Genomic DNA, 112,345 nt, shown 5'->3' on the forward strand with positions numbered 1-112,345 from the left:
CAAGGACCCGAAGTACGACCCCGAGACCTACAAGGACAAGGGCGACTCCCAGAAGGAGGAGTCCTGGGGTGACAAGCACGACAAGGAGGGGAGCCACGAGAAGCCGCGCGGCGGCATGCACACCGGCGGCGGCGGCCTCGCCGAGCCCGGTGTCACCGCGGGCGGCCTGGCCGCGCTCGGAGCCCTCGGCGCCGGCGCCTACGCGCTGCGCCGCAAGAAGGTCTCCGGCGACGTGGCCTGAGCCGTGCCCGGCGACATAGCGGCCGGGGCCGTCGTGCGTGCCACGAGCGTCATGACGGCCCCGCCCGCTCGCCCACGTGTCGTACCCGCTGCAGCGCCCGAACGAGGTGGTCCCCCCGATGCCGGCCAGTCCCCCCACTCCTGTCGAAACCGATGCGGCGTCACCGGCGAGGCGCAGACTGCGCGCCATAATGACGGCCGTCTTCTGGAGCGGGGCCGGCCTGGTGCTGGCCATGACGCTGCTGGGCGGAGGGGAGGACCCTCCCGACGACGCCCACGGGCCGCACCCGGCCCCCGCCGTCTCCACCGCCCCGTCCGCCCCGGGCTCGAGTGCCCCTGCCTCGACCGGCCCGGCCGCGGGCGAGCCCGCGGGCAAGGCCCTGCCGCGCTCCGAACCGACCCGCCTGGTCGTCCCCGGCATCGGCGTCGACGCCCCCTTCATCGATCTCGCCATCGACACCAAGGGACAGCTCGAACCGCCGCCGGCCCACAACACCAACCTCGTCGGCTGGTACGCCAAGGGCGTCTCCCCGGGAGAGCGCGGTACGGCGATCATCGCCGGCCACGTGGACACGGCGACGTCCCCGGCGGTCTTCGCGCGGCTCGGCGAGCTGGAGAAGGGCGACCGGTTCCGAGTGCTGCGCGCCGACGGCAGCAGGGCCACGTTCGAGGTCGACGAGACGGAGTCCTTCGACAAGGACGACTTCCCCGACGAGCGCGTCTACGCCGACACGCCCGACGCCCAGGTCCGGCTCATCACCTGCGCCGGCGAATACGACCGCGCGGCCAAGGACTACACCGAGAACCTGGTCGTCTTCGCCCGTCTCGTCTGAGCGGGCCGGAAGCGGAAGCGGCTGCCCGGGAGGGGGAGGATCGCCCCGGGCAGCCCGTCGGTCAGGCCACCGTGCAGTCCGCACCGTTCAGGCTGAACGCCGCGGGGGCCGGATTCGTACCGGAGCGCGAGCCCGTGAAGCCGAGGGTGACCGAACCGGACGCCGGGATCGACGCGGTGTAGGAGGCGGAGGCAACCGTCACCTCGGCACCGCTCTGGACCGGTGTGCCGCCCCACATGTGCGTGATCCGCTGGCCGGCGGGGAACGTCCAGCGCAGCGTCCACCCGTCGACCGCCGAGCCGCCGGTGTTGCGCACGGTCACCTCGCCCTGGAAGCCGCCGGGCCACTCGCCCGTCACCCGGTAACCCACCTCACAGGCACCCGTCGTACCGCCCGGGGACGTGGTGACGGCCACCGCGGCCGAGCGCGGCGAGCGGTTGCCGGCGGCGTCCCGGGCGTAGACGGCGAAGGTGTACGACGTGGCCGCGGTGAGGCCGCTGACGGTGGCGGAGGTGCCGGCCGTCGTGGTGACGGCGCTCTCCGCACCCGCGTCGATCCGCACGACGTCGTAGCCGGTGACGCCGACCGCGTCGGTGGCAGCGCCCCAGCGGAGGGTCACGGACGACGCGGTCACCGCCGAGGCGCTCGGGGTGCCGGGAGCGGTCGGGGCGGTGGTGTCGTCGCCGGAGCCGGATCCGTAGACGGCCGCCTCCTCGGACGTGGCGGCGATGCCGTCGGGGCCGTTGAAGAGTCGCTCGCCCCAGGCGGTCAGCCGGTTCGGGTCGAAGTCCGTGACCATGTCGAGGTATTCGACGCCACCGCCGTTGCCGCTCCAGGACCAGCCCAGGTAACCGAGGCCGAGTTGCCGGGTGACGGCCAGGATGGTGTCCTCGTCGGGGTTGCCGTCGGAGTGGTCGTGGCCGAACTCGCCTACCACGATGGGGAGTCGGGCGGCGACGAAGCGTCCCAGGTAGTCGCTGATCTCGGCCGCGGTGTCGAACACGCCGTACATGTGGATGGAGAAGACCGTGTTGGCGTCCGGGTCGGCGGCGAAGACCGACGCGGCGTTGTCGCGCATGGTGTACGTCCAGTCCTGGCCCCAGTTCGGGGCGTCGACCATGAGCGTGTGGTCGAACCCGGCGTCGCGCAGTTTCTGGATCGCCGCCTTGGTGTCGGCCGTCCAGTTCGCGTAACCGGTGTTGCCGTGGGGCTCGTTGCCGATGTTGACGATGACGTGGTCCTCCTGGCCGGCCAGGGCGCTGCGGACGCTGATCCAGTAGTCGGCGGCCCGGGAGAGGGTGACCGCTCCGCTCTGCTCGCCGTAGCCGGTGGTGTCGTGTACCTCCAGGACGCAGATCAGCCGGTTCTGCTTGCACCGCGCGACCACGTCCGCCACGTCGGAGGCGTCGTTGCGACTCCAGCGGTCGCCGCTGGAGAGGACGACCCGCACGGTGTTGGCGCCCTTGGCCTTGATGTGCGCCAGTGCGTCGATCCGGTCGGCGTACCAGGTGTGCGCGTGGTTGACCCCGCGCATCACGAAGTCGTTCCCGGACGCCTCGAGGAGCCGGCCGTTCTCGACCCGGAAACCGGTGGGTGCCGCGTGGGCCGCCGGGGTGGTGACGGCGAGGAGCGGGAGGAGCAGCCCCAGCAGCGTGGCGAGGAGGCCGGCGGTGCCTGGGACGGTGTGGCGGCGTTCGGGGGATCTCATGGCGGCTCCAGTGGGTGGGTGGGGATCTGTGTGTGCTCGCCGTGGGGTCAGGAGGCGGCCGTGCAGCCGGTGGTCGCCGCCGGAGGGGAAGAGGTCGCCCCGGTCGTGGCGATGAGGCCGAAGGCCGTGCTCGCGCCGGGGGCGAGGGTGCCGTTCCAGCCCGCGTCGGTGACGGTCACCGTGCCGTCGGCGGCGGTGCGCGGGGTGCCGTTCCAGACCTGGGTGACGCGGGCGCCGTCGGCCGGTGCGACGGTCACCGTCCAGCCCGTCACGGGGGCGGCGGAGGTGTTGGTCACCGTCACCTCGGCCTGGTAACCGCCCTGCCAGGCGGAGACGGTGCGGAAGGCGGCGGTGCAGGCGAGGGGGCCGGGACCGTCCGGGTCACCGGGGTCACCGATCTCGCCCAGGAGCGCGGCCAGGGGCGGGAACCAGCGGGCGGCGATCTTCGCGTCGCCGGCGGCGTTGGGGTGCACGCCGTCGTAGGTGTCGGTGGCCGGGTCGAAGCCCGTCCACTGGTCCACCACCGTGACCGGGGAGCGGTCGGTGCTCGTCGCCGCGGCCCACCCCGGGATCCGGGCGTTGAAGTCGGCGACCCGCTGCGCGCACGCGGCGCACGAGCCGGGGTTCATCGGGATGATCTGGGCGACGAGCACGCGCATCCGCGGGTTGGACGCCCGCATCTGCGCGACCAGTTCGGTGTAGGCGGTGAGGATGCGGTCGGGCGGGACGCTGCTCCAGACGTCGTTGGTGCCGAAGTGCATGACAACGATGTCCGGGCGGGTCGCGGCGAGGCGGGCGGGGAGAAGCTCCTGGTCCGCCACGTTGGTGACCAGCTCACCGCCGTGCCCTTCGTTGTCGCCGTCGTGCGGCACGCCGCAGCCCTGGGCGGGCAGCGTGCCGACGAAGTCGATGTCCGTGTGGCCCGCGTCCAGCAGCCGGTTCCACAGCACCGCCCGCCAGCAGCCGGGGGACCCGGTGATCGAGTCGCCGAGTGGCATGACGCGTACCGGGGCCGCGGCCGGGGCGGCCGACGCACCCGGGGCCGCCGTCAGGCCGAGGGGGAGGAGCAGGGCGGCCAGCAGGCCGAGCAGTGACAGTGTGCGTGAGCGCAGGAGGCGGGTGTCGCGCATGGGTTCCCCTTCCCGGGAGACGTGGGAGCGCTCCCATGTCGCACATGAAGCCACTGTTGTCGCTGACACGTCAAGGGGTGCGACGGGTTGCGGTACGAGCGCTCCGGCGCCCCGCACCGGCCGGGGCGCGGCCCGCGCGGACCGCGCCCCGCCCGTCGAACTCGACGTTCGATCAGGTCCGGGTGCTCTTGTGGGGCAGCACCCTGCGCACCAGCGGCCAGCCCAGCAGCAGCACCACGACCGTGTACACGGTCACCGAGAACGGAGTGCCGACCAGACCGGTGACGCTGCCGTCGCTGATCTGCAGTGCGCGCCGCAGCTGCTGTTCGGCCGCCGGTCCGAGGATGACCCCGATGACGGCGGGCAGCACCGGCAGCCCGTAGCGCCGCATGCCGAAACCGACCAGACCGATGATCAACAGGAGGACCAGGTCGATCACCTCACCGCCGACCGCGTACGCGCCCACCGCGGCGAAGAACATGATCCCGGCGTACAGGTAGGGCCGCGGGATGCGCAGCAGCTTCGCCCACACCGGTGCCAGCGGGAGGTTGAGGGCGAGCAGCAGCACCATGCCGACGAACAGCGAGGCGATCAGGCCCCACACGAGGTCGGGTTCGCGTTCGAAGAGCAGCGGCCCCGGCTGGATGCCGTACTGCTGGAACGCGGCCAGCATCACGGCCGCGACCGCCGTGGTCGGCAGGCCCAGGGTCAGCATCGACACCAGGGTGCCCGCCGCCGAGGCGGACGCCGCCGACTCCGGACCGGCGACCCCCTCGATGGCTCCCTTGCCCCACTCGTCCCTGTGCTTCGACAGCCGTTTCTCCGTGACGTACGACAGGAAGGTCGGGATCTCCGCCCCGCCCGCCGGGATCGCGCCGAACGGGAAGCCGATGAACGGGCCCCGTGCCCAGGCCCTCCAGGTGCGCCGCAGGTCGGCGCGGCCCAGCCACGGGCGGCCCACCGGGATCGGCTCCGGCGGCCGGCGCCGCAGATGGGCGGCCACCCACAGCGCCTCGCCGATGGCGAACAGGCCGACCGCGACGATCACCACGTCGATGCCGTCGGCGAGTTGCAGCGAACCGAACGTCAGCCGCTGCTGGCCGGTCATCTGGTCCAACCCCACCAGACCGATGCTCAGACCGATCAGCAGCGAGGCCATGCCCCGGACGCGGGACGAACCGAGCACCGACGTCACGGCGATGAACGCCATCACCATGAGGGCGAAGTAGTCGGGGGCGCCGATGTCCACCGCCAGGTCCGCGACCGTCGGGGCCAGCGCGACCAGCAGGACCGTGCCGATCAGGCCGCCGGCGAAGTGGCCGACGGCCGCGGCCGCGAGAGCTTGCGCGCCGCGCCCCGACTTGGCCATGGGGTTGCCCTCCATGGCCGCGACCACGGCCGCGCTCTCCCCGGGCGTGTTCAGGAGGATCGAGGTCGTCGAACCGCCGAACATCGCGCCGTAGTAGATCCCCGCGAACATGATGAACGCGCCGGTCGGGTCGAGTCCGTACGTGACCGGCAGCAGCAGCGCCACCGCCATCGCCGGGCCGATGCCGGGCAGCACCCCGATCGCCGTGCCGAGCAGCACACCGACGGCGGCCCAGAGCAGGTTGAGCGGGGTGAGGGCCGTACCGAATCCGTCCATGAGGGAGTTGAGGGCGTTCATGTCACAGCACTCCCATCAGCGGACCGCCGGGCAGTGGCACTCCGAGCAGGTGGTCGAACACGGCGTAGGTGATGAAGGAGACCACCGCCGCGATCAGCGGATCGCGGTCGTGTCGGCGGCTGCCGAGCGCGAAGGCCGCACCCCAGAAGAGCAGTGCGCCCGCGATCGGGAAACCGAGGGGCTCGATGAGGACGGCGGCGCCGAGGAACACTCCGGTCAGCAGCAACACCGTACGCCAGTCGGCGGGTTCGGACAGGTCGACGTCCTCGCCGGTCTCGGCCCGGCCCCGGCCGCCGCGCAGCACGTCGACCGCGAGGAGCGCGGCCACGACGAGCAGCCCGCTGCCGACCACGACGGGCACGGTCCTCGGGCCGACGGGCCCGCGCTGGGCGATGTCGACGTCCATGGTGAACGCGTCGGTCAGCAGCAGGACACCCAGCGTCAACAGCAGGACGCAGACGCCGAGTTCGGAATAATCACGGAGCCACGAGCGCCGCGCGGGCGCCGGGCCGCTGTCGGGGGTCGGTGTCGTCACAGGCCGAGCTCCTTCAGAACCGAGAGCACGCGCTCGTCCTCCGCCTCCAGGAACGCGCCGAACTTCTCGCCGGTGAGGAAGGCGTCCTCCCAGCCGTTGCGCTCCATCGACTCCCGCCATTCCTTCGAATCGTGCAACTCCTCGACGAGACCCACGAGTTTGGTGCGCTCGGCGTCCGACAGGCCCGGCGGTGCGACGAGGCCGCGCCAGTTGGTGAAACTCACGTCGTAGCCCGCCTCCCGGAGGGTGGGCGCGTCGAGTCCCGCGACCCGCTCCGGGCCGGTGACCGCGAGCAGCCTCAGCTCGCCGGACTCGATCTGGTCGAGGTACTCACCGACGCCCGAGACGCCGAAGGCGACCTTGTTGCCGAGGATCGACGCGAGCAGTTCGCCGCCGCCGTCGAAGGGGATGTAGTTGACCTGCTTCGGCGGTATCCCGGCCGCCCGTGCCATCAGCATCGGCGCGAGGTGGTCGGGCCCGCCGGGGGAGGACCCGCCGCCCACCGGGTGCTTGCCCGGGTCCTCCTTCCAGGCACCGATCAGATCGCCGATGGTCCGGTACGGGGAGTCCTTCCCCACCACGACGACGTCCTGTTCCTCGGTGAGCCGGGCGATGGGGGTGGTGTCCGCGAGGGTCCTCGGCGCGTCGTTGGAACGGACGGCGCCGACGACGCCGAGGCCCATCGACATGGCGAGTCTGCCGTTGCCGTGCTCGCTCACCAGCCGGCTCAGGCCGACGGTTCCGCCGGCTCCCGGCAGGTTGAACACCTCGATGCCGTGGGTGAGCCCGGCGTCCTCGGCGTTCTTCGCGGCCGTACGGGCGGTGATGTCGTAACCGCCGCCGGGGGAGTTGGGGACCATGAATCGCAGGCCCGGGATGCGTGTGCCGCTCTCGGAGCCGCTGCCCGTCGTGAGCAGCGGCGGGCCCACGAGCAGGAGCACCGCGGCCCCGATCACGGCGAGGGGTGTGCGCAGGCGCACGAGTGCCACCACCTGTCGGTCGGTCGTCTGGGGTCACGCCGGGCCCGGCACCGGGGAGAAGGGGGAGGGGGACCGGGACGGCGTGGGCCACATGGTGCCCGCGCCCCGGCCGGCTGTCGCGCTTGCGGAACCAATGGAGGTTGTGGTCATTGCGTCAGCGGGGCGTGCGGGGGCGTGTCCGCGGGGAGTACGCGGTGTGCGGAGTTCCCTCGCGGGGCGGTCCCGTGGCGCAGGTCCCTTCCCCTTGCCGCAGGTGGGCGCCATGATGGGCGGCGCCGGGCCACCTCACCGACGCGGTGGCGGAGGGAGCAGAACGCATGACCAGCACGCGGGGTGACAGCGGCGGCACCATGTCCGTGGCCGGCGGCGCGACGGGCGCGATCGACGCCGTGGACGCCGTGGACGCCATCGGCGTGCTCGTGGTCGACGACGACTTCCGGGTGGCCCGGGTGCACCGCGCCTACGTCGAACGCCTCGAGGTGTTCCGGGTGGTCGGAGTGGCCGGCACCGGTGAGCAGGCCCTCGCGGCCGTGGAAGAGCTCCGGCCCGATCTGGTGCTGCTCGACCTGTACCTGCCCGACGTGTTCGGGCTGGACGTCATCCCCCGGCTGCGTACCGCCGGGCACGACTGCGACGTGATGGTCATCAGCGCCGCCCGGGAGACGGAGGCGGTGCGCGGTGCGGTACGGCAGGGGGTCGTCGACTATCTGCTCAAGCCGTTCGAGTTCGAGGACCTGCGGGGCCGGCTCGAGCGCTACGCCGTCCAGCGCGGACGGATGCTCGACACGGTGGTCCGGGGGCAGGCCGACGTCGACCGTGTACTGGCGGGAGCGGCGGCCGGGCCGGTGACCCCGGTGCTGCCCAAGGGCATGAGCGCGGAGACCGCCGGCCTGATCGAGCGCACCCTGCGGGGGGCGGAGGGGAGTCTGTCGGCGACCGAATGCGCCGGGCTGACGGGGGTTTCGCGGGTCAGCGCGCGTCGGTACCTGGAGTACTTCCACACGGTGGGGAGTGCGGAGGTGTCGTTGCGGTACGGGGCGACCGGGCGGCCGGAGCGGCGGTACCGGTTCGTGGGGGCGGGGAGAGGGCTTCGGGCCGGGGCGGCCGGGGCCGGTGGCGGGGTGCGGGCCTGAGGGCAGGTGGGGCGGTGGAGTGTGCTGATGGGGTTGTCGTGGTACGGGGGGCGGGCCTAGGGTCTCCCTGAGAAAGCGCTTTCTTCCCTGCGAGGAGCGACGCATGCCCCTGTCCCCCGTCCGCCGTCGCGTCGCCGTCGTCGGCACGGGCGCCGTCGTCAGCGGCGGTCATCTGCCCGCGCTGCGCGCCCACGCCGACCGCACCGAACTGGTCGCCGCCGTCGATGTGGACCGGGTTCGGCTCGACGCCTTCCGCTCCGAGGCCGGGGAAGGGGTGGCCGCGTTCACCTCGACGGGCGCCATGCTGGACGCCGTCCGCCCCGACCTGGTGCTGATCGGGACCCCGCCCTCGCTCCACCGCGAGCAGACGGTGGCCGCGCTCGGGGCGGGGGCCTGGGTGCTGTGCGAGAAACCGCTGTGCCTGTCGCTCGCGGAGTACGACGACATCGCCGCCGCGGAGGAGGCCTCGGGGGCGTACGCCTCCGTGATCTTCCAGCACCGGTACGGCTCCGGCGCCGCCCGTGCCCGTGAGCTGATCCGGAGCGGGGAGCTGGGAGCCCCGCTGGTCGCTCACTGCCAGACCACGTGGTATCGCGACGCCGCCTACTACTCCGTGCCGTGGCGCGGGCGGTGGGCCACCGAGGGCGGCGGGCCGACCATGGGGCACGGCATCCACCAGTACGACCTGCTGCTGCACCTCCTCGGCGCGTGGGAGGAGATCCGGGGCATGGCCGCCCGCCTCGTCCACGACACCGAGAGCGAGGACGTCTCCACCGCCCTGGTCCGCTTCCGCAACGGCGCGCTCGCCACTGTCGTCAACAGCGTGCTCTCGCCGGACGAGACGAGCCGGATCCGTGTCGACTGCGCGGACGCGACGGTCGAACTCACCCACCTGTACGGGCACGTCGACGACGACTGGAGGTACACGCCGGCGCCGCACGTGCCCGCCGGGCGCGCGGACGCCTGGCGCACGCCCGAGCGGGAGGTGCCCAGTTCGCACGCGGCGCAGCTGGGCGCCCTGCTCGACGCCTACGACGCCGGGGTGCGGCCGCCGGGCAGCGGGCAGGAGGCGCGCGGGACCCTCGAGTTCGCCGCGGCCCTGTACAAGGCGGCGTTCACGGGGCGGCCCGTGCGCGCCGGTGAGATCGTCCCCGGGGACCCCTTCCACGCTGCGATGCACGGAGGGCGTCACGGCTGGTCGTCACAGGAGCGGGTGTGAGCATCCGCGTCGTTCATCGTGTCGGGGAGGCCGTCGAGGTCCTCGCGGGTGGCGCGGGGACGGAGGTCCTCCGGTACGTCTACCGGCCGGACCCCGAGCGGTTCGAGTCCCGCAAGCCGTACGCCCATCCGCTGCGCACGCTCGGCGGGCGTACGGTGACCGGGTACCGGCCGAACGACCACCGGTGGCACAAAGGCCTGCAGATGACGGCGAGCCACCTGTCGGGGCAGAACTTCTGGGGCGGCAACTCGTACGTGCACGGGCGTGGTTACCTGGCTCTGCCCGAGCGGGTCGGGTCGATGCGGCACGACGGCTTCTCCGCGTTCGTCGCGGGGGACGAGCGCTTCGACTGTGTGGAGGACCTCACCTGGGTGGAGAACGGCGGGGGCGAGTGGGCGCGGGAGGAGCGGGGGCTGAGCGTCCACTCGGTCGACGAGGAGGCCGGGGCCTGGGTGCTGGACTGGTCGATCCGGCTCACCAACGTGCGGGACGCGCCACTGGAGTTCGGGTCGCCGACCACCGCCGGCCGGGAGATGGCCGGGTACACCGGGTTGCAGTGGCGGGGGCCGCGGGACTTCACCGGGGGGACGGTCCTCGCACCGGGGGCCGGTCCCTTTCGCGGGGCGGACGCCGGGGAGTTGATGGGCACGCGGAGCGCGTGGCTCGCCTTCACGGCGGAACACGACGAGTGCGACGGTCACTCCACACTGGTCTTCGCACACGCGCCGGAGAACGGTCCGTCGCACTGGTTCGTGCGCTCCGAGCCGATTCCGTCGGTCGCCTTCTCCTGGGCGTTCTTCGAGGAGTTCACGCTGGCGCCGGGGGAGTCGTTCGCGTACCGGTACCGGGTGGTGGTCGCGGACGGTGCCTGGGACGGGGAGCGGGTGGGGGCGTACCTGGACGGTCTGTCGTGGTGATCCGCGGCGCGGTGGGTGGGACGCCCGCGGCGCCACTGTCCCTCCGGTGGGGCTCGGGCAGCGCCCGCGGGGGTGGGTGGTGCGGGGCCGGCCGCGTCGGAGGTGTCCGGCCTCTGACCGGCGCGGAATCGGTCACCCGGTGGGGCTGAACGGCGCGGACGTGCCGGCAGCTGCGGGCGGCCACCCCCGCCCCGTCCCCTTCCCTCCGCGGGCGGCCACTGTCGCCGTTCCGTCGTCCACCCCGGACGCGGTCGGTTCTCACCTCCGCCGGAACGACGCCGGGAACCGCGCCGAGGCCACCGCCAGCGCGGTCGCCGCACTGGCGATGCCCAGCACCGCTCCCGCCGCCACGTCACCCGGGTAGTGCACCCCGGTGTGGATGCGGGAGTATCCGACCGCCCCCGCCAGCGCTCCCAGCGGCACGGACGCCGCGGGGAGGACCGTCCCGACCGCCGTCGCGAACGCCACCGCCGACGCCGTGTGCCCGGAGGGGAACGACGCCGATGTCGGCATCGGCACGTGCCGGTCCACGGTCACCCGCGCCGCCTCCCGGTCCGGCCGGTCCCGGCGTACCAGCCTCTTTCCCAGCAGATTCGCCGACGCCGACGCCACCGCTATGGCCCCGACCCCGGCGAGCGCCGCCCGGCGGGGACGTGACCCGGCCAGGGCGAGCGCACCGGCGATGGTGAACGAGATCTTGGAGTGGTCCGCCGTGTGGGAGAGGCGGCGCAGCGCCCGGTCCAGGGTCGGCGTCGGCGTGGCGGCGACCGCCGCGTACAGGGCGCCGTCTATCGCCCTGATGTCGCCGAGCACCGCGGAGGCGACCCTGCGCAGTCCGTCGGCGGCCGGTACGGGCCTGGTGAGCGGACGGCTGACGTCCTGGTCGGTGGTGGGCGGCTCGCTCATCTGTCTCTCCCGCGGTGGCGTCGTGGGGTGGCCTGCCCGCACCGTGGTGCGGGAATCACCAGGTGCCCACGGTACGCAAGAACCACACGGGTGGCCCGCCCGCCCCTGCCGCTCGGCGGGTCAGCCCGCCCGGAACGTGCGCAGGCGCAGGGAGTTGCCGACGACGAAGACCGAGGAGAACGCCATGGCCGCTCCGGCGATCATGGGGTTCAGCAGTCCGGCCGCCGCGAGCGGCAGCGCGCCCACGTTGTAGGCGAACGCCCAGAACAGGTTGGACCGTATGGTGCCGAGGGTGCGGCGTGCCAGCCGGATGGCGTCCGCCGCCGCCCGCAGGTCCCCGCGGACCAGCGTCAGGTCACCGGCCTCGATCGCGGCGTCCGTACCGGTCCCCATGGCCAGACCGAGGTCCGCCTGCGCGAGGGCCGCCGCGTCGTTGACCCCGTCGCCGACCATCGCGACCGAACGGCCCTCGGCCTGCAGCCGCTTGACGACATCCACCTTGTCCTGCGGCAGCACCTCGGCGATGACGTCCTGCGGTGCGATGCCCACCTCGCGCGCCACCGAGCGCGCCACCGCCTCGTTGTCCCCGGTCAGCAGCACCGGGCGCAGGCCCAGCGCGCGCAGTCGGCGGACGGCCTCGGGGCTGGTGTCCTTCACGGCGTCGGCGATCTCCAGGACCGCGCGTGCCTCGCCGTCCCAGGCGGCGAGGACGGCGGTGCGTCCGGCCCGCACGGCCCGGTCCCTGGCCCGGACCAGGTCCTCGGGGAGCTCCAGGGACCATTCCTCGAGGAGCCGGTCGCGGCCGACGAGGACCGCGTGGCCGTCGACGACACCCTGCACCCCGAGGCCGGGAACGTTCGCGAAGTCCTCCGGCGCGGGCAGCCCGCCCAGCTTCTCCCGCGCGCCGTCGGCGACCGCCCGTGCGACCGGGTGTTCCGAGGCGTGCTCCAGGGCGCCCGCGAGGCGCAGCACGTCGGCCTCGTCGGTGCCGGCGGTGGGGTGCACGCCCAGGAGGGTCATGCGGCCCGTGGTCACCGTGCCGGTCTTGTCCAGGACCACCGTGTCCACGCGGCGGGTGGACTCCAGGACCTCCGGGCCCTTGATGAGGATGCCGAGCTGGGCGCCGCGGCCGGTGCCCACCAGCAGGGCGGTGGGGGTGGCCAGTCCGAGTGCGCACGGGCAGGCGATGATCAGGACGGCCACCGCGGCGGTGAACGCGGCCGTCACGCCCGCGCCGTTGCCGATCCAGAAGCCCAGGGTGCCCAGCGCCAGGGCGATGACGACGGGCACGAAGACGGCGGAGATCCGGTCCGCGAGCCGCTGTGCCGCGGCCTTGCCGTTCTGCGCTTCCTCCACCAGCCGTGCCATCCGCGCCAGTTGGGTGTCGGCGCCGACCCGGGTGGCCGTCACGACGAGACGCCCGCCGACGTTGACGGTCGCCCCGGTGACCGGGTCGCCCACCGCGACCTCCACGGGCACGGACTCGCCGGTGAGCATCGAGGCGTCCACGGCGGAGGAGCCCTCGACGACCGTTCCGTCGGTCGCGATCTTCTCGCCGGGACGCACCAGGAACCGGTCGCCCACCGCCAGTTCCGCGACGGGGATCGTCTTCTCGGGTCCGTCGGCGGGCAGCACGGTGACGTCCTTCGCGCCCAGTTCCAGCAGCGCCCGCAGTGCCGCGCCCGCCTTCCGCTTGGCGCGTGCCTCGAAGTAGCGGCCCGCCAGGATGAACGCGGTGACGCCCGCCGCCGCCTCCAGGTAGATGTTCCCCGCGCCGTCCGAGCGGGCGATGGTCAGCTCGAAGGGGTGCGTCATCCCGGGGGTGCCCGCTGTACCGAGGAACAGCGCCCACAGGGACCACAGGAAGGCGGCCGAGGTGCCGACCGAGATCAGGGTGTCCATGGTGGCCGCGCCGTGCCGGGCGTTGGTGAGCGCCGCCCGGTGGAACGGCCATGCGGCGTACGTCACGACCGGCGCCGCCAGTGTCAGGGACAGCCACTGCCAGTACTCGAACTGCAGCGCCGGGACCATCGCCATCACCACCACGGGCACCGCCAGCACGACTGAGGTGATCAACCGGTGACGCAGGGAGCGGAGGTCGTCCGTCTCCGGTGCGGTGTCCACGGGCGGTGCCGGTTCCTGTGCGGAGTACCCGGTGGCCTCGACGGTGGCGATCAGGTCGGGGACGGTCACCGCATCGCCGTAACGGACCCGGGCCCGCTCGGTGGCGTAGTTGACGGTGGCGGTGACCCCCTCCATCCGGTTGAGCTTCTTCTCGATCCGTGCGGCGCACGAGGCGCAGGTCATGCCGCCGATCGTGAGCTCCACCTCGGCCTCGGTGCCGGCTGTAGGGACGGTCATCCTGTGCTCCTGTGACTGACAGATACGGGGCGGGGGTACCCGCGGAGTGAGTACTGTATACCCCGGGTGGGTATCTCTCGCAAGGGATCACACGACTTGACTCGGTACCCCCTAGGGGTATGGTGAGCAGTATGGATCGGCTCGGTGCGAGCCGCAGCGCCCCTGTTCTCCGAGGAGACGGTCATGAACACCGGACTGAAGATCACCGCGTTCGCCGCCGCCCTGGCCGCCACCTTCGGCGCGGCCTACGGCATCGGTGAGGGCCTCGACCCGGTCGTCGTGGCGGAGCGTGAGCCGGTGCACGAGGAGCGGCACGCGCCGTCGTCGTCGCAGACGGAGGGAGGGGACGGGCGCTCCGGGCACGACAGCGCTCCGGCCGGCGGACTGCAGATCTCGGAGGGCGGATACACCCTCGACCTGCGCACCCCGCGGGTCACGGCCGGTGAGCGCACCGACCTCCGCTTCACTGTGCGGGACGAGGAGGGCCGGGCCGTGACCGAATACCGTCGCGAGCACGACAAGGAACTCCACCTCATCGTCGCCTCCCGCGATCTGCTCACCTACCGCCATCTGCACCCCACCCGGGCGGCCGACGGCACCTGGAGCATCCCCGTCGACCTGCCCCGGGCCGGCGGTTACCGGGTCTTCGCCGACTTCACCCCGGCCGGGAAGGGCGCGGAGAACCTCACTCTCGGCGCGGACCTCGCCGCCTCCGGCACCTACCGGCCGGGGGACCTCCCGCCGGTCCGCGGCACGGCCCGTGTCGACGGCTACGAGGTCGAGCTGACCGGGGGCCTGCGGCCCGGCCGGGCGAGCGAACTGGCGCTGAGCGTCACGCGGGACGGCAAGCCGGTCACCGACCTGCAGCCCTACCTCGGCGCCTACGGCCACCTCGTCGCCCTGCGCGCCGGTGACCTCGCCTACCTGCACGTCCATCCGCACGGCGAACCCGGCGACGGCCGGACCGAGCCCGGACCGGAGGTCTCCTTCACGGCCACCGCGCCGAGCGCCGGCAGCTACCGGCTGTTCCTCGACTTCAAGCACGGCGGGGTCGTCCGCACCGCGGAGTTCACGGTGCGGGCCGGCGCGGAGGCGCAGTCCCCTCCCAGCGGCACGCCGGAGCACTCCGACGGCCACGGCCACTGAGCCTCAGCCCAGGGCGCGGTCCAGGTTGAACGCGGCGCTGATCAGGGACAGATGCGTGAACGCCTGCGGGAAGTTGCCCCGCTGCTCCCCGGTGTAGCCGATCTGCTCGGCGTACAGACCGAGATGGTTGCCGTAGGTCAGCATCTTCTCGAAGGCGAGGGCCGCCTCGTCCAGCCGGCCGGCCCGGGTCAGCGCCTCGACGTACCAGAACGAGCAGATGGAGAACGTGCCCTCGTCGCCGTGCAACCCGTCGGGGCTCATCCGCGGGTCGTAGCGGTAGACCAGTGAGTCGGAGACCAGGTCCTCGGTGAGCGAGTCGAGCGTGGAGAGCCACTTCGGGTCGGTCGGCGCGATGAACTTCGCCAGCGGCATCATCAGGACCGCCGCGTCCAACACGTCCCCGTCCTCGTGCTGCATGAACGCCTGCCTGGCCTCCGACCAGCCGTCGCTCATGATCCGCCGGTAGATCGTGTCCCTGCTCGCCTGCCAGCGGGCGAGGTCGGCGGGCAGACCGCGCCGGTGGGCCATCCTGATGGCCCGCTCGATCGCCACCCAGCACATCAGCCGCGAGTACAGGAAGTTCTGCCGCCCGCCCCGGGTCTCCCAGATGCCCTCGTCCGGCTGGTCCCAGTGCGCGCACACCCAGTCCACCAGGGCCGTCACATGGTCCCACTGTTCGCTGGAGACCGGCTCGGCCCACTTGTCGTACAGGTAGATGGAGTCGATGAGCGCACCGTAGATGTCGAGCTGCAACTGGTCGGCCGCGGCGTTGCCGATCCGGACCGGCACCGAGCCGCGATGGCCCCGCAGATGACCGAGCTCGTGCTCCGTGAGGTCGGTCCGGCCGTCGATCCCGTACATGATCTGCAGCGGACCGGAGGCCTTGCGGTCACCGGGGCTGACGTGCCGGAAGACGAACGCCATGAACGCCTCCGCCTCCTCGGTGAAGCCCAGCCGCAGCAGCGCGTACACGCAGAACGCCGCGTCGCGCACCCACACGTAGCGGTAGTCCCAGTTGCGTTCCCCGCCGATGTCCTCCGGCAGGCTCGTCGTGGGCGCCGCCACGATCGCGCCCGTCGGCGCGTAGGTGAGCAGCTTCAGGGTGAGGGCGGAGCGGTGCACCATCTCCCGCCAGCGGCCCCGGTAACGCGAGGAGGACAGCCATCGCCTCCAGTACGCCACTGTCGCGGTGAACTCCCGCTCCGCCTCCCCGCACTCGCACGGGCCGGGTGGCACGTCCGCGTCGAGCCGGTCCAGGGTGAGCACCGCCGTCTCGCCCTCGGCCAGTTTGAAGTCGGCCCCCACGTCCGCCCCCGCCACCTCCAGCGGGACGGTCGCGGTGAGCGCCAGGGACAGGTCCCGGGACTCGAAGACCGCGATGCCGCCGGTCAGCCGCACGGTGTGCGGGTGGGCGCCGTAGCCGAAACGCGGGGCCACCCGCGTCGTGAACGGCACGGAGCCGCGGACGCACAGCACCCGCCGGATCAGCCGGTGCGGACGGCCGGTCGTCGACTCGCCGTCGGTGGGGATGAAGTCCTGCACCTCACCGACGCCGTCCTCGGTGAAGAACCGCGTGATCAGCACGTTGGTGTCGGGGAAGTAGAACTGCTTGGTGTGCGCCGGCACGGCTGCGGCGAGCTCGAAGCAGCCGCCCCGCTCGGGGTCCAGGATCGCGCCGAACACGCTCGGCGAATCGAAGGACGGGCAGCAGTACCAGTCGATGGTGCCGTCCGTCCCCACCAGCGCCGCGCTGCGCAGATCGCCGATCAGCCCGTGATCGGCGATCGGCGTGCAGCCCGGCTTCGTGGCGGTGTCCCGCTCCCTCGCCGTCCCGTCCATCGCAGCCTCCCTGGGCCGGCGGTGCGCACCGTCACCTGCGCACCGCTCCCGTCCAGCCTAGGACCGGGACGGAGCGTCGGCGCAGCATGCTTGATTGTGCTCGAAAGGTGCCTCTATCTTGCAAGAGTAATCATCGAGCCGGTGGGGGTGCCGCATGACGTACGTCGAGGACGAACTGAACAGCCAGCCCGAGTGCTGGCGGCGGGCCGCCGGACAGGCCGAGGCCCACGCTCCCGTCCTGCCGGCCCCCGGGGAGCGGGTCGCGGTGGTCGGCTGCGGCACGTCGTACTTCATGGCGCAGGCCGCCGCAGCCCTCCGTGAGGACGCCGGCCAGGGCGAGACCGACGCCTTTCCCGCCTCCGAGTTCCCCCACCACCGCGCCTACGACCGCGTCGTCGCCCTCACCCGCTCCGGCACCACCACCGAAGTCCTCGACCTGCTCGGCCGGTTGAAGGGCCGCACACGCACCACCGTGCTCACCGCCGACGCGGCCACCCCCGTGATGTCCCTCGCCGACGAGACCGTCGTCCTCGACCACGCGGACGAACGCTCCGTCGTGCAGACCCGGTTCGCCACCACCGCCCTCACCCTGCTCCGCGCCCACCTCGGCCTGCACACCGAAGCGGCCGTCGAGGACGCGCGCACGGCCCTGGACGCAGCCCTGCCCGAAGGGCTGGTGGACTGCGTCCAGTTCACCTTCCTCGGCCGCGGCTGGACGGTCGGGCTGGCCAACGAGGCCGGACTGAAGATGCGCGAGGCCGCACTGGCCTGGACGGAGGCCTACCCGGCCATGGAGTACCGGCACGGACCCATCAGCATCAGCACCTCCGGCACCGCGACCTGGATGTTCGGCGACGCGCCGGAAGGACTGGCCGGGCAGGTCCGCGACACCGGCGGACGGTGGATCGAGGGCACCCTCGACCCGCTCGCCGAACTCGTCCGCGCCCAGCGCCTCGCGGTCGCCGTCGCCGCCGCCCGCGGGCTCGACCCGGACCGGCCCCGCCACCTCACCCGCTCGGTCGTCCTCGCCCCCTGACCCGTCGGAAAGGACGGACCGTGCCCCTCACCTCCACCGGCGCACTCGTCGCCCGTGCCGCCGCCGCCCGCTCGGCGGTCGCCTCGTTCAACATCATCACCCTCGAACACGTCGAGGCCGTCATCGCCGGTGCCGAGTCCGTGGACGCCCCCGTCGTCCTCCAGGTCAGCGAGAACGCCGTCAGGTTCCGTCACGGCCGGCTGCTGCCGCTCGCCCGCGCCGCCGTCGCCGCCGCCGAGCGAGCGGCCGTGCCCGTCGCGCTGCACCTCGACCACGTCCGCAGCGACGCCCTGCTGCGCCAGGCGCCGGACGCCGGCTTCTCCTCCGTGATGTACGACGCCGCCCGGCTGCCCTACGCCGACAACCTCACCGCGACCCGGGCGGCCGTCGACTGGGCCCATGAGCAAGGGCTGTGGATCGAGGCGGAGTTGGGGGAGATCGGCGGCAAGGCCGGACAGCCCGCGCTGGACGCCCACGCCCCCGGCGCCCGTACCGACCCCGACCGGGCGCGCGCCTTCGTCGCCGACTCCGGCGCGGACGCCCTGGCCGTCGCCGTCGGCACCACCCACGCCATGACCACCCGCACCGCCACCGTCGACCACGCCCTCCTCAAGCGGCTGGCCGCCGCTCTGGACGTCCCCCTGGTCCTGCACGGTTCCTCCGGCCTCCCCGACGGCGAACTCGCCGCGGCCGTCACCGGGGGCATCGCCAAGGTCAACGTCGGAACCGCCCTGAACATCGCCATGACCGGCGCCATCAGGGAATACCTCACCACCCACCCCGAGGCCGTCGACTCCCGCGGCTACCTCACGGTGGGCCGGGAGGCGATGACCCGGGCGGTGGCCGGGATCATCCAGGCCCTGGGCGCGGCGCGCTGAGCTACCGCTTCACGGCCCTCAGCACCACGAATTTCGGGTCGCTCGCCACCACGTGACTGTTGCCGAACAGCCGCCGCAGCCGCACGTGGTACCCCAGGTGCCGGTTGCCGATCACCCACAGCTCACCACCCGGGCGCAGGGCGCGGCGGGCACCGGCGAACATGCGCAGGGCCGTGGCGTCGGTGGTCGCCTGGTGCGAATGGAAGGGCGGGTTGTTGAGCACCAGGTCGACGCTGCCGGCCGGCACGCCCGACAGGCCGTCGCCGACCCGGAACTCGGCCTGCCCGGGCGCGCCGTTCGCGCGGTAGGTGGCCTCCGCCGACGCCACCGCCTGGAAGGACTCGTCGACGAACAGCACCTCGGCCCGCGGATCGGCCAGCGCCATCGCCGTACCGACCACGCCGTTGCCGCAGCCCAGGTCCACGACCCGGCCGCCGTCCCGGCCGGCCGGCAGGTGCCGCAGGAAGAACCGGGTGCCGATGTCGAGACGGTCCGCGCAGAAGACCCCCGCGTGATTGACGACCGTCCGGCCCGAGGCCGGCCCGACGCCCTCGGGCAGTGTGTAGCGGTACGGCCAGGGATTGACGGGGCGGGCCGGCGCGGGGTCGGGCGTGCAGAACACGAGCCGCGCCTTCCTCTCGGCGAGCGAGGTCCTCGTCGGACCCAGGATCCGCTCGAAGAGGTTCAGCGTCGAGGTGTGGATCTCCTTCACCATGCCGGTGCCGACGACGACCGTGCCCTCGTGCACCGCCGGCGCCAGCCGCAGCAGCTGGTCCTCCAGCAGCGCCAGGCTCTTCGGCACGCGCACCAGCAGCACGTCGATCCGCTCCGGCGGCGGATCCTGCGTGGTGAGCAGCCGGACCGCCCCGGGTTCGGCGCCGTTGCGGGCGAGGTTCGCGCGGGTCGCCTCCTGTCCGAGCCAGGAGTCGGTGATCTGCGTCGGGCGGTGCGCCGCGAGCGCCGTGACCAGCGCGCCCCAGCGGTCGCCGACGACCACGACCGTGCCGGACAGCGGGACCCGCCGGTCGGCGAGGTGCCTGAGGAGATAGTCGTCGGAGGCGTCCCAGGCGCGCAGCCTGTCCCGCGGGTCCTCGGGGAACCGGGCCAGCACCCGCTCGCCCCACGGAGTCGTCATACGGTCGTTCATCGTCCGGCCAGGCTATCCGAGCACCGGTCCCGCGGGCGTCGGGGAGGATGGGGGCATGGACGCCGAGCTGTTCCCCAGGGCCCGGACCGAGATCGCGCCGGGCGCGGTGCACGTGCCGGACTGGCTGGACGGACCGGAGCAGCACGAGCTGCTGGAGGCCTGCAGGCGGTGGGCGCGGCCGCCCGCCGGACTGCGCACCGTGCGCACGCCCGGCGGCGGCACCATGACCGCCCGGCAGGTCTGCCTGGGCCGGCACTGGTACCCCTACGGCTACGCCCGCACCGCCGTCGACGGCGACGGCGCGCCGGTGAAACCCTTCCCCGCGCGGCTCGGTGAACTGGGCCGCCGGGCGGTGGCCGACGCGCTGGGCGACGACTCCGCGCGGGGGCCCGGGTACGACGTCGCGCTGGTCAACTTCTACGACGCCGACGCCCGCATGGGCATGCACCGCGACAGTGACGAGAAGTCGCACGCTCCCGTGGTGTCGCTGAGCCTCGGCGACACCTGCGTCTTCCGCTTCGGAAACCCCGAGACCCGGACCCGCCCGTACACGGACGTGGAACTGCGCAGCGGCGACCTGTTCGTCTTCGGCGGGCCGTCCCGGCTCGCCTACCACGGCGTGCCCCGGGTGCACGCGGGCACCGGGCCGCCGGAGTTGGGGCTGACCGGACGGCTGAACATCACGCTCCGGGTCAGCGGCCTGTAGCCCGCGCCGCTTGCGGATCATGGGAGACTCGCCCTCATGAGCGGGAAGGCGGACCCCCGGCCGGCGGGGGAAGGGACCACCTCGAGGACGCGGCTGGACCGGGGGCGTGGCGCGCTCGGGCCCGCGCTCGGGCTCGTGCACACCGGTCGCGCGCCGACCCGTGCGGTGCTCACCGCCGAGCTCGGCGTCACCCGCGCGACGGCGGGAGCGGTCGCCGCCGAGCTGGAGGCGCTCGGACTGATCCGGGTGGACGCCCGTCCCGGAGCGGCGGGCGGTTCGCAGGGGCGCCCCTCGCACCGCCTCTCCGTCGCGGAGGACGGCCCGGTGGCGTTCGCCGCGCAGGTGCACTCCGACGGTTTCCGGGCCGCGCTGGTCGGACTCGGCGGCCGTATCGTCGCCACGGCACCGGGCTGCGAGGTCGTCGACGCCGATCCGGCGAAGGTCCTCGGGTCCGTCGTCGCGGCCGGCGCCGAGCTGCTGCGGGAGACCGGGCGACGGTGCGTGGGGGCGGGGCTCGCCGTGCCGTCGGCGGTGGCCGAACCCGAAGGGCTCGCCCTCAACCCCCTGCACCTGGCCTGGCCCGCCGGGGCCCCGGTGCGGGAGATATTCGCCGAACAGGTGCGCGCGGCCGGTCTGGAAGGGCCCGCCTTCGCGGCCAACGACATCAACCTCGCCGCCCTCGCCGAACACCGGCACGGTGCCGGGCGGGGCTCCCGTGACCTGCTGTGCGTGGCCACCGGCCACCGGGGTGTGGGCGGTGCGCTGGTGCTCGACGGCCGTCTGCACTCGGGCAGTTCGGGTCTGGCCCTGGAGGTCGGCCACCTCGCCGTCAATCCCGAGGGCCGTCCCTGCCACTGCGGCAGCCGGGGGTGTCTCGACGTCGAGGCGGACCCGCTGGCCCTGCTCACCGCGGCGGGGCGCGTGCCCGGCCCCGAGATGTCCCTGCTGAAGCAGGCCGACGACCTGATCCGCGGGCAGTACGGCGACCCGGACGTGCGCGCCGCCACCGAGTCCCTGATCGACCGGCTCGGCCTGGGCCTGGCCGGGCTGGTCAACATCCTCAACCCGGACCGGATCATCCTCGGCGGCCTGCACCGCACCCTCCTGGAGGCCGACCCGGACCGGCTCCGCGCGGTGGTCGCCGACCGCAGCCTGTGGGGCCGCAGCGGCGGCGTCCCCATCCTCGCCTGCACCCTGGACCACAACAGCCTGGTCGGCGCGGCGGAACTGGCCTGGCAGCCGGTGCTGGACGACCCCCTGGGGGCACTCGTCTAGCAGGACACCGCCCGGCACGGTCTGTGCGCAGTCGGCCACCGCGGGCATCGAGGGCGTCGCCGAGCCGGCCGGCTTCGCCGGCGAGCACGGGCTGTTCTTCCATGACGCCCCGGTCCTCGGCACCCGCGGGCCGGCCGAGGCCGGGCAGCTGACCGTGCTCGCCGCAGGACCGGCCGAGGGCCGGGACAGGGTGACCCCGGTGTTCGGCGCGGTGGGCGCCCGCACCGACCGGGCCGGCGACGACGGCGCGGCGGCCGCGGCGACGCGCCTGAAGCTGGTCGCCACCAGCCGGGTGGTCGCGGTCACCGTCGCGGCCGGTGAGACCCCTCGCCCAGGCCAAGGCCCTCGACGTCGCCCCGGACGGCTTCTTCGACCTCGCCGACGGGGGCCCGCTCGACACGGGCCATCCGCGGGCCGGGGCCGCGACGATCCTCGACGGGCGGCCCTTGCCGGCGCGGTTCGCCGTGACGACCGCCGCCAAGGACGCCAGACTGACCGTGCGGGCCGGTGAACGGCACGGCGTCCGCCCGGACGTCGCCGCCGCGAGCGCCGAACGACCGGAGCGGGCCGCCGGCCGGGGCCACGGCGACGAGGACATGGCGACGAGGACATGGCCGCCGCCTGCTTCGCCGGCTTCGACGAGGGGCCCGCTGCCTGAACCCGCGGCCCCGCCGCCCACCGTCAGCAACACCGAGGAGACCGTAGTGTCCAAGCCCCCTCTTCCGCCCGAGGCCGACGCCCTGCTGCGCAGGCCCAACCCCTGCGTCATGGCCACCCTCCGCTCCGACGGCGCGCCCGTCTCCACCCCCACCTGGTACCTCTGGGCGGACGGCCGCGCGCTCGTCAACTTCGACGAGGGCCGGGTGCGTCTCAAGCACGTCCGCCGCGACCCGCGCGTCACCCTCACCGTCCTGGCAGGGGACGACTGGTACACCCACGTCACCCTGATCGGCCGGGTGAGCGAGCTGTACGACGACGAGGGCCTGGCCGACATCGACCGTCTGGCCCGGCAGTACACCGGGAAGCCGTACCCGGACCGTGAGCGGGCCCGGGTGAGCGGCTGGATCGAGGTCGACCGCTGGCACGGCTGGGGCGCGATGAAGGACAGCGACCAGGCCGGCGGCTGACCGACGGCGTACGGCCGGAGAGGGCGGCGGTCGTCCCCGCGCGCGGGCGGCCGCCGCGCAGCAGGGTGGGGTTCGCACACCGGAACCGCGGCCGCCGCGGCGGCGTGACGTGTGCGGTCCTCGACGCCCGGCCGCGGTGGAGCACCTTTCGCCCCTCGCGGGTCCGGTACGGCACGGAGGCACCGCAGCGAGTGCCGCGGGTTCCCGCCCCGGGGTCGCCGCTGCCCGCCGTCCGGGCCTCGAGGCATCGGCCTCGGGGGAGAGGTGGCCGCCCGCCGAAGAGGAGGGCGGCCCCTCGTCCGTCAGCCCGGCACGACCGAGCGGGCCGGGGCCCGTTCGGGACGGTGGGTCCCGGTGGTGGTGTGCTCGACGAACGCGACCTCCGCGAACCGGTGGTCCGCCGGCTCGGCGGCCGTGAGCCGCGGAGCCCGGTCCCAGGCCGAGGGGGTGTCCGCGGACGGTGTCGGCAGCGTGAACCACACGACCTTGCCGGACTCCCCGTCCGGCACCGCGCCCCAGCTCTCGCTCATCGCGGCCACCATCGCCAGGCCGCGTCCGCAGGTGGCGAGGGGTCCGGCGTTCTCCAGCGCCGGAAGGCGCGGATCGTGGTCGGACACCGACACCTTGAGCCGGTCGAGCAGCAGCTCCATCTCCACGGTGCACGTCTTGTCGGGCTGGACATGCCGGTGGACGTTGGACAACAGCTCTGTCACACCGAGCGACGCCCGGTCTATCAAGGAATCCATGTGCCAGTAGCGCAACTGCGCAGATACGATTCTGCGGACCTGGCCGATCCGCGACGGCAGGGCTTGGAGCTCCACCGTGCAGTGCCTGCTCGGATGACTGATCACGGCTGCGACTCCCCGACGTGAGGTCCGGAAGAACACGGAGTACGGATCCAGCAGGGCGCCTGCGTGACGCTGCCGCCTGCTGTCGTGGCCGGCGGGCTGGTTCGCAGCGTTATCGCCGGTAAACCCAGAGTGACGTGGGACCAGCGTGACGCAGCGGATGAGGCGGCGCAACTCGCGTGCATCTCAGGCGCCGCGCCCCGACGCCCGGCGGACGGCCTCGATGAAACGGCGGGCCGCCGGCGGCCCGGGCTCACCCGGCGCGGGATCGTGGTCGCCGAGGGTGAGCAGGTACCGGTTGCCGTTGAGGTCGGCCAGGGCCCGGTCCTCGGGTGCGAACCAGGGCCTGGCCGCGCGGACCGCCTGCACCGGCGCGCTGTCGATCTCGCTGCCGTAGCTGGTGAGCAGCTCCAGCCGGCCGCCCCTGATCCGGACCTGGCCGGCCCGGGTGAGCGAACGCAGCCGTTTGCCGATCCGCACGCCCGTGGCCGTGAACTCCGGCTCCGCCATGCCACCTGCCCCCTCTGCGCGTCGGTGTGCCGGACCGGCCCCGCGGGCCGGCCCCTGCCCGGATCCAGTGTGCCCTTGCTTCCGCCGGTGCAGTCTGCCCCCACCCGCCGCCGAGCACCAGTGCGCGGGTGTCCGTTCCCCGGCGCGTGGGGAGCACTCGCGACCGTGCGCCCCTATGTGGAGCCCATTGCGCCCCCACGGGTCCCTTTGAGACGCCCAAAGCAGTGTTTATGCAGGTGAGAGGCGGTGCGGGTGGTGCATATGATCGGGGTACCGGCCGCGCGGGACGCCGTCGGCGCCCAGCGTAAGGAGCCCTGTCGTGAGCACTGCCCCACAGACCCTGTCCGGCACCACCCTCGACGTCGACCACAGCGACTTCGCCTACCGGGCCTGGCTGAAAGAGGCCGTGCGCAGGGTCCAGGCCGACGCGAACCGCTCGGCCGACACCCACCTGCTGCGCTTCCCGCTGCCCGAGCCCTGGGGCATCGACCTCTACCTCAAGGACGAGTCGACCCATCCGACCGGCAGCCTGAAGCACCGGCTGGCCCGTTCCCTCTTCCTGTACGCGCTGTGCAACGGCTGGATCCGTCCGGGCCGGCCGGTGATCGAGGCGTCCAGCGGTTCCACGGCCGTGTCGGAGGCGTACTTCGCGAAGCTGATCGGTGTGCCCTTCATCGCGGTCATGCCGCGCACGACGAGCGCCGAGAAGTGCCGTCTGATCGAGTTCCACGGCGGGCGGTGCCATTTCGTGGACGACCCCCGAACGATGTACGAGGCGTCGGCCGCCCTCGCGGCGGACACCGGCGGCCACTACATGGACCAGTTCACCTACGCCGAGCGGGCCACGGACTGGCGGGGCAACAACAACATCGCCGAATCGATCTTCCGTCAGCTGGAGCTGGAGCGGTTCCCCGAGCCGGCGTGGATCGTCGCCACGGCAGGCACCGGCGGCACCTCGGCGACCCTGGCGCGCTACGTCCACTACATGCAGTACGACACCCGCATCTGCGTCGCCGACCCGGAGAACTCGTGCTTCTTCGAGGGCTGGACGAACGCAGACCCGGACGTCGCCTGTGACCGCGGCTCCCGGATCGAGGGCATCGGCAGGCCGCGCATGGAGCCGAGCTTCGTCCCCGGCGCGGTCGACCGGATGATGAAGGTGCCCGACGCGGCCAGTGTCGCCGCCGTACGGGCCCTGGAGGGGGTCATCGGCCGCAAGGCGGGCGGCTCCACCGGCACCGGGCTGTGGAGCGCGCTGAAGCTCGTAGCGGAGATGGTCGAGGAGGGCCGGCGGGGGAGCGTGGTGACGCTGTTGTGCGACCCGGGGGACCGGTACCTGGACAAGTACTACTCGGACACCTGGCTGGCCGAGCAGGGACTGGACATCGCGCCGTACTCGGCTGCCGTCGAGTCCCTCCTGCGGACCGGCGTCTGGCCCGGCTGACGGGCGGCGCCCCGCCGCCGGCGGCGTGAGGTGCCGGACGAGCGGGTTGCTCCCTGCCTCGTGCCGGGACCAGGGGGCGGCTACCGCGTGAGCCGCCGGTCCAGTGAGGTCACCGCGGAGTGGAACGTCCGCGCCAGCCCGGGCCGCGAGACCCTCAGCGCGAACCGGAACGGCGCCGGGCCGTCGGCCGCCATCGTCCAGCGGACCCGCGTGCCCGTCCCGGCCGGGGCGAGCCGCCACTCCTCGGCCAGCGCCCGGGCACCCGGCACATTGGTCACGTCGACGCGGTAGGCGTACACCTCGGGCGCCTCCGACACCAGGACGGTCTCGCGGAACCGGGCCCCGCCGCGCAGGCGGATCTCCCGCCCCGCGCCCCCGTCGAGGGGACGGGCCAGCGTGACGGGCCCGAACCAGTCGGCCCAGCCGGTCACGTCCTCGGCCAGCGCGCGGAACACCCGCTCCGGTGGGACGGAGACCTTACCCTCGAAGACCAGGCGGACCGGCGCTCCTCCGGCGAACTCGGGCCCCACGGGCCGCAGGCGGTGGGCCATGGACGAACTCCCCTCGACGGGTGTCGACTTCACGGGCAGACGGCAGACGGGCAGACGGGCACCGGGAGCGCGGGCTGTTTCCGGCGCCCCGTCACAGGTCGGCGGCCTCCGCCGTGTCCTCGGGCTCGCCCGCCACCACCAGGTGCCGCAGGTGCTCGGACACCTCCGCGCGTACCTTCACGGGCAGGCCCGAGTCGGTGACGAGGGTGTCCACCTGATCCAGGGAGGCGAAGGAACTCAGCCCCACCGTCCCCCACTTCGTGTGGTCGGCGATCACGACGACCCGCCGGGCCGACTGCACGAGACGCCGGTTGGTCTCGGCCTCGGCGAGGTTCGGCGTCGACAGCCCCGCCTCGACCGATATCCCGTGCACCCCGAGGAAGAGCAGGTCGAAGTGGAGTGCGGCGATCGCCTGGTCGGCCACCGGGCCCACCAGGGAGTCGGACGGCGTGCGCACCCCGCCCGTCAGGACGACCGTGGCCGCCCCCTGCCGGGGCCCCGAGGTGCGCTGTGCCGCGTGGAAGACGTCGGCCACCCGCACCGAGTTGGTGACCACCGTGAGATCGGGGACGTCGACCAGCCGGTGCGCCAGCGCGAACGTCGTCGTGCCGCCCGAGAGCGCGATCGCGGCACCGGGGGAGACCAGTTCGGCCGCTGCCCGCGCGATGTCCTCCTTGGCGGTCAGTTCCAGGCCGGACTTGGCCTCGAATCCCGGCTCGTGCGTGCTCGCCTCCACCACCGGGACCGCGCCGCCGTGCACCTTCTCCAGGACGCCCTGCCGCGCCAGCGCGTCGAGGTCGCGCCGGACCGTCATGTCCGACACGCCGAGCTTGCGGGTCAGCTCGTTGACCCGGACGCCGCCCCGCCGCCGGACCTCGTCGAGGATCAGGGTGCGCCGCTGCTCCGCGAGCAGGTTCTGATTCTCGCTCACGTACGCTCCGGTCCTTTCGCCGCCAAGCAGTCCGACACGCCTACGCACCCACAGCGACGAGCGGATCACCCCCCGGCACCGGTGCGCGGCCGCCCCATCCTCGCACGACGGGCCCCGGACGGCGCCACCGGTAGACGGTCGTGAACATGCCATTGTGGTGTCGTCCGGGCGCTCGCCCGTGACACGAATCGGGGAGATCGGGTGACGAGGGGTGTGAACCGTCCCGTCACACGAGATCCTGTGGCCGCACGGACGGAGCCGACGGGGTGTCACGGGGGAAGTGCGAATCGGTGGAAAGCGCGCAGCAGCACAGACCGGCCGGGGGAAGTGACGGTCCCGCCGCAGGGCCCGCGGTGCCCGCGACCGCGCTGGAGCTCCTGGTCCACGGGGTGGGCGGCACCACCCCCGAGCGGATGCTCGACGACCCGCGCACGGTCCGGATCACCGGTGACGACGTCGCCGCCGTGTTCCGCCGCGCCGACGACGTCGACGCGGAGCGCCGGCCGGCCGGGGACCGCGAGGGGCCCGTGCCCGAGGCGTACGTCTGGTGCAACCTCACCTCCGGCAACGGCTCCCGCGCCCTGTGGCTGCTGCTCCTCCCCTTCATGGTCGTCAACCTCGCTCACTGGATGCGTCCCACGGCCCGCGGCCGGCGCCGCACGGTGCGGCTGTACGGCCTGCTGGTCCGGCTGACCGGACTGAGCCTGACGGTGCTGCTCGTGGCGGCCGCCTGCGAGGTGGCCCTGGACCTGACCGCGTGGCAGTGCGCGGGCACCCGCGCGTGCGCCGACCGGCACTCCTGGCTGGGCTTCCTCTCGCCCGAGACCTCCGACGGCGGCTGGTGGAGCGCACCGGGCCGCAGACTGGCGCTCGCCGCCCTGGCGCCCACCGCCCTCACCGGCCTGCTGTGGTTCCTTTCCCGGCGCACCTGGAGCGCGTACGAGTCCCAGCAGCCGATGACCCAGGACCCCGAGCCCGGGGAGGAGGACGGCGCTCCCACCGCGCTGAGCCGGCCCGGCTTCTGGTACGGCAGGCGCCTGGGCGCCCGGCTGCGTGCCGCGCACACCGCCGCCGGACTGCTGACGGTCGCCGCCGCCGTCGGCTCCGCCGCCGCCCGGTACGACCGCGAACCGGGCGGCCCGGCCGCCCTGGCCGTCCTCGGCGTGGTGCTGGAGGCGGTGCTGGCCGCCGCGGCGGGCGCCGCGGTGTGGGTGGTCTGCCGCCGGGGCCGCAGCGAACGCCGGCCGGACGACGCACTCGACCGGCGTCTGGTGCGCGGCCTGCCCCTGACCGCACTCGTCCTGCTCGCGCTCACCGTCCTGTACGCCGGATGGGAGCGCCCCGGGTGGGGGTCGTCGGGCCGGTTGCCGGGCGACGCCGCCTTCGGCGCCCTCACCCTCGCCCAGGGCCTGCTCGTGATCGTCCTCGCCGGGGTCGCCCACGCCCTGCACCGCACCGACCCCGACCGGCGCTCCGCGATGCGGGGCCTGGCCGGGCCGGCCGTCGCCATGCTCGCCTGCGCGCTGGGCGGTGTGATGTCCGGCGGCATCTCCCAACGCGTGGCCGACTGGCTGGACGGCACCGGCGCTTCGGTGCCCGGACCGCCGGTGCTGCTCACCTGGCAGGCCTCCGTGATCCCGCCGCTGCTGCTCCTGCTGCTGGTGATGTGCTGCTGGCTCGCCCGGCGCGCCTGGCTCATCGCGCGAGCGGAACGCGCGGAGGTGGAACGCGAGTACACCGGTGAGACGGGCGACCCCGGCCGCACCCGCCGTATCGCCTCCGTCCGCGCGATGGCCGCCCTCACCGACCGCGGACCCCGCATCCTCGCCGTCACCTCCGCCGCCACCCTGCTGCTCGGTGCCGGCGCCCTCGTCGGCGCCCTCACCACCGACGAGACCCCCGGCGAGGCGGCCCAGGGCTCCTACACCGTGGTCCACGGCGCCGCCGAGACCGCGCAGGCACTCGGCTCCTGGCTGATCGGACTCGGTTTCGTCCTTCTCGTGACCTGGGGGCGCCGTGCGTACAGGGACGCCTCCGCACGGCGCACCATAGGCATCCTGTGGGACGTCGGCACCTTCTGGCCGCGCGCCGCGCACCCCTTCGCGCCGCCCTGCTACGCCGAGCGCGCCGTACCCGACCTGACCTGGCGGATCGCCACCTGGACCCGGTCCACCGGCGGACGCCTGGTGCTCTCCGGCCACTCCCAGGGCAGCGTCCTCGCCGCCGCCGCGGCCTGGCAGCTCCCGCCGTCCGTCCGCAGGCGCGTCGCCCTGCTGACCTACGGCTCCCCGCTGGAGCGCCTCTACGGCCGCTGGTTCCCCGCCCACTTCGGACCGGACGCGCTCGGCTCCCTGCACCAGGAGGTCGACTGCTGGCGCAACCTCCACCGGCGCACCGACCCGATCGGCGGCCCGGTGCGGCTGCCCGGCGACAGCGGCCCGGACGTGGACCGCCCCGCGCTCAGGGACCCCCTGGCCTACGGCCGCACCGAGGCCCACCCCCTGCCCGCGCCGATCCTCGGCCACTCCGACTACCAGGCCGACCCGGCCTTCGCCGAGGAGCGCCGCCGGCTGCTGGCCCGACTGCGGCCCGAGGTGCCCGCCCCGCGGCACACGGGAGGGCCCGGCGGAGATCACCCGGTCTGACCGGCCGCGCTCAGCGCGCGGAGGGCAGGTCCTCCGCGTAGAGCAGGGTCAGGTCGTCGGTGGTCGGCTCGCCGAGCTGGGCGACGCGGCTCGCGTGCCGCTCCACCATCGCCTCGAAGGTCTGCCGCGCGGTGCGCCCGTTGCCGAACGCGGGGCCCTTCGGCATCTTTGTGAAGTACGTCAGCAGGGCGTCGGCGGTGCCCGGCGCCAGCCGGTACTCGTGCTCCTCGGCCTGCTGCCGCACGATGCGCAGCAGTTCCTCGGGGCCGTAGTCGCCGAAGGTGATCGTCCGTGAGAAGCGGGACGCCACCCCGGGGTTGACCGACAGGAACCGCTCCATCTCGGCCGTGTAGCCGGCGACGATCACCACGACCGCGTCCCGCTGGTCCTCCATCAGCTTCACCAGGGTGTCGATGGCTTCCTTGCCGAAGTCACGCCCGGCGTCCTCGGGCGAGAGCGCGTACGCCTCGTCGATGAAGAGCACACCGCCGCGTGCCCGCTCGAACGCCTCCTGGGTGCGGATCGCCGTGGAACCGATGTGCTCGCCGACCAGGTCCACCCGGGACACCTCGACCAGGTGCCCCTGCTCCAGCACCCCGAGCGAGGCGAGGATCTCGCCGTACAGCCGGGCCACGGTGGTCTTGCCGGTGCCGGGGGAGCCGGTGAACACCAGATGCCGCTTGACCGACGCCGCCTTCAGCCCGGCCTGCTGCCGACGCCGGCCCACCTCGATCATGTCGGTGAGGGCACGCACCTCGCGCTTGACGCTCTCCAGCCCCACCAGCGCGTCGAGCTCACCGAGCACGGCCTTGGAGGTGCGGGGCTCCGGCTCGGCGGAAGGCGGGGCGGGGGAAGCCGGCTCGCCGGCCCGTGCCCCGGGGACCGTGCCCAGCAGCAGACCGGTGGACCGGCCCGTCGTCTGCACGGCCGGCTCCGGTGCCGCGGGCGTCCTCAGGCCGCTCTCGTCGCTCGTGCAGTCCTCGACGACCGGACCGCCCGAACCGGACGCCGCGTCCGCGCCCTCGGCGAACTCGTAACCACCGCGCGCGCAGCGCTCCGTACGGCACTTGCGCAGCGTCGTACGGCTGCCGTCGATCACATGGAAGCCGTAGCCGCCACTGCCCGTGACCCGGCAGTTCACGAAGGTGCCCCGGCCACCGGCCGATACGTAGACACCGGCCTCGGCCGGCGATCCGACCGTGCAGCGCTCGACGGTCGGGTCGGCGCCCTTGGTGACGATGACGCCCGTCTGCGTGCCGTCCAGGGTGCAGTTGCTGAGGACGCCGCCGCTGCCGTGGTCGCGGAACCAGGCGCCGGTCGCCGCCTCCCGGATGCGGCAGTCGTCGAGCTGCGCGGTGGCGCCGTCGCTCACCGACACGGCCGTGTTGCGCACCTGCGACAGGTCGCTGTCGACGACGTCCGCGCGGGAGCCGCGGTCGAGGACGAACAGCGCGTCGGGCACGTCGTGCACCCGGCAGGACTCCAGTACGGCCGTGGCGCCGTCGCTCACCCACACCGCCGGGTAGTCGCCCGTGCTGTCGAAGATCTCGCACTGGTTGGCGTCCACGCGCGTGCCCGGATCCCACACCGACAGTCCGTTGCGGCCGAACTGCCGCACGGTGGTGCGGGTCAGGGTGAGCACCGAGCGGGACCGCAGGTCGACCGCGTTCTCCGGGATGTCGTGGATCCGGCAGTCGGCCAGCGTCAGCACCGCGTCCGTGTCGAGCGTGACCCCGTCCCCGGTCGTACGGTGCACGTCGCAGTCGGTGAGGTGGGCGGTGGCACGGGCGGTGACCTGGACGCCGCTGCCCCGCACCTCGTACACCTCGCACCCCACGGCCTCCAGCGCCGAGTTGTCCCCGGTCGCGGTCAGGCCCGAGCCGGCGGCGTGGTGCACCCGGCAGCGCTCCAGCCGCGGGTGGGCGCCGCCGCGCACGGCGACCCCCGCCTGTCCGGCGGACACCACCTCGCACTCCTCGAACACCCCGCCCCCGCCGTCCAGTACGGCGATGCCGATCCCCGCGGGGTTGTCGACCGTGCAGCGGCGCACCGTGGGCCGGGCGCCGCCGCGCACCTCGATGCCGGCCGCGGAGCGGGTCACCACCCGGACGTCGCACAGCTTCGGGGTGCCCTCCTCGACGAGCACGGCGGGAGCGGTCGCGTCCTGCCCCTCGACGTGCAGGTCCCGCACCACCGCCGAGGCGCGCACGGTCAGCGGGACACCGTCCGCGGGAGCGATGCGCACCGAGCCGGGCGAGCCCTCCGGACCGCGCAGCGTCACCGCCCGCTGTACGACGAGATTCTCCCGGTAGGTGCCGGGGGCGACGGTGAGGATGTCGCCCTCTGCCGCGGCCTCCAGGGCGGCGGCGAGCGATGCGTACTCACCCGTGCGGCGCCGCCACCTCGATGTGCCGGTGTGCGTCACCTGGACCGTGCCCTGTGCCATGGCTGAGCTGTGCCCCCACCTCGTCGTACTGATGGCTCGTTCCCGCCCGTGCTCTCGCCGATCGGTTCGGCCGGACCACCGTAGCGTGCGCGCGGGCACGGGGTTGACCGGAGCGGGAACGCCGTTCAGCTGTCGGCTCCCGTCCTGCCCCGGTTCGGGCCCGTCCGCTCCCACGCACGGTCCCGGCCCGCGGTCCCCATCCCGCCGGGGCGGTCCGGCGGGATGGGACACGGCTGAACCGGTCGCCGGGCCGGGGGGACTTCAGGTGTGCCGTCACCGGTCCGCCGCGCCCGGTGTCGCACCCCTCGCCGGTCCCGGGAGCTCCCCGAGCCGGTCCTCACCGAGCCCTCGTACAAGGCCAACGGGCGAGACGGCCGAGCGGTTCCCCAGGGCCCGCGACGGGAGCCGCTACCGGGGCACGACCGGATCACCGGTCCGGATGGTGCCGGGGGCGAGCGGCACCAGGTTCTGTCCGAAGACGAGCCTGCCGTCGGGCCGTGGACGGGCGGCCAGCGAGTGCAGCGGCTCCTTCCCGCGCCGGGCGGTGTGCTGGTCGGTGGTGGTCACCACGCAGCGGCCGCTCGGCTTGGCGACGCGGAAGGTCACCTCACCGATGGTGACGCGCGTCCACCGGTCCTCCTCCCAGGGATCGGTGCCCTCGATCACCACGTTCGGCCGGAAGCGGTCCATGGGCAGCGGACCCTCGGCCCGGTGCGCGCCCTCGGCGATCAGGGAGTTGAGACCGGCGAGGGAGGCGGTCGTGGTGAGCAGCAGCGGATAGCCGTCGGCGAAGGAGACCGTCTCGCCCGGCAGGGCGAACGCGGGGTCCACGGGCCGCCGCGTGGCCGGATCGTCCAGGTGCACCAGCCGCACGGGCTCGCCGAGGACCTCGCTGCACCAGGCGTGCACGGAGCCGTCCTCCGCGGGGACCGCCTCCACCTCGTCCCCGAAGAGCACCACCGGAACCGTCCTGCCCGGCGCAGGGACGGCCGCCGTCACCGGCGCGCTGCCGGGCGCGGACAGCACGACGCCGCCGCCAGGCAGAAGCTCGGCGGCGGCCAGTGCGAGGCGGGGGTGGCGCCGCTGGGTGACGACCTTTCCCCTGTCATCGATCAGCATCCAGCGCCGGTCCCCGGCCGGACCCCAGGGCTCCACGACGACCTCCCGGAGTGTCAGGCGCCGGAAGGCCTTGACCGGGTGGATGTGGATCGAGTGCAGACGCGCGTTCCCCATGGGGTCATCGTGCCACCCGGCACCGACAATCCCGTCGGACGGCTCAGTACCCGCGGTACTGCTGCTGGTTGTACGGATCGTGGTACGGCGCCGGGACCGGCCGGGGGGCCGCGGGGCGCATCGCCTCGTAGCCGGCGGGCGGTGCCGGACGCGGCGGCTGCGGCTGCGGGCCGGGGTAGCCGCGTGGCGCGGTCGCCTGCTGCGGGATGTAGGCCGTGTGCGCCTGCTGGAGCGGCGCGGGCTGAGGTGCCTGCGGGTACCCGTAGGCGGGCTGGGACGGGGCCGCCGGGAGGGCGGGCAACGCCGAGGGAAGCGCGGGCAGATGACTGACCGGCGCCTCGTACGCGGCGGGGACCCGGATCGGGGCGATCTGCGGGGTGCCCCGCTCGGCCACGAGCGAGTCGTAGATCGGAGTGTCCGGGAAGGAGGCGGAGTAGTAGCCGCCGCCATAAGTGGAGCGGGGGGAGGTCATGGCACATAAGTTAAGCCCACGATGTGCTTTTGGGGAGACCGGTAAGAGGGTTGTTTTCCGCGCCCGCCGTGACCTGGCCGCACTAATGCGAGCGAACGCGGGGGAAACGGGCAATCCGCTGAGCGATTTTCGCGTAAAGGCCGAGTTCCGGGCCGGTTACCGGCGGTTGGCCCCCGGGTTCTCCTCGCTGCCCGTGGGCGTTCCCGGGCCGGGGGAATAGGTTGTGCGGACGAAGAACGACGGATGCCGGGACCTGACCTGGCGCGGGCGACCCGTGATGGGGGCGGACATGTCAATGCCGAAGGGATCGAACACACCGGTGCCGACCACGGCGCTGCGGGTGGAAGTGGGATGGCGTTCGGGCCCGGGCGTACCCGACGCCGACGCCTCGGCGCTCCTGCTGGCCGGCGGGAAGGTCCGCTCCGACAGCGACTTCGTCTTCTACAACCAGCCCGCCCACTCCTCCGGTGCCGTCCGGCACGAGGGCAAGCGGGACGCCGGCGGCCGGACCACCGACACCCTGCTCGTCGACCTCACGCGCGTCGAGCCGGGCATCGAGACGGTGATCCTGGCCGCCTCCTCCGACGGCGGCGCGTTCGGACAGGTCCCGGATCTGTACGTCGAGGTCAAGGACGCCGCGAGCGGCACGCCGGCCGCGCGCTTCGACAGCGCGGGGGCGACGACGGAGACGGCGTTCGTGCTCGGTGAGTTCTACCGGCGCCAGGGCGCCTGGAAGTTCCGCGCCGTGGGCCAGGGCTACAGCAGCGGACTCCAGGGGCTCGCCACCGAATACGGCATCACCGTGGACGAGCCCCAGCACGCCGCACCGCCCGCACCGCCCGTCCCGGCGGCCACGGTGCCCTCCGCCGCACCCCCGGTCACCGCGCCGCCGCCCCCGCCCCTCGCCCCGCCGGCCGCGCCCCCCGCGCCGGTCCGGCTGACGAAGGTCACGCTCACCAAGTCCGCCCCCTCGGTCTCGCTGACCAAGCAGGGCGGCACCTCGGGTGCCCTCCGGGTGAACCTCAACTGGCAGGTGCGCAAGCAGTTCTCCGGCTGGGCGGCCAAGCTGGGCCGGCCGGTCGCCATGCACGCCGACCTCGACCTCGACCTGTGCGCCCTGTACGAACTCACCGACGGCAGGAAGGGTGTCGTCCAGGCCCTCGGCAACGCCTTCGGGTCCCTGCACCAGCCCCCGTTCGTCCACCTGGACGGCGACGATCGCACGGGCGCCGTGTCGACGGGCGAGAACCTCACCGTCAACCTCGACCACAAGCACCATTTCCGGCGCATCCTCGTCTTCGTCACCATCTACGAGGGCGCCCGTTCCTTCGCGGACCTGCACGCCACGGTCACCCTCCAGCCGCAGCACGGCGCGGCGATCGACTTCTCCCTCGACGAGTGCACGGTCCCCTCGACGGTCTGCGCCCTCGCCCTGATCACCAACACCGGCGGCGGCGAGCTCGTCGTCCGGCGCGAGGCCCGCTACCTCGTTCCGGAACGCGGAGTGAGTCCCCAGCGCACGGTCGACCACGCCTACGGATGGGGCATGAACTGGACCCCGGGCCGCAAGTGAGGGCCCCTCAGCCCTCGTCCGGCAGCGCCTCGGGCCGGGCGTAGGTGCGGCCCTTCCAGGCCGCACCGCGTCCCTGGTGGTGCCGCACGGCCGAATGCACCGTCATCAGCAGGTACAGCGAGGCGGTGAACGGCAGCAGGGGAGCGAGCCACGACGGCTGCCGGTAGTGGCGGAGCATCGGGAGGTACGTCCCCGACATCACCAGCCAGGCCGCCCCGCCGAGGAGCGCGGCGGCCGCGCTCCGCGTCAGGGCGCCCGCCGCCACCGCGACGGGCGGCACCAGGTACACCAGCGCCAGCCCGGCGACCGTACCGGCCAGCAGCAGCGGGCTGTGCCGCAGCTGCGCGTACGCGCTGCGCGACACCATGCGCCACAGATCACCCAGCCGCGGGTACGGGCGCACGCTGTCCACCCCGTCCGCGAGTCCCAGCCACACGCGTCCGCCGCTCCGCTTCACCGCCCGGGCGAGCGCCACGTCGTCGATGACGGCGTGCCGGATGGCGTCCGGGATCCGCGCCCGTGCGGCGGCCTCGGCGCGCAGCAGCACGCAACCGCCGGCCGCGGCCGCCGTCCGCGTGCCCTCCCGCCCGATCCGGCGGAACGGGTACAGCTGCGCGAAGAAGTAGACGAAGGCCGGCACCACCAGCCGTTCCCAGCGGCTCTCCACCCGCAGTCGGGCCATCTGCGACACCACGTCGAACCCGCCGGTACGGGCGGCCGCCACCAGCCGGCGCAGACTGTCCGGGGCGTGCGCGATGTCGGCGTCCGTCAGCAGCACGTACTCGGGGCCGCGGGAGCCCGCCAGTTCGAGGCCGCGCCGCACCGCCCACAGCTTGCCGGTCCAGCCGGCCGGCGGCTCCCCCGGTGTGCCCACCGTGAGGGGCAGTCCGCCGTGCCGCCGCGCGAGGCCGCGCGCGATCTCCCCGGTGCCGTCGGTGCTGCCGTCGTCGACGAGGAACACCTCGGCCCGGCCCGGGTAGTCCTGGGCGAGCACCGAGGGCAGGCTCACCGACAGCACCGCCGCCTCGTCCCGGGCGGGAACCACGACGCACACGTCCGGCCATGTCTCCGGGTCCCGCAGCGGCGGGAGCCGGACGTCCGTACGCCAGAACCAGCCCTGGCAGAGCAGCAGCCACAGCCAGGCGCCGAGGGATCCGGCGGCACTCCACACGAGGGCGCTCACGAGCGCAGTCTGCACCACGGCACGGCCCCGGAGCGGCTCATCGTCTATCGTGGCCGGGTGAAGATCGCGCTCATGGACTCCGGAATCGGACTGCTGGCGGCCACCGCCGCGGTACGGCGTCTGCGTCCCGACGCCGATCTCGTGCTCTCCCTCGACCCCGAGGGCATGCCCTGGGGACCGAGGACCCCGCGGGACCTCACCGAGCGTGCCGTCGCCGTCGCGGGGGCGGCGGCCGCCCACCGCCCCGACGCGCTGATCGTCGGCTGCAACACCGCCACGGTGCACGCCCTCACCGCCCTGCGCGCCCGCCTCGAGCCGGGTCTGCCGGTCATCGGCACCGTCCCGGCGATCAAGCCGGCCGCGGCGGGCGGCGGCCCGCTGGCGATCTGGGCCACACCGGCCACGACCGGCAGCCCCTACCAGCGCGACCTCATCGAGAACTTCGCCGGGGGCGTGGGCGTCACCGAGGTGCCCTGCTGGGGGCTGGCGGAGGCGGTGGAACGAGCGGACGAGACGGCCATCGACGCGGCGGTCGCCGCGGCCGCCGACCTCACCCCGGACGACGTGACGACCGTCGTCCTCGGCTGCACCCACTACGAACTCGTCGCCGAGCGCATCAGGGCCGCGGTCCAGCGTCCCGGCCGCCCCCCACTGGCCCTGCACGGCTCCGCCGGCGCGGTGGCCGCGCAGGCCCTGCGCCGCCTCGGCGCCCGGCCGGCCCCCGGGGCACCGGCGAGCGGCACGCTGACGGTGCTGCTGAGCGGACGCGAGGGCACGCTGCCCGCACCCGCGCTCACCTACGCCGAGGGCAGGCTGCTCCAGCCGCTCGCTCCCGCCCGGACGGCGCAGTAGCGCTCCGCCACGAGGTAGCCGCCCAGCGAATCCTGAGTAACCTCACAGTCATGAGGGATCCCCGCCACGGCGAGCACGCCCCGCACACCGAGGTCTGGACCGGCCGTGCCACCGGCCGCTTCCAGTGGCTGCTGGCGCTGATCGGTGCCGCCTGCATGGCGCTCGGTATCGCGCTGGCCGTCGACTCCGCGTGGACGAGCGATGCCGCGCCGCTCGCCATGGCCGTCGTCGGATGCATCGCCGCCGGGCTGCTCGTCCTCTACGGCACCCTCGCCTTCGTGCACGTCGCGCTGCGGGTCGACGAGGACCACCTGGAGGTGCGCTGCGGGCACATCGGCCTGCCGCGCCGCCGCATCCCGCTGTCGCACGTCGCCGGCGCGGACTTCGCCCCTCACGTCACCCCGAGGCACTGGGGCGGCTGGGGGTACCGCTGGCGGCCGGAGAAGGGCACCGCGGTCGTCGTGCGCCGAGGCGAGGGTGTGGTCCTGCGCCTGTGGGACGGCCACACCTTCACCGTCACCGTGGACGACGCGGAAGCGGCGGTGTCCGTCATCCGCGACCGCCTCCGCCCCCGCGCACCGGGCACCACGCACTGACCCCGCTCGCTCTCCCCGCGGCGGAGGGAACGGCTCGGCTCCTCAGCAGCGAGGAGTCGACCCGGGGCCCGTGGCACCCCGGGTGAGTGCCGCACCGGTTCCTCGGGTTGTCACCGGGACGGCCGGTCCCCCTCGGCGCCTCCCACCGGCCCGACCGTGATGCCGGCCACCACGTCACCCGCCGTAGACTCCCGGAGTGACCGTCACCGCAACCTCCGTCGGCGAGTCGGACCCGATGCCTGTGCAGACCACGCCGTCCGCGCGGGGCGGGCGCCTCGTCCGTCTCCTCCCGGCCGCCGCAGCCGCGTCCTCGGGCCTGCTCCTCTACGTCAGCTTCCCGCCGCGCACTCTGTGGTGGCTGGCGCTGCCCGCCTTCGCCGTCTTCGGCTGGGTCCTGCGCGGCCGAAACCGGAAGGCGGCACTCGGCCTCGGCTACCTCTTCGGTCTCGGTTTCCTGCTGCCGCTGCTGGTGTGGACCGGGGTGGAGGTCGGCCCCGGTCCGTGGATCGCTCTGGTGGTCATCGAGGCGGTCTTCGTGGCGCTGGTCGGCGCCGGTGTCGCCGCGGTGTCGAAGCTGCCCGGCTGGCCGGTGTGGGCCGCGGCGCTGTGGATCGCCGGTGAGGCGGCCCGCGCCCGCGTGCCGTTCAGCGGCTTCCCCTGGGGGAAGGTCGCCTTCGGTCAGGCGGACGGCGTCTTCCTGCCGCTCGCCGCGCTCGGCGGCACCCCGGTGCTCGGCTTCGCCGTCGTGCTGTGCGGCTTCGGCCTGTACGAGATCGTCCGCCTCGCCGTGCGGGCCCGCCGCACGGGGACGCCGCTCCGGTCCGCGGCGGTCGTCGCCGTACTGAGCGTCGTCGTCCCGGTGCTCGCGGCGCTCGCGTCCACGGCACTGGTCAGCGACCGGGCGGAAAACGGCACCGTGACCGTGGCCGCCATCCAGGGCAACGTGCCCCGCCTGGGCCTCGACTTCAACTCCCAGCGGCGTGCCGTCCTCGACTACCACGCGCGGGAGACGGAGCGCCTGGCCGCCGAGGTCGCGGCGGGAAGGGCGAAGCAGCCGGACGTCGTGCTCTGGCCGGAGAACTCCTCCGACATCGACCCCTTCGTCAACGACGACGCGCGCGCGGTCATCGACCGGGCGGCCAAGGCCATCGACGCGCCCATCTCGGTCGGCGGCGTGGTCTCCAGGGACGGCGAGCTGCTCAACGAGCAGATCCTCTGGGACCCGGTGAAGGGCCCCGTCGACACCTACGACAAACGGCAGATCCAGCCCTTCGGCGAGTACCTTCCGCTGCGCTCGCTCGTCGGAGCGATCAACGAGAACTGGACCGCGATGGTCCGCCAGGACTTCAGCCGGGGCGGCGAACCCGGTGTGTTCCGGATGAACGGCGCCGGGGTCGGCCTGGTCACCTGCTACGAGGCCGCCTTCGACTGGGCGGTGCGCGACACGGTCACCGCGGGCGCCCAGCTGATCTCGGTGCCCAGCAACAACGCCACCTTCGGCCGCAGCGAGATGACCTACCAGCAGCTCGCCATGTCCCGGGTCCGCGCCGTGGAGCACAGCCGTGCCGTCACCGTGCCGGTGACCAGCGGTGTCAGCGCGGTGATCATGCCCGACGGGGAGATCACGCGGAGGACCGGCATGTTCGTCGCCGACTCGCTGGTGCAGGAGGTGCCGCTGCGCTCCTCGCAGACCCCCGCGACCCGGCTCGGCGTCCTGCCGGAGGTCCTCCTGCTGATCGTCGCCGCGGGCGGCCTGGGCTGGGGCGTCGCCGCCGGGGTGCGCGCACGACGCGGCGGTGACGCGTAGGCGCACCGCCTCCCGGACGCGCGGGTGAGGCGGGGGACGACGCCGCGCACCCCGGGGCGTACGCCGCCCGACGCACCGGCGTACGCCGCACGACGCGCGGGCGTCCCCCTCCGACGCGTGGGCATACGCGCTCCCCCGTGCGGCGGAGCGCCGGTTAGGGTCGCTCCATGGCTACTCCTGACTTCCTCCGCACGCTGCGTGCCTCCGCCGGTCATCAGCTGCTGTGGCTCCCCGGGGTCACCGCCCTCGTCTTCGACGACGAGGGCCGGGTGCTCCTGAACCGCCGGTCGGACACGGGCAAGTGGTCGGTGATCGGCGGCATCCCCGACCCGGGGGAGCAGCCCGCGGCCTGCGCCGTGCGGGAGGTCGAGGAGGAGACCGCGGTGCGGTGCGCGGTCGAGCGCGTGGTGCTGGTGCAGGCGCTGACCCCGGTGACGTACGGCAACGGCGACATCTGCCAGTACATGGACATCTCCTTCCGCTGCCGTGCCGTCGGGGGCGAGGCGCGGGTCAACGACGACGAGTCGCTGGACGTCGGCTGGTTCGCCGTGGACGCGCTGCCGGAGCTGAACGAGTTCGCGCGGTTCCGGATCAAGCAGGCCATGTCCGACGCACCCACGTGGTTCGACCCCACTGGAAGCGGCTGAACTATAGGGCGTAACCACATGGGTCGACCTGGGGCCGCTGCCTAGGGTCGATCCATGACCGAGCCCCGTGGCCTCACGGCCCTCCCCGCCACCCCCCTCGACCTCGGTGGCCGTACCGCTCTCGTCACCGGTGCCGCCGGCGGCATCGGACGCGCCTGCACACTGCGCCTGGCGGCCGCCGGGGCCAAGGTCAGAGCCGTCGACCGGGACGGTGCGGGACTGGCGGCGCTCGCCGAGAACTCCCGCGACCTGCCGGGCACCGTCGAGCCGCACCTCCTCGACCTCACCGACCTGGACGCCGCCGAACTCGCCGCCGCCGGCACCGACGTCCTGGTCAACAACGCCGGACTGCAGCTGGTGCGCCCCATCGAGGAGTTCCCGCCCGACGTCTTCCACACGGTGCTCACCGTGATGCTGGAGGCCCCCTTCCGGCTCATCCGGGGCGCCCTGCCCCACATGTACGGGCAGGGCTGGGGCCGCATCGTCAACGTGTCCTCGGTCCACGGTCTGCGCGCCTCGGCCTACAAGTCCGCCTACGTGGCCGCCAAGCACGGCCTGGAGGGCCTGTCCAAGACCACCGCCCTGGAGGGCGCGGCCCGCGGAGTCACCTCCAACTGTGTGAGTCCCGCCTACGTGCGCACCCCGCTGGTCGAGCAGCAGATCGCCGACCAGGCCCGCGCCCACGGCATCCCCGAGGACCGCGTCCTGTCCGAGGTGCTGCTCCAGGACAGCGCGGTCAAACAGCTGATCGAACCGGAGGACGTCGCCGAGGCGGTGGCCTACCTGTGCGGTCCCCGGACGTCCTTCGTGACCGGCACGTCACTGGTCCTGGACGGCGGCTGGACCGCGCACTGAGACACCGGCCGTCAGCGGCCGGCCGTCTGCCGGTGGAGTCGTCCACAGGCCCTGACGGAGCGGCCGCGGGATGAGGAATCCTGTGAGCATGTCCCGCGAGCACCCGCAGTCCGCCGAGCGTTCCGTCCCCGCTCCCGCACCACCGGGCGCGCCCCGTCCGGGGGCCCGGCCCGCCCACGGTGGTGCCGAGGCACCGTTCCTCGAGCTGCTGGCCCGGGGCTCGGCCGCCGAGGCGTACGAGCAGCCGGTGCTGCTCGCCCGCGCCGAGGGAGTGCCCGCCGAGCGGATCGCCGAGCTCGAACAGGCCAAGCTGCTCGCCCTGCGGGTGCGCTCCGAGCTCGAGGGGCGGCGGCGCCGCGAGGCCGAGCTGTCCGCGCTGTTCGAGACCGCCCACGACCTCGCGGGACTGCGCGACCTGGACGCCGTGCTCCAGGCGATCGTGCAACGCGCCCGCTCACTGCTCGGCACCGATGTCGCCTACCTCAGTCTGAACGACCCGGCCAGGGGCGACACCTACATGCGGGTCACCGAGGGCTCGGTCGCCGCCCGCTTCCAGCAGCTGCGCCTCGGCATGGGCGAGGGCCTCGGCGGGCTGGTCGCCCAGACCGCCCGCCCGTACGTCACCGACGACTACTTCCGCGACGACCGCTTCCAGCACACCCACAGCATCGACACCGGGGTCCGCGACGAGGGCCTGGTCGCCATCCTCGGAGTGCCCCTGACGCTCGGGCACCACGTCATCGGTGTCCTCTTCGCGGCGGACCGCCGGGCCAGGGTCTTCGAACGTGAGCAGATCGCCCTGCTGGGGTCCTTCGCCGCCCTCGCCGCGGCCGCACTGGACGCGGCGAACCTGCTGGCGGAGACCCGCTCGGCCCTCGCCGGCCTGGAGCGCGCCAACGAGATCATCCAGGACCGCAGCGCCGTCATCGAACGCGCCTCGGACGTGCACGACCGGCTGGCCGAGCTGGTGCTCCGCGGCGGCGGGGTGCACGACGTGGCCGCCGCCGTCTCCGAGGTGCTGGACGGCACGGTCGAGTTCACCGAGGCCGCCGCGGCACCCGCCCGCGCCCTGGAGTCCTCACGCGCCGAAGGCCACGCGGTCCGGCACCGGGAGGACTGGGTCGCGGCCGTCGCCGCCGGCGGTGAACTCCTCGGCGCACTGGTCCTGCGCGGTCACCCGGGCCTGGACCCCGTCGACCAGCGCACCCTGGAGCGCGCGGCCATGGTGACCTCACTGCTGCTGCTCGCCCGCCGTTCCGCCGCCGAGGCCGAGCAGCGCGTCCGCGGGGAACTGCTCGACGACCTGCTCGACGCCCGCGACCGCGACCTGCGCCTGCTGCGCGAGCGGGCCGCCCGGCTGCACGCCGACCTCGACGCCACCCACGCCGTCCTCGCCACCCGGCTGGAGGGCGGCACCGCCGACGCCGACCAGGAGGCCGACGCCCGCAGACGGCTGTGGGCCGCCGCCTCGCACCTGGCGGCGACCGGGCAGGGCCTCGCCGCGGCCCGCGACGGCGGCACCGTCCTGCTGTTGCCCCTCGCCCCCGGCGACACCGCCACCGAGCTCGCCCGCCGCACGGCCCGCCACCTGGCGACGGCCGTCCACGAACCGGTCACCGTCGGGGCGTCCGCCCCCGTCGAGCAGCTCACCGCCCGTCCCGACACCGTCGCGGAGGCGTACGCGGAGGCCCGCCGCTGCCTGGACACCCTCCGCCTCCTCGGCCGGTCGGGGGACGGCTCCGCCGCCGAGGACTTCGGCTTCCTCGGCCTCCTGCTGGCCGGGGAGCGGGACGTCGCCGGCTTCGTGGACCGCACCGTCGGCCAGGTCGTCGCCTACGACGAGCGCCGGGGAACGGAGCTGCTGCACACCCTCGACGCGTACTTCGCGTGCGGCATGAGCCCCGCCCGCACCAAGGACGAACTCCACGTCCACGTCAACACGGTCGCCCAGCGACTGGAACGCGTGGGCCGTCTCCTGGGCGACGACTGGCAGAGTCCGGCCCGTGCGCTGGAGATCCAGCTCGCCCTGCGCCTGCACCGGCTGTCCGGCGTCACACAGTCGACCGCACAGACCTGACCGGGGCTCCGTCGAGGCGGTGCCGTGCGCGCCGGGCGGTGTCTACAGTGAGCGGGTCGGGAAAACATCGAGACGGGCTTCTGGTGACATGTCACATCCCCTGATGTTCGAGGACGACGATCCCTACCTGGTGCGGCTGCGCGGGGTGGCACTGGCCTTCCCCGACGCGGAGGAGCGGATCGCGCACGGGCGGCCGGGTTTCCGGGCCGGCCGGTACTTCGCCTGGTACGGCGGTTCCACCAAGGGCTTCGCCGGCACCCGTGTCCCCTACGACCGGGCCCTGATCGTCCTGCCGGACGACACCGACCGTGCGGCCCTCGCCGGGGACGCCCGCTTCTTCGCGCCCGCCTACCTCGCCCCCTCCGGCTGGATCGGCATCGACCTCACCGCCGGCGGCACCACGGCTCCCGAGGACGTGGACTGGCGGGAGGTGGCCGAACTGCTCGACGCCTCCTACCGCCAGGTCGCCGGCGTCCGCCGGGTGACGCGCCTCGACGGTGACGGCGGCCCGGCCGTGCCACCGGCCTGAGAGGCGGAGCGCGGCGGGCCGGCGAGCGGGCCCGGGACCATCGGCGCGCGGCCCGGCGGACCGCACCTGCGGACGACCGCCGCGGCTCAGCGGGTCCGGTAGCGGGCGTGGATCAGGCCGGTGCCGAAGACACGCTGCTCGACCAGCCGGAGGTCGAGGCGCACGCCGTCGGGGAAGAAGCGCTTGCCGCCGCCGACCACGCTCGTGGTGATGAACAGGTGGTACTCGTCCACCAGGCCGGCCGCGATCGCCTGGGCCGCGAGGTTCGGGCCGTCGACGGTGAGATCGCGATCCGCCTCGGCCTTGATTCCCGGCCGGCGCACCGTGGGGCAGGTGAAGCACGTCCTCCAGGCCGATCCGGGCGGCACCTCTCAGGGCGGTGCCGCGCCGTGTTCCGCGAGGGGGCCGATCGACAGGCCCGCCTCTCGGCACCGGTGCACGACGCCCGGCAGGGCGCCCAGCGCGGACCGCCAGCACTCCGGGGCCGACATCCTGTCCGTGTCGTGCAGGAGGACGGTGCCGCCGCCGCGCAGCCCGGCGCTGACGGCGGCGCGAACCGAGGCCGGGGTGGCGCCGGGCGTCCAGTCCCTGCCCCAGGCGGTCCACAGCACCGGTCGCAGGCCCGCCGCACGGGCCGCCGCCCAGCGTCCGGAGGTCAGGATGCCGTAGGGCGGGCGGTACCAGCGGGGGCACCGGCCCGTCAGCTCCCGTACCGTGTCGGCCGCCCGCGCCAGGGCACGCATGTCGTCCACGGGGGCGGGGAACCAGGGGCGGTCGTGGCTCCAGCCGTGCACCGCCACCTCGTGCCCGCGGCGGACGGTCTCCCGCACCACGGCGGGATGTCGTACGACGCCGTCGCCCAGGACGAAGAACGTCGCCCGCACCCCGAGTTCCTCCAGGGCGTCGAGGAACCGCGGGGTGGACTCGGGGTCGGGACCGTCGTCGAAGGTCAGGGCCACATGGGAGGGATCTCCCACACCGGCCAGGCGCGGGAAACGGCGGCGCACCACCGGCAGCCAGGTCGCGGCGGGCGCCATGTGGGCCGCGGCGACGGCGGAGAGGGGAGCCAGCACGGCGGCCGTACGCCGCGAGGACGTGACCATCGGCATCCGACTCCTTTCCGGTCCCGGAGGTTCACTGCACCCGCCGTGCGGCCGGGCCGGTACCCGGACGCCGTGCCGCCGTGTCCCAGTCTCCGGCGACCGACGGGGCACGGGCCAGCCCGGCGGTGCCCGCCCCCATGAGCACCACGCCCACCACGGCCGGCACCGTACGCACCCCGAGCGTGATCTGCTCCCCGAACAGCCCCCACCCCAGAGCGACGCTCGTCAGCGCGTCCCCGAGGGTCAGGGCCGGCTGGGACGCGGCCAGCGTGCCCGCCCGGAAGGCGCTCTGCAGCAGCAGGAAGGCGACACCTCCGGCGGCGGCCATGGCGTAGACGGGCCACGTGCCCAGCACCGCCGCCGGGCCGTCGGGAAGCCTGCCGGTCACCTCCTTGAGGAGTGCCGCCGTCAGGGAGAACGACACGGCGGACGCCAGCCCCAGCAGCGCCGCGCGCGGCGCGCCCCGCACCGTGCGGGCCGTCAGCACCAGCACCGCCACACCGCCCAGGACCGCGCCCGAGGCCACCAGCCACTGCTCCGCCGAGGCGGTGTCCCGGCCGGGGGCCGGGGCGGCCGAGGTCAGGAACGCCGCCAGCCCCGCGGCCAGTGCGGCGAACGCCAGCCACGTCCGGCGGTCCGGACGGCGGTGGAAGACCATGCTCCCGACGACCAGGGTGAACAGCAGTTCGGCCGCCATGAGGGGCTGGACCAGCGCCAGACTTCCCACGCTCAGCGCGGCCGCCTGGAGCACGGTGGACAGCGCGAGCATCCCGGCCCCCGCCACCCAGTACGGCCTGCGCAGTACCTGCCCGAGCCAGCGGACGGCCTGACGGACACCCGGGCCGCCCTCCGGTTCGTCCGCCGCGGCCCGCCGCTGCAGCACCGAGGCGGCGGCGTTGGACAACGCCGCCAGCAGGGCCAGCACGACGACCAGCACGCCACCCCGCCGTTCAGCCGAACACGGCGGCGAGCCGCCGGTACAGACCCGGTGCCGCGCCCCGCACCCGGGCGGGCAGACACAGCCAGCCGGGGACGTAGACCTCGTCCCGCCCCCGCAGGACGGCGCTCGACACCGCTCCGGCGACCCGCTCCGGCGGGACGGGCCTCGGCCACCCTCGCCGGTAGGGGACGCCCCGCCGGTCGAAGAACGGCGTGTCCACCACCCCCGGCACCACGAGGCTGACCGCCACGCCCGTCCCGCGCAGCTCGTAGCGCAGCGCGTCCGCGAAGGCGCCCAGCCCCGCCTTGGCCGCCGAGTACACCGCCTCGCCCCGCACGGCCACCGTCCCCGCCAGGGACCCGACCAGCACCACACGTCCGGAACCGGCCGTCACCATGTGCGGCACCACCTGCCGGACCAGCCGCAGCGTCGCCAGGAGGTCGACCTCGACGACCTCCTCGATGGCCCGCGGGGGCATCGTGGCGAAGTCCCCGGCCCAGCCGATGCCGGCACCGGCCACCAGCAGGTCCAGGCGGCCGGTGTGCTCGAGGGCGAACCGGGTCAGCCGCCGCTCGGCGCCGGGCCGGGTCAGATCGGCCGGGAAGACGTCCGCCGGGGCCCGCTCCGCGACCCGGCCCAGGCGTCCGGCGTCCCGCCCGCTGAGGACCAGACGCCACCCCTCGGCGGACAACCGCCGGGCCACGGCGGCGCCGATGCCCGAGGAGGCGCCGGTCACCAGGGCGGCACGGGCACGCCCGGCGCCGCCGGCCGGGGCTCCCGGCACCGCGTCGGCCGGTGCGACGGACGTCCGTGGGGACGACACGTCGCCGGCACGGGAAACGTGAGACATGGGCTGCACCTCGGCTGCGGAGGGTGAACGCCCGGGGGACCGCGTCCGCGGCCGCTCCCGGTGTTCGGCGGGGAGGGACGCACGGGAATCCCCCGGGAGCGCCGGAGCGAAACACGGCCCGCCGTGTTTCACCGGCCCGGCGCGGGGAGACCCGGCAACCCGTGCACTCACCGCCCCCGGTGCCCCGCCGGTACGCGCCGGCGGACGACAGGCTGCGGCTGCTGATCGTCAGCGCGAGCATGGGCGCCGGTCACGACACGGTGGCCGCCGAACTGGCCCGCCGTGCCAGGGCGCAGGGCCACGACGCGCAGACCGTGGACCTCCTGCGGCTGCTCCCGTACGGCCTGGGCAGCGGACTGCGCCTCCTCTACCAGTCGTCGGTACGGCACTTCCCCTGGGCGTACGCGGGCCTCTACCGCGCACTGCTGCGCCCCGGCCCGCGGCACCGCCCCAGCGGTCTCCCGCTCGCACGGCTGGCGGGCCGCCGGCTGACCGGGCTCGCGGAACGCACGGGCGCCGACGTGGTGGTCCCGGTCTTCCACCTGGCCGCCCAGCTGACCGGTCACCTGAGGGACCGGGGGCGGCTGCGGTCGCCGAGCGCCGTCTTCATGACCGACTTCGCCGTGCACCGGCAGTGGCTCCACTCCGGCAACGACCTGTACCTCTGCCTCACCGACGACGCCGCGCGCGACGTGCGCCGCAGCATCCCGGTGCCCGTGGAGTCGACCGGAGCGGTGGTGGCGCCCGCCTTCCTCGCCCCGGCCGACGGAGCCGCACGGTGGCGGCGGGCCTTCGAGGAACACGCCCCCGGGCGCCCGCCCGTCGTACTGTCCGCCGGCGCCTGGGGCGCGGCCTCCGAACTGGACGGCACCGCCGCCCTGCTCGTCGACGCCGGTTTCCTCCCGGTCGTGCTGTGCGGCCGCAACGATCGTCTGCGCACCCGCCTGGCCGGGCTGCCGGGCGCGTTCGTACCGGACTGGGTCACCGACATGCCCGGTCTGCTGCGGGCGGCCCGGGTCCTGATCGACAACGCGGCGGGACAGACCGCGGTCCAGGCACTGGCCTGCGGGACTCCCGTCGTGGGCTACCGCCCGCTGCCCGGTCACGGCACGGAGGGCGTCCGCCGGATGGCGGCGCTCGGCCTCTCCGAGACCGCCGGCGACGGCGCCGCGCTGCTGCGCGCCCTGCGGAGGCTGTCGGCGGACGGCGCACAGCGGGAGCGCCGGATCTCCCGCGGGCGGGAGCTCTTCCACGGGGACGCGCTGGCCCGGGTGACCGCCCTCGCCGGCACGCGCTGCGCCTGACCCCCGTCGCCGGACGTGACCGGAGCCGCGCCCGTCAGCCGCCCCGGCCGGGAGACCTCGTGCCGGTCCGCGGGGGCAGGTCGTCGGTGAACCGGTGCCCGTGGTGATCGAGGAGCCAGCGGCCGAACATCGCCCCGCCGAAGATGACGAACCCCACGCCGATGAGCCAGGACTCGACGATGAGGACGACGCCGACGGTGCCGTAGTTGATCGCGTTCTCGACGATCAGCGGGGTGAAGACGAAGTAGGAGAAGGCCCGCAGGCCGATCAGGCCCGCCATGGTGGCGAGCGCGCCCGGCAGCAGATGCCGCCAGCGGACCTGTCCGCCCAGCAGGAAGCGCTGCCCCCACCAGAAGAACAGCACCCCGGTCGCCAGCGAGAGGGTGATCCGCTCGGGCCCGTACATCACGTCGCGGGTCAGCACCTCCTGGTAGAGGTACGCGGTCAGTACGCACAGCCAGACCGCCTGACGCCAGATCCGGTGCCACGGGCCGGGTGGCACGTTCCAGGTCCGTTCGTAGCCGATCTGGACGCTCCCGCCGAACGGGATGCCGAACGCGGCGAGCGCCAGCACACCCCACAGACTGGTGGTGCCGACCACCTCGCGCGGTGGGCTGATGATCTCCGTGAGGACTCGCGCGGACCGGCCGGACAGTCCCATGCCGTCGGCCAGCCAGGCGGCGAAGCCGCCCCGTCCGAGAGGATCGGCGGCGGCGATCACGATGAGCAGGGGCGCCAGCGTGACCAGCGCCAGCGTCGCGAACCCCATCGCCCTGTGCATCAGTTCGAGGTCACGGCCTCGCCGCACCAGGCCCTGGGCGCCCAGCCAGTGCCATGCGTGCCGCAGCGGGTCCAGGTGACGCCTCACGGTGCGCTCCTCCGTCGGCTCGCGGACCCCGTCCGTGCCACCCGGGGCGGACGGGACGGACGCGGGCGGGGAAGGGGGGTTCCTCTCTCGTGCTCGTGCGGACGGCGGCGGCCGCGCCGTCCGGCGGGGGCACCGCGCCCGCACCGGCCCGGCACCCGTACGCCTCCCCGGACCCGGCGCCGCACGGCCGCGCGGCCCCGCTGTGCACCGCCGGACCGGACGCCACCCACCACCGCAGCCCTGGCGGTGCGGCGCACGGGGTGCGCGGCCTGCCGGACCACCGGCACCCGTCCGGCGCGGCGCGGGGGGTGTGCGGCGTACCGCGCCACGGGGACCGCACGGCGTGTGCGGCTGCCGCCGGGCCGGCTCGGGTGCCTCACCGTGCGGGTGCCGGTGGTCCGTGCCGGTGGGCGGTGGGGTGGCACGGGGTGCGGCGGGTACCGGGCGGCAGGTGCCCGTGGGGCGGATCGCGTCCGCCGTGGTCCGGGGGCCGTGCGGGGAGTGCGGCGCCCGTCGCGACGCGGGTGCCGGGCGCCGTGACCCCGCCCGGCCGTCCGCGCACGGATCGCCCGCCTCCAGACCCTCGCGGAGCCGGTCGAGACAGCGCCGCAGGATGCGCGACACCTGCATCTGCGAGACACCCACGGCACGCGCGATCTGCTGCTGGCTGCACTCGCGGTAGAAGCGCAGGTACAGCACGCGGCGGTCACGCTCCGGCAGTCGCCTCACGAGGGCGGCCAGGGTCACGGAGTCGACGACCCGGCCGAGCGCGGGGTCCTCGGCGCCGGCCGCTCGGACCGGCGGGTCCGAGCGGTCGCTCCCGGCAGGCTCGTCGAGGGAACGCACACGGCATTCGCGCACCGCCCGCAGCGCGCACAGCACCCGGTCCCGGCTCAGCCCGGTGTGTCCGGCGATCTGTTCCGCGGTGGGGGACCGGCCGCCGGGCCGCTGCTCCAGCTCCTCGACGGCCCGGAAGATCCGGCTGCTCGCCTCCTGGAGGGGCCGCGGCAGCCGGACGGCGGCCGTACGGTCGCGCAGGTGCCGCCGCACCTCACCGGTGACCTTGGGCAGCGCGTACGCCAGGAAGGCGTGACCCCGCGAGGGGTCGTAGCCGTCGACGGCCTTGATCAGCCCGAGGGAGGCGACCTGTACGAGGTCGTCGAACTCCTCACCGTGGCGGTGGAAGCGGCGGGTGACCCGCCGAGCCATGGGCAGCATCAGACGGATGACGTGATCCCGCAGGGCGGCCCGCCGGGGTCCGGGGGGCTGCGCCGAGAGCTCGTGCAGCAGCGCGTCGAGCTGATCCGGGGACGGCTCGGGCCCGGAGGACCCGTGCGTCCGGAGGTCGTCGGCGGCGGGTGTGGTGGACATGGGCCTCTGGGGGTGTCGGGCCTGCTGGGAACGGCCTGCGGGCACGAGCGGCCACCCGTCACCGGACAGCCGTGCCGCCGATGCCCGCGCCGGTCTCGGATTCACCGTCCCGCCCCGCACGCAAACACCGCCTGCGCCGGGTGCGGGAACCCCGTCCGTCCGGCGGGTGACGTCCCGTTCGGGCCGGTTGCGCCCCGCGGCGGACACGTGTCCCCCTTCGCGTCGCCCGTTCACGCCGGAACGGATCAGGGAGGCGCGTGTCATCCGTCGAGACTGATGAGGAGCAGGGCGATGGCGTCCCCCGGGCTCGGCGCGTGACGGATGAGGAGGTCGGCCATGGCGTCGGGGTCGCAGGGGTCCGCGCGTTCGGTGAGACCGGCGAGGGCCGTGGTGGCGTCGTCGATGTCCACCCCGGGTGCTTCGACGAGCCCGTCGGTGTAGAGGACCAGGACACCGCCTGGCGGCAGGGGCACCTCCATCGTCGGATAGCGGCAGTCCGGCTCGATCCCGAGCAGGAGCCCCGGGGGGACCCGCAGGAGTTCGGTGTGCCCGTCGGGACGGCGCAGCAGCGGCGGCGGATGGCCGGCGGTGGCGACGCACCCGCGCCGGGTGGCGAGGTCCAGGTGGACGTAGAGGCAGCTGGTGAACAGGCCGGGGTCCAGGTCGTTGAGCAGACGGTTGGTGCCGGCCAGGACCTGGTCGGGGGACGAGCCCGCCGTGGCGTGGGCGTGGACGGCGGTACGGACCTGCCCCATGAGGGCCGCCGCGTCCACGTTGTGGCCCTGCACGTCGCCGATGGTGGCGCCGGCGGTGTGCTCGTCGAGGCGGATGAGGTCGTAGAAGTCACCGCCGATGCCCAGGCCCCGGGCCGCCGGAAGGTAGCGTGCCGCGACCTTCATGCCCGGGACGGCGGGCAGCGTGCGCGGCAGCAGGGCGGACTGCAGGCGGTGCGCGAGATTGTGCTTGGCGTCGTAGAGGCGGGCGCGGTCCAGTGCCTGCCCGACCAGGCCCGCGATCGAGATGAGGACGGCGCGTTCACCGGGCGGGAAGGGCTGGGCCCGGCTGTAGGAGAGGAGCAGGGAACCCCTGGGACGGCCGGAGGCGATCAGCGGCAGGACGGCCCAGGCGGCCATGCCGTCCTCGTGCGTCACGGCGGGGAACTCCCGCCGCATCTCGGCGAACGTGGAGTAGAAGCCCGGCACCCCGGTGGTCTGGACCTTGACGGCGGGAATGTCCGCGTTCAGACGGACGGTGTCGAAGCGGTCGATGAGGTCGGCGCGGTAGCCCCGGTGACCGAGGATCTTCAGCCGGCCCTCCTCGGCCGTCATCAGCACCAGGCCCTGGGCGCCGAGAGCGGGCAGGAGCCGGTCGGCGGTCTGGTCGACCACGTCCTGCACACCGGCGGCCTCGGTCAGCGTGGCGGCCAGTTGCATCAGGTGGTAGAGCATGGCGGCACGGCTGGGCCTGGCGGTGGACGGTGACGCCGGGGTGTCCTCGGGCGGCGCGGCGCCGGTGATGCGGACGCTGATGCCGGAGGGGTCCGGGTACAGCTCGAAGGCCAGCCACGTCCGCGGCGGGCGCAGGACGGTGAAGTCCTGCGGTTGGCGGCTGACCAGCGCGGCCCGGTAGCGGTCCTCCACCTCGGGGACGTCCATCCACGGCAGTGCCTCCCACGGGAGCGCGCCCAGCAGGTCGTCCCGGGCGGCACCGAGGAGGTCGGCGGCGGCGGGGGTGAGGAAGGTGATGCGGCCGTGCATGTCCAGCGCGCAGGACCCTCCGGGGAGCCGGTCGACGAAGGCCGTGGCCGCGGCCGCCTCGTCGGGCGGGGCGCTGCGGCCGCTCCGGGGGGACAGGGTCCGCGGCCTGCCGCCCAGCCGCGGCTGTTCGCCGCGGTCGAGGGACTCCTGGACGACGTCACCCAGGCGGCGACAGCCCGACTCGATCGCCTCCCGCTCGTCGCGGCCCAGCGGGGCCGTACGGTCTCCGGCCCACAGCAGCACCAGTCCGCCCAGGACGCCGGAGCGGGAGGTGACCGGAGCGGCGGCCAGCGCGAAGTCGTACGGCAGGACGAGGGCCGGACGCGGATAGTGGCGCGCCATCTCCTCCTGGCCGCCGACCCACACCAGGCGCCGCTCGCGCGCGGCGTCCGCCACCGGGATGGGGTCGCTCAGCGCGACACGCCGCCACGGCAGGGTGAACTCCTGCGGCAGTCCCGCCACCGTGACCAGCCACAGCGCGTCGTCGCCCGGCGGCAGCACGTACAGCAGCGCGCCGAACGCTCCGCTGTCGCGCACCACGGCGGCCAGCGCGGCGTCCATTCAGCCATCCCTCCCCGGACGCGGGGGCATGGGGTGCCCACGGGCCGCGTCGTGTCCCGGCCGTCGAGAAACGCGCGCCGCCGTCCCCTTCCGGACCGCGTCGCACCCGTCACACCGGACACCACGCATATGCGGACACTACGCCCAACGTACCGGGTAGGCATCCAGACACCGGCGGGACCGTGACCGCCCGGGACGCGGCGCGCCACCGGCCCGCTGCGGGTGCGGCCCGTGCCGCCGCGGGCGCGGCGCGCGGATTCGCGGTGCGGCCGGGGCGAGCGGGTGACGGTGGGTGCCGGGGCCGTGGTCCTCGGCCTCGCTCAGGAAGCCACGGCTGACGCGCCGGCCACCACGCCCGGTCGCGCGGTGGCCGGCGAGAGCCGCAGGACGGCCGACGGGGGCGGGGGAGCGCCGCCGGCCGCGGCGGGGTCCGGTCCGGTCAGTACCGCCCAACCGGTCACCAGGGCCGCGACGACCGCGGCACGACGTCGGCGGCCCGGCGCAGAGATCCGCGTATGCGGGGCATGGGCATACTCCGTCCCTCTCACTGCGTGGCTGGACGCCCGGGGCCGGCGGTGCCCTGCTCGCGGGCGTATCAGTGCCCACGACACAACCCGGCGGGGACCGGGGCGAGGCAACCGCAGCCGAACGGGCGAGCAGGCCCGGCGATCACCGCGCCCGGCTGGGTGATCAGCGGTGGCGGCGGTGATCACCCGCTCATAGTTTCGGCTTCATGAACAGACGACTCCTCGCCTATCTCGCCTGCACCACCGCCGTCGTGGCCGCGGGGCTGGGTGCCGCCCCGGCGGCCCACCAGCCGACCGTGCACCGTGTCCAGCCCGGGCAGTCGATCCAGAAGGCCGTCGACGCGGCCGAGCCGGGGGACACCGTCCTGCTCGCGGCCGGCACCTACCGGCAGAGCGTCGGCATCACCTCCTCCGACATCACCCTGCGCGGCCACGGCGCCGACCGCACCGTCCTGATGCCCGCGACGAAGGCCGAGGGCGCCTGCGCCGAGGCCGGCAACGGCATCTGCGTGACCGGCACCGACGACGAACCCCTCGAGGACGTCGAGGTGCGGTCCCTGACGGTGCGTGGGTTCGCCAAGAACGGGCTGTGGGCCACCGGGACCGAGAACCTGCGGGTCCGCTTCGTGGGCGCGGAGAAGAACGGCCAGTGGGGCATCGCCCAGGAACGCTCCGTACGCGGCGTCATCAGCCACAACCTCGCACAGGACAACGGCGACGCGGGAGTGCTCGTCGCCAACACCGTCGACACTGAGGAGGGCGCCCGGGACGCCGGGAAGACGGTCGTCCGGCACAACAGGACCGTGGGCAACCGGGTCGGCGTCACCGTACGGCGGCTGCGGAACATGAACGTCGACCACAACGAGGCCACCGGCAACTGCGCCGCCGTGTTCGTCGTGGGCGACGAGTCCACCCCCCGCGCCGGCCGACTGAGCGTCACCCACAACCACGTCCACGGCAACAACAAGCACTGCGAAAAGACGCCGCGCCTGCCCTTCGTCCAGGGCTCCGGCATCGTCCTCACCGGCGTCGAGGAGACCCTCGTCGCCTTCAACCGGGTGGAGGACAACAAGGGCACCTCCCCGCTGTCCGGCGGCATCGTGCTGTTCAAGAGCCTCGTCGGCACCCCCAGCGAACGCAACGAGATCCGCGACAACCTCCTGACCGGCAACGGCCCGGCCGATCTGGCCAACCGGGACACCGCCAAGAGCAACACCTTCAGCCGCAACACCTGCACGCTCTCCGAACCCGCCGGAATGTGCTGACCCGCTCCGCCCCCTCCATGGACCGCACCACAGCAGAAGCGAGGCAACGGATGACCACCGTCGATCCGGCTCCCCCGCCGCCCATGCGGCTGAGGGAGCTCGTATTCGGGGCGGCGTGCGCCGCCGCCGTACGCGCGGCCGTCCGTCTGGGCGTGCCGGACGCCCTGGACGAGCGCCCCATGACCGTCGACGACCTGGCGACGGCGGTGAAGACCCAGCCGCACACCCTGCGACGGCTGCTGCGCGCCCTGACCTGCCAGGGCGTGTTCGCCGAGAACCCCGACGGCACCTTCGAACACACCGAGATGTCCCGGCTGCTGCGTGAGGACGACCCGCACAGCCTGCGCTACATCGCCCTGTGGTGCACCGAGCCGTGGACCTGGAACGTCTGGCCGCTGCTCGACGAGGCGGTACGCTCTGGCCACGGCGTCTTCGAGGACGTGTACGACCGGGAGTTCTTCACCTACCTCAACGACTCCGCCCCCGAGTCCGCCCACGTGTTCAACCGGGCGATGACGACGTCCAGCGAACAGTCCGCCCGCGACGTGGCCCTGCTGCTCGACCTGGACGACGCCTCCTCGGTCGTGGACATCGGGGGCGGCCAGGGACACGTGCTCGCCAGCCTCCTGGAGAAGCACGCCCACCTCCGCGGCACGCTGCTCGACCTGCCGGGCGTCATCGACAACGCCGACCCGAGGCTGCGCCGGGGCGGCGCGCTCGCCGGCCGGGCCGAGGTCGTCGCCGGTGACTGCCGCGAGGACGTGCCCGTCCAGGCGGACGTGTACATCATCAAGAACGTGCTGGAGTGGGACGACGACAGCACCCGCCGTGTCCTCGCCAACGTCCGGGCGGCGGCACGGCCCGGAGCCCGGGTCGTGGTCATCGAGAACCTCGTCGACGACACCCCGTCGATGCGGTTCACCACCGCCATGGACCTGCTGCTGCTCCTCAACGTCGGCGGTGCCAAGCACACCCGGCAGAGCATGGTCGACCGGCTGACCGGCGCGGGTCTGGTCATCGGCGAGATCCGTCCCGTCAACGCGTACCTGCACGCCTTTGAATGCACCGCCCCCGGCTGATCCGAAGACGCCCAACCCCGAGGCCGCCGGCTCCGCGACTGACGCGGAACCGGCGGCCTCGGGGTTCTTACCGGTGCGCGGCTCAGGAGCCGGCGCCGCGCTCCCAGCGGTAGAAGCACTGCGCCATCGCGTCCTTCGGACCGCGCCAGGTGGCGGGGTCGTACGGGCTGACGTACGCCTCGAGCCGCTCGCTGATGCCCCGGAACTCGGGGTGCGAGGCGAGCCTGGCGATGGCGGGCGCCGGGTCCTGCTCGGCCTCGATGAGGTGCAGGTACACGTCGTCGCCGAACTGGAAGAGGCTGCGCCGGCTGACCCCGACGAGGTGGGGGAGCTCACCCCGGTCGGAGTCGGCGAACACGTCGGCGATGTCGGCCGCCGAACCGGGCTTCATCCGGGCGACGATGAGGGCGTGGTGCATGGGGGAGTCCTTCCCTGTTCTTCCGCGTCCTGTCCGGAACGGCGCTCAGCGCGAGGACGCGACGGACGCGCTCTCGCTGTCGCGGGCGACCTGCTCGATCCGGTCCCGGATGAGGGCCATCTGGGTACGGGAGTTGCGGTTGATGTTGTCCGTCATCCAGGCGTCGTCGACCGGGGCGTCGGGCTTCATCGCGAAGTCCTGCGTCCAGCGCATCTCGACTCCGCCGGGCAGTTCCGCGTACTCCCACAGGATGTCCATGTGGGCGAACGGTCCCGTCTCGACCCGGCGGGCGCGCACGGTCCGCTTCTCGCGGTCCGGGGTGCGCTCCGACACCCAGCTCCACACCTTGCCGTTCTCGTCCGGGTGCATGGTCAGCCGGAACGTCGTGGTGCTCCCCTCGCGGGAGATGATGTCCACCGACGCGTACTCGCTGAACAGCCGCGGCCAGTTCTCCAGGTCGTTGGTCATCTCCCACACCAGGTCGAGGGGAGCGTCGATGGTGATGCTGTTCTCGGTGTGTCCGGCCACGTTCAGGCTCCAGCCGTGAGGGTGCTGTTGATGAGGTTCAGGAACTCCCGGGGCGTCCTGCAGCGCTCGGAGTCGGGCGGCAGGGGCTGGCCGTAGCGGTTCTCCAGCTCGCCGACGATGCCCAGCAGACCGAGCGAGTCCAGGCCGAAGGAGTCGAACGGGGACTCCGCGGCCTCCTTGAGCTCCCGCGGGTCGATGGTGATGCCGGCCGCCTGCTTCATCAGGGCGGACAGCTCGTCGTAGGTCACTTCGGTGGTGATCATGGGTGACTTCTCCTTTCCCGCCCGGTCCTACCGGGCGGAATCGTCACCGCGGCGCACGACCAGCGCCGCGTTGGATCCCATCAGTCCCCTGCTGAGGACGAGGGCGGTGCGCAGCTCGGCGGGGCGGGCCTGCGACATCACCAGGTCGAGGTCGTGGCAGATGTCGAAGACGTTCGGCGTGGGCGGCACCTGCCCGTGCTCCATGGCGAGCACCGCGGCCACCGTGTCCAGCACGGGTGCCGCGCAGTAGGCGCGGCCGATGCCGGTCTTGGGCGCCGTGACCGGCACCCGCCTGCCGTGCGCGCCGAGGGCGTCGGTGATCGCCAGCGCCTCCGCGCGGTCCGCCGCGGGCACGCCCAGGGCGTCGGCGAACACGACGTCGATCTCCTCCGGGGCACAGCCCGCCTCGTCCAGGGCGCCGGAGATCGCCCGGGCGAGCCCCGCGCGGGACTCCGCCCAGCGGGAGGCCCCGGTGAACGTGGCGGCATGGCCGGCCACGGTGGCCCGGACGGGCACCCCGCGCTCGCGGGCCCGGTCCTCGTCCTCGACGACGAGCAGGGCGCCGCCCTCCGCGGGCACGAAACCGCACGCCTTCTCGGTGAAGGGGCGGTAGGCGCGGTCGGGGTCGTCGAGAGTGCTCAGCTCGGGGTAGCCGAGCTGGCAGACCATCGAGTACGGGGCCAGCGGCGCCTCCGCCGCCCCCACGACCATGACGTCGGTGCCGCGTCGCACCGCCCGGGCGGCGTGCGCGAGGGAGTCCAGACCGCCGGCCTCGTCGCTCGCCACCACCCCGCACGGCCCCTTGAGGCCGCCGCGGATGGAGATCTGGCCGGTGCTCGCGGCGTAGAACCAGGCGATGGACTGGTACGGGCCGACGAACTTGGAACCCTTGCCCCACAGTTTCTGCAGCTCGCGCTGGCCGAACTCGCCGCCCCCGGACCCGGCGGCGGTGACCACGCCGATCGAGAACGGTTCGGCGGGTTCACCGCCGAGCCCGGCGTCGTCGAGGGCCATGGCGGCCGCGGCCATCGCGAAGTGGCTGAACCGGTCGGTCTGCACCAGGAACCGGTCCTCGATCAGGGCCGTCGGGTCGAAGGACCGCACCTCGCCCGCCACGCGCAGCGGCAGGTGGTCACAGCCCTCGCGGCTGATCAGGTCCAGCACGCGAAGGCCTTCGCGGACGGACTTCCAGTAGGCGTCGGTCCGCTGTCCGTTGGGCGCGACCACACCGATGCCGGTGACGGCCGCGCGCCCAGGGCGCCGTTTGCTCATCGTGTCCTCCCACCCGGTCCGGACAGCAGCACCGCGGACTGGAAACCGCCGAAGCCGCTGCCCACGGAGAGCACATGGTTCAGCTTCCGCGGGCGGGCGGTGCGCGGCACGTAGTCCAGGTCGCACTCCGGGTCGGGGGTCTCGTAGTTCGCCGTCGGCGGCACGACCTGGTGCTTCAGCGCGAGGACGCAGGCGACCACCTCGATCGCCCCGATCGCGCCCAGCGAGTGCCCCACCATGGACTTGATGGAGCTCATGGGCGTCTGCCGGGCGTGCTCGCCGAGCGACAGCTTCACCGCGGCCGTCTCGTGCCGGTCGTTCTGCCGGGTGCCGGAGCCGTGCGCGTTGACGTAGTCGATCAGCGTGGGGTCGATACGGGCCTGGTCGAGCGTGGTGTCGATCGCCCTGGCCATCTCCAGTCCCTCACTGGTCAGTCCGGTCATGTGGTAGGCGTTGCCGTAGGTGGCGTAGCCGCTGATCTCGCAGAGGATCTCCGCGCCGCGGGCCCGCGCGTGCTCGTACTCCTCCAGCACGAGCACCGCCGCGCCCTCACCCATGACGAAGCCGTCGCGGTGCGCGTCGAAGGGCCGGGAGGCGTGCTCGGGGTCGTCGTTGTTCGGCGACGTCGCCTTGATGGCGTCGAAGCAGGCCATGGTGATCGGTGAGATCGGCGAGTCCGAGGCCCCCGCGATGCAGACGTCGGCCCGGCCCTCACTGATGGTGTGGAAGGCGTAACCGACCGCGTCGAGACCGGAGGTGCAGCCCGTGGAGACGGTCTGCACCGGGCCCCGGGCGTCGAACCGCTCGGCGACGACCGAGGCGAGGGTGCTCGGCGAGAACGCCAGGTGCAGCTTCGGCTCGGCCTGCCGGTGGTCCACGTCCCACCGCTGTCCGCGCTCGCTGACCCGGACGTAGTCGCTCTCCAGCCGGGTGGTGCCGCCGACCGCGCTGCCCAGCGACACCGCCGTGCGCCACGGGTCCAGGGACTGGGTGTCCAGCCCCGATTCCCGTACCGCCTCGGCGGCGGCGACCACGGCGAACTGGATGTAGCGGTCCGCGTGTTGGCAGAGGTCCGCGTCCAGGCCGTGCTCGAAGGGGTCGAAGTCGCACTCGGCGGCGATGCGCGAACGCAGACCGGCGGGGTCGAACAGGGAGATGCCGCGGGTCGCGGTGCGGCCGGCCGCGAGGAGATCCCAGAACGCCGTCGCTCCGATGCCGCCGGGAGCGACCACACCGATACCGGTGACGGCCACTCGCCGGGTCATTTTATGGCCTCGCTCGGCTCGGCCGACCTGCAGTGCTCGGGCCCGCCGACCTTCAACTGCGGTCCGGACACGGCGCTTTCGGTTTCCTCGGTGTCGACGTGACCGAGACTCGGGTGCGGGGCGAGCGGGCCCAGGTGGAACACCATGCGGGCCTCCTCGTCACCGACGTTGCGGAAACGGTGCCGCATGTCGATCGGGATCATCAGCCCCTGCTCGGCGCGGAGCGCGAACGGCTCGCCGTCCAGGTCCACTTCGAGCGCGCCGTCGACCACGTACACGAACTCCTCGGAGTACGGGTGGTAGTGCTCGCCGATGCGCTCGCCGGGCTTGATGATCGCCAGACCCATGAAGCCGCTGGTAGAACCCACGGTGGCCGGGGTGAGCAGGGTCCTGAGGTCACCTCCGCGCCGTCGGTTGGGTTCCGTCTCGCTCAGGTCCACGATGCGTGGATGCTGCTTGGACATAGGGGTGTTACCTCCGGGTGTGCCGGTGACGTCCGGGCGGGCGGGGCCGCGGACCTCACCGCGGTCGACCTTCAGGAATCCGCAGAGGTGCGGTCGGTGACGGGCATCATGTCGGCGTGCGCCAGGAGCCGGTGCAGGGTGCGCTCCGAGTCCAGGGAGCCCTCGACGCCGATCGCGGCGCCGTCCAGCAGACGCTCCAGCTCGGCGGCCTTGCCCGGGCCCTTGATGCCGAGGGCGCAGAGCGGGTCGACATCGAGTTCACCGGTGATGTCGATCATGCGGGTCACGACGTCGTCACGCTGGAAGACGGTGCTCGCGTACACCGGGCTGTCGGGGTCGCTCGCCGCGGCCTCGTCCTGGTGGGCGAGGAACCGGGCCAGCTCCAGACCCCGGCCCGCCACGGCCGGGTAGTACAGCATGTGCCGTCGCAGGTGGTCGGGTCGCGGGCGGCCGGCCGCCACGTGCTGCATGGCGGGGAGCGCCGCGCGGGTGAAGAAGACCCGGGCCGAGTCGGCGTCGCTCAGGTCCCGGTCCTGCTCCAGGTAGGGGTCGATGGCCTCTTCCACGGCCTGCACCTGGGGCTGACTGGCCACGTGGCACAGAGTGGCCAGGAGGTCGCCCTCCACCTCCACGGCCCGCACGACGCGGTTGCCGTGCATGAAGAGGGAGGTGCGGTGCAGTCGCGTGGTGCCGTTGATGCGCGTCTCGGGCGCGTCGTAGTTGGCCAGGATGTCCACGACCTTGGACTCGGTGCCCGGCTTGACGGTGAAGGTGAGGGCGTGGCGGGTCAGCCCCTGGCCCACGCGGGCCTCCGTCTGCAGGCTCGTCCTCGCGTCCCCGGACGCGGCCGGCCGTTTCGGGTGGGTCTCGCGCAGGACGCTGTAGCGCATCGACCGGGTGTCCCGGACGCAGCTGTGCATCGGCCGGACGATCGCGATGTGCTCCTCGCTGTTCACCCACGCGAGGAACGGCAGGGCGCTCTCCCACTCGCTGGTGATGAGCCACTGCGAGGGGTTCTCGATCGACTGGCACAGTTGGTCACTGATGTGGCCGGGAACGGACGCGACCTTGTTGCGCATGTGCTCGTAGGCGTCGAGGAACTGCTCCTGGGCCCCCTCGTACAAATCGAGGAGCAGGATCACCCGCAGCCTCGAGCCGTCGAACGCCGACTGCGCAATGCGTGCCGACTTGGTCATCCGGCGCACCTCTCCTCATGGTCGGAAGGTCGGGAACGACCGCCGTGTCGGAAGGCCCGGGGTCGCCATGAGTCGATCGTTGCCGCGACTTTCCGGTGCGCGCGAGCGACACGGGGCAGGTGGGTGAACCACGTGTCATCCGGGTGCCGCCGGGACGCGGACCGGCCCGCACCGGGCATGAAAGGTGCGTCCTGTTCCACAGCCCGTCGAGGGCGACGCTGGAGGCGTTTCAATGAATCGATCGGATACGGCCGGCGGGGCGGATCACCGCACGCCGGTGCTCATCGTCGGCGGCTCGTTGGTGGGCCTGTCCATGTCGCTGTTCCTGGGGCGCCTGGGTGTGCCGCACACACTCGTCGAACGTCACGCGGGCACCTCGATCCACCCGCGTGGGCGGGGGAACAACGTGCGCACCATGGAGCTGTTCCGGGCGGCGGGGCTCGAGCAGCGCATCGGCCGGGCCGCGTCGGTCCTGTCGGACAACCACGGCATCTGGCAGACCCCGAGCCTGGCGGGCGACGAGGGGGAGTGGCTGCTCCAGGAGATCGACCCCGGCGGCGGGCTCGCCCGCTTCAGCCCCAGCGGGTGGTGCCTGTGCAGCCAGAACGACCTGGAACCGGTGCTTCTCGAGGGGGCCCGCGAACTCGGCGGGGACCTGCGCTTCGGGATGGAGATGATGTCCTTCGACCAGGACGCCGAGGGTGTGACGGCGCTGGTCAAGAGCCGGGAGACCGGTGAGCACACCAGGATCCGGGCGGACTACCTCGTCGCCGCGGACGGCCCCCGCAGTCCCGTCCGGGAGGCGCTGGGCATCGGGCAGAACGGCCCGGGCGACCTGTTCCACAACGTGAGCCTCACGTTCACCTCCCGTGGCCTGGCCGGCGTCGTCGGGGACCGGCGGTTCATCGTCTGCTACCTGACCAACCCGGAGGCCGACGGAGCCCTGCTGCCGGTCGACAACCGGGAGCACTGGGTGTTCCACGCCCCCTGGCACCCCGAACACGGGGAAACCATCGAGGAGTTCACCGACGAGCGGTGTGCCGCCCACATCCGGAGGGCCGTCGGCGTGCCGGACCTCGACGTGGAGATCACCGGCCGGGCCGCCTGGCACGCCGCCGAGCGGGTCGCCGAACGGTACGCGGACGGCCGGGTGTTCCTGGCCGGCGACTCCGCCCACGAGATGTCGCCCACCGGGGCGTTCGGGTCCAACACCGGCATCCAGGACGCCCACAACCTGGCCTGGAAGCTGGCCGCCGTGCTCGGCGGCTGGGCCGAGCCCGGCCTGCTGGAGTCCTACGACGCCGAACGCCGGCCCGTCGCGGAGGCGACCAGCGCCCGTGCCTCATCCCGTTCGAGCGAGCACAGCCACCCCGGGTACACGCCCGCCCCAGGTGCCCCCGCCCTCGGCGCGCCCGGCCCTGGTGGTCCTGGTGGGCCCGGAGCGGGTGGCCCCGGTCGTCCCGGTGGTCCCGGAGCGGGTGGCCCCGGTGCTCCTGGAGCGGGTGGCCCCGGTGGCCCCGGTGGCCCCGGTGGCCCGGGTGGTCCCGGCATGAAGGGGGGCGGCATCCTCAACGTGGCGCTCTGCTACCGCTATCCGCGCGGCGCGGTCCTGGGCACCGACCCGGCGGCGCCGGTCATCCCCGACGGGGTGATGCTGACAGGTGAGCCCGGCAGCCGTGCCCCGCACGTGTGGCTGGACCGCTCCGGCACCCGGATCTCCACGCTCGACCTGTACGAGCGGTCGTGCGTGCTGCTGAGTTCCGCGGACGGCGCCTGCGACTGGCACGGCGCGGCGGCGAAGGCCGCGCAGGACCTGTCCGTGCCGCTCGACACGTACCGGGTGGGCGACGGACCCGACGCGGAACTCACTGCGCAGGACGGCGCCGACTGGGCCCAAGCGCACGGGATCACCGCGGACGGCGCGGTACTGGTCCGTCCCGACGGCTTCGTCGCCTGGCGCTCCGAAGGGCCCGTACCGGACCCGGCGGCGGTGCTGCGGCAGGCCCTCGCCGCCGTCCTGGCGCGGAGCTGACGGGGGAGCGGCGGCCGGTCGGCGTCACGCTCCGCCGACGCCGCCCTGCCGTCCCCGCTCCGCCTTGTCCTGGTGCTGCTCGAACCGCTGGACGGCGGGTCCGTCGCTGTTCCACGGCCAGGGGGTGACCGTGCCCTGCAGCGTCTGGAAGACGGGATGCGCGTCGGCGGCACGTCCCGCCGCGCACAGGGCGTACGCCAGTACGTTCAGATCGGCCTGCGCCGCCGCGTGCTGGAAGAAGCCCGGCTTCGCCCACAGCGCGGCGGCCTGCTCCAGCGCGGCGGCGATCTGCCCGCCCTCCCACAGCTGCCCGGCCGTCATGGCCCGTACCCCGCCCTGCGCCAGCAGTCCCTGGTACTGGCGGACGGCGGCGGTGAGCTCCACCGCGGCGCACGGCGCGTTGGCCGGGATGCGGGTGCGCACCACGTCCACGAAGTCGAGCACGGACGCGCTGGAGCCGCCCTCCTCGGGCGACAGGTAGGCGAGCATCTGCAGGTACGCCTCACGGTGCCAGCGGTCGCGTCCGGTGGCCTCCCGCCAGACGGCGTTGACGTCGTTGCGGCCGTACCGCTCGACCCGTGACACACCGAGCAGGATCACCCACGGCAGGGGGTCCTCCGGGTTCAGTTCGGAGGCCCTGCGGCACTGGGAGACCAGCTCCCCGGCGTCCTCCAGGTGCCCGTCCCGCAGCCCGCGCGCCAGCCCGGCCCTGGCGTGGAACACCAGCGCGTCGGCGCTGTCCGGCTCCCGGGTCAGCCAGGCGGCCGCCACCCCGGTGTCCGCCGTCGCCTCCGCCAGTACGGCCATCCGGTGGCCGCGGCGGTCCCAGTCGTCCCCGGTCTCCTCCAGCAGGGAGGCGACCAGCGCCACGTCGGCCGGCTTGCCGCTGCCGCCCCGCTTGCTCAGCTTCCCGAGGACGCGGGCGAGTTCGGCGTCGTCGAGGGCCGGGGAGATGCGGGGACGTCTGCTGGTGCGACTGCTGAAGAGGGACATGTGCGAAGACTAGGAACTGCGGGTGCCCCGGCAAGCCGGACGGGGCGATCGTTATCGATCTGGCCCTTACCGCCGGTCGAACGGGCAGACCCGGGCGGGGCCGGACATCTCGTCGGCCCCGCCCTGTCGCTCCGCCCGTGCGGCTGTGGATTCCCGGATCAGGCCTGGGGGGCCGGGTACGTCGGGTACTCCACGCCCGAGACGTACTGGACGACCCGGACGACCTGGCACGAGTAGCCGAACTCGTTGTCGTACCAGAGGTACAGGATGGCGTTGTCGCCCTCGACCTTCAGCGCTCCCGCGTCCACGATCGAGGCGTGCCGCGAGCCGATGAAGTCGCTGGAGACCGCGTCGGGCGCGCTGATGAAGTCGATCTGACGCTTCAGCGGCGACGTCAGCGACACGTTGCGCAGGTAGTCGAGGACCTCCTCGCGGTCGGTCGCGCGGGCCAGTTGGAGGTTGAGGATCGCGATCGACACGTCCGGCACGGGGACCCGGATCGAGCTGCCGGTGATGGTGGCGTCGAGGTCGGGAAGCGCCTTGGCGACGGCCGAGGCGGCACCCGTCTCGGTGATCACCATGTTCAGCGGCGCGGAACGGCCGCGGCGCTCCGACTTGTGGTAATTGTCCAGCAGGTTCTGGTCGTTGGTGAACGAGTGGACCGTCTCCACGTGCCCGCGCAGCACCCCGAACTCGTCCGCCATCGCCTTCAGCGGCGGCACGATCGCGTTGGTGGTGCAGGACGCGCAGGACAGGATCTGCTCGTCCGGCTTGAGGGTGTCGTGGTTGACGCCGTGCACGATGTTGGGCACGTCGCCCTTGCCGGGCGCGGTGAGCACCACCTTGTCGACACCGGGACGCAGGTGCAGCGACAGCCCTTCGCGGTCGCGCCACTTGCCGGTGTTGTCGATCAGGATGGCGTTCTTGATGCCGTACGCCGTGTAGTCGATCTCCGTCGGGTCGTTGGCGTAGATCACCTTGACGGTGTTGCCGTTGGCGATGATCGTGCTGTTCGCCTCGTCGACGGTGATCGTGCCCTGGAACTGGCCGTGCACGGAGTCCCGGCGCAGCAGCGAGGCCCGCTTGACGATGTCCTGCTCGCCGCCCCGGCGGACCACGATCGCGCGCAGCCGCAGCCCGTTGCCGGAGCCCGACTTCTCGATCAGCAGCCGGGCCAGCAGGCGTCCGATGCGGCCGAAGCCGTAGAGGACGACGTCGCGCGGCTCACGGCGGTCGATCTTGTTGTCGCCGGTGGCGCCGGCGACGGCCTCCGCGGTGAACTCGGCCACCGACTGGCCCCGGTCGTCGGCCCGGTAGGCCTCGGCGAGCAGACCGATGTCGATCTGGGACGGGCCGAGGTCGAGCGCGGTGAGCGCTTCCAGGAAGGGCAGCGTCTCGGTGACCGAGAGCTCCTCACCGGCGATCTGCCGGGCGAAGCGGTGGGTCTTGAGGATGCTGACCACCGACTTGTTCACCAAGGAGCGGCTGTGCAGCAGGACGGTCACGTCCCGCTCGCGGTGCAGCTTCCCGATGATCGGGATCATCGACTCCGCGATCTCCTCGCGGTGCTTCCAGTTGGTGAACGAGTCTTCGTTGACAGTCACAGGATCATCTTTCGAGCTAGAGGGTGCTCATATGATAGCCATGCTGGCCGGGGGGTCCCGAGGGGGTCTCCGCGAGGCGGCGCGGCAACGGGTGTCCGCAGGGTTGTGTGACATCCGATCGGGTACGCGTGCAGCACTGCGCCCGGGGCGGATCATGTCCCGGGTGGTCCGCACGACCGCCGCGAGCAGGGAATCTGTCATGGAAACACCCGCGCACGAGAACAACGCCCCCACGCCCGCGCAGCGGGCCCTGGACAGCCTGTCCGAGAACACCGAGGACACGGCGGCGCTGGACGCCCTCGCGAACAGCGACGTACTGATCCCGGTACCCGACGACGCGGGCGAAGAGGAGGCCGCCGACCCGGGCGCCGTGGCACTGCCGGTGCTGGAACAGCCGGGCGGCGACCACGTGGTGCCCGTGTTCACCTCGGAACTGGAGATGGCGGGGCTGCTGCCGTTCGTCTCCCGCTACCGCCTGGTCCCGCTCGGGGCGCTGGCCGCCCAGTGGCCGGCCGACGACCTGTCCCTGACCATCGACGGCAGCTCCGAGCACCGCCTCACGCTCACCTCGGAGGGAGTACGCACCCTGCTGGCCCGCCCGTGACCCGTACCGGGCCGCCGCGCTCCTGGTGCGGGTGACCCCCGCGACCGGCTCGGGGGGTCACCGCACCCGGTCGCCCAGGGCGCGGGCCAGGGCCGCCCGCTGCGCCGGCAGCGCCTCGGCGTGCGTCGAGCGGCCCCGGGGCGTGAGCGCCACGTACACGCCGCGCCTGTCCTGAAGGCACATGGCGCGCTCGACCAGGCCGACCCGCTCGAGCCGGGCGATGAGGCGGGACAACGCGCTCTGGCTGAGGTGGACCCGGCCCGTCAGGTCCTGCACCCGGCACCGTCCGTCCTCCCGGGGCGTCCCGGCCGCGAGGAGCTCCAGCACCTCGAAGTCGGACGCCCCGATCCCGTACGGGTGCAGAGCGCGATCGATCTCGCCCAGGGTCCGCGCGTGCACCGCGAGGATGTCACGCCAGCGCTCCTCGAGCCGCGCACCGTCCGCCGTCGTTCCCATGCTCGAACGGTAACACTCGTTCGATATTCAATGAATGGGTGAGCGGCCCGTTCACGCAGGTCGCAGCGGCGGTCCGGTCACGTCGAGTCCCGCTTCACCAGCTCCGTCGGCAGGATCACCGCCGCCGGGTCCTCACCGCCTATCTGAGCCAGCAGCACCCGCACCATCTCCGCGCTGATGCGGTCCCACGGCTGGCGGATGGTGGTGAGCTCCGGGCTCACCGCGACGGCGGCGGGCGAGTCGTCGAAACCGCCGACCGCGACGTCCTCCGGCACCCGGCGCCCCGCCCGGTGCAGCGCGGTGAGCACCCCCTGTGCCATCAGGTCGGAGGCCACGAACACGGCGTCCACGTCCGGGGCCCTCGCCAGCAGCCGCTCGGCGCCCGCCTCACCGCTCGCCTTGCTGTAGTCACCGGAGACGACCAGCCGCTCGTCGGCCTCCACGCCCGCCTCCGCGAGCACCTCCCGGTAACCGGCGAGGCGCTCCACACCGCCAGGGGTGTCCTGCGGGCCGGCGACCACGCCGATCCGGCGCCGGCCCAGCGCCAGCAGGTGCCGCACCATGTCACGGGCGCCGTCCCGGTCGTCGGCGGCCACATAGCTCACCTTCGACCCCAGCCCGATCGGCTTCCCGCACGCCACCAGCGGCACACCGGCCGCGCGCAGCTCCTCGGCCACCGGATCACCGGAGTGGCTGGACACCAGCAGCACCCCGTCCACGTGCCCGGCGGTGATGTACCGGGTGATGCGCCGCCGTTCGTCGTCCGTACCGGCCAGCATCAGCAGCAGCGGAATGTCGTGCGCGGCCAGTGCCTGCGTGCAACCGCGCAGCAGGACGTTGAAGTTGGGGTCCTCGAAGAACCGCTCCTGGGGTTCGGTGAGCAGGAAGCCCACCGAGTCGGAGCGGCCGGTGATCAGCGAGCGGGCGTGCCGGTTGACGACGTAACCCGTCTTGCGGATCGCGGCGTCGACCGCCTCCGCGGCGGTGGGGCTGACGTAGTGGCCGCCGTTGAGCACCCGCGAGACGGTGCCGCGCGAGACGCCGGCCTCGCGCGCCACGTCGTGGATCGTCGGCGGCTTGCGCCTGCCCCCCGTGTTGCGCATGGTCATGACTTTACGGCCCCGGAGAGCAGATCCAGGCTCCAGAACCGCTGGATGACCAGGAAGAGCGCCACCAGCGGGAACACCGCGAGGAACGCGCCCGTGATCACCAGGGTGTACAGCGCCGGAGTGCTGGCTCCCTGCTCCAGCAGCGTGTACAGACCGAGGGTGATCGGGAACTTCTCGTCGTCGCTGAGCATGATGTACGGCAGCAGGAAGTTGTTCCAGATCGCCACGAACTGGAACAGGAAGACCGTCACCAGGCCGGGCAGCATCATCGGCAGCGCCACGCGCGTGAAGATGCGCCACTCGCCCGCGCCGTCCATCCGCCCGGCCTCCACCACGTCCGCCGGCACGGCGGCCGCGACGTAGATCCGCGCGAGGTAGACACCGTAGGGGGAGAGGATCTGCGGCAGCAGCACCGACAGGTGGGAGTCGGTGAGGTCCGCCTGGGCCAGCAGCAGGTACTGGGGGACGGCGAGGATCACCGGAGGCATCAGCACACCCGCGAGCAGCACGTTGAACAGCGTCTCGCGGCCCCGGAAGCGGTAGGTCGCCAGCGCGTAGCCGCTGACCGCCGACACACACGTCGACAGCAGCGCGCCCAGACCGGCGTACAGGGCGGAGTTGCCCATCCACTGCCAGTAGACGCCGTCGCGGTAGGCGCCGAGGTCGGAGATGTTCTCCGCGAAGCCGGTGCCGGGCCAGAAGGTGAAGGTGGAGAACAGCTCCGAGCCCGACTTTGTGGACGCGACGACCACCCAGGCGACGGGCAGCAGGCAGTACAGCGCGCCCAGCAGCAGTGTCACGGTCGGGATCAGGGCGGTACGGCGGCGGCGCCCCGGAGCCCGGACGGTGCCGGCCGCCGGCTCGGTCGTGGACAGGGCGAGCGGACTCATCGTGCGGCCTCCTGCTTGGTGCGCCGGCTCGCGGCCCGCAGGAACCCGAAGGACAGCACCAGGGTGGCGAGCGCGATGATCGTCGCCTGGGCGGCGGCCGCGTGGATGTCGCCGTTGCCGAAGGCGTCCTGGTACACCTTCATCAGCGGACTCCAGGTGGTGGACACGGAATTGGTGAGCGGCTTGAGGGTGGTGGGTTCGTTGAACACCTGGAGCGTCGCGATGATCGAGAAGAAGAAGGTGAGCACCAGCGAGGGCGCCACCATCGGGATCTTGATCCGCAGCGCGATCTGCAGCGGGCCGGCGCCGTCCAGCCTCGCCGCCTCGTACACCTCGGCGGGGATCGCCCGCAGCGCGGTGTAGATGACGATCATGTTGAAGCCGGTGCCGCCCCAGACCGCGATGTTCGACAGCGCCAGGTACAGCGGGCCGCCGTCCAGCAGGTCCGGCTGCGGCAGCCCCAGCCTGTCCAGCACGAAGGAGAAGGGGCTCACGTCCGGCAGGTACAGGAAACCCCACAGCAGGGCCGCCACCACGCCGGGAACGGAGTACGGCAGGAAGATCGCGAGCCGGGTGAAGGGGGCGAGCCGGACCCGGTCGGAGTCCAGCATTAGCGCGAACACCAGGGCCAGGCCCAGCATCACCGGCACCACGATGGCACCGTAGCCGAGCACGCGCAGCGCGCCGTTCAGCAGCTCGCTGTCGGACAGGGCGCCGGTGTAGTTCTCCAGTCCGGCCCAGACCTCCTCGCGGGCGCCGGCCCCCAGGCCGAGGCCGGACACCCGCACCTTGCGGAAGCTGAGCCAGACGGCGTACCCGATGGGCAGCGCGAAGAACAGGAGGAACAGGAGGGTGGCGGGGATCAGGAAGAAGTAGGGGGCGCTGCGCGCCCGCCGGAGGGCGGTGGGGGAGGGGCGGCCGTACGGGGCCCTCCCGGCCCCGTACGGCGTCCGGCGGTCGCGGGACCTCACTCCGCGACTCCGAAGCCCTGCTTCTTCAGGTCGGCGACCGTGTCCGCCTGCATGGTGTCCAGGGCGGCGGTGAAGTCCGACCTGTTCTTCGCGGCGGCTCCGAAGGCGTCCTTGAACGTCGTGTAGGCGACGTTGACGTTGGGACCCCAGGCGGACGGCGCGGTGGTCTTCGCGATCTCGGCGGCCTTGTCGTAGAAGTCGCTCTGGTGGGAGAAGTACTCCGGCGGGCTCGTGAAGGCGCCGCTGAGCTGGGCCGAGGTGGAGGCCGGATAGATGCCGCTCTCCTTCGCCAGCGCGTTGAGCGCCTCGCCGTCGGTGTTCAGCCAGGCGGCGAACTTCGCGGCGGCGTCCTTGTTCCCGGAGTCCGTGGTCACGGCGGTGGAGGAGCCGCCCCAGCTGCCGGTGCTGCTCTCGCCCGCGTTCCACTGGGGGAGCGGGGCCATGGCCCACTTGCCCTTGGTGTCGGGCGCTGCCGTGGTCAGGGTGCCCGGTGCCCACACGGCGCTCACCCACGCTATCTGCTTGCCGGTGTTGAGGGCCTTGTTCCAGGCCGGGGTGTACATCGGCTGGTTGTCGACGGCGCCCTCGGCGACCAGACCGCCCCAGAACTCGGCGACCTTCTTCGTCGCCGCGTCGTTGATGCCGACCTTCCACTGGTCCCCGGAGGTGGTCCACCACCGGGCACCGGCCTGCTGGGCGAGGCCCGCGAACAGCCCCGAGTCGTTGGCGGAGAAGGTGGTCAGGTCCTTGTCGGGCGCCGCCTTCTTCAGCTTGCGGGCGGTCTCGGCGAACTCGTCCCAGGTGGCGGGGACGGTGAGGCCGTACTCCTTGAAGAGGTCCTCGCGGTAGTAGAACATCATCGGCCCGATGTCCTGCGGGACCGCGTAGACGGCGTCCGTGCCCAGCGTGGTCTGCTGCCAGACGCCCTCGGCGAACTCGCCCTTCGCGCCGCCCACCATGTCGCCGATGTCGGCGAGCGCGTCGTTGCTGACCAGGGTGGGCAGCGCCTGGTACTCCGCCTGCACCAGATCGGGCGCCTTGCCGGCCTTGTGCGCGGTGAGGATCTTGGTGACCAGCGTGTCGCCGGACGCCTGCTTCTTCACCGTGACCGTGATCTGCTCCTTCTTGCCCGGCCCCTTGTTCCACAGGTCCACGACCTTGTCCATGCCGGGCGTCCAGGTCCAGTACGTCAGTGACACCGGACCCGACCGGGCCCCGCCGTCGTCGTCGGACGACGAGCCGCAGGCGGCGAGTGCGGAGGCGCCGAGGGCGACGGCGACGGCGGAACTCACGAGGCGACGATGCTTCGTGTACGGCATGGATCTCTCCCCTGACCTGGGGCCTCCGCATGATGCGAAGACCAGCCATGCTTCTGTGAGCGTTCACAGTAGAGAAACACAACGGACACTTGTCAATGGTTGTTGCTGTGCGGTTATGTTGGCTTCGCACTGCCGAAGACGTGTGTGCACGTTCTCAAAACATCGACTCATCGGGAGAGAATCCATGCCGGAGACCACCCCCAGGGGCCTCACCGGGCTCGCGTTCGGTGGGGATTACAACCCCGAGCAGTGGCCGGAGACCGTCTGGGAGGAGGACGTCCGGCTGATGCGGGAGGCCGGCGTCACCATGGTGAGCGCCGGGATCTTCTCCTGGGCCCTGCTGGAACCCTCGCCCGGCGTGTACGACTTCGGCTGGCTCGACCGCAGCCTGGACCTGCTGCACGCGAGCGGCATCCGCGTCGACCTGGGCACGCCCACCGTGGTGCCCCCCGCCTGGTTCTACCGCGCCCATCCCGACGCGCTGCCGGTCACCGCGGACGGCGTGCGCCTGGCGTTCGGCTCCCGCGGCGCCATCTGCCACAGCAACGCCGACTACCGGGCCGCCGCCGCGAACATCACCACCCGGCTCGCCGAACGCTACGGCGACCATCCCGCGCTCGCGATGTGGCACGTCCACAACGAGTACGGCGTCCCCGTCTCGGCCTGCTACTGCGACTCCTGCGCCGCGCACTTCCGCCGCTGGCTGGCGACGGTGCACGGCACCGTCGACGCCGTCAACGAGGCATGGGGGACGGCCTTCTGGGGGCAGCGCTACGCCTCGTTCGAGGAGATCAACCCGCCGCGCGCGACCCCCACGGTCGGCAACCCCGCCCAGGCGCTGGACTACCGCCGGTTCGCCGACGCCACGATGCGGGAGAACTTCACCGCCGAGCGGGACATCCTGCACCGCCTGACCCCCGGCGTCCCGGTGACCACCAACTTCATGACCGCCCTCAGCCAGTGCGACTCCGTCGACTACTGGGCCTGGGGCCGGGAGGTGGACCTCGTCACCAACGACCACTACCTGATCACCGACGGCCGCCGCACCCACGTCAACCTCGCCATGGCCGCCGACCTGACCCGCTCCGTCGGCGGCGGCGCCCCCTGGCTGCTGCTCGAGCACTCCACCTCGGGCGTCAACTGGCAGCCCCGCAACCCCGCGAAGGCGCCCGGGCAGATGGCCCGCAACTCCCTCGCCCACGTGGCCCGCGGCTCCGACGGAGCGATGTTCTTCCAGTGGCGCCAGTCCCGGCGCGGCGCCGAGAAGTTCCACTCCGCGATGCTGCCGCACGGCGGCACCGAGACCCGCGTCTTCCGTGAGGTGACGGAACTCGGTGCGGCCATCGAGTCGTTGGCGTCGATCCGGGGCACCCGCACCGAGGCCGACGCGGCCGTGCTGTGGGACTGGCAGTCCTGGTGGGCGCAGAACCTCGACTGGCGCCCCAGCGAGGACCACGACGCCCGCGAACGCGCCGACGCCTACTACGAGGCGCTGTACGACCACCACCTCACCGTCGACTTCGCCCACCCCGAAGCCGACCTGTCGGGGTATCCCCTCGTCGTCGTACCGGCCCTGTACCTGATGACGGAGGCGGCCGGGAACAACCTCAGGCAGTACGTCGAAGGCGGCGGCACCCTCGTCGTGTCGTACTTCTCCGGCATCGTCGACGCCCACGACGCCGTGCACGAAGGCCCCTACCCGGGCGCCCTGCGCGACGTCCTCGGACTCACCGTCGAGGAGTTCTCCCCCCTGCTGCGGGACGAGCGGGTACGCCTCACCGGCCCCGACGGCGCGGAACTCGAAGCCGACGTCTGGACGGAGTTCGTGGTGCCCCGGGGCGCCGAGACCGTGTGGACGTACGCCGACGGCCTCACCGCCGGCCGTCCCGCCGTCACCCGGCACCGCCTCGGCGAGGGCACCGCCTGGTACGTCTCCACCCGTCTCGGCGCCGAAGGCCTCGCCGCCCTCCTCGGCCGGGCCGCCGAGGACGCCCGGACCGCCCCGCGCACCGGCCTGCCCCGCGACGTCGAAGTGGTGCGCCGCACGGGGGAGTCGGGCACCTTCCTCTTCGCCATCAACCACACCCCCGCCGACACCGAGGTGCCGCTGGACACGCCCGGCACCGAGCTGCTGACCGGTGAACGCGCCGCGGGCCGCCTCCCGGTCCCGGCCGGAGCCGTCCGGGTCGTCCGACTCGACGGCTGAGCAGCGACTCCCCTCCGTCCGCGAGAGCACACCGGCCGCGGGCGGAGGGGCCCCAGTCCCCAGCCCCTCCCCGGGGGCCTGGACACCCCCACCACCCCACGTCGAAGGGACGACGAACGCCCATGTTCCATCCCAGACGCACACTCCGCGCCCTGCTGCCGCCGCTCGTGGCCGGGCTCGCCCTCACGGCCCTGCCGGCCCAGACCGCGACGGCCGCGAGCACCCTCACCAACGGCGGCTTCGAGAGCGGCGGTTCGGGCAGCGCCACCCCGGCCGGCTGGTCCGAGTACGGCGACACGGCCGCCTCGTACACGGAGTCCGGCGGCCGCGACGGCGGCCACCGCCTCTCCCACTGGTCGTCCTCCGCCTACACGGTGGAGACGTACCAGTACCTGTCGGGCCTGACCAACGGCGACTACCGGCTCACCGCCTGGGTCCGCTCCGGCGGCGGCCAGAACTCCGCGTACCTCGCCCTGAAGAACTGCGGCGGCGCCGAGCAGCGCACCGACCTGCCGGTGTCCGACTCCGGCTGGATACGGATCGTCGTGCCGGTCCGGGTGACGAACAACCAGTGCACGATCAGCGTCCGCAGCGACGCACGCGCCGGCAACTGGATCAACGTCGACGACCTGACCTTCGCCCGCGGCACCTCGGGCCTGTCCGTCAAGGGCGCCGACATCTCCTCGCTGCCCAAGAGCGAGGCCCACGGAGGCGTCTACCGCACCGCGTCCGGCTCCGCCGGGGACCCGGTCGCGATCCTGCGGTCCGCGGGCATGAACTACGCCCGCCTGAAGGTCTGGGTGAACCCGGCCGACGGCTACAACGACAAGACGCACGTCCTGGCCATGGCCGAGCGGATCAAGGCGCGGGGCATGAAGCTGCTGGTCGACTTCCACTACTCCGACACCTGGGCCGACCCGGGCAAGCAGTACAAGCCCGCCGCCTGGTCCGGACACGGCTACGGGCAGCTGAAGAAGGACGTGTACGACCACACGTACGACGTGCTCGATGCCCTCAAGGCGCAGGGCACCACCGCCGACATGGTGCAGGTGGGCAACGAGATCAACGGCGGCATGCTGTGGAACGAGGGCTCGACCGGCAACTGGACCCAGCTCGCCGGACTGCTCAACTCCGGCTACGACGCGGTCAAGGCCGTCAGCCCGTCCACGGTCGCCGCGCTGCACCTCGCCGAGGGCGGTGACCTCGACGGCACCCGCTGGTGGTTCGACAACGCGGTCTCCCACGGCGTGAAGTTCGACGCCATCGGCCTGTCCTACTACGGCTACTGGCACGGCACCCTGCACGACTTCCAGACGACCCTGGACGACACCGCCGCCCGCTACGGCAAGCCCGTCTTCGTCGCCGAGACGGCCTACCCGTTCCGCCTGGACAGCGAGGACGGCCTCGAGAACATCATCGACCTCGACGGTGAACTCGTCCCCGGCTACCCGGCGTCCACCACCGGCCAGACCCGCTGGATGAACGACGTGGCGAGCATCGTGGAGGCCGTCCCGGGCGGACGCGGCCTGGGCGTCTTCTACTGGGAGGCCACCTGGACCGCCCGCGACGGCAACGGCTGGGACCCGGCCGACCCGGCCTCCGGCAACGGCTGGGAGAACCAGGCGCTCTTCGGCTACGACGACCGCGTACTGCCCGCGACGGCCTGGTTCCGCCACAGGTGACACCCCCGCGGTCCCTGCCCCGGACGATCCGGGGGAGGGGCCGCCGCACCCCGCCCCGACTCCCCGCCGCCACCGCACGCCGGCGGCGGAACGGCCCCGTACCGCGGGGACGTCGGGTTCCGGGCAAGGTACCTGCGGTCCGGGACACCGGGGTCGCGGGACAGTGGTGGGGCACCGGAGGACGAAGTCCGGCACGGAGGTGTGCGAGAAGCTGTGGAGTCCCGTCGACGGGACACGGCCGCGCATCCGGGCACGGCTGAGCGAGCCCGCCGGCGCCGAGCCCGGTCTCACCGCGGACGACATCGCCACGAGAGGCGGCGTACCCCGCCCGGCCGCCCTGACCCGCCTCCGGCTCCTCACCGCCCTCGGTCTGCTGAGCCCTTCCGCCGACCGGCTGCGCCACCGGCGCGACGAGACGCGCATCGCGCAGGCCGCTCAGGTCTTCGGCAAGGGCCGGCAGCGCACCCGGCCGCATGCCCGGGTCCCCCGCCCCCGTTACGCTGATCCCGAGCGAGTGGGAGACGTACGACGGTGACAGCCCCGGAAACCGAGGGCCCCCGGGCCCGGCCCGGCACGCGTGCCCAGGCCCCCGTGGTGGCCGCGGTCGCCCTCGGCGGGGCGGCGGGAGCCGCGGCCCGCTACGCGGCCACCCTCGGGTGGCCGACGCCGACGGGCGCCTTCCCCTGGACCGTCCTCTGGGTCAACGTCGCCGGCTGCGCCGCCATCGGCGTCCTCATGGTGATCGTCACCGAGGTCCGCACCGCGCACCCCCTGGTCCGCCCGTTCCTCGGCACCGGTGTCCTCGGCGGGTTCACCACCTTCTCGACGTACGCCGTGGACGTCCGCGCCCTGCTGGACGGCGGCCATGCGGCGGCGGGACCGGCCGCTCTCGTCGCGACTCCGGTCATCGCCCTCGCCGCCGTCTGGACGGCCACCGCGGCGACCCGCCGTGTTCTCACCAGGAGGCACCCATGACACGACCGACCGGCACCGTGACGCGCCTGACCGTGTTCGTCGGAGAGAACGACACGTGGCGGCACCGGCCCCTGTACTCGGAGATCGTCCACCGGGCGCACGCGGCGGGACTCGCCGGTGCCAGTGCCTTCCGCGGCGTCGAGGGCTTCGGCGCGTCCTCCGTCGTGCACACCTCCCGGCTGCTGTCCCTCGGCGACGAGCTGCCGGTGGCGGTCGTCGTCGTCGACACCGAGGAACGCGTACGGGCCTTCCTCCCGGAGCTCGACACGCTGGTCCCCGACGGACTGGTCCTCCTCGACCGCTGCGAGGCCGTCCGCCGCCCGTCCGCCGCCCGGTGGGACGAAGGGACACGATGAACTGGCTGTACGTGGTGCTGGGCGCCATGGCCGGCGCCCCACTGCGGTACCTCACCGACCGCGCGGTGCAGTCCCGGCACGACTCGGTGTTCCCCTGGGGAACCCTCACCGTCAACGTCACCGGCTCCCTGATACTGGGCCTGGTCACCGGAGCGGCCACCGCGGGCGCCGCCGGCCAGGAGCTCCGCCTGCTGCTCGGGACCGGTCTGTGCGGCGCCCTGACCACCTACTCCACCTTCTCCTACGAGACCCTCCGCCTGACCGAGACCGGCGCCCGCGGCTACGCGGCGCTGAACGTCGCGGCGAACACGACGGCCGGCCTGGCCGCGGCCTTCGCGGGCGTGGCCCTGGGCGAGACCCTGTGGTCATGACCTCCCGCGGAGCCGCTGTGAGCGTGACGTCCCGCGGAGCGCCGCTGTGGTCATGGCCTCCCGCGGAGCGCGCACCCTGCCGGAGTGTGGCCCGCCTCGCCCCGCCCCGCCTTGACAGCGCTCGGCGCCGCCCCGCACGATCGCTTCGTGAACCTGTCAGACAGCCAGACAGGTGGTGCGGGCCCGCGGCGCGTCAGCGCGACGGAGGCGGTGCTGGCCCACCTCCGCGCGGCCATAGAACGCGGCGAGTACGCGATCGGTGACAAGCTGCCCTCCGAGGCGGAGCTGTGCCGCACCCTCGAGGTGTCCCGGCCCGTGCTGCGCGAGTCCCTGCGGGCCCTGCAGACGATGGGCCTGACCGTCTCCAGGACCGGCAGGGGCACCTTCGTCGTGGCCGACACCGTGGAGGACCCCACCTTCGGCGACTACGCGGCCCGCGACCTGATGGAGGTGCGCCGGCACGTCGAGATCCCGGTCGCCGGGTACGCCGCCCGGCGGCGCACCCCGGAGAACCTGGACCGGATGACGCATCTCCTGGACCGGATGGAGCGGGAGAGCGACACCACCGTGTGGGTGGCCATGGACGCCCTGTTCCACCTCGCCGTCGCCGAGGCCGCCCAGAACCCGGTGTTCCGGCGGGTCATCGAGGAGATCCGGGACGCGCTGGCCCGCCAGTCCGCGTTCCTCAACGAACTCGGCGACCGCCGGGAACAGTCCGACCGCGAGCACCGGGCGATCCTCGACGCACTGGCCGGCGGCTCCGAGCGGGACGCCGTGGCCGCCATGACCCACCATCTCGACCGTGTCGAGACCACCCTCACCGACATCGTGCGCCCCCCGCACCCCGACCGAACCCAGGCAGTGTGATGCACAGCAGCCTCCCCGCGGACCCGCCCCCGATCCGCGAACCCCTGCACGCCCCCGTCGCCCACCTGATACGCGGCGGGGTCGTCGAAGGCGTCCACCACGGTTCCGTCGTCGTCCTCGACACCGACGGCGACGTCCGCTTCGAGCTCGGCGACACCGAGGCGGCCTGCTACCCGCGCTCCGCGCTCAAGCCCCTCCAGGCGGTGGCCATGGTCCGCGCCGGGCTCCCCCTCGACGGCGCGCTGCTGTCGCTCGCCGCGGCCAGCCACTCGGGCGAACAACGCCACCTGGCCGGCACCCGGCGCATCCTGGAACGGGCCGGGCTGACCGAGGACCACCTCCGCAACGTCCCCGACCTGCCGTTCGACCCGGCCGTCCGGGACACCTGGGTGCGCGAGGGCCACCCGCCCTCCCGGCTCGCCCAGAACTGCTCCGGCAAGCACGCCGCCATGCTGTACACCGCCCGGCTGAACGGCTGGTCCCTCGACGACTACCTCGACCCCGCCCACCCCCTCCAGCAGGCGATCGCCGAGGTCGTCGAGGAACTCACCGGGCAGCGCGTCGCCACGGTCACCGTGGACGGCTGCGGCGCGCCCCTGTTCGCGGTCTCCCTGCGGGGCCTGGCCGTCGCCGCCGCCCGGCTCGCCACCGCCGCGCCCGGCACCCCCGGGGCCCGCGTCGCCGACGCGATGCGCGAACACGCCGAGATGGCCTCCGGCTCCGGCCGGGACGTGGCCGCGCTGATGCGGGCCGTCCCCGGACTGCTCGCCAAGGACGGCTTCGAGGGCGTGCAGGTCGCCGCTCTGCCCGACGGCCGCGCCGTCGCCGTGAAGATCGCCGACGGTGCGGCCCGGGCGCGCGTCCCCGTGACCGCGGGGGCGCTGGCGCTCGCGGGCGTGGACGCCGCGTCGCTCGCGGCGTTCGCCGGCGAGCCGCTCCTCGGGGGCGGGCGGCCGGTCGGCGAGGTGCGCCCGGTGCAGGCGCTCGATCCGGTGACGGCGTCCGCCTGCGCGTGAACTCCCGCTCGTCGCCGCGGTGGCACCGGACGCGTCCTGAACAATGGCGGTCATGACATCGTCGACGACCTTTCAGCCGGTCCTGGAGCGCATCGCCGAGGAGATCGGGCGGACGCCCGGCCGGGGCCGTCCCGCCGACTACATCCCGGCGCTCGCGGCCTGCGATCCCCGGCGCTTCGGCATGGCGGTCGCCGAGCCGGACGGCACGGTGTACGGGGTGGGGGACTGGCGCACGCCCTTCTCGGCGCAGTCCGTCACCAAGGTGTTCACCCTCGCCCTGGACCTGGCCCGGGAGGGCGACGCCCTGTGGGAGCACGTGGGCCGCGAACCCTCGGGCAACCCCTTCAACTCCCTGGTGCAGCTGGAGTACGAGGGCGGCATCCCGCGCAATCCGTTCATCAACGCGGGTGCCCTCGTCGTCACCGACCGGCTGCACACCCGTACCGGTGACGCGGCCGGTGAGCTGCTGACCTTCCTGCGCACGGAGAGCGGCAACCCCGGGCTCGCCTTCGACCTGGACGTGGCCGCCTCCGAGGACGCCCACGGCGACCGGAACGCCGCCCTCGCCCACTTCATGGCTTCCTACGGCAACATCGACAACCCGGTGCCGGTCCTGCTCGACCAGTACTTCCGGCAGTGCTCCGTCGCCGCCTCCTGCGCCGACCTGGCCCTGGCGACCGGGTTCCTCGCCCGGCACGGCATCCGCGCCGACGGCAGCCGGCTGCTCAGCCGCAGCCAGGCCAAACAGGTCAACGCCGTGATGCTGACCTGCGGGACGTACGACGCGGCCGGCGACTTCGCCTACCGGGTGGGCCTGCCCGGCAAGAGCGGGGTCGGCGGCGGGATCATCGCCGTCGTCCCGGGCCGCTGCACCCTGTGCGTGTGGGGGCCGGGACTGGACGAGCGGGGCAACTCGGTGTCGGGCGTCGCCGCCCTGGACCGCTTCACGACCCTCACTGGTCTGTCCGTCTTCTGACCGGCGCCCCGCGGTCAGTCCGTCGGCACCGGGCCCCATCTGAGCCGCAGGAACAGCGCCGTCCCGGCACCGCCCAGCAGCGCGGCTCCGGCGATCGTCCACGACACCGGGCGACCCGGCCCGCCCTCCCGCCGGGCGGCCGGCACCGCAGCGGACTCCGCCTCCGGTCCCCGCAGCGGTCCGGTCCGCAGGGCGTCCAGCGAGCCCACCGGGTCGACCCGCCCGGCCGCCTCGAATCCCCAGTCCAGCAGCGAGCGCGTCTCCTCGTACACCGCGTACCCGCCGCCCGCGCGGGGGTTCATGACCGTCGCCACGAGGGTGCGCCCGTCGCGCCGCGCGGCGGCCACGAGCGTGTTCCCGGCGTCGCTGGTGTAGCCGTTCTTGATCCCGATCAGACCCCGGTAGGGTGCGACACCGTCCGCGCCGGTGAGCAGCCGGTTGGTGTTGACGATCCCGTACGAGCCGCCGCCGCGTCCCGGGAACCGTGCCTCTCGCAGGGCGCAGTACCGGGCGAACTCGGGGTTGCGCAGTCCGGCCCGGCCGAACACGGCCAGGTCGAAGGCGGACGACACCTGTCCGGGAGCGTCGTAGCCGTCGGGTGACTTCACCCGGGTGTCGCGGGCGCCCAGCGCGCGGGCCTTGGCCTGCATCCGCTCGGCGGTGTCCCGCCAGCCGCCGGTCAGCGAGGCCAGCACGCGCACGGCGTCGTTGCCGGAGCTGAGGAAGACCCCGTTCCACAGGTCGGCCACCCGGTAGGTCCGGTTCTCCGCGACGCCGACGAGACTGCTGCCCGGGCCGACACCCTTCAGTTCCTCCGCGCCGACCCGGTGCCGGATGCCGGACGGCAGGGCCGGCAGCACGGTGAGGGCGAACAGGGTCTTGAGGGTGCTGGCGGGGGGCAGTCTGCGGTGCGCGTCGTGTGCCGCCAGCACCTCTCCGGTGCGGGCGTCGGCGATCAGCCACGAGCGGGCGGACAGGTCCGGGACCTCGGGCGTTCCGGGGTGCGGGCGGACATGCGTGCCGGGCCGGTACAACAGCGAGGCGGCCGCGGCGGTCGCCCGGGGCCCGGGATCCACGCCCGCACCGGTGGCGTCCGCGGCCGGTGCCAGCACCAGCAGGCCCGTCGTGCAGAGCGCGCAGGTCGGCACCGCCACCCGTGAAGCAAATCCGATAGTCATACCGCAAACGTAGGAACGGCCCCCCGGAACACCGCGGTGCCCCGGCCGGAGAGCGCCGCCGAGCACCCGGATGCCACACCTGGGCGCGGTCAGCCGCCGGGCAGGGTCGGCCCGCACCGCCGCAGGAACGACGCGTTGTCGGGAGTCTCCCGCATCCGCCCGAGCAGGGTTTCGAGACCGACCAGCCCGTCCCGATCGTGCACCACCGGGCGCGTCGGCGCCGGAGACCCCTTCGGGGGCGGGCCTCCTCTAGGCTGAACCGATGTTCAGCCCCGAAGGCCCCCGCCTGCGTGAACTCGCCGTCCAGGCGCTGTCGTCCGTGGAACGCGGCTACGACCTCCTCGCGCCGAAGTTCGACCACACCCCCTTCCGCACGCCGGACCCGGTCCTCGACGCGACGGTGACGGCGCTGCGGCGGGCGGGGCCGTTCGACACCGGGCTCGACCTGTGCTGCGGCACCGGTGCGGGTGTGGATGTGCTGAGGCAGGTGTGCGGGGAGAGCGTCACGGGCGTGGATTTCAGCGCCGGCATGCTGGACGTGGCGCGGGCCCGCACGCGGCCGCCGGGGCCTGAGGTCACCTGGGTGCGGGCGGACGCACGGGATCTGCCGTTCGGCCCGGACTTCGATCTCGTGACGAGTTTCGGGGCGTTCGGGCACTTCCTGCCGCGCGAGCTGCCGGGGCTGTTCGGGCAGGTCCACTCGGTGCTGCGGCCGGGCGGGCGCTTCGTCTTCCCCGTGGTCGCGCCGCCGCGGCCGGGCTCGTACACGTACGGGCTGCTGTGGGGGTTCGACGCGGTGATGCGGGTGCGGAACGCTCTGTGGCGACCGCCGTTCGTCATGTACTACCGGACTTTCCGCTTCGGCGAGATGTGGCGGGAGCTCGTCCGGGCCGGATTCGAGGTGCGGTTCTGGCCCCTTGCCGAGTTCGGGCGGCGGGCGGACGGCAGTCCGAAGGTGCGGTTGGCGGTCGCGGAACGGGTGGCCGGGTAGCGGGTGCCCGACGGCCGCGGGGTGCCGCGCAGGCCGGTCCGGGCGGCCGCTTTCGTCGTGCACTCGTGGAGCGGGGAGGGCGGTCGAGTTCCCTCACGATCCCGAGCGGGCGCGCGTACCGGTCCGCACCCCTCGGGTGAGGCCCGCCCGGCGGTGCGGTCCCGCCGGAACCGTGCGACCGGCCGGACCGCGGGCGACCCCTCGACGGCCCGTCAGATGTACGAGCGCATCCAGCGCAGCTTGGCCGCCTCGTGGTACGGCCCGCCGCCCTCGTGGTCGTTGAAGTCGTACACCTCGATGGCCTTGTCCTCGTGCGCCCAGGCGTGGAACGCCGCGAACACCGTCGAGGGCGGGCAGGTCTGGTCCTCCAGGGCCGCCGAGAACAGCGCGGGGGCGCTGCCGCGGGCGGCGAAGTGCACGGCGTCGAAGTAGGACAGGGTGCGCAGGACGTCGTCGAAGCGGCCGCGGTGCGTCTTCAGGTACAGGCCTATCTCCCGGTAGGGATGCCGGTCGGTGAGCGTCGTCGCGCGGGGGAAGTCGCACAGGAACGGCACGTCGGGCGCGACACCCGCCAGGTCGGGCACCAGGCCGCCCACCGCGAGGGTGATGCCGCCGCCCTGGCTGGAGCCGACGGCCACGGTACGGCTCGCGTCGGTCAGCGGATGCGACCGTGCCGCCTCCACCGCGCGGACCGCGTCGGTGAACACCCGGCGGTAGTAGTAGTTCGCGGGCGCGTCGATGCCGCGGGTCATGAACCCGGGGTAGGCCGGGGCGCCGCCCACCGGGTCGGCCGTGCCGCCGCCCGCGCCCCAGGCGCTGCCCTGTCCGCGGGTGTCCATCACGAAGTGCGCCCGGCCCGTGGACGCCCACAGCAGGTGTTCGTGCGGGAGGCCGCGGCCGCCGCCGTACCCGATGAACTCGACCACCAGCGGCAGCGGGGCGTCCGCCCGGGCGGGCAGCGTCAGCCAGCCCTTCACGGGATGACCGCCGAACCCGGCGAACGTCACGTCGAACACCTGCACCGTGGACAGTCCGGTGTCGACCGGCTCGAAACGCGCGTCCAGGTCGTGCTCCCGCGCCTCGTCGAGCGTCTTGGACCAGAACGCGTCGAAGTCCTCGGGCGCCGTGGACTCGCTGCGGTACGCGCGCAGTTCGTCGAGGGGGAGGTCGAACAGGGCCATCGGGACCGCCTTCGTGAAGAGACAGTGCAAAGCGAGGACACCGTACGTGGATCATCCCCGGACCCGCCAGAGGGTTCCAGGAAAACCACAGGTGAAAGCGGCAGAAAGCGATTGCTCACGGGTGTCGTGCCCGTCGTGGACGTGCCGCGCGCCCGCGTCGAAGGAGGACCGGCCGTCACCGCGCCGGAGGGTGCGCGGCACCGGCGTTCAGCCGAAGCGCTCGATCCGGATCCGCTCCACGGGCTGACCGGCCGCCACCAGCAGCCGGGAGGCGTGCTCGACGAAGGAGTTGGAGCCGCACACATAGGCCTCCCACCCCGTGGGGGGCTGCCTCGCCATGAAGGGCGCCACATGGGCGGCCGTCATGCGTCCCACGGCCACGCCCTCCGGCGCGCTCCGCGTGAACACCGGTGTGGTCTCCGTACTCATCTCGCGCGCGTAGATCAGGTCCTCGGGACTGCGCGCCGAGACCAGCAGCCGAAGCGGCATCCTCAGGTCGAGCGACCGGTGGAACCGCACCATCGACCACAGCGGGACCACGCCGGAGCCCGCGCCCACCAGCAGCGCGGGCCGGTCGGCCGGCCAGGCGAAGAAGCCGCTGAGCGGGCCCCGCACCTCGACCCGGTCACCGGGGCGGGCCACCGTGTGGAACCAGCCCGAGACCTCGCCGTCCTCGACGTGGTCCAGCGTCAGCTCGATGTGCCCGGAGTCGTCCGGCGCGGACGCGATCGAGTAGTGGCGCTGGGCCACGTACCCGTCCCCGGCGGTGAGCCGCAGCATCAGGTGCTGACCGGGGAGGTGCCCCGGCCAGCCGGGCACGGCGAACCGGAAGGTGGACACGCGCGGGGTCTCGGGGCGGATCCCGGTCAGGGTGGCGGTCCGCCATGCCGAGGCGTCCTGAGGGCTCACGGCGATGCGGCCGGGCACGGCGAACCGCGTCGGCGGGGTGAACCGCTCGGCGGCACCCGGCACCGCCCCCGTCGTCCCCGACGCTCCCGTCGTCCCCGCTGCCTCCGTCGTCCGTTCAGTCACCGGAGTACCTCTGCTCCTCCCAGGGGTTGCCCCGCGGGTGGTACCCGTTGCCCTCCCAGAAGCCGGGTTCGTCGTGGTCCAGGAGCCGCAGCCCCGCGAGCCACTTGACGCTCTTCCAGAAGTACAGGTGCGGCACCACCAGCCGCGCCGGGCCGCCGTGTTCGGCGGGGAGCGGCCGTCCGCCGTACTCCCAGGCGATCCACGCCCGGCCGCCGGTCACGTCGGCGAGGGGCAGGTTGGCCGTGTAACCGGTGTGCGCGTACGCCACCACATGGGTCGCCGCGTCATCGGGCCGGACCGCGTCCAGGAACGCGTCCAGCGAGACACCGCCGAACCGCACGCCGAACTTCGACCAGCCGGTCACACAGTGGATGTCGCCCTCGTACGCCGAGGCGGGCAGCGCGTGCGCCTCGTCCCAGTCCCAGGTGCGGGGCTGCGCCACCAGCCCGTCGATCCGGAAGGTCCAGTCGGCCGGCGCGAGGTCGGGTGTGACCTCGGCCGAGAGGACGGGCCAGTCCTCGCCCGCGTCGTACTGACCGGGCGGCAGTCCGGGACGGTCCGCACGGGGGCGGCCGGTGAAGCCTCGGGTGATGTTCACGTGATCGGTGTTTTCCGTTACGGCTGGTGCTCAAGAGTTTCTGTGTTCAACGGTACGCGGTGACCGCGGCCCGTCCGCCGCCAGGCCGATCGCACCGTACGGAGAGGGGACCGTCCGGTAGTGTGTCCGTCCGGCTGTGGATCGACCCGGCCGGGAGGCCGAAGGAGGTGGGACCCATCACCGCTTGTCAGATCGGGTGCTCCCCCCTCGAAGTGACGCGGTTCACCGACAGCGGGTGACCGCGGGAGCGCCCTTCGGCTCCCGAAAGGCCAAAGGCACGTGCCTCACACACCGCGCACACCGTCCGAACCCTCCCCGCGCCTCCCCCTCCCTCCGGCAGCCGCGCCCGGCCCTCCGTCCCTGGAATGCGTCGCGGCGGCACTCCGCGCCGCCGGGTGCGTCTTCGCCGAGGACGAGGCCGAACTGATCGTCGCCGCCGCGCCGACCCCGGCCGACATCGCCCCGATGGTCGAGCGCCGGGCGGCCGGGCTGCCCCTCGAACTCGTCGTCGGCTGGGCGGACTTCCACGGTCGGCGCATCACCGTGGAACCGGGTGTCTTCGTCCCCCGCAGACGCACCGAGTTCCTCGTGGAACAGGCCCTCGCGCGGGCGGCCGGCGCGGCCGTGGTGGTGGACCTGTGCTGCGGCACGGGCGCCGTCGGGGCGGCCCTGGCGGCCGGGCTCCGCACGGCCGAGCTGCACGCCGCCGACATCGACCCGGCCGCGGTCCGCTGCGCCCGCCGCAACGTCGCCGCCCTCGGCGGGCAGGTCCACGAGGGCGACCTGTTCGAGGCGCTCCCCGCCGGGCTGCGGGGCCGTGTCGACATCCTCGCGGCGAACGTGCCCTACGTGCCGAGTGACGACATCGGCCTGCTGCCGCCGGAGGCGCGCGACCACGAGCCGCGCGTCGCGCTCGACGGCGGCGCGGACGGCCTCGACGTGCTGCGACGGGTCGCCGACGGGGCGCCCGGATGGCTCGCGCCCGGCGGCCGGCTCCTGGTGGAGACCAGCCGCCGGCAGGCTCCCGCCGCCGTCGACGCCTTCACCCATGCCGGTCTGCGCACCCGGCTGGCCGTCTGCGAGGAGCGGTACGCCCATGTCGTGATCGGCGTCAGGACGTAGCCGGGCTCAGTCGTCCGGTGTCGTCGCGCGTGCGATCAGCAAGGCCACGTCGTCGACGTTGTCGGGCTCGTGCAGGGTGCGCAGGAGCAGGTCGCAGACCTCCTCGAGGGAGTGGCCGGGCCGGTCCAGCAGGGCGAGCAGCCGGTCGAGGCGCTCGTCCAGCGGATCGCGGCGGGTCTCGACGAGACCGTCGGTGTAGAACACCAGCCGGTCGCCCGGCTCCAGTGCGACGGTGGTCGTGGAGAACGCGACCCCGCCCACGCCCAGGGGCACGCCGGTGGGCAGATCCAGCAGTTCGGGAGCGTGGCCGGCCCGGAGCCGGACCGGTGGCAGGTGCCCGGCGTTGGCGATGGTGCACCGCCGCTCGCGCGGATCGTGGACGGCGTACACACAGGTGGCGATCGCCTGGTCCAGCCCGCCGGTGATCCGGTCCAGGTGCTCCAGCAGCACGGCCGGATCCAGGCCCAGGGAGGCGAGGGTGTGGGTCGCCGTGCGGAGCCGGCCCATCGTGGCCGCGGCGGGGATGCCGCTGCCCATCACGTCCCCCACGACGAGCGCCGTCCTGTCGTCGTCCAGCGGGATCACGTCGAACCAGTCGCCGCCCACCTCGCTGGTGGCACCGGCCGGCTGGTAGCGGGAGGCGACCTCCAGGCCGCCCGTCACCGGCGGGTGGCTCGGCAGCAGACTGCGCTGCAGGGTCAGGGCGGTGTCGCGGGCGTTCTGGTACCAGCGGGCGTTGTCGATCTGCACCGCCGCGCGCGAGGCCAGCTCCCGCGCGAGCAGCAGGTCGTCCTCGTCGAAGGAACGGGGGGTGCGCGTGCGGATCAGGTCGAGGGCGCCGAGCACCTCCCCGCGGGCGATCAGCGGCACGGCGAGGTACGAGTGGACGCCGGCCCGCGCCAGCAGCCCGGCCGCCTCGGGGGAACGGGCGATCCGCGCGAGGTCCTCGTCCTTCACCTGCGGAACCATCACGGGCAGTCCGGTGCGTACGCACTCGGTGATCAGCCGGTCCGGAGCGTAGCGGGTCACCCGGCCCGGCGGGTCGGCCGCCGGCAGCACGTCGCCCGCGTCCGCCGAGCGGACCGCGAGCGCCCGCATGACGGCCGGCTCGGCGGGGCCGAGGGTGCTGCGCCGGCCCCGCACCACCGCGTCCAGCAGGTCCACCGCCGCCGCGTCGGCCAGTTCCGGTACGGCCACGCCGGCGAGTTCGCCGGCCGTACGGTCGAGGTCCAGGGTGGTGCCGATCCGGGTGGTGGCGTCGGCGATCACGGCGAGCCGCCGCCGCGCGCTCTCGGCCTCGGCGTTCGCCCGGTACCGCTCGGTGACGTCCACCAGGGACATGGCGACGCCCAGAACGGTCCCGAGCGCGTTCTCCAGCCGGTACAGGGAGACCGACCAGGCGTGGTCCTCGTCCGGATCGGCGGGGGTACGGCCGGTCGTGAACAGGTCGACGGCGGGCCGGCCGGTGTCCAGCACCTCACGGGCGGCGTCCTCGATGGCGTCCACCACGAGCAGCGGCACCACCTCCCGGATCGTGCGGCCGAGGTGCTGATCGGCCGGGACGCCGTTCATCTGCTCCAGCGCCGGGTTCACCGACACGTACCGGAGACCGGAGTCCAGGACGGCCAGTCCGATGGGGGACTGGGCGACGATCCGGGTGGTCAGCGCCACGTCGCGCTCGAGGCGGCGCACGGTCGACTGGTCCACCGCGAGGCCGAGGGCGTACACGTCCCCCCGGTCGTCCAGCAGCCGCATGTTGCGGAACTCCACCAGCCGGGTGCCGCCGTCCTTGCGCCGGATGGGGAAGGCGCCCGCCCAGCTCTGACCGGTGCGCATGACGTCGGCGAACAGCTTCACCACCAGGTCCAGGTGTTCCTCGTGCACCATGATCCGGGCCGCGTACTGGCCCAGCGCCTCCCGTGCGCTGTAGCCGAACAGCTCCTCGGCCTGGGGGCTCCACAGCGTGACGCGCCCCTCGGTGTCCAGTACCACCGAGGCCACACGCAGTACGTCCAGCAGGCCGCTGGGACGCACCGGCCCGGGCTCCGGCCGGTCATCGCCGGCCGGGAGTGACCCCGCTGCACTCATCCCACGCCCCGCCTTCGCCGATTCCCCGGCACACCGTCACCGTGCCGGCACTCCTTTGTTCTACCGCGCGCGGGGGCGGAATTCCGCCGCTCGTACCGTTCGGTTCCAGCTTCTCCCACCGGCGTGGCGGGCGCCCGCGAAACGGCGGCGCGGGTAGTGCTCTCCGGCATGTGGTGCTTTGCTGAGTGAGGGGCGGGGACGGCGGCGTGACCACGAGAGGAGCGATCACGATGGAAAGCCGGCAATCGCACCCTGAGTCCGTCTCGGTCGAGATCAGCGGATGCAGCAAGGACGACGCCCGGATCGTCTTCGACGCGCTGTGCGCGTGCTACACGTCCGACCGGTGCGCCGACGACGTGCCCGAGGAGCTCCACCGGACCCGGCCCACGGTGTGGCTGGGCACGTTCGACGTCGCCGACGCGCACGAGGGCGCCCGCCCCGCGCGGCTGACCTCGTCGGTCCACGCCGACGTGCAGGGCGGCTACTGGGCGATCGACCGGTTCCGCGCCACCCTCGACTCGCTGTTCACCGTGCACGATCTCACCACGGTCTCCGGCGACCAGGAACGGGAACTGCACGTCCGCCTCGAAAGCCGGTGACGCCACCCGGGGCGTGTGCCGGGGTGATGGCGGGCGTGCCACCGCGCGGGTGACCGCGGGCCGGGGAGGAGCCTCACGCCGACCACGCGCGCCGACGACGAACCTCCACGTGAGGCGCGTGTCCGCGGGCGACGCCGTGCCCGCCCCTCACCATCGCCCCACCGGGGCAGGAGGTGCTCCACACCGACGAGTCCCGGGCCCCTGTGCCCTCCGTCACCCTTTATGCAACTAGTTGCATAAAGGCTTGCGCGTGCCTTACAACTACAGGCACGACACCGCGCACGGAGGGCCCGATGAGCCGTTACCCCCACCTGCTGACCCCCCTGGACCTGGGCTTCACCACCCTGCCCAACCGGGTCCTCATGGGTTCCATGCACGTAGGCCTGGAAGAGGCCGAGGGCGGCTTCGCCCGCATGGCCGAGTTCTACGCCGCCCGCGCCCGCGGGGGAGTGGGCCTCATCGTCACCGGCGGCATCGCCCCCAACGACGAGGGACGGCCCTACGAGGGCGGCGCCAAGCTCACCACCGACGCCGAGGCCGAGCGGCACGAGGTGGTCACCGAGGCGGTGCACCGCGAGGGCGGGCGCATCGCGATGCAGATCCTGCACTTCGGCCGCTACGCCTACCACCGCGACCTGGTCGCGCCCAGCCCCCTCCAGGCGCCGATCAGCCCCTTCCCGCCCCGCGAACTCACCGACGCCGAGGTCGAGCGCACCGTCGACGACTACGCCCGCGCCGCCCGCCTCGCCCGGCAGGCCGGGTACGACGGTGTCGAGATCATGGGCTCCGAGGGCTACCTGATCAACGAGTTCATCGCCCGGCAGACCAACCACCGCACCGACCGCTGGGGCGGCTCCTACGAGAACCGCATGCGCTTCCCCGTCGAGATCGTCCGCCGGGTGCGCGAGGCGGTCGGCGAGGACTTCATCGTCATCTACCGGCTCTCCATGCTCGACCTGGTGCCCGGCGGCTCCACCCTGGACGAGGTGATCACCCTCGCCAAGGCCGTCGAGGAGGCCGGCGCCACCCTCATCAACACCGGCATCGGCTGGCACGAGGCCCGCATCCCGACCATCGCCACCTCCGTGCCGCGCGGCGCCTACACCTGGGTGACCAAGCGGCTCATGGGCGAGGTGTCCGTCCCGCTCGTCACCACCAACCGCATCAACACCCCCGAACTCGCCGAGCAGCTGCTCGCCGAGGGCACCGCCGACATGGTGTCGATGGCCCGCCCGATGCTCGCCGACCCCGACTTCGTCGCCAAGGCCGCCGACGGCCGCCCCGAGGCGATCAACACCTGCATCGGCTGCAACCAGGCCTGCCTCGACCACACCTTCAGCGGACAGATCACCTCCTGCCTGGTCAACCCGCGCGCCTGCCACGAGACCGAACTGGTCCTCTCCCCGACCCGCCGCCGCAAGCGCGTCGCCGTCGTCGGCGCCGGCCCGGCCGGACTGGCCTGCGCGGTGAGCGCGGCCGAACGCGGCCACGACGTCACCCTGTTCGACGCCGCGAGCGAGATCGGCGGACAGCTCAACGTGGCGCGCAAGGTCCCCGGCAAGCAGGAGTTCGACGAGACCCTGCGCTACTACCGCACCCGGCTCGCCGAACTGGCCGTCGACGTACGCCTGGACACCCACGTCACCGCGGACGACGTGGCCGGACACGACGAGATCGTCGTCGCCACGGGCGTCACCCCCCGCACCCCGGACATCCCGGGCGTCGACCACCCGAGCGTCCTCGGCTACCTCGACGTGCTCCGTGACGGCGCCCCCGTCGGCGACCGGGTCGCGATCCTCGGCGCGGGCGGCATCGGCTTCGACGTCGCCGAATTCCTCACCGACGGCGGTGACAAGGCGCACGAGAACCCCGAGACGTACTTCCGGCAGTGGGGCGTCGACCTGGACTACCGCGCCCCCGGCGGCCTCGCCGCACCCGAGCGGCCCGCCCCGCCGCGCACCGTCCACCTGCTGCAGCGCAAGACCTCCAAGGTCGGCGCCGGGCTCGGCAAGACCACCGGCTGGATCCACCGCACCGAACTCAGGCACCGCGGGGTCACCATGGTCCCCGGTGTGCGCTACGACCGCATCGACGACGCCGGACTGCACGTCACCGTCGGCGGCGAGAGCACCGTCCTCGAGGTCGACACGGTCGTCCTGTGCACCGGGCAGGAGCCGCGCCGCGACCTGTACGAGACGCTCCTGGCCGCCGGACGCCCCGTCCACCTGATCGGCGGCGCCGACGTGGCCGCCGAACTGGACGCCAAGCGTGCCATCAAGCAGGGCACGGAGCTGGCGGCGGCGCTGTAGGGGCGGCGCGGCCCGTCCCTAGGATGAGCGCATGTCACTCCCGCACGCGATCCTCACCGCCCTGCTCGAGAAGCCGTCGTCGGGGCTGGAGCTGACCCGCCGGTTCGACAGGTCGATCGGCTACTTCTGGTCCGCGACCCACCAGCAGATCTACCGCGAGCTGGGGAAGCTGGAGGCCGAGGGCCTGATCCGGGCCCTGCCGTCCGAGCAGCCGGCCCGGGGCCAGAAGAAGGCGTACGAGGTGCTCCCGGCGGGCCGGGACGAACTGGCCCGCTGGACCGCCGCGTCCCAGGACCCCAAGCCGCACCGGGATGTGATGCTGCTGCGGCTGAGGGCGGCGGCCGTGGTCGGCACCGAAGGGCTCCGGGCCGATCTGCGGCGCCACCGCGAGTTGCACGGGCTGCAGTTGGAGGAATACCGGGAGATCGAGCGGCGCGACTTCCCGCCCGGCAAGGACGGGCCGCAGGACCGGCTGCGGCATCTGGTGCTGCGGGCCGGCATCGACCTGGAGACGTTCTGGACCCAGTGGCTCGACCACGCGCTCTCGGAGTTCGACCGTCTGCCGGAGCCGGACGAGGGGGAGCGGCCGGGGGCGCGGAAGGCGTGACCGTCCGGCCGCGGGACGAGAAGGCGCCGGCCGCCCGACCGGAGCGCGTCGGACGTGATGGCGGCCGGCGCCGGCCCTAGAGGTGGCGCGGCCTGACGCGCCGGCGCAGGTACCAGGCGGTGGCGAGCAGACCGGTGCCGATCAGTGAACCGCCCGCCACCAGGGTGACCGTGCCGTAGTCCGTCGATCCGCCGCCGACGCCGCCCATCACTCCGCGGGTGGGCGAGGCGCTGGGGGTGGCCGAAGGGCTGGACACGGGGGAGACGACGACGGCCTGGGTGCCCGCGGTGCTGCCGTCGGCGCACGTCACGATCACCGTGTAGGTGCCCGCGCCGACGTTCGACCAGGCGGCGGACTGGCCGGAGGCCGTCCCCGTCAGCGTCACCTGACGGCCCTGCGAGAAGCTGGTCTGGCCGCTGCCGAGCAGCGACGCGGTGCCCCAGTGACCGCCGACCTGGGTGCACGCGGTGGTGCTGACCGAGACCGTCGACCCGGTGGTGCTCACCGAGATCCCGGCCGCGGCGGCCGGTCCGGCCAGGGACAGGGCGAGCGCGGCGGCGGCTGCCACGGTGGGTCCGGAGCGGAGCAGTGGCTTCGAGAGGTGCATGTGGGCTGCCTTCCGGCGGCACGGCCGGCGGTACATCCCTTGCGCCGCCGAGGTCGGGGAGCGCCCGTGCCGCCACGAGGCAAGCCAAAGGGCAGGGGGACCGCCGCGCACTCCGGCCGCATCCGGGCAGGTGACGCGTGCCCGCCCGGCGTCCCGGGGAGCCGGCTCAGGAGGGCCCGCCGGTCGTCACCGTGCGCTCGGCGGAGAAGCCGCCCCAGGTTCCGTCGGGCAGCATCGCCCGGATCCGCACCCGGTGGGTGACTCCCGCATCCCTGCCCAGGTAGAAGCGGTGGGCCGCCCGGTCGCGCGGCGCGTCGGCGCCGTAGACGAGCGAGGTGGCGGTGCGGCCGTCCAGGCGCACCTCGTACTCGGTGATCACCCCGTCGACGCGTGGCGGCACCCAGGTCAGGGCGAGGTAGTGGGCGCCGTCGGGCTCCTGGCTGGTGGTGGCGCGGAATCCGGTGGGGGCGGTGGCCGCTCCGCCGTCCGTGCCGCCGGCGGTGGTGAGGCGGACGACGGCGCCGGGCGGGGAGACGTTGCCGGCCGCGTCCCTGGCCCGGACGGTGAACGCGTAACGGGTTCCCGGCCGCAGCCCCGTGACGACAGTGGCCGTCCGGCCCCCGCCCACACTGTGGATCTTCGTCCCGCCCTGGTGGATGTCGTACGACACCACGTCCCGGTCGTCCGTGGAGGCGGACCACGACAGCTGGGCCGCCCGGCTCCCGGCCGCGCGGCCACGCGTTCCGGCGGGACGCGTGGGCGGGGAGTCGTCGGCCGCGCCCGCCGCGGGGGTCGTCGCCCGTGCCTCCTGGCTGGGTGGACCGAGGCGGCCGTCGGTGTCCCGTACCCGCACCGTGAAGGCGTGGGCGGTCGCGGGGTGAAGCCCGGTGACGTCCACCATGTGCTGCGAACCGGGCACGTCCGCGACCTTGACGGCGTCCCGGTACACCTCGTACCGGCTCACCTCCGCGTCGGAGTCGGCGACGGCGTTCCACATGACGTGCACGCCGGTGGCGCTGCCCGCCTCGGCCGTGACGCCGGTGGGCGCGGCGGGTGGCCGCTCGCTCCCCGCGTCGCCGGACCCGCCCGCCCGGCAGGAGGCCACCATCAGGAGGACCCCGCAGAGCGAGAGGAGGCGACGCGGGGACACGGCTGGGGGAATGCCACGCACGACTCTGCCTCCCTGGGGGGAACGCGGGACGACCCGGTCTATTGGTCCGTACCAATATGCGCGCTCTGACGCGGCCGCATCAAGAGGTCGGGCCTCGCGGTGGACGTGGTGCGGGTGCCGGGCGTCCCGGGCCGGCCGAACCGCCCGCCATGGCGGGCGGGTTCGCCCCCCGGCCCGGATCGCCGTCGTCGCGGGATCCCGCACCGGCGCCGACGGTGGGCGGCCCGGGCCGGGAGGCGCCCGTGCTCCGGTCCCCGGCGAGGTCGCCCGCGCGATCGTGTGCCGTCCGGCCCGTACGGGGCTGTCACGTCGCCACACCCGGACAAAATGGGGCAAAGTGCCCGAGTGTGTGCGTCAGTGTCCCCGACGAGAGGCCCTCTTGATCGTGTCCCGTGTCCCACCGCTCACCCTGGTCCTGGCCGGTGTCGCCCTGCTGGCCCCCTCGTCGCCCCCCGGGGCCGCGCTCCAGCCCCGCACCGAACAGGCGGCACGGCGCGCGCACCCCGTCGCCCCGCGGCAGATGTCACCCGTCACCCCGGGACGGCCACAACTCGTCCCCACGGGGAACACCGGCCCGCTCTCCCCGCGGCGCACCGGGCCCGCGACCGCCCGCACCGACCCCGACTCCCCGCGGCGTACGGACCCCGCCGTCGCACGCCGTGCCGAGACCGTCGCCCGGCGGAGCACGGCCCCGGTCAGCGCCGCCGAGCTGCTGGACAAGGTGCGCACCTGCACGCCCGTCTCCCACGGCCGCTACCGCGAGGACCAGGGTGCCCGGGCCACCGTCCCGGTCTGCGGCACCCGCGAGGCCGTGTTCTGGAAGGCCGACATGGACATCGACTGCGACGGCCGCCCGGGCAGCCGCTGCAACGCCCGCACCGACCCCCACTTCTCCGCCTCCACCGCCTTCGCCCAGTCCGACGGCCGGCCGCTGAAGGCCGAGAAGCTGCCCTACGTCGTGGTGCCCGCCCCCAGCACCGTCTGGAACTACCGGTCCCACGGTGTGCGCGGCGGGTCGGTCGCGGCCCTGGTGTACCGCGACCGGGTGCGTTACGCGGTCGTCGGCGACACCGGCCCGGCGGGCATCATCGGCGAGGCCTCCCACGCCGCGGCCGAGTCGCTCGGCATCGACCCGGACCCGCGCAGCGGCGGCACCCCCGCGGGGGTCACCTACATCGTGTTCAAGGACAGCGAGGTGACCCCCGTCGAGGACCACGAGGCCGCGGCCACCGAGGGGGAGCGGCTGGCCCGCGCGTTCGTGGACGGCGGCGACTGACCGGCCGTCACCGGCCCCGTCACGTCTTGCGGTACGTGTAGGCCTCCGCGGCCGCCGCCTCCACCGCGGCCAGGTCCGCGCCCGTGGACGCCGTGACCACCGCGGCCACCGCCCCCTCGACGAACGGCGCGTCCACCAGCCGCGTGCGCTCGGGCAGTTCGTCCCCCTCGGCGAGCAAAGTCTTCACGGTGAGCACCGCGCTCCCCAGATCGGTGAGCACCGCCACCCCGGCCCCACGGTCGACCGAGGCGGCCGCGGCCGCTATCAGCTCGGCGCTGGTGCCGAGGTCCCCGCCCTGCGTGCCGCCCGCCGGGGCCACGGCGACCGTGTCGCCGGAGCCCGCCAGGCCCTTCGCCAGCTCCGCCACCGACTCGGCGACCGTCGCGCTGTGCGACACCAGCACGATTCCCACCAGCTTGTCGTCACTCACGGCCCGCCTCCGTGTCCGAGGCGTCGAGGAGCGCGGCGATCAGCAGCGCCGACGACGTCGCCCCCGGGTCCTGGTGACCGATGCTGCGCTCCCCCAGATAGCTGGCCCTCCCCTTGCGGGCCTGCAGGGGCGTCGTCGCGACGGCCCCCTCCTGAGCCGCGTCACGGGCGGCTGCGAAGGAGTCGCCGAGCGCGTCCACCGCGGGCACCAGCGCGTCGATCATCGTCTTGTCACCCGGCGCCGCCCCGCCGAGCTGCATCACCGCGTCCGTACCGGCGCGCAGCGCCTCGGCCAGCTGCCGCTCGTCCACCTCGGCGGCGTCACCGAGCGTCTTGCCGGCGCGGCGCAGCAGGGTCCCGTACAGCGGCCCCGACGCACCGCCCACCGTCGAGATGAGCAGGCGCCCTGCCTGGGTCAGTACCGCCCCCGGGGTGGCGGGCGGCTCCTTGTCGAGCGCGTCCCGCACCGCGCGGAACCCGCGCTGCATGTTGGTGCCGTGATCGGCGTCCCCGATCGGCGAGTCGAGGGCGGTGAGCCGGTCCGCCTCGCGGTCGACGGACGCGGCGGCGGCCGTCATCCAACGGCGGAAGAAGTCGGCGTCGAGCACGGGAACTCCTCGCGTGGTAGGTACTCCGGAACCGTCACCCGGCGTTCTTCACATGCCCCAGCGCAGCCCCGGAGTGCGCACCGGGGCGTCCCACAGCCGCAGCAGCTCCTCGTCGATCTGGCACAGGCTGACCGAGGCACCCGCCATGTCGAGCGACGTGACGTAGTTGCCGACCAGCACGCGCGCCACGGGGACCCCGCGCTCGCCCAGCACACGCTGCACCTCGGCGTTGAAGCCGTACAGCTCCAGCAGCGGGGTGGCGCCCATGCCGTTGACCAGGACCAGCACCGGGTTGCGTGGGGTGATGTCGGCCAGGATCGCGTCGAGGGCGGCCTCGGCGATCTCGGCGGACGTCATCATCGGACGCCGCTCCCGGCCCGGCTCGCCGTGGATGCCGATGCCCAGCTCCAGCTCCCCCTCGGGCAGATCGAAGGTCGGCGTGCCCTTGGACGGGGTGGTGCAGGCGCTCAGGGCAACGCCGAAGCTGCGGGAGTTCTCGTTCACCTGCCGGGCGATGGCCTCCACCCGCTCCAGCGGCAGGCCCGCCTCGGCGGCCGCCCCCGCGATCTTCTCCACGAACAGCGTCGCGCCGGTGCCCCGGCGCCCGGCCGTGTACAGGCTGTCGGTCACCGCCACGTCGTCGTTGACCAGGACCTTCGCGACCTGGATGCCCTCGTCCTCGGCCAGCTCGGCGGCCATGTCGAAGTTGAGCACGTCACCGGTGTAGTTCTTCACGATGAACAGCACCCCGGCCCCGCTGTCCACGGCCGCGGCGGCCCGCACCATCTGGTCGGGCACGGGAGAGGTGAACACCTCGCCCGGACAGGCCGCCGACAGCATCCCGGGACCCACGAAGCCGCCGTGCAGGGGCTCGTGTCCGGAACCTCCGCCGGACACCAGGCCCACCTTCCCGGCCACCGGGGCGTCCTTGCGGGCGATCACCCGCCTCTCCACGTCCACCGCCAGCTCGGGGTGCGCCGCGGCCATGCCGCGCAGCGCGTCCGCCACCACGGTCTCCGGTACGTTGATCAGCATCTTCACGGCTATCTCCTCAGAGGGTCGGCCGACGGCGGGAGATCCTTCTATGGGCAGTATCGGCCTTGCGGCACCGTTGGTCACGCGGGGCGACGCCCGGCCCGGGGCCGTTCGAGTCGCCGCCGATGACCCTCCTGCCCGCCTCCGCGCCCGCTCATGTCGTCGCCGGAGCGGCCCGCCGGCCCTCACGGGAGAAGGAGCTTCACCGGGGCAGGATCACGGCCTGCCGTCCTGCGGCGGTGTGCCGCCGGGGCGCTCGGCCTCTTCGGGCCCGGGCGTCCGCAGCGCGCGGGTCTCGGCCTTCAGGATGCGCGTCGACTTGCCCGCCGAGCGGATGAGGTCCGGACCCTTCCTGACGGCGAGGACGGCGATGACGACGACGAGGATGACGGCCAGTTCGCTCAGTCCGAACATGGGGGTTTCCTGCTCCTTCTCCGGGGCCGGGGCGCGAATCTACATCACTGTAGATTAGGAGGGGGGTCCTGTGGGCCGCGCGGGCGTTCCGGGAGGGCGTCTATACGATGTCTGCCCGGCGAACCGGCGGTGGCGGAAGGGAGTCAGGGCGTGACGGAGGAGCGGCAGCGTTCCCGGCGGCGGGGGCAGGGCGAGCTGGAGGCGATGGTCCTGTCGGCGCTGCGGGAGGCGGACGGCCCGGCGACGGCCGGATGGGTGCAGGAGCGCCTCGGCACGGACCTCGCCTACACGACCGTCATCACGATCCTGACCAGGCTGCTGGCCAAGGGCGCGGTCACCCGCGATCGAGCGGGCCGGTCCTTCGCGTGGACGCCCGCGTCGGACCAGGCGGGCCTGGCCGCGCACCGGATGCGCAAGGTGCTGGACGCCGAGAGCGACCGGCATGCGGTACTGGCCAGTTTCGTCACCGGCCTCGGTCCGGCCGACGAGCGCCTGCTGCGGGAACTGCTGGAACGGCCGGAGAGCGACGGGGAAGACTGAGCCGTCATGGGGGTCTTCGTCTTTCTGCCGCTGGTGCTGCCCCTGACCGCCTGGCCGATCGCGCGCCTCGCCGAGCACCATCTGCACCCGCGGAGCGCGACCCGGCTGCTGACCTGGGTGGCCGCGGTGATGGCGGTGTGCAGCACCGTGTGCCTGGCGCTGGTGATGGTGGTCGGCACCGCCCAGCTGCCGGGCAACCCCCTGCCCGACGGCTGGTCCGACCCCGAGGTGCGCGCCGCCGTCCCGTACGACGAGATCGTCGGCAAAGCCGCGATCCCCGCCCTGTGCGCGGTGGTGGTGGCGTGCTGCCGGACACTGTGGCGGCACGGCCGGGTACGCCGCCGTGCCCACCGGGCGCTGTCCGGGCTGCGCGGGACGGAGGTGGCGGTCCTCCCGGACGGGGTGCCGTACGCGTACGCGCTGCCGGGCGGGCGGCGGGACCGGGTGGTGGTGACCACCGGGCTGCTGGAGCGGCTCGGGCCGGCCGAGCGCCGGGCGCTGTTCGCGCACGAGCGGGCCCATCTGGCGGGACGGCACCACCGTTTCCTCCTCGCGGTCCAGTTGGCCGCGCGGGCCAACCCGTTCCTGCGGCCGCTGCGGACCGCGGTGGCGTACACGGCGGAACGGTGGGCGGACGAGGACGCCGCCCAGCGGGTCGGCAGCCGCCGGGCCGTGGCGCACGCGATCGGCAGGGCGGCCCTGGTGTCCCGGGGTACTCCGGTGCCCACACTGGCGGGTCTCGCTGCGGCCGGGCCGGTCCCCCGCCGGGTGGCGGCCCTGCTCGCCCCCGCCCCGGCCGTGCGGCGCTGGCCGTCGCTGTTCACCGTGGTGGGGCTGGCGGCGTGGGGCGCGGCCGCGGGGGCCGTCATGTCCGCCATGTCGTCCGCGAACTCCGCCGTGACGATGGCGCTCATCCTGTACGCGGCCACGCCCCTGTGACCCGTGCGGCACCGGTGCGCGGGCGCGGCGAGCCGGTGCCGGCCCGCCGCGCGGTCCGGTCCGGTCAGAGGTCGAACTCGTGCGGCGGAAGGTCGAGGGCGTAGCACGCCTCGCGCACCACGGCCTGCTCGCGCTGGTCGAAGTCGCCGTCGGCGCCGCCGATGACGATGCCGATCTGGATGACGGCCCGCGCCTCGGCGGGCTTCTTCTTCGCCTTGGCGATCTCCTGCATGACGCTCACCCTGCCGAGGGCGAAGTCGGCGGTGAGCTTGCCGATGTTGTCCTCGAAGCGGCGGCGCAGGTCGTCGGCGGGGAAGTTCCGCAGCACCTCGTTGGTGGCGATGAGCTGGGCCACGCGCTGCCGTTCGGACGGGTCCACCGTGCCGTCGGCGGCCGCCACCAGGGCGCACATCGCCATGCTCGCGTCGCGGAAGGCGCCGCTCTTGAGGTCGTTCTTCCTGGCCATCAGCTGAGTCTGCATCTGGGACGCAGAATCCTTGAGGCGGTCCCACAGGGCCATGAGGACTCCGTACGTGTCGGGGGTGCCCGGAGCGGGCGGCTCCGGGCACGGCTTACTTCTACAGTACTGTAGAAGTAAGCGCCCGCCGCCGTCAGTCCTCCTCGTCACCCTCGAAGAAGTCCCCGACCTCGTCGACGACCTCGGCCGCGACCATGCCGCCGACGACACCGACGGCCAGTCCGGCGGCGCCCGCCGCGACGACCGTCCCCATGCCGGGGCCGGACCGGTGAGGGTCGTGGTGGTGCTCGCCGTGGCCGTGGTGTCCGGCGTGCTCCCCCTGCCCGATCAGCCGGCGCACCCAGCCGTCGACCTCGCTGTTCCAGTCGCGGGAGTCGTGGTGGCCGACGGTGAACCGGGTGAGCGCGTCGTGGCCGCCGGAGAAGAGGCCACCGCGCTTGTCGGCCTCCAGGACGACCTCCATGCCGCCGGGGTTGGCGAGGAAGGTCACCTCGATCTCGTTCACCCGGTGCGCGTGCTCCGGCGACGGGGTGATCTCGATCTCCTGGTAGAAGGGCAGCTGCTGCCCGGTCCCGCCGATGTGCCCGTACTCCAGGTCCGCCGACCGGAAGCCGAAGCCCAGCCGGCCGAACGCGTCGAGGATCTCCTCCTGGACGGGCAGTGCGCCGACGGTCAGCGGGTCGAGGTCGCCCTTGTCTCTGGCGCCCGCCACCGACAGCTCGGTGCGCACGCCGAGCACGATGCCCAGCGGCTGTCCGTACAGCTCGGTGATGGGCGTCTCCCACGGCAGCGTCACCCCGAACGGCACGTCGAGTTCCTCGTCCTCGGCGAGCCGGAACCCGCCGCCGACGGTGAACCGGCCGAAGGGGACGACGCCTTCGCTCTCGCCCTCCTCGTGCTCGGCCTCCACCCGTGCCACCAGCTCCAGGGTGATGTGCTCGATGTCGAAGGCGGTTCCGCCGCCCTTGATGTGGACCTGGCCGGTCAGTTCCCCGCCGGGCCGGACCGGGCCCGGGGTGAGGACCGTGTCGACGGTGGGGCCGCCCACGCCGAGCGAGCCGAGCAGTCGTTTGAACACCATGAGGGCGTCCGCTCCTTAAACGTACGTGTGTTCCATGAGGACGGTGCCGACCGCCGTGGGCGTACGGCATTCGTTCTACAAACGCGTAGAAGCATAGGTGGTCCGACCGGCCCCTGTCCCCGCACACCGGCTCAAGTCGCCTTCCGTGCGTGCCGGTTGGGATCGCACGTATGTACGTCACCTCTCGTCCGTACGGCCGGAGGGCCGCCCGCGTGGGGCCTGATGGCCCCGGGAGGACGACCCTGAGGGCCCTGGGCCGGCGACGTCGGCGCGGCGATGCTGGAAGCGGGGAAGAAGCTCTCGTCCCGGAGGTGCGTGTCATGCTTTCGCCCGTTGTTGTCGGAGTCGATGGTTCAGCCGAGAGCCTGGCCGCCACCGCGTGGGCGGCGCGCGAGGCCACCCGTCGCGGCCGGCCCCTCCACCTGCTGCACGTGCGCGAGGGGAACCCGCGCGGTGAGGCGCCCATCGCGGGCGCGGCCCGCCGGTCCCTGGCCCAGCGGGTGCTGCGGCAGGCGGAGGAACACGCCCTCGCCGCGAGCCCCGGCGTGCGCCTGCGCGACGCCCAGGTCGAGGGACCGGCCGTCGACGCCCTGGTGAAGGCGGCCGGGGACGCCGACCCGCTGGTGCTCGGTTCCCGCGGGCTGGGCCGGATCAGCGGATTCCTCATGGGATCGGTCGCACTCGGTGTGGTGGCCAAGGCCACGCACCCCGTCGTCCTCGTACGGGCGGACACCGCGACACCGCCGGGCGCCGACACGGAGACCGGCGCCGGACGGCACGACGTCCTCCTCGGCCTCGACGTCACCGAACCGTGCGACGAGGTGATCGACTTCGCCTTCGAGTCGGCCCGCCTGCGCCGGGCGCGGCTGAGGGTACTGCACGCCTGGCGCGCTCCGGACCCGCTCACCCTGGGCCCCGGCGAGGTCGGCCTGGTCGGCGACCCCCAGCGGGCGGAGGAATGGCTGGGCTTCGTCTCCGCGGTGCTCCGCGTGTGGCGCGACAAGTACCCCGACGTCGACGTCCTGGAGACGGTGGTGCGGGGCAAGCCGGCGGACGCCCTGCTGCGGGCGGCATCCACGGCGGAACTGCTGGTCGTCGGCCACCGGCTCACCGGCCGGCCGAGGGCCCCGCGCACCGGCCCGGTCACCCACACCCTGCTCCAGCAGGCCGGCTGCCCGGTGGCCGTCGTGCCGCACCTGTGAGACACGCGGTGCGGTGAGCACGGGGACGGCCGCCCTCCGGCGGCCCCCGTACCCCGGCCGGCCGGTCCGCCCGGACGGAACAGGCCGCCCTCGGCCCCCGTACCGCCCGGCGGACGCGATCCCGGGCCGTTCGCCACCCGCGCCGGGACCGTCGGCCCTCACCTCCGCGGCCCGCCCGCCGCAGGGTCGAAGTAACGCAGCAGCGCTGCACCGGACACGAAACGGACGGACTGGCCGATGTATCCAGAAGACGGTTTCCGCGAACTCGGGCGCAAGGAGGCCCTGAGGCTGATGGCCACCGTGCCCGTCGGCCGCATCGTCTACACGCGCCGGGCCATGCCGGCCGTGCTGCCGGTCACCTTCGTCCTCGGCCACGACGGTGCCGTGCTGCTGCGCACCGCGGCGGGATCCGCGCTGGCCCACGCGATCGACCGCGCGGTGGTCGCCTTCGAGACCGACGACGTCGACGCGGCCCGGCGGGCCGGCTGGAGCGTGGTGGTCACCGGCCCCGCCGCCGTGGTCACCGACCCCGCCGAACGCGAGCGGCTGTTCCGTACGGGACCGGTCTCCTGGGTGCCCGCACGGCACGAGGTCTTCGTCCGGATCGAGCCCGAACTCGTCACCGGCCGCGAACTCGTCGGCGGACGCTCCCTGTACGGCGTCGACCTGGCGGCGGTGGAAGGCTGACGGCGTGCGCCCGGCCGCACCCCGCCCCCCGGGCCTCACGGGTTCCGGGAGACCGAAAGGGGAACCCGCCGGTGTACCGGGGCCCGCAACCGTTGCGTGAGGAGGACGGCATGGCTTCGCGGCCGCTCGACGACAGGACGGTCACCACGCTGGTCGCCGCGGCGACCGCGGCACCGTCCATGCACAACGCCCAACCGTGGCGCTTCCACTACCGCGGCGCGGAACACCTCCTGCTGCTGCGCGCCGACCCCGAACGGGCCATGCCCCACTCCGACCCCGACGACCGGGCCCTGCACATCGGCTGCGGTGCCGCCCTGTTCAACCTCCGGGTCGCCGCCGCCCACGCGGACCTCGTCGCGGACACCGGCCTCCTGCCCGACCCAGGCGACCCCCTGTTGCTCGCCGCCGTCCGGCTGTCCGCCCCGCTCCCGCACCGCCCCGCGGACGCGGAGCTGAGCCGACTGCACCCCGCGATCCGGCAACGGCACACCAGCCGCCACCCCTTCGCCGACAGGGACCTCCCCGGCGAGGTGCGGGCGACCCTGGAGAACGCCGCGGCCCAGGAGGGGGCCGCGCTGCTCTTCCCCGGTGCCTGGCACGCCGAGACGGTGCTCGACCTGGTCCACGACGCGGAGAGCCGGGATCTCGCGGACCCCGGCGCCAACGAGGACGTGCTCCGCTGGACCCGGCTGGGCGCCGAGGCGGACACCGCCGTCGACGGCATCCCCGAGTACGCGTTCGGACCGCGCAAGCGGGACGGCCGGGCCCCCGTCCGTGACTTCGCGGGCCGCCGCACGGTCGCCGACCGCGGCACCACCGCGTTCGAGAACACCCCCCACCTGGCCCTGCTGAGCACCCGCGGCGAGGGCCCCGCCGACTGGCTGCGGGCCGGACAGGCACTGGAACGCGTCCTGCTGGAGGCCACCCTGGCCGACCTGGCGACGTCCCTCACCTCGCACGCCCTGGAGGACCGGGCGCTGCGCATGCTGGCCCGCGACCCGGCGTCGGGCACCGGGCAGGTGCACATGGTGCTGCGCCTCGGCTACGGCCCCCGGGGCCCGGCGACCCCCCGCCGCCCCGTCCAGGACGTGCTGGAGATCACCTGAGACGTCCGCCGCCCCGCCGGACGAGGCTGCCCCCGTCCTCGTCGCGGTGCCGGCACGGTTCTTCGCCGGCCTCACCGACACCCTCCGGACGGACCCCACCCTCCTCGGCGGGGCCCCATCCGGGGGCGTCTCCCATCCGGGGCCGTCCCCCATCCGGGGGCGTCTCCCATCCGGTGGCGTCCGCCCGGCGACGGCCCCGGTCACGGGCCGCACCCTCCCCGCCCGGCGGCGGCCCCGGGCGCCGCGCAGGCGTGGCACCCGAACCTGTGACTTTGCGGCTCCTTTACAGTTGGCGTAGAAACAGGCCATCCTGCTTCCACACCATTCCTCCCACGCGTCCGAGAAGGAGCGACGGTCTCCCGATGGGTGATCCTCCCAGTAGCAGCCGTGCCACCACCGCCCGTCCGTGCCGTACGGCCAGCAGGGGAGCGGGGGTGGCACGGTGACCGAGGTCCTGCTGCTCCTGCTCGCACTGCTGCTGACCCTGGCCTGCGCGGTCTTCGTCGCGGCCGAGTTCTCCCTCACCACCGTCGAGCGCGGTGAACTGGAGCGTGCCGCCGAAGCCGGCGAGCGCGGAGCCGAGGGCGCGCTGCGCGCGGTACGGCGCCTGACACTCCAGTTGTCCGGCGCCCAGCTCGGCATCACGGTCACCTCACTGGTGATCGGCATGCTCGCCGAGCCCTCCCTCGCCGCGCTGTTGCGCGCACCCCTGCGCTCCCTCGGCCTGGGCGGTGCCGCCCAGGCCGTGGCGACCCTGCTGGGCGTGGCGCTGTCGACGGTGATGCTGATGGTGATCGGCGAGCTGGTCCCGAAGAACTGGGCGATCTCCCGGCCCGCCGCGGTCGCCAAGGTCGTCGCCGGACCCCAGCGCGCGTTCACCGCCGCCTTCGGCCCGTTCATCGGGCACCTCAACAGCACCGCCAACCGCTTCGTACGCCGCCTCGGTCTGGAGCCCGCCGAGGAACTGGCCTCGGCGCGCACCGCCGAGGAACTGGGCGCGCTCGCCCGGCGCTCGGCCGCCGAGGGCGCCCTGGAGGCGGACTCCGCGGAACTCTTCGTCCGCACCCTGCACCTGAGCGAGCTGACGGCCGAGAACGTGATGACCCCCCGGGTCGACGTCAAGGCCCTCGAAGTGCACGCGACGGCCGCCGACGCCGCCGCCCTCAGCCACGCCACCGGACTCTCCCGCTTCCCCGTCTACCGCGACAGCCTCGACGAGGTGGTCGGCACCGTCCACATCCGCGACGTCCTCGCCCTGGAGCCCGAGCGCCGGGCCGGCACGGCCGTCACCGAGCTGACCGCCCCGCCCCTCCTGGTCCCCGACAGCCTCCCCGCCGACCGGCTGCTGGAACGGATGCGCGCGCACCGCACCATGGCCGTGGTCATCGACGAGTACGGCGGCACGGCGGGCGTGGCCACCGTGGAGGACATCGTCGAGGAGGTCGTCGGCGAGGTCCGCGACGAGCACGACCCCTTCGAGATGCCCGACCTGGCGCGCGCCCCGGGCACCGAGGACGGACGCTCCGTCTGGGAGGCCGACGGCAGCGTCCGCCTCGACCGGCTCGCCGGCATCGGGCTCACCGCGCCGGACGGCCCGTACGAGACCGTCGCCGGGCTGATCGCCACCCACCTGGCCCGCATCCCCGTCAAGGGCGACGTGGTGGAACTCGACGGCTGGCGGCTGGACGTGCTGGACGTCGAGCACCACCGCGCCGACCGCATACGCGTCACCGAGCCGGCCCCGGCCCCGCTAGCCCAGGCACTGGAAGGCGCCCGATGACCGCCCTGCAGCTCGCCATCGGCGCCCTGACCCTGCTGACCAACGCGTTCTTCGTCGGCGCCGAGTTCGCCCTGATCTCGGTGCGCCGCAGCCAGATCGAACCGCGCGCCCAGGCGGGCGAGAAGCGCGCCCGGATGACCCTGTGGGCGCTGGAACACCTGTCCGCCATGATGGCCACCGCCCAGCTCGGCATCACCGCGTCCTCGCTGGTGCTCGGCGCGGTCGCCGAACCCGCCATCGCGCACCTGCTGGAGCCCGGTTTCGAGGCGGTGAACATCCCGGACGCCCTGGTGCACCCGATCGCGTTCGTCATCGCCCTGGCCCTCGCCACCTATCTGCACATGCTGATCGGCGAGATGGTGCCCAAGAACATCGCCCTCGCCGCGCCCGTGCCCAGCGCCCTGCTGCTGGGCCCGCCGCTGGTGGCGCTCACCCGGGCGCTGCGGCCGTTCGTCTTCGGCATCAACGCCTTCGCCAACGTCCTGCTGCGGCTGCTGCGCGTCGAACCGAAGGACGAGGTCGAGTCGGTGTTCACCGACGACCAGCTCGCCCGGATGGTCCTCGACTCCAGTGAGGCCGGCCTGCTCGGCCCCGCCGACGGGCAGCGGCTGCGTGACGCCCTGGAGCTGGGCACCCGCCCGGTCGGTGAGATCCTGGTCCCGGTGCAGCGGATGCGCACCACCGACCACACGGTCACCCCGGCCCGGCTGGAACGGCTGGCGGCCGAGGCCGGCCTGTCCCGCTTCCCGGTGACCGGCCCCGACGGTGCCCTCCTCGGCTACCTGCACGTCAAGGACACCCTCGGCGTCACCGAACGTGACCGGCCCTTCCCCCGCACCTCGCTGCACAAGATCACCCGGGTCCGCATCGACACCCCGCTCGACGACACGCTCACCGCCCTGCGGGGCGAGGGCAGCCACCTCGCCGCCGTCGTCGGGGAAGGTGGCACCGTCATCGGATTCGTGACCATGGAGGACGTCCTGTCCGAACTGGTCGGACCCGCGGCCCCCGCCACCGCCTGACCCGCCCGGCCGGGAACACGACACCGGCCGGAAGCGTTGGCTCATTGCACACCCACAGAAGGAGCACGTACGTGTCCGCCAGACCGACGGACCCCCCGGGGCACAGTCCCCGACCATCCCGCCAGGCACCACCTGAGCACGGCACTCGGCGGGATGGTGTTCGATGAGTGCCGCGAACGCCCTCCTGGGCCTGCTGGCCGTCTTCGTCCTGACCGCGGGCACCGGCTACTTCGTCGCCCAGGAGTTCGCCTACGTCTCCGCCGACCGCCTCGCCCTGGCCCGCGACGCCGAGACCGGTGACCGCAAGGCCGCCCGCGCCCTGAAGGTGCTGGAGCGGCTGTCGTTCATGCTGTCGGGCGCCCAGCTCGGCATCACCGTCACCGGCCTTGTGGTGGGCTTCATCGCCGAGCCCTCGGTGTCCGCGCTGCTCAGGCCGGTGCTGTCGGGCGCGGGCATCCCCAACGCCGCCGTGAGCGGCATCGCGGTCGTGCTCGCCTTCGTCCTGGCCACGGTCGTGCAGATGGTGCTGGGCGAACTGGCCCCGAAGAACCTCGCCATCGCCGTGCCGGAACGCCTGGCGAAGGCGCTGGCCGGCTCCACGCTCGCCTACCTCAAGGTCGTCGGCCCGCTCGTGCACGTCTTCGACGCGGCCGCGAACAAGCTGCTGCGCCGGGCCGGCATCGAACCGGTCGAGGAGCTGCACCACGGCGCCACCCTGGAGGAGCTGGGCCATCTGATCGGCGAGTCCCACGAGAAGGGGGCCCTGCCCGGGGACACCGCCGCCCTGCTCGACCACGCCCTGGAGTTCTCCGAGCGCACACTGAACGAGGTGATGGTGCCCCGCGTGGACGCCGTCTTCGTCCGCGAGGACGCCACCGCCGCCGAAGCGGTCGACCTGATCGCCCAGTACGGCCACTCCAACTACCCGGTGCTCGGCGACCACCCCGACGACATCGGCGGTGTCCTCGGCGTGGCCGAGCTGATGCGTCTGCCCGCGGACCGGCTCGCCGCCACCACGGCGGGAGCGGTGGCCCGGAGGCCGCTGCTGCTGCCGGACACCCTGCCGCTGCCCGACGCCGTGACCCAGATGCGCGAGCGCGACGACGAGTTCGCGGTCGTCCTGGACGAGCACGGCGGCGTCGCCGGCATCGTCACCTACGAGGACATCGCGGAGGAACTCGTCGGCGACATCGCGGACGAGTCCGACACCGTCACCGAGGTCGCCGTCGCCGCCGGCGGCGGCTGGCTGGTGGACGCCGGGCGCCGGCTCGACGAGGTGGCCGAGGCCACCGGCATCGAGCTGCCCGAGGAGGACGACTACGAGACCGTGGCCGGCCTGATCGTCGACCGGCTCGGCCGCTTCCCGGCCATCGGGGACCGGCTCACCGTCGAGCTGTCCGACGGCGCGAGCGCCGTCATCGACGTACGCACCCTCGACCGGCACGTCCCCGACCGCGTGCGGATCGAGCGGCAGGCCCCGGAGACGGAGGAGCAGGCATGAGTTTCCCGATGGCGCTCTTCGTCACCGTGCTGCTGCTGATCGGCAGCGGATTCTTCGTGGCCGCCGAGTTCGCGCTGGTCGCGGCGAAACGGCACCGCATGGAGAAGGCGGCGGCCGAGGGCAGGCGCGGGGCCAAGGCCGCCCTGGCCGGCATGCGCGAACTGTCCCTGATGCTGGCCGGCGCCCAGCTCGGCATCACCGTGTGCACGCTGGGCCTGGGCTCGGTGTCCAAGCCCGCGATCTCGCACGAACTCGACCCGCTGCTGCACCGGCTGGGCCTGCCCAGCGCGGTCAGCTACGCGGTGGCCTTCGCCGTCGCCATGATCGTCGTGGTGTTCCTGCACATGGTCGTCGGTGAGATGGCCCCCAAGTCGTGGGCCATCGCCCACCCCGAGCGCTCCGCGATGCTGCTCTCCCCGCCCTTCCGGGCCGTGGTGAAGGTCGTACGGCCGCTGATCCGGGTGCTGAACGCGGTGAGTAACGCCCTCGTACGGCTGTGCCGGGTCACCCCTCGTGACGAGCTGGCCTCGGTGCACAACCGGGAGCAGCTCACCCACCTGGTCGCGGAGTCCGAGCGGCTCGGCCTGATCAGCGAGACGGACTCGGACCTGCTGACCCGCTCACTGACCGAACCCGACACCCCGGTGCGGGAGCTGAGGGTGCCGGCCGCCGAGATCGTCTGGGTGGACGGCGGCGCCGACCTCGACGAGATCCTGCGCGTGGCGGCGTCCCGGGACCGCACCCGGCTGCTGGTCCGCGAGCACGACACCGTCCTCGGCTCGGTGCACGCCCGCGACGCCGTGGTCGCCCGCGCCCAGGGCCGGGCCACCAGCGCCCGCGCGCTGGCCCGCCCGGTACCCGGCCTGACCGAGGACGCGACGGTCGCCGAGGCGATCGACCTGCTGCGCCGCCGCCGCTCCTCGCTCGCCGTCGTCCGTGACGCCTCCGGTACCCTGACCGGCCTGGTGGCCCTGGACGACCTGCTGGCCCGTTTCCTGCAGCCCCAGACGGCGTAGGAACGGACCACTCACGCGGCGTTCCCACCGGCGCCCCGTCCGGCCCCGGCCGGACGGGGCGCCCTCGCGTCAGGCGCGTCCCGCACCGCGGTCGCAGCGCGCCGCAGCCGCCGCCACCGGCGCGACGGGGGAGCGGCGTCGCCGGCCGTCGGCCCGGGTCACCCGTCCAGCCGACGGCGTCGTTCGTTGTGCCAGGCGATGGCCCGCCGGATGTCGGGCTCGTCGAGGCCGGTGCGGCGGGCGAGCCGGTCCATGGAGAGCTCCGGCGGGCCGGACGTCATGACCCGGCTGATCTTGGCGGCCCAGAGCTCCTCGATCACGAACGGGCGGCGCCCGTACGCCTCACGCACCACGTCGAGGTGGGCCGCGCAGCAGGCGGTGACACGGCGCAGACCGTCGTGCCACTCGTCGGTGGGGTGAGCGGCGGAGGAGTCCGCGACGTATCCGCGCACCGCCTCACCCTCGGGGAACGTCCTCGCGCACAGGTCGCACAGCTGCGGTGCGACGGTCTCCGGACGCCGTGCGTGCTTCCTGCGCTTCCACATCGGAGCTCCCGTGGGCCGGATGCGGCCAGCGTACTGCGGCCTCGGCCGCCGCACCCGGCGGACGTTCCGCGCGCGACCCCCGCACCGGACCCGTCACCTCCCGACGGTCCGGCGTGTTGGGTTCCCGGCCCGGGGCACTGGTGGACCATGAAGGTCCGACCGTCCGGCCACCGGGCCCGAGCGAGAGGACGCGGGTGGACCCCACGGGCACGAGCACAGGCACAGGCGCGGATGCGGACGCGGACGTACGGCGGCTGATCCCGCGTACCGACGCCGTGCTGCGCGATCCTCGTCTGCTCCGGGCCGCGCACCGGCTGGGGGCGGCCCGGGTGAAGTCGGCGGTCCGCCGGGCCCAGCAGCGGGCGCGTGAGGGCAGCCTGCCGCCGGACGAGGTCGCCGACGCGGCCGTCTCGCTGCTGCCGGGGTCGGCCGGCGGCCTGCGGCCGGTGATCAACGCCACCGGCGTGCTCCTGCACACCAACCTGGGCCGGGCCCCGCTCTCGGCGGCGGCCCGGCAGGCCGTACGGGAGGCCGCCGGCCCCACCGACGTCGAACTCGATCTCGGCCCCGGCGTGCGCGCCCGCCGGGGCCGCACCGCGCTGGCCGCCCTGCGTGCCGCCGTACCGGCCGCCGGGGCCGCGCACGTCGTCAACAACGGTGCCGCCGCCCTGGTGCTCGCCGCCACCGCGCTCGCCGCCGGACGGGACATCATCGTGAGCCGCGGGGAGATGGTGGAGATCGGCGACGGTTTCCGCCTGCCCGACCTGCTGGTCTCCACGGGCGCCCGACTGCGCGAGGTGGGCACCACCAACCGCACCACGGCCGCCGACTACGCGGCGGCGATCGGCCCGGAGACCGCCTTCGTGCTCAAGGTGCACCCCTCCAACTTCCGCATCACCGGGTTCACCCGGGCCGCGGACGTCGGTGACCTCACCGCGCTGGGCGTCCCGGTCGTCGTCGACATCGGGTCCGGTCTGCTCACCCCGCATCCGCTGCTGCCCGAAGAACCCGACGCCCGGACCCAGCTGGCGGCCGGGGCGGCGCTCGTCACGGCGAGCGGCGACAAACTGCTGGGCGGACCGCAGTGCGGACTGCTCCTCGGCCGCGAGGAGTTGGTCAGCGCCCTGTCCCGGCACCCGCTGGCCCGCGCCCTGCGCGTCGACAAGCTCACCCTGGCCGCCCTGGAGGCCACACTGACCGGTCCCGCAACCCCGACCCGCCAGGCTCTCGAGGCCGCCCCCGCAGGGCTGACCGCGCGCGCCGAGCGGCTCGCCGCCCGGCTGGCCGCCGAGGGCATCGACGTGCGGGCCGTGACCAGCGAGGCGACCGTGGGAGGCGGTGGGGCGCCCGGGGTGACCCTGCCCAGCGCGGCCCTGTCACTGCCCGAGCACTACGCCGGGGCCCTGCGCACCGGAGCGGAACCCGTGGTCGGGCGCCTGGAGGCCGGGCGCTGCCTGCTCGACCTGCGGGCGGTGCCGGAAGAGGACGACGAACGCCTCGCCGGGGCCGTCCGGGCCGTCGGGGGGAGGTGAGACGCATGCGGGTACTGGCCACCGCCGGCCACGTCGACCACGGAAAGTCCGCCCTCGCCCGGGCCCTGACCGGAACGGACCCCGACCGGCTGGAGGAGGAGCGGCGCCGGGGCCTGACCCTGGACCTCGGCTTCGTGTGGACCCGCCTCGACCCGCCCGGGGGCGAGGACCTGGCCCTCGTCGACGTGCCGGGCCACGAGCGCTTCGTGGCCACCATGCTGGCCGGGGTGGGCCCCGTACCGGCGGTGCTGTTCGTGGTGGCCGCCGACCAGGGCTGGCAGGAACAGTCGCAGGAACACCTGGAGATCCTCGACGCGCTCGGAGTGCGCCACGCCGTGCTCGCCGTGACCCGCGGCGACCTGGCCGACCCCGAGCCGGTGCGCGCGGACGCCCTGGAACGCATCGCCGCCACCACCCTCGGCACCGTGCCCTCCGTCGCCGTGAGCGCGGTGACGGGCGCGGGACTGGACCGTCTGCGCAGGGAACTGGCCCGCCTGACCGAGTCGTTGCCCGTCCCTCCGGCCGATGCCGACGTACGGCTGTGGCTCGACCGGGCGTTCACCGTGCGCGGTCACGGGACGGTCGTCACCGGCACCCTGGGGGCGGGCACCCTGCGGACCGGCGACCGGCTGGTGACCGGGGACGGCACGAGCGTGCTGCGGGTGCGCGGGCTGCAGTGCCTGGGCGAGGACCGCTCCACCGTCGCCGGGGTGGCACGCGTGGCCGTCAATGTCCACGGGGCGTCCGACGCCGTCCTCGGCCGGGGACAGGTGCTGCTGACGCCGGACCGCTGGCTGCTCACCGAGGTGTTCGACGCCCGCGTCACCGGGACGCCCGTGGCGGACCTTCCCCGGCGGTCCACGCTGCACCTGGGCGCCGCCGCGGTTCCGGTGACCCTGCGGCCGCTCGGCAGGGACACGGCCCGGCTGACGGCGGCCCGCCCGCTGCCCCTGCGGATCGGCGACCGGGCGGTGCTGCGCGAACCCGGCGGGCGGCGGCGTACCCCGTGCCGGGTGACCGTACTGGACGTCCGCCCCCCGGAGCTGACCCGGCGCGGCGCGGCCCGCGCCCGGGCCGCCGAACTGGCGGACCTGACCGGCGACCCGGACGGCGCGGCGGAACTGCGCCGGCGCCGCCTCGTGCGCCGCACCGAACTGGAGGCCATGGGAGCCACCGCCCCCGCGCCGCCCGTCGCCGGGGACTGGCTGGCCGATCCCGGGCACTGGGCGGCGCTGCGGGACCGCCTGGGAGCCGAGGTGGAACGGCATGCCGCGCACCACCCGCTGGATCCCGGACTGCCCACCGGGGCGGCCCGCCGGCTGCTGGGACTGCCCGACCGGACACTCGTCGACGCCCTCGCCGACACCCCGGGTACGGTGCCACTGCGCCGCGACCAGGGACGGCTGCACGGTCCGGGGCAGCGGGGCCCGGCCCTTCCGCCCCGCGTCCGGACCGCCGTCGACGCCCTGCGGGCGGAGCTCGAAGTGTCGCCCTTCCACGCTCCCGAGGCCGGACGGCTGACCGAACTGGGTCTTGGACGGAGGGAGTTGGCCGCCGCGGTCACGGCGGGCGCGCTGCTGCGGGTCACCGACGGCATCGTCCTGCTGCCCGGAGCGGGCTCCCGCGCCGCAGCCGTCCTGCGGGGCCTGCCGCAGCCCTTCACCCTGAGCGAGGCCCGCCGGGCCCTGGACACCACCCGCCGCGTGGCCGTACCGCTGCTCGAGTTCCTGGACCGGAGCGGACTCACCGAACGGGTGGACGACCGGCACCGGCGCTGCCGTCCCGGCGCCGCGGAGGACGGAGGCGGACGGGAATCGAACCCGCCTGCCCGAGGTCCTCGGGCACCTCGGTTTTGAAGACCGGGAGGGCCACCAGGCACCCACACGCCTCCACCGCCCGGCCAGGCTACCGGCTCACCCACCCGAACACCGACAAGGAGCCAGGCACATGCACTCCCCGACCCGAGGGCCCGTACGTCTCACCCGGTTCGCGCACGGCGGAGGCTGCGCCTGCAAGATTCCGCCCGGCGAGCTGGAGGACGTCCTGGCGGGCCTCGCCCCACCGGCGCCCTTCACCGGCGACGTCCCGCTGCTGGTCGGGTCGGCGACCGGGGACGACGCCGCCGTGGTCGCCCTCCCTCCCAAGGACGGGGCCGCGGCCGTCGTCTGCACCGCCGACTTCTTCACCCCGGTCGTCGACGACGCCTACGACTGGGGGCGCATCGCCGCCGCC

At 73.7% G+C, this 112,345-nt stretch carries 101 protein-coding genes, 1 tRNA gene and 5 pseudogenes (1 of these 107 cut by a window edge); 54 read left to right on the plus strand and 53 right to left on the minus strand.

Annotated elements, in window-relative coordinates:
- A pseudogene (locus ACZ6A9_RS18690) lies at positions 1-241 on the plus strand (hypothetical protein); the annotation flags it as partial.
- 190 nt (positions 242-431) lie between these two features.
- On the plus strand, positions 432-1,073 hold the full coding sequence (locus tag ACZ6A9_RS18695) for a class F sortase (RefSeq protein WP_468986620.1): 642 nt from the start codon (positions 432-434) through the stop codon (positions 1,071-1,073).
- Between the two features lie 61 nt (positions 1,074-1,134).
- Here the strand turns inward: ACZ6A9_RS18695 and ACZ6A9_RS18700 are convergent, their stop codons facing one another.
- From ACZ6A9_RS18700 to ACZ6A9_RS18720, 5 genes are all read right to left on the minus strand, one after another.
- Positions 1,135-2,781, minus strand: a complete 1,647-nt coding sequence (locus tag ACZ6A9_RS18700; RefSeq protein ID WP_468986622.1) for a cellulase family glycosylhydrolase — start codon at positions 2,779-2,781, stop codon at positions 1,135-1,137.
- Between the two features lie 47 nt (positions 2,782-2,828).
- Positions 2,829-3,911, minus strand: coding sequence for a GDSL-type esterase/lipase family protein (locus tag ACZ6A9_RS18705; protein WP_468986626.1), 1,083 nt, complete (start codon positions 3,909-3,911; stop codon positions 2,829-2,831).
- Positions 3,912-4,083: 172 nt separating this feature from the next.
- Positions 4,084-5,577 (minus strand): tripartite tricarboxylate transporter permease, encoded by a 1,494-nt coding sequence (locus tag ACZ6A9_RS18710; protein ID WP_468986630.1) that lies wholly within the window; start codon positions 5,575-5,577, stop codon positions 4,084-4,086.
- Between the two features lies 1 nt (position 5,578).
- Positions 5,579-6,112, minus strand: coding sequence for a tripartite tricarboxylate transporter TctB family protein (locus tag ACZ6A9_RS18715; RefSeq protein ID WP_468986632.1), 534 nt, complete (start codon positions 6,110-6,112; stop codon positions 5,579-5,581).
- Positions 6,109-7,092 carry a Bug family tripartite tricarboxylate transporter substrate binding protein gene (locus ACZ6A9_RS18720; protein WP_468987220.1) on the minus strand — a complete coding sequence of 328 codons (984 nt, stop codon included), beginning with the start codon at positions 7,090-7,092 and terminating at the stop codon, positions 6,109-6,111. Before ACZ6A9_RS18720 ends, ACZ6A9_RS18715 begins: the two co-directional genes overlap by 4 nt.
- Positions 7,093-7,409: 317 nt before the next feature.
- On the opposite strand from ACZ6A9_RS18720, the gene ACZ6A9_RS18725 reads away from it, so the two are divergent.
- From ACZ6A9_RS18725 to ACZ6A9_RS18735, 3 genes are all read left to right on the plus strand, one after another.
- Positions 7,410-8,225, plus strand: coding sequence for a response regulator (locus tag ACZ6A9_RS18725; RefSeq protein ID WP_468986637.1), 816 nt, complete (start codon positions 7,410-7,412; stop codon positions 8,223-8,225).
- Positions 8,226-8,328: 103 nt separating this feature from the next.
- Positions 8,329-9,444 (plus strand): Gfo/Idh/MocA family protein, encoded by a 1,116-nt coding sequence (locus ACZ6A9_RS18730; RefSeq protein WP_468986640.1) that lies wholly within the window; start codon positions 8,329-8,331, stop codon positions 9,442-9,444.
- A complete protein-coding gene (locus tag ACZ6A9_RS18735) occupies positions 9,441-10,361 on the plus strand; it encodes a DUF6807 domain-containing protein (protein ID WP_468986643.1) in 921 nt (306 codons plus the stop codon). Before ACZ6A9_RS18730 ends, ACZ6A9_RS18735 begins: the two co-directional genes overlap by 4 nt.
- A gap of 258 nt (positions 10,362-10,619) precedes the next feature.
- Here ACZ6A9_RS18735 and ACZ6A9_RS18740 read toward each other — a convergent pair whose 3' ends face one another.
- Positions 10,620-11,267 carry a phosphatase PAP2 family protein gene (locus ACZ6A9_RS18740; RefSeq protein WP_468986646.1) on the minus strand — a complete coding sequence of 216 codons (648 nt, stop codon included), beginning with the start codon at positions 11,265-11,267 and terminating at the stop codon, positions 10,620-10,622.
- A gap of 120 nt (positions 11,268-11,387) precedes the next feature.
- Positions 11,388-13,628: a heavy metal translocating P-type ATPase gene (locus tag ACZ6A9_RS18745; RefSeq protein WP_468986650.1), complete on the minus strand. Its 2,241-nt coding sequence runs from the start codon at positions 13,626-13,628 to the stop codon at positions 11,388-11,390.
- Between the two features lie 183 nt (positions 13,629-13,811).
- Between ACZ6A9_RS18745 and ACZ6A9_RS18750 the strand changes: the two genes are divergently transcribed.
- Complete coding sequence (locus ACZ6A9_RS18750) at positions 13,812-14,774, plus strand: hypothetical protein (RefSeq protein WP_468986653.1); 963 nt, start codon at positions 13,812-13,814, stop codon at positions 14,772-14,774.
- Positions 14,775-14,777: 3 nt separating this feature from the next.
- On the opposite strand, the gene ACZ6A9_RS18755 is transcribed toward ACZ6A9_RS18750, so the two are convergent.
- Positions 14,778-16,613: a glycoside hydrolase family 15 protein gene (locus ACZ6A9_RS18755; protein WP_468986655.1), complete on the minus strand. Its 1,836-nt coding sequence runs from the start codon at positions 16,611-16,613 to the stop codon at positions 14,778-14,780.
- Positions 16,614-16,767: 154 nt separating this feature from the next.
- Between ACZ6A9_RS18755 and ACZ6A9_RS18760 the strand changes: the two genes are divergently transcribed.
- Entirely contained in the window at positions 16,768-17,649 is an 882-nt protein-coding gene (locus ACZ6A9_RS18760) for an SIS domain-containing protein (RefSeq protein ID WP_468986657.1), read from the plus strand.
- A 20-nt stretch (positions 17,650-17,669) separates the two neighbouring features.
- Positions 17,670-18,527 (plus strand): class II fructose-bisphosphate aldolase, encoded by an 858-nt coding sequence (locus ACZ6A9_RS18765; protein ID WP_468986660.1) that lies wholly within the window; start codon positions 17,670-17,672, stop codon positions 18,525-18,527.
- Between the two features lies 1 nt (position 18,528).
- Here ACZ6A9_RS18765 and ACZ6A9_RS18770 read toward each other — a convergent pair whose 3' ends face one another.
- The gene (locus tag ACZ6A9_RS18770) at positions 18,529-19,662 is read right to left on the minus strand and encodes a methyltransferase (RefSeq protein WP_468986665.1); all 1,134 of its coding nucleotides are present in this window, start codon (positions 19,660-19,662) and stop codon (positions 18,529-18,531) included.
- Between the two features lie 67 nt (positions 19,663-19,729).
- On the opposite strand from ACZ6A9_RS18770, the gene ACZ6A9_RS18775 reads away from it, so the two are divergent.
- The 4 genes and pseudogenes from ACZ6A9_RS18775 to ACZ6A9_RS18790 all read left to right on the plus strand — a co-directional run bounded on the left by ACZ6A9_RS18775 (position 19,730) and on the right by ACZ6A9_RS18790 (position 22,782).
- The gene (locus ACZ6A9_RS18775) at positions 19,730-20,380 is read left to right on the plus strand and encodes an alpha-ketoglutarate-dependent dioxygenase AlkB family protein (RefSeq protein ID WP_468986667.1); all 651 of its coding nucleotides are present in this window, start codon (positions 19,730-19,732) and stop codon (positions 20,378-20,380) included.
- 36 nt (positions 20,381-20,416) lie between these two features.
- Entirely contained in the window at positions 20,417-21,655 is a 1,239-nt protein-coding gene (locus tag ACZ6A9_RS18780) for an ROK family protein (protein ID WP_468986669.1), read from the plus strand.
- 10 nt (positions 21,656-21,665) lie between these two features.
- Positions 21,666-22,257, plus strand: a pseudogene (locus ACZ6A9_RS18785) (NAD(P)-binding domain-containing protein); the annotation flags it as partial.
- Between the two features lie 102 nt (positions 22,258-22,359).
- Positions 22,360-22,782, plus strand: coding sequence for a PPOX class F420-dependent oxidoreductase (locus tag ACZ6A9_RS18790; protein ID WP_468987221.1), 423 nt, complete (start codon positions 22,360-22,362; stop codon positions 22,780-22,782).
- A gap of 302 nt (positions 22,783-23,084) precedes the next feature.
- Here the strand turns inward: ACZ6A9_RS18790 and ACZ6A9_RS18795 are convergent, their stop codons facing one another.
- Together ACZ6A9_RS18795 and ACZ6A9_RS18800 are read right to left on the minus strand one after the other, a co-directional pair.
- A complete protein-coding gene (locus tag ACZ6A9_RS18795) occupies positions 23,085-23,633 on the minus strand; it encodes an ATP-binding protein (RefSeq protein ID WP_468986672.1) in 549 nt (182 codons plus the stop codon).
- A 183-nt stretch (positions 23,634-23,816) separates the two neighbouring features.
- Positions 23,817-24,140 (minus strand): hypothetical protein, encoded by a 324-nt coding sequence (locus tag ACZ6A9_RS18800; protein WP_228965711.1) that lies wholly within the window; start codon positions 24,138-24,140, stop codon positions 23,817-23,819.
- A gap of 319 nt (positions 24,141-24,459) precedes the next feature.
- On the opposite strand from ACZ6A9_RS18800, the gene cds1 reads away from it, so the two are divergent.
- On the plus strand, positions 24,460-25,584 hold the full coding sequence (cds1, locus tag ACZ6A9_RS18805; protein WP_468986675.1) for an L-cysteine desulfhydrase Cds1: 1,125 nt from the start codon (positions 24,460-24,462) through the stop codon (positions 25,582-25,584).
- Between the two features lie 80 nt (positions 25,585-25,664).
- On the opposite strand, the gene ACZ6A9_RS18810 is transcribed toward cds1, so the two are convergent.
- Positions 25,665-26,135, minus strand: a complete 471-nt coding sequence (locus ACZ6A9_RS18810; protein ID WP_468987223.1) for an SRPBCC family protein — start codon at positions 26,133-26,135, stop codon at positions 25,665-25,667.
- 91 nt (positions 26,136-26,226) lie between these two features.
- On the minus strand, positions 26,227-27,066 hold the full coding sequence (locus ACZ6A9_RS18815; RefSeq protein WP_468986678.1) for a DeoR/GlpR family DNA-binding transcription regulator: 840 nt from the start codon (positions 27,064-27,066) through the stop codon (positions 26,227-26,229).
- A 290-nt stretch (positions 27,067-27,356) separates the two neighbouring features.
- Between ACZ6A9_RS18815 and ACZ6A9_RS18820 the strand changes: the two genes are divergently transcribed.
- Complete coding sequence (locus tag ACZ6A9_RS18820) at positions 27,357-29,711, plus strand: hypothetical protein (protein WP_468986680.1); 2,355 nt, start codon at positions 27,357-27,359, stop codon at positions 29,709-29,711.
- Positions 29,712-29,721: 10 nt separating this feature from the next.
- On the opposite strand, the gene ACZ6A9_RS18825 is transcribed toward ACZ6A9_RS18820, so the two are convergent.
- The 3 genes from ACZ6A9_RS18825 to ACZ6A9_RS18835 form a co-directional block, all read right to left on the minus strand.
- Complete coding sequence (locus ACZ6A9_RS18825; RefSeq protein ID WP_468986683.1) at positions 29,722-32,157, minus strand: right-handed parallel beta-helix repeat-containing protein; 2,436 nt, start codon at positions 32,155-32,157, stop codon at positions 29,722-29,724.
- A gap of 408 nt (positions 32,158-32,565) precedes the next feature.
- Positions 32,566-33,390 carry an MOSC domain-containing protein gene (locus ACZ6A9_RS18830; RefSeq protein ID WP_468986686.1) on the minus strand — a complete coding sequence of 275 codons (825 nt, stop codon included), beginning with the start codon at positions 33,388-33,390 and terminating at the stop codon, positions 32,566-32,568.
- Between the two features lie 43 nt (positions 33,391-33,433).
- Positions 33,434-33,862, minus strand: coding sequence for a DUF6643 family protein (locus tag ACZ6A9_RS18835; RefSeq protein ID WP_190096690.1), 429 nt, complete (start codon positions 33,860-33,862; stop codon positions 33,434-33,436).
- 295 nt (positions 33,863-34,157) lie between these two features.
- Here ACZ6A9_RS18835 and ACZ6A9_RS18840 point away from each other — a divergent pair, with 295 nt between their 5' ends.
- The gene (locus ACZ6A9_RS18840; protein WP_468987224.1) at positions 34,158-35,435 is read left to right on the plus strand and encodes a TerD family protein; all 1,278 of its coding nucleotides are present in this window, start codon (positions 34,158-34,160) and stop codon (positions 35,433-35,435) included.
- A gap of 7 nt (positions 35,436-35,442) precedes the next feature.
- Here ACZ6A9_RS18840 and ACZ6A9_RS18845 read toward each other — a convergent pair whose 3' ends face one another.
- On the minus strand, positions 35,443-36,636 hold the full coding sequence (locus ACZ6A9_RS18845) for a glycosyltransferase (protein WP_468986690.1): 1,194 nt from the start codon (positions 36,634-36,636) through the stop codon (positions 35,443-35,445).
- A 39-nt stretch (positions 36,637-36,675) separates the two neighbouring features.
- On the opposite strand from ACZ6A9_RS18845, the gene ACZ6A9_RS18850 reads away from it, so the two are divergent.
- From ACZ6A9_RS18850 to ACZ6A9_RS18880, 7 genes are all read left to right on the plus strand, one after another.
- Positions 36,676-37,470: a glutamate racemase gene (locus tag ACZ6A9_RS18850; protein ID WP_468986695.1), complete on the plus strand. Its 795-nt coding sequence runs from the start codon at positions 36,676-36,678 to the stop codon at positions 37,468-37,470.
- 50 nt (positions 37,471-37,520) lie between these two features.
- Complete coding sequence (locus tag ACZ6A9_RS18855) at positions 37,521-38,066, plus strand: hypothetical protein (protein ID WP_468986699.1); 546 nt, start codon at positions 37,521-37,523, stop codon at positions 38,064-38,066.
- Between the two features lie 196 nt (positions 38,067-38,262).
- A complete protein-coding gene (gene lnt, locus ACZ6A9_RS18860; protein ID WP_468986701.1) occupies positions 38,263-39,873 on the plus strand; it encodes an apolipoprotein N-acyltransferase in 1,611 nt (536 codons plus the stop codon).
- A 167-nt stretch (positions 39,874-40,040) separates the two neighbouring features.
- Positions 40,041-40,520, plus strand: coding sequence for an NUDIX hydrolase (locus ACZ6A9_RS18865; protein WP_468986705.1), 480 nt, complete (start codon positions 40,041-40,043; stop codon positions 40,518-40,520).
- 54 nt (positions 40,521-40,574) lie between these two features.
- Positions 40,575-41,375 (plus strand): 3-hydroxybutyrate dehydrogenase, encoded by an 801-nt coding sequence (locus ACZ6A9_RS18870; protein WP_468986707.1) that lies wholly within the window; start codon positions 40,575-40,577, stop codon positions 41,373-41,375.
- Between the two features lie 88 nt (positions 41,376-41,463).
- Entirely contained in the window at positions 41,464-43,452 is a 1,989-nt protein-coding gene (locus tag ACZ6A9_RS18875) for a helix-turn-helix domain-containing protein (protein WP_468986709.1), read from the plus strand.
- An 88-nt stretch (positions 43,453-43,540) separates the two neighbouring features.
- On the plus strand, positions 43,541-43,981 hold the full coding sequence (locus tag ACZ6A9_RS18880; protein ID WP_468986712.1) for an MmcQ/YjbR family DNA-binding protein: 441 nt from the start codon (positions 43,541-43,543) through the stop codon (positions 43,979-43,981).
- 86 nt (positions 43,982-44,067) lie between these two features.
- Here ACZ6A9_RS18880 and ACZ6A9_RS18885 read toward each other — a convergent pair.
- The 4 genes and pseudogenes from ACZ6A9_RS18885 to ACZ6A9_RS18900 form a co-directional block, all read right to left on the minus strand.
- A pseudogene (locus ACZ6A9_RS18885) lies at positions 44,068-44,289 on the minus strand (dihydrofolate reductase family protein); the annotation flags it as partial.
- A gap of 63 nt (positions 44,290-44,352) precedes the next feature.
- Positions 44,353-45,084 carry a polysaccharide deacetylase family protein gene (locus ACZ6A9_RS18890; RefSeq protein WP_468986714.1) on the minus strand — a complete coding sequence of 244 codons (732 nt, stop codon included), beginning with the start codon at positions 45,082-45,084 and terminating at the stop codon, positions 44,353-44,355.
- 31 nt (positions 45,085-45,115) lie between these two features.
- The gene (locus ACZ6A9_RS18895; protein WP_468986717.1) at positions 45,116-46,021 is read right to left on the minus strand and encodes a DMT family transporter; all 906 of its coding nucleotides are present in this window, start codon (positions 46,019-46,021) and stop codon (positions 45,116-45,118) included.
- A gap of 13 nt (positions 46,022-46,034) precedes the next feature.
- Entirely contained in the window at positions 46,035-46,874 is an 840-nt protein-coding gene (locus ACZ6A9_RS18900) for an SDR family NAD(P)-dependent oxidoreductase (protein ID WP_468986721.1), read from the minus strand.
- Positions 46,875-47,053: 179 nt separating this feature from the next.
- Here ACZ6A9_RS18900 and ACZ6A9_RS18905 point away from each other — a divergent pair, with 179 nt between their 5' ends.
- Positions 47,054-48,178, plus strand: coding sequence for an MGDG synthase family glycosyltransferase (locus ACZ6A9_RS18905; RefSeq protein WP_468987226.1), 1,125 nt, complete (start codon positions 47,054-47,056; stop codon positions 48,176-48,178).
- 34 nt (positions 48,179-48,212) lie between these two features.
- Here ACZ6A9_RS18905 and ACZ6A9_RS18910 read toward each other — a convergent pair whose 3' ends face one another.
- The 3 genes and pseudogenes from ACZ6A9_RS18910 to ACZ6A9_RS18920 all read right to left on the minus strand — a co-directional run bounded on the left by ACZ6A9_RS18910 (position 48,213) and on the right by ACZ6A9_RS18920 (position 52,735).
- Entirely contained in the window at positions 48,213-49,046 is an 834-nt protein-coding gene (locus ACZ6A9_RS18910) for a ribonuclease BN (protein ID WP_468987227.1), read from the minus strand.
- A 591-nt stretch (positions 49,047-49,637) separates the two neighbouring features.
- Positions 49,638-50,681: pseudogene (locus ACZ6A9_RS18915) on the minus strand (sigma-70 family RNA polymerase sigma factor); the annotation flags it as partial.
- Positions 50,678-52,735, minus strand: a complete 2,058-nt coding sequence (locus tag ACZ6A9_RS18920; RefSeq protein WP_468986726.1) for a SpoIIE family protein phosphatase — start codon at positions 52,733-52,735, stop codon at positions 50,678-50,680. The pseudogene ACZ6A9_RS18915 and the gene ACZ6A9_RS18920, both read right to left, overlap by 4 nt.
- 733 nt (positions 52,736-53,468) lie before the next feature.
- On the opposite strand from ACZ6A9_RS18920, the gene ACZ6A9_RS18925 reads away from it, so the two are divergent.
- The gene (locus ACZ6A9_RS18925; protein ID WP_468986732.1) at positions 53,469-54,527 is read left to right on the plus strand and encodes a right-handed parallel beta-helix repeat-containing protein; all 1,059 of its coding nucleotides are present in this window, start codon (positions 53,469-53,471) and stop codon (positions 54,525-54,527) included.
- Between the two features lie 50 nt (positions 54,528-54,577).
- Positions 54,578-55,606, plus strand: a complete 1,029-nt coding sequence (locus ACZ6A9_RS18930; RefSeq protein WP_468986735.1) for a methyltransferase — start codon at positions 54,578-54,580, stop codon at positions 55,604-55,606.
- Positions 55,607-55,688: 82 nt separating this feature from the next.
- Here the strand turns inward: ACZ6A9_RS18930 and ACZ6A9_RS18935 are convergent, their stop codons facing one another.
- The 7 genes from ACZ6A9_RS18935 to ACZ6A9_RS18965 form a co-directional block, all read right to left on the minus strand.
- Positions 55,689-56,024, minus strand: coding sequence for a TcmI family type II polyketide cyclase (locus ACZ6A9_RS18935; RefSeq protein WP_228965684.1), 336 nt, complete (start codon positions 56,022-56,024; stop codon positions 55,689-55,691).
- Positions 56,025-56,069: 45 nt separating this feature from the next.
- Positions 56,070-56,552, minus strand: a complete 483-nt coding sequence (locus ACZ6A9_RS18940; RefSeq protein ID WP_468986742.1) for an SRPBCC family protein — start codon at positions 56,550-56,552, stop codon at positions 56,070-56,072.
- Between the two features lie 2 nt (positions 56,553-56,554).
- The gene (locus ACZ6A9_RS18945) at positions 56,555-56,815 is read right to left on the minus strand and encodes an acyl carrier protein (RefSeq protein ID WP_468986744.1); all 261 of its coding nucleotides are present in this window, start codon (positions 56,813-56,815) and stop codon (positions 56,555-56,557) included.
- Positions 56,816-56,842: 27 nt separating this feature from the next.
- Entirely contained in the window at positions 56,843-58,087 is a 1,245-nt protein-coding gene (locus tag ACZ6A9_RS18950; RefSeq protein WP_468986748.1) for a ketosynthase chain-length factor, read from the minus strand.
- Positions 58,084-59,352 carry a beta-ketoacyl-[acyl-carrier-protein] synthase family protein gene (locus tag ACZ6A9_RS18955; RefSeq protein WP_468986751.1) on the minus strand — a complete coding sequence of 423 codons (1,269 nt, stop codon included), beginning with the start codon at positions 59,350-59,352 and terminating at the stop codon, positions 58,084-58,086. Before ACZ6A9_RS18955 ends, ACZ6A9_RS18950 begins: the two co-directional genes overlap by 4 nt.
- Positions 59,349-59,816: a cupin domain-containing protein gene (locus tag ACZ6A9_RS18960; RefSeq protein ID WP_468986754.1), complete on the minus strand. Its 468-nt coding sequence runs from the start codon at positions 59,814-59,816 to the stop codon at positions 59,349-59,351. The genes ACZ6A9_RS18955 and ACZ6A9_RS18960 overlap by 4 nt, the downstream gene beginning before the upstream one ends.
- Before the next feature lie 71 nt (positions 59,817-59,887).
- The gene (locus ACZ6A9_RS18965) at positions 59,888-61,012 is read right to left on the minus strand and encodes a SchA/CurD-like domain-containing protein (RefSeq protein WP_468986758.1); all 1,125 of its coding nucleotides are present in this window, start codon (positions 61,010-61,012) and stop codon (positions 59,888-59,890) included.
- Positions 61,013-61,244: 232 nt separating this feature from the next.
- On the opposite strand from ACZ6A9_RS18965, the gene ACZ6A9_RS18970 reads away from it, so the two are divergent.
- Complete coding sequence (locus tag ACZ6A9_RS18970; RefSeq protein ID WP_468986762.1) at positions 61,245-63,044, plus strand: FAD-dependent oxidoreductase; 1,800 nt, start codon at positions 61,245-61,247, stop codon at positions 63,042-63,044.
- 24 nt (positions 63,045-63,068) lie between these two features.
- Here ACZ6A9_RS18970 and ACZ6A9_RS18975 read toward each other — a convergent pair whose 3' ends face one another.
- Both ACZ6A9_RS18975 and ACZ6A9_RS18980 read right to left on the minus strand, forming a co-directional pair.
- Complete coding sequence (locus tag ACZ6A9_RS18975; RefSeq protein ID WP_468986765.1) at positions 63,069-64,037, minus strand: hypothetical protein; 969 nt, start codon at positions 64,035-64,037, stop codon at positions 63,069-63,071.
- Between the two features lie 158 nt (positions 64,038-64,195).
- Positions 64,196-65,641, minus strand: a complete 1,446-nt coding sequence (locus tag ACZ6A9_RS18980; RefSeq protein WP_468986768.1) for a glyceraldehyde-3-phosphate dehydrogenase — start codon at positions 65,639-65,641, stop codon at positions 64,196-64,198.
- A gap of 199 nt (positions 65,642-65,840) precedes the next feature.
- Here ACZ6A9_RS18980 and ACZ6A9_RS18985 point away from each other — a divergent pair, with 199 nt between their 5' ends.
- Positions 65,841-66,245, plus strand: a complete 405-nt coding sequence (locus ACZ6A9_RS18985) for an SseB family protein (RefSeq protein WP_468986770.1) — start codon at positions 65,841-65,843, stop codon at positions 66,243-66,245.
- 57 nt (positions 66,246-66,302) lie between these two features.
- On the opposite strand, the gene ACZ6A9_RS18990 is transcribed toward ACZ6A9_RS18985, so the two are convergent.
- The 5 genes from ACZ6A9_RS18990 to ACZ6A9_RS19010 form a co-directional block, all read right to left on the minus strand.
- A complete protein-coding gene (locus tag ACZ6A9_RS18990) occupies positions 66,303-66,701 on the minus strand; it encodes a MarR family winged helix-turn-helix transcriptional regulator (protein ID WP_468986773.1) in 399 nt (132 codons plus the stop codon).
- Between the two features lie 77 nt (positions 66,702-66,778).
- Positions 66,779-67,810: a LacI family DNA-binding transcriptional regulator gene (locus tag ACZ6A9_RS18995; protein ID WP_468986777.1), complete on the minus strand. Its 1,032-nt coding sequence runs from the start codon at positions 67,808-67,810 to the stop codon at positions 66,779-66,781.
- Positions 67,807-68,700, minus strand: coding sequence for a carbohydrate ABC transporter permease (locus ACZ6A9_RS19000; protein WP_468986779.1), 894 nt, complete (start codon positions 68,698-68,700; stop codon positions 67,807-67,809). The genes ACZ6A9_RS18995 and ACZ6A9_RS19000 overlap by 4 nt, the downstream gene beginning before the upstream one ends.
- Positions 68,697-69,671 (minus strand): carbohydrate ABC transporter permease, encoded by a 975-nt coding sequence (locus ACZ6A9_RS19005; RefSeq protein WP_468986782.1) that lies wholly within the window; start codon positions 69,669-69,671, stop codon positions 68,697-68,699. The genes ACZ6A9_RS19000 and ACZ6A9_RS19005 overlap by 4 nt, the downstream gene beginning before the upstream one ends.
- On the minus strand, positions 69,668-70,990 hold the full coding sequence (locus tag ACZ6A9_RS19010) for an ABC transporter substrate-binding protein (RefSeq protein WP_468986786.1): 1,323 nt from the start codon (positions 70,988-70,990) through the stop codon (positions 69,668-69,670). Before ACZ6A9_RS19010 ends, ACZ6A9_RS19005 begins: the two co-directional genes overlap by 4 nt.
- Before the next feature lie 184 nt (positions 70,991-71,174).
- On the opposite strand from ACZ6A9_RS19010, the gene ACZ6A9_RS19015 reads away from it, so the two are divergent.
- From ACZ6A9_RS19015 to ACZ6A9_RS19055, 9 genes are all read left to right on the plus strand, one after another.
- The gene (locus ACZ6A9_RS19015) at positions 71,175-73,196 is read left to right on the plus strand and encodes a beta-galactosidase (protein ID WP_468986789.1); all 2,022 of its coding nucleotides are present in this window, start codon (positions 71,175-71,177) and stop codon (positions 73,194-73,196) included.
- Positions 73,197-73,318: 122 nt separating this feature from the next.
- The gene (locus tag ACZ6A9_RS19020) at positions 73,319-74,878 is read left to right on the plus strand and encodes a glycoside hydrolase family 53 protein (protein ID WP_468986791.1); all 1,560 of its coding nucleotides are present in this window, start codon (positions 73,319-73,321) and stop codon (positions 74,876-74,878) included.
- Positions 74,879-75,044: 166 nt separating this feature from the next.
- Complete coding sequence (locus tag ACZ6A9_RS19025) at positions 75,045-75,413, plus strand: ArsR family transcriptional regulator (protein WP_468986793.1); 369 nt, start codon at positions 75,045-75,047, stop codon at positions 75,411-75,413.
- Positions 75,410-75,853, plus strand: a complete 444-nt coding sequence (locus tag ACZ6A9_RS19030) for a fluoride efflux transporter FluC (RefSeq protein WP_468986797.1) — start codon at positions 75,410-75,412, stop codon at positions 75,851-75,853. The genes ACZ6A9_RS19025 and ACZ6A9_RS19030 overlap by 4 nt, the downstream gene beginning before the upstream one ends.
- Positions 75,850-76,209 (plus strand): DUF190 domain-containing protein, encoded by a 360-nt coding sequence (locus ACZ6A9_RS19035; protein WP_468986800.1) that lies wholly within the window; start codon positions 75,850-75,852, stop codon positions 76,207-76,209. Before ACZ6A9_RS19030 ends, ACZ6A9_RS19035 begins: the two co-directional genes overlap by 4 nt.
- Positions 76,206-76,580 carry a fluoride efflux transporter CrcB gene (crcB, locus tag ACZ6A9_RS19040; protein ID WP_468986804.1) on the plus strand — a complete coding sequence of 125 codons (375 nt, stop codon included), beginning with the start codon at positions 76,206-76,208 and terminating at the stop codon, positions 76,578-76,580. The genes ACZ6A9_RS19035 and crcB overlap by 4 nt, the downstream gene beginning before the upstream one ends.
- A gap of 147 nt (positions 76,581-76,727) precedes the next feature.
- Entirely contained in the window at positions 76,728-77,447 is a 720-nt protein-coding gene (locus ACZ6A9_RS19045) for a FadR/GntR family transcriptional regulator (RefSeq protein ID WP_468986809.1), read from the plus strand.
- Entirely contained in the window at positions 77,447-78,463 is a 1,017-nt protein-coding gene (locus ACZ6A9_RS19050; protein ID WP_468986814.1) for an asparaginase, read from the plus strand. The genes ACZ6A9_RS19045 and ACZ6A9_RS19050 overlap by 1 nt, the downstream gene beginning before the upstream one ends.
- Before the next feature lie 43 nt (positions 78,464-78,506).
- Positions 78,507-79,439, plus strand: a complete 933-nt coding sequence (locus tag ACZ6A9_RS19055) for a glutaminase (protein ID WP_468986818.1) — start codon at positions 78,507-78,509, stop codon at positions 79,437-79,439.
- 14 nt (positions 79,440-79,453) lie between these two features.
- Here the strand turns inward: ACZ6A9_RS19055 and ACZ6A9_RS19060 are convergent, their stop codons facing one another.
- Positions 79,454-80,617, minus strand: coding sequence for a D-alanyl-D-alanine carboxypeptidase family protein (locus tag ACZ6A9_RS19060; RefSeq protein ID WP_468986824.1), 1,164 nt, complete (start codon positions 80,615-80,617; stop codon positions 79,454-79,456).
- A gap of 262 nt (positions 80,618-80,879) precedes the next feature.
- Here ACZ6A9_RS19060 and ACZ6A9_RS19065 point away from each other — a divergent pair, with 262 nt between their 5' ends.
- A complete protein-coding gene (locus ACZ6A9_RS19065; RefSeq protein ID WP_468986828.1) occupies positions 80,880-81,608 on the plus strand; it encodes a class I SAM-dependent methyltransferase in 729 nt (242 codons plus the stop codon).
- Positions 81,609-81,820: 212 nt separating this feature from the next.
- On the opposite strand, the gene ACZ6A9_RS19070 is transcribed toward ACZ6A9_RS19065, so the two are convergent.
- The 3 genes from ACZ6A9_RS19070 to ACZ6A9_RS19080 all read right to left on the minus strand — a co-directional run bounded on the left by ACZ6A9_RS19070 (position 81,821) and on the right by ACZ6A9_RS19080 (position 84,419).
- Positions 81,821-82,789: an acetylxylan esterase gene (locus tag ACZ6A9_RS19070; RefSeq protein ID WP_468986833.1), complete on the minus strand. Its 969-nt coding sequence runs from the start codon at positions 82,787-82,789 to the stop codon at positions 81,821-81,823.
- Between the two features lie 207 nt (positions 82,790-82,996).
- Positions 82,997-83,761 (minus strand): ferredoxin reductase, encoded by a 765-nt coding sequence (locus tag ACZ6A9_RS19075; RefSeq protein WP_468987229.1) that lies wholly within the window; start codon positions 83,759-83,761, stop codon positions 82,997-82,999.
- 52 nt (positions 83,762-83,813) lie between these two features.
- Complete coding sequence (locus ACZ6A9_RS19080; protein ID WP_468986837.1) at positions 83,814-84,419, minus strand: sulfite oxidase-like oxidoreductase; 606 nt, start codon at positions 84,417-84,419, stop codon at positions 83,814-83,816.
- Between the two features lie 360 nt (positions 84,420-84,779).
- Here ACZ6A9_RS19080 and ACZ6A9_RS19085 point away from each other — a divergent pair, with 360 nt between their 5' ends.
- On the plus strand, positions 84,780-85,541 hold the full coding sequence (locus tag ACZ6A9_RS19085; RefSeq protein WP_468987231.1) for a putative protein N(5)-glutamine methyltransferase: 762 nt from the start codon (positions 84,780-84,782) through the stop codon (positions 85,539-85,541).
- 6 nt (positions 85,542-85,547) lie between these two features.
- Here ACZ6A9_RS19085 and ACZ6A9_RS19090 read toward each other — a convergent pair whose 3' ends face one another.
- Positions 85,548-87,629, minus strand: a complete 2,082-nt coding sequence (locus ACZ6A9_RS19090; protein ID WP_468986841.1) for a SpoIIE family protein phosphatase — start codon at positions 87,627-87,629, stop codon at positions 85,548-85,550.
- Positions 87,630-87,859: 230 nt separating this feature from the next.
- Between ACZ6A9_RS19090 and ACZ6A9_RS19095 the strand changes: the two genes are divergently transcribed.
- The 3 genes from ACZ6A9_RS19095 (at position 87,860) to ACZ6A9_RS19105 (ending at position 91,144) form a co-directional block, all read left to right on the plus strand.
- On the plus strand, positions 87,860-88,228 hold the full coding sequence (locus tag ACZ6A9_RS19095) for a hypothetical protein (RefSeq protein WP_468986845.1): 369 nt from the start codon (positions 87,860-87,862) through the stop codon (positions 88,226-88,228).
- 293 nt (positions 88,229-88,521) lie between these two features.
- The gene (locus ACZ6A9_RS19100) at positions 88,522-90,537 is read left to right on the plus strand and encodes an FAD-dependent oxidoreductase (protein ID WP_468986848.1); all 2,016 of its coding nucleotides are present in this window, start codon (positions 88,522-88,524) and stop codon (positions 90,535-90,537) included.
- Positions 90,538-90,568: 31 nt separating this feature from the next.
- On the plus strand, positions 90,569-91,144 hold the full coding sequence (locus ACZ6A9_RS19105; RefSeq protein WP_468986852.1) for a PadR family transcriptional regulator: 576 nt from the start codon (positions 90,569-90,571) through the stop codon (positions 91,142-91,144).
- Positions 91,145-91,220: 76 nt separating this feature from the next.
- Here ACZ6A9_RS19105 and ACZ6A9_RS19110 read toward each other — a convergent pair whose 3' ends face one another.
- Together ACZ6A9_RS19110 and ACZ6A9_RS19115 are read right to left on the minus strand one after the other, a co-directional pair.
- Positions 91,221-91,751, minus strand: coding sequence for a hypothetical protein (locus tag ACZ6A9_RS19110; protein ID WP_468986857.1), 531 nt, complete (start codon positions 91,749-91,751; stop codon positions 91,221-91,223).
- Between the two features lie 166 nt (positions 91,752-91,917).
- The gene (locus ACZ6A9_RS19115; protein ID WP_468986861.1) at positions 91,918-92,922 is read right to left on the minus strand and encodes a fibronectin type III domain-containing protein; all 1,005 of its coding nucleotides are present in this window, start codon (positions 92,920-92,922) and stop codon (positions 91,918-91,920) included.
- A 385-nt stretch (positions 92,923-93,307) separates the two neighbouring features.
- Between ACZ6A9_RS19115 and ACZ6A9_RS19120 the strand changes: the two genes are divergently transcribed.
- Positions 93,308-94,198 carry a glycoside hydrolase family 75 protein gene (locus tag ACZ6A9_RS19120; protein ID WP_468987232.1) on the plus strand — a complete coding sequence of 297 codons (891 nt, stop codon included), beginning with the start codon at positions 93,308-93,310 and terminating at the stop codon, positions 94,196-94,198.
- A 19-nt stretch (positions 94,199-94,217) separates the two neighbouring features.
- Here the strand turns inward: ACZ6A9_RS19120 and dhaM are convergent, their stop codons facing one another.
- From dhaM to ACZ6A9_RS19140, 4 genes are all read right to left on the minus strand, one after another.
- Positions 94,218-94,628 carry a dihydroxyacetone kinase phosphoryl donor subunit DhaM gene (gene dhaM, locus ACZ6A9_RS19125; RefSeq protein WP_468986864.1) on the minus strand — a complete coding sequence of 137 codons (411 nt, stop codon included), beginning with the start codon at positions 94,626-94,628 and terminating at the stop codon, positions 94,218-94,220.
- Positions 94,621-95,235: a dihydroxyacetone kinase subunit DhaL gene (gene dhaL / locus ACZ6A9_RS19130; protein WP_468986868.1), complete on the minus strand. Its 615-nt coding sequence runs from the start codon at positions 95,233-95,235 to the stop codon at positions 94,621-94,623. The genes dhaM and dhaL overlap by 8 nt, the downstream gene beginning before the upstream one ends.
- 48 nt (positions 95,236-95,283) lie before the next feature.
- Complete coding sequence (gene dhaK, locus ACZ6A9_RS19135; RefSeq protein ID WP_468986871.1) at positions 95,284-96,276, minus strand: dihydroxyacetone kinase subunit DhaK; 993 nt, start codon at positions 96,274-96,276, stop codon at positions 95,284-95,286.
- A 210-nt stretch (positions 96,277-96,486) separates the two neighbouring features.
- Positions 96,487-96,684 (minus strand): twin-arginine translocase TatA/TatE family subunit, encoded by a 198-nt coding sequence (locus ACZ6A9_RS19140; protein ID WP_468986873.1) that lies wholly within the window; start codon positions 96,682-96,684, stop codon positions 96,487-96,489.
- A 150-nt stretch (positions 96,685-96,834) separates the two neighbouring features.
- Between ACZ6A9_RS19140 and ACZ6A9_RS19145 the strand changes: the two genes are divergently transcribed.
- Positions 96,835-97,224 carry a BlaI/MecI/CopY family transcriptional regulator gene (locus tag ACZ6A9_RS19145; protein ID WP_468986875.1) on the plus strand — a complete coding sequence of 130 codons (390 nt, stop codon included), beginning with the start codon at positions 96,835-96,837 and terminating at the stop codon, positions 97,222-97,224.
- Between the two features lie 6 nt (positions 97,225-97,230).
- A complete protein-coding gene (locus ACZ6A9_RS19150) occupies positions 97,231-98,163 on the plus strand; it encodes a M56 family metallopeptidase (protein ID WP_468986880.1) in 933 nt (310 codons plus the stop codon).
- Between the two features lie 64 nt (positions 98,164-98,227).
- Here ACZ6A9_RS19150 and ACZ6A9_RS19155 read toward each other — a convergent pair whose 3' ends face one another.
- Entirely contained in the window at positions 98,228-98,683 is a 456-nt protein-coding gene (locus ACZ6A9_RS19155) for a tellurite resistance TerB family protein (protein ID WP_468986882.1), read from the minus strand.
- Positions 98,684-98,774: 91 nt separating this feature from the next.
- Complete coding sequence (locus ACZ6A9_RS19160) at positions 98,775-99,722, minus strand: sporulation protein (protein WP_468986884.1); 948 nt, start codon at positions 99,720-99,722, stop codon at positions 98,775-98,777.
- 320 nt (positions 99,723-100,042) lie between these two features.
- Here ACZ6A9_RS19160 and ACZ6A9_RS19165 point away from each other — a divergent pair, with 320 nt between their 5' ends.
- From ACZ6A9_RS19165 to ACZ6A9_RS19195, 7 genes are all read left to right on the plus strand, one after another.
- On the plus strand, positions 100,043-100,924 hold the full coding sequence (locus tag ACZ6A9_RS19165; RefSeq protein WP_468986887.1) for a universal stress protein: 882 nt from the start codon (positions 100,043-100,045) through the stop codon (positions 100,922-100,924).
- A gap of 237 nt (positions 100,925-101,161) precedes the next feature.
- Entirely contained in the window at positions 101,162-101,611 is a 450-nt protein-coding gene (locus ACZ6A9_RS19170; protein ID WP_468986892.1) for a pyridoxamine 5'-phosphate oxidase family protein, read from the plus strand.
- A 110-nt stretch (positions 101,612-101,721) separates the two neighbouring features.
- A complete protein-coding gene (locus ACZ6A9_RS19175) occupies positions 101,722-102,717 on the plus strand; it encodes an Acg family FMN-binding oxidoreductase (RefSeq protein ID WP_468986894.1) in 996 nt (331 codons plus the stop codon).
- Between the two features lie 442 nt (positions 102,718-103,159).
- Positions 103,160-104,497 carry a hemolysin family protein gene (locus ACZ6A9_RS19180; protein ID WP_468986900.1) on the plus strand — a complete coding sequence of 446 codons (1,338 nt, stop codon included), beginning with the start codon at positions 103,160-103,162 and terminating at the stop codon, positions 104,495-104,497.
- On the plus strand, positions 104,494-105,519 hold the full coding sequence (locus ACZ6A9_RS19185) for a hemolysin family protein (RefSeq protein ID WP_468986906.1): 1,026 nt from the start codon (positions 104,494-104,496) through the stop codon (positions 105,517-105,519). The genes ACZ6A9_RS19180 and ACZ6A9_RS19185 overlap by 4 nt, the downstream gene beginning before the upstream one ends.
- Before the next feature lie 163 nt (positions 105,520-105,682).
- On the plus strand, positions 105,683-107,020 hold the full coding sequence (locus tag ACZ6A9_RS19190) for a hemolysin family protein (RefSeq protein WP_468986910.1): 1,338 nt from the start codon (positions 105,683-105,685) through the stop codon (positions 107,018-107,020).
- Positions 107,017-108,036, plus strand: coding sequence for a hemolysin family protein (locus ACZ6A9_RS19195; RefSeq protein WP_468986913.1), 1,020 nt, complete (start codon positions 107,017-107,019; stop codon positions 108,034-108,036). Before ACZ6A9_RS19190 ends, ACZ6A9_RS19195 begins: the two co-directional genes overlap by 4 nt.
- A 158-nt stretch (positions 108,037-108,194) precedes the next feature.
- Here ACZ6A9_RS19195 and ACZ6A9_RS19200 read toward each other — a convergent pair whose 3' ends face one another.
- Positions 108,195-108,581 carry a hypothetical protein gene (locus ACZ6A9_RS19200; protein WP_468986916.1) on the minus strand — a complete coding sequence of 129 codons (387 nt, stop codon included), beginning with the start codon at positions 108,579-108,581 and terminating at the stop codon, positions 108,195-108,197.
- 194 nt (positions 108,582-108,775) lie between these two features.
- Here ACZ6A9_RS19200 and selA point away from each other — a divergent pair, with 194 nt between their 5' ends.
- Positions 108,776-110,113, plus strand: coding sequence for an L-seryl-tRNA(Sec) selenium transferase (gene selA / locus ACZ6A9_RS19205; RefSeq protein WP_468986919.1), 1,338 nt, complete (start codon positions 108,776-108,778; stop codon positions 110,111-110,113).
- Between the two features lie 5 nt (positions 110,114-110,118).
- Positions 110,119-111,825 (plus strand): annotated as a pseudogene (locus ACZ6A9_RS19210) (GTP-binding protein); the annotation flags it as partial.
- 86 nt (positions 111,826-111,911) lie between these two features.
- On the opposite strand, the gene ACZ6A9_RS19215 reads toward ACZ6A9_RS19210, so the two are convergent.
- Positions 111,912-112,004: transfer RNA gene (locus ACZ6A9_RS19215), tRNA-Sec, on the minus strand.
- Positions 112,005-112,060: 56 nt separating this feature from the next.
- Here ACZ6A9_RS19215 and selD point away from each other — a divergent pair.
- On the plus strand, positions 112,061-112,345 hold the beginning of the coding sequence (gene selD / locus ACZ6A9_RS19220; protein ID WP_468986923.1) for a selenide, water dikinase SelD. Its footprint extends 735 nt past the window's final position; 285 of the gene's 1,020 nt are visible here — the first part of the coding sequence; its start codon is at positions 112,061-112,063; its stop codon lies beyond the right edge, outside the window.

The organism is Streptomyces sp. NPDC041124 (genome assembly GCF_055592385.1).

What these genes read in the sequence shown, in the direction of transcription:
- ACZ6A9_RS18695 (WP_468986620.1), top strand. Translation starts at nt 432, where the DNA reads ATGACGGCCGTCTTCTGGAGCGGGGCCGGCCTGGTGCTGGCCATGACG.
- ACZ6A9_RS18700 (WP_468986622.1), bottom strand. Translation starts at nt 2,781, where the DNA reads ATGAGATCCCCCGAACGCCGCCACACCGTCCCAGGCACCGCCGGCCTC.
- ACZ6A9_RS18705 (WP_468986626.1), bottom strand. Translation starts at nt 3,911, where the DNA reads ATGCGCGACACCCGCCTCCTGCGCTCACGCACACTGTCACTGCTCGGC.
- ACZ6A9_RS18710 (WP_468986630.1), bottom strand. Translation starts at nt 5,577, where the DNA reads ATGAACGCCCTCAACTCCCTCATGGACGGATTCGGTACGGCCCTCACC.
- ACZ6A9_RS18725 (WP_468986637.1), top strand. Translation starts at nt 7,410, where the DNA reads ATGACCAGCACGCGGGGTGACAGCGGCGGCACCATGTCCGTGGCCGGC.
- ACZ6A9_RS18730 (WP_468986640.1), top strand. Translation starts at nt 8,329, where the DNA reads ATGCCCCTGTCCCCCGTCCGCCGTCGCGTCGCCGTCGTCGGCACGGGC.
- ACZ6A9_RS18740 (WP_468986646.1), bottom strand. Translation starts at nt 11,267, where the DNA reads ATGAGCGAGCCGCCCACCACCGACCAGGACGTCAGCCGTCCGCTCACC.
- ACZ6A9_RS18745 (WP_468986650.1), bottom strand. Translation starts at nt 13,628, where the DNA reads ATGACCGTCCCTACAGCCGGCACCGAGGCCGAGGTGGAGCTCACGATC.
- ACZ6A9_RS18750 (WP_468986653.1), top strand. Translation starts at nt 13,812, where the DNA reads ATGAACACCGGACTGAAGATCACCGCGTTCGCCGCCGCCCTGGCCGCC.
- ACZ6A9_RS18755 (WP_468986655.1), bottom strand. Translation starts at nt 16,613, where the DNA reads ATGGACGGGACGGCGAGGGAGCGGGACACCGCCACGAAGCCGGGCTGC.
- ACZ6A9_RS18760 (WP_468986657.1), top strand. Translation starts at nt 16,768, where the DNA reads ATGACGTACGTCGAGGACGAACTGAACAGCCAGCCCGAGTGCTGGCGG.
- ACZ6A9_RS18770 (WP_468986665.1), bottom strand. Translation starts at nt 19,662, where the DNA reads ATGACGACTCCGTGGGGCGAGCGGGTGCTGGCCCGGTTCCCCGAGGAC.
- ACZ6A9_RS18775 (WP_468986667.1), top strand. Translation starts at nt 19,730, where the DNA reads ATGGACGCCGAGCTGTTCCCCAGGGCCCGGACCGAGATCGCGCCGGGC.
- ACZ6A9_RS18780 (WP_468986669.1), top strand. Translation starts at nt 20,417, where the DNA reads ATGAGCGGGAAGGCGGACCCCCGGCCGGCGGGGGAAGGGACCACCTCG.
- ACZ6A9_RS18800 (WP_228965711.1), bottom strand. Translation starts at nt 24,140, where the DNA reads ATGGCGGAGCCGGAGTTCACGGCCACGGGCGTGCGGATCGGCAAACGG.
- ACZ6A9_RS18810 (WP_468987223.1), bottom strand. Translation starts at nt 26,135, where the DNA reads ATGGCCCACCGCCTGCGGCCCGTGGGGCCCGAGTTCGCCGGAGGAGCG.
- ACZ6A9_RS18825 (WP_468986683.1), bottom strand. Translation starts at nt 32,157, where the DNA reads ATGGCACAGGGCACGGTCCAGGTGACGCACACCGGCACATCGAGGTGG.
- ACZ6A9_RS18830 (WP_468986686.1), bottom strand. Translation starts at nt 33,390, where the DNA reads ATGGGGAACGCGCGTCTGCACTCGATCCACATCCACCCGGTCAAGGCC.
- ACZ6A9_RS18835 (WP_190096690.1), bottom strand. Translation starts at nt 33,862, where the DNA reads ATGACCTCCCCCCGCTCCACTTATGGCGGCGGCTACTACTCCGCCTCC.
- ACZ6A9_RS18840 (WP_468987224.1), top strand. Translation starts at nt 34,158, where the DNA reads ATGCCGAAGGGATCGAACACACCGGTGCCGACCACGGCGCTGCGGGTG.
- ACZ6A9_RS18855 (WP_468986699.1), top strand. Translation starts at nt 37,521, where the DNA reads ATGAGGGATCCCCGCCACGGCGAGCACGCCCCGCACACCGAGGTCTGG.
- ACZ6A9_RS18865 (WP_468986705.1), top strand. Translation starts at nt 40,041, where the DNA reads ATGGCTACTCCTGACTTCCTCCGCACGCTGCGTGCCTCCGCCGGTCAT.
- ACZ6A9_RS18870 (WP_468986707.1), top strand. Translation starts at nt 40,575, where the DNA reads ATGACCGAGCCCCGTGGCCTCACGGCCCTCCCCGCCACCCCCCTCGAC.
- ACZ6A9_RS18875 (WP_468986709.1), top strand. Translation starts at nt 41,464, where the DNA reads ATGTCCCGCGAGCACCCGCAGTCCGCCGAGCGTTCCGTCCCCGCTCCC.
- ACZ6A9_RS18880 (WP_468986712.1), top strand. Translation starts at nt 43,541, where the DNA reads ATGTCACATCCCCTGATGTTCGAGGACGACGATCCCTACCTGGTGCGG.
- ACZ6A9_RS18890 (WP_468986714.1), bottom strand. Translation starts at nt 45,084, where the DNA reads ATGGTCACGTCCTCGCGGCGTACGGCCGCCGTGCTGGCTCCCCTCTCC.
- ACZ6A9_RS18900 (WP_468986721.1), bottom strand. Translation starts at nt 46,874, where the DNA reads ATGTCTCACGTTTCCCGTGCCGGCGACGTGTCGTCCCCACGGACGTCC.
- ACZ6A9_RS18920 (WP_468986726.1), bottom strand. Translation starts at nt 52,735, where the DNA reads ATGGACGCCGCGCTGGCCGCCGTGGTGCGCGACAGCGGAGCGTTCGGC.
- ACZ6A9_RS18925 (WP_468986732.1), top strand. Translation starts at nt 53,469, where the DNA reads ATGAACAGACGACTCCTCGCCTATCTCGCCTGCACCACCGCCGTCGTG.
- ACZ6A9_RS18930 (WP_468986735.1), top strand. Translation starts at nt 54,578, where the DNA reads ATGACCACCGTCGATCCGGCTCCCCCGCCGCCCATGCGGCTGAGGGAG.
- ACZ6A9_RS18935 (WP_228965684.1), bottom strand. Translation starts at nt 56,024, where the DNA reads ATGCACCACGCCCTCATCGTCGCCCGGATGAAGCCCGGTTCGGCGGCC.
- ACZ6A9_RS18945 (WP_468986744.1), bottom strand. Translation starts at nt 56,815, where the DNA reads ATGATCACCACCGAAGTGACCTACGACGAGCTGTCCGCCCTGATGAAG.
- ACZ6A9_RS18950 (WP_468986748.1), bottom strand. Translation starts at nt 58,087, where the DNA reads ATGAGCAAACGGCGCCCTGGGCGCGCGGCCGTCACCGGCATCGGTGTG.
- ACZ6A9_RS18955 (WP_468986751.1), bottom strand. Translation starts at nt 59,352, where the DNA reads ATGACCCGGCGAGTGGCCGTCACCGGTATCGGTGTGGTCGCTCCCGGC.
- ACZ6A9_RS18960 (WP_468986754.1), bottom strand. Translation starts at nt 59,816, where the DNA reads ATGTCCAAGCAGCATCCACGCATCGTGGACCTGAGCGAGACGGAACCC.
- ACZ6A9_RS18965 (WP_468986758.1), bottom strand. Translation starts at nt 61,012, where the DNA reads ATGACCAAGTCGGCACGCATTGCGCAGTCGGCGTTCGACGGCTCGAGG.
- ACZ6A9_RS18970 (WP_468986762.1), top strand. Translation starts at nt 61,245, where the DNA reads ATGAATCGATCGGATACGGCCGGCGGGGCGGATCACCGCACGCCGGTG.
- ACZ6A9_RS18975 (WP_468986765.1), bottom strand. Translation starts at nt 64,037, where the DNA reads ATGTCCCTCTTCAGCAGTCGCACCAGCAGACGTCCCCGCATCTCCCCG.
- ACZ6A9_RS18985 (WP_468986770.1), top strand. Translation starts at nt 65,841, where the DNA reads ATGGAAACACCCGCGCACGAGAACAACGCCCCCACGCCCGCGCAGCGG.
- ACZ6A9_RS18990 (WP_468986773.1), bottom strand. Translation starts at nt 66,701, where the DNA reads ATGGGAACGACGGCGGACGGTGCGCGGCTCGAGGAGCGCTGGCGTGAC.
- ACZ6A9_RS18995 (WP_468986777.1), bottom strand. Translation starts at nt 67,810, where the DNA reads ATGACCATGCGCAACACGGGGGGCAGGCGCAAGCCGCCGACGATCCAC.
- ACZ6A9_RS19000 (WP_468986779.1), bottom strand. Translation starts at nt 68,700, where the DNA reads ATGAGTCCGCTCGCCCTGTCCACGACCGAGCCGGCGGCCGGCACCGTC.
- ACZ6A9_RS19010 (WP_468986786.1), bottom strand. Translation starts at nt 70,990, where the DNA reads ATGCCGTACACGAAGCATCGTCGCCTCGTGAGTTCCGCCGTCGCCGTC.
- ACZ6A9_RS19015 (WP_468986789.1), top strand. Translation starts at nt 71,175, where the DNA reads ATGCCGGAGACCACCCCCAGGGGCCTCACCGGGCTCGCGTTCGGTGGG.
- ACZ6A9_RS19020 (WP_468986791.1), top strand. Translation starts at nt 73,319, where the DNA reads ATGTTCCATCCCAGACGCACACTCCGCGCCCTGCTGCCGCCGCTCGTG.
- ACZ6A9_RS19035 (WP_468986800.1), top strand. Translation starts at nt 75,850, where the DNA reads ATGACACGACCGACCGGCACCGTGACGCGCCTGACCGTGTTCGTCGGA.
- crcB (WP_468986804.1), top strand. Translation starts at nt 76,206, where the DNA reads ATGAACTGGCTGTACGTGGTGCTGGGCGCCATGGCCGGCGCCCCACTG.
- ACZ6A9_RS19050 (WP_468986814.1), top strand. Translation starts at nt 77,447, where the DNA reads ATGCACAGCAGCCTCCCCGCGGACCCGCCCCCGATCCGCGAACCCCTG.
- ACZ6A9_RS19055 (WP_468986818.1), top strand. Translation starts at nt 78,507, where the DNA reads ATGGCGGTCATGACATCGTCGACGACCTTTCAGCCGGTCCTGGAGCGC.
- ACZ6A9_RS19060 (WP_468986824.1), bottom strand. Translation starts at nt 80,617, where the DNA reads ATGACTATCGGATTTGCTTCACGGGTGGCGGTGCCGACCTGCGCGCTC.
- ACZ6A9_RS19065 (WP_468986828.1), top strand. Translation starts at nt 80,880, where the DNA reads ATGTTCAGCCCCGAAGGCCCCCGCCTGCGTGAACTCGCCGTCCAGGCG.
- ACZ6A9_RS19070 (WP_468986833.1), bottom strand. Translation starts at nt 82,789, where the DNA reads ATGGCCCTGTTCGACCTCCCCCTCGACGAACTGCGCGCGTACCGCAGC.
- ACZ6A9_RS19090 (WP_468986841.1), bottom strand. Translation starts at nt 87,629, where the DNA reads ATGAGTGCAGCGGGGTCACTCCCGGCCGGCGATGACCGGCCGGAGCCC.
- ACZ6A9_RS19095 (WP_468986845.1), top strand. Translation starts at nt 87,860, where the DNA reads ATGGAAAGCCGGCAATCGCACCCTGAGTCCGTCTCGGTCGAGATCAGC.
- ACZ6A9_RS19100 (WP_468986848.1), top strand. Translation starts at nt 88,522, where the DNA reads ATGAGCCGTTACCCCCACCTGCTGACCCCCCTGGACCTGGGCTTCACC.
- ACZ6A9_RS19105 (WP_468986852.1), top strand. Translation starts at nt 90,569, where the DNA reads ATGTCACTCCCGCACGCGATCCTCACCGCCCTGCTCGAGAAGCCGTCG.
- ACZ6A9_RS19110 (WP_468986857.1), bottom strand. Translation starts at nt 91,751, where the DNA reads ATGCACCTCTCGAAGCCACTGCTCCGCTCCGGACCCACCGTGGCAGCC.
- ACZ6A9_RS19140 (WP_468986873.1), bottom strand. Translation starts at nt 96,684, where the DNA reads ATGTTCGGACTGAGCGAACTGGCCGTCATCCTCGTCGTCGTCATCGCC.
- ACZ6A9_RS19150 (WP_468986880.1), top strand. Translation starts at nt 97,231, where the DNA reads ATGGGGGTCTTCGTCTTTCTGCCGCTGGTGCTGCCCCTGACCGCCTGG.
- ACZ6A9_RS19155 (WP_468986882.1), bottom strand. Translation starts at nt 98,683, where the DNA reads ATGGCCCTGTGGGACCGCCTCAAGGATTCTGCGTCCCAGATGCAGACT.
- ACZ6A9_RS19160 (WP_468986884.1), bottom strand. Translation starts at nt 99,722, where the DNA reads ATGGTGTTCAAACGACTGCTCGGCTCGCTCGGCGTGGGCGGCCCCACC.
- ACZ6A9_RS19165 (WP_468986887.1), top strand. Translation starts at nt 100,043, where the DNA reads ATGCTTTCGCCCGTTGTTGTCGGAGTCGATGGTTCAGCCGAGAGCCTG.
- ACZ6A9_RS19170 (WP_468986892.1), top strand. Translation starts at nt 101,162, where the DNA reads ATGTATCCAGAAGACGGTTTCCGCGAACTCGGGCGCAAGGAGGCCCTG.
- ACZ6A9_RS19175 (WP_468986894.1), top strand. Translation starts at nt 101,722, where the DNA reads ATGGCTTCGCGGCCGCTCGACGACAGGACGGTCACCACGCTGGTCGCC.
- ACZ6A9_RS19185 (WP_468986906.1), top strand. Translation starts at nt 104,494, where the DNA reads ATGACCGCCCTGCAGCTCGCCATCGGCGCCCTGACCCTGCTGACCAAC.
- ACZ6A9_RS19190 (WP_468986910.1), top strand. Translation starts at nt 105,683, where the DNA reads ATGAGTGCCGCGAACGCCCTCCTGGGCCTGCTGGCCGTCTTCGTCCTG.
- ACZ6A9_RS19195 (WP_468986913.1), top strand. Translation starts at nt 107,017, where the DNA reads ATGAGTTTCCCGATGGCGCTCTTCGTCACCGTGCTGCTGCTGATCGGC.
- ACZ6A9_RS19200 (WP_468986916.1), bottom strand. Translation starts at nt 108,581, where the DNA reads ATGTGGAAGCGCAGGAAGCACGCACGGCGTCCGGAGACCGTCGCACCG.